We start from the raw sequence: 115343 nt of genomic DNA on the forward strand, positions 1-115343 counted from the left end.
CAAAATAAAGCGCAAGTGGCTGAATTAAATCGGTTTTTTCTTGGGAACAGAGGATTATAGTCGATTGCGACTTTTTGACACCCTTCTTACCTAAAAATATGGGGTAATTTCAGAGGATTTCTAGGGGTGTTTTCAGAAATTCTTAGGAGAATTTCAGCTTTTCGCCCAATTCCCGATATCGAGCCCGGTCCTGCTCGGTGGCAGTGCTTCCAGCGATCTTTTGGGCAATTTCCGTCATTTCTTGCTTGAGGTGGGTTAATTCTAGTTTTTTGAATGCCCCATCTAAGTCTGCGGCGGCGCCATCGAGCTCCAAATCAGAGCCCATCACACGATTCCTGAGAACTTCATACAAAGGAGCTAGTTCGCTACGAGACAGCTGATCTTGGAACATCGCAAATGCTCCAGCACCTGCGGTAGCCGGTTTATTACCTTCGCCTGGAATCAACTCAACCAAGTCACACTGCGCCAAAAGATCTTTCATCAAAGCATGGGCTTTTTCAGATCTTTGTTCTGCAGCCTTTAATGCAAGCGCGCGCTTGTTCTCATCAAGCGCCTTTCCTAAATGCGGAAACTGAATAATCACACGCAACATCTGTTCTGCCAAATCGGTTGGCGCTTTAGGTGGCTCAATGTTTTGACTCGCAACGCGTTTTGCAGAACCTTTGGATGCTTGCCAAGGTGCACCTTGACGATTGCCATTACCTGAAAAGGTGTTCTGACTATTTTGATTGCCTTGAGTACCTGAAGTTCTGGCCTGCATCGGCTGATAAGTGGTTTGACGCACAGGTGCAGGCGCGACTGTTAAACCACAAAATGCTTCAAGCTCGGCTGGGGTGGTGTTCGTGCGAATGGCCAACTCACGCAAGATTTGGGTGCGCAGCGCAATCGGTGGCATCGAGAGTAAGAGGGGTTTAGCAGCATGGTGTGTATGGGCCCTACCCTCCGGAGTGGTTAACTCATGGTCCTCGCTCACCACCTTAAAGAAGAAGCTGGAGATAGACATGGCTTCTTTAATAACCTTCTCGAAAGCTGGTGCTCCATAAGCGCGCACATAACTATCTGGGTCATGCTCTGTCGGCAAAAATAAGAAACGAATTTCTTTATCGTCCGACATGAGAGGCAAGCATGCTTCCAGCGCGCGCTGTGCAGCACGCTGACCAGCAGAGTCACCGTCAAATGAGAAGACGACTTTGTCAGTCTGACGCAAGAGCATGCGTACATGGTTTGCAGTACAGGCCGTGCCTAATGTTGCAACGGCATTTGGAAATCCCAATTGCGCTAATGCGACTACATCCATATAACCTTCGCAGACAAGAACATATTCTTGCGAACGAATCGCTTGCCTTGCTTCAAACAAACCATAGAGCGTATTGCCCTTAGAAAAGAGTGGCGTCTCTGGAGAATTTAAATATTTTGGCTCGCCTTGATCCAAGATGCGCCCACCAAAGCCAATCGTTTGGCCTTTAGGATTGCGAATCGGGAACATGATGCGATTACGGAAACGGTCATAGCGTTTTACATTTGCGCCTTCGGATTGCTCACCCTGAATTAGTAAGCCGCCTTCTAACAATGTCTTGGCAACCTCATCATTGGAATAAGTTCCAAAGACCGCCTCTAGGCCCTGCCAACCATCAGGCGCATAACCCAAGGCATAGCGTTTGGCGATCTCACCAGTAAGACCGCGACCTTTGAGGTATTCGACAGCTCGGGTGTTGCCCTTGAGTTGCTGGCGATACCAATCTGCCGCAGAGCTCATCACCTCACTCAGTGCCATAGCTTGCTGCTGACGCGCGACGTCATTTGCTGTGCGTTCTTCGCGAGGCACATCTAAACCAGCAGAGCGTGCCAAGTCTTCAATGGCATCAACATAACCAAGGCCGGAATACTCCATTAAAAAGCTAATGGCAGATCCGTGCGCGCCACAACCAAAGCAGTGATAAAACTGTTTGGTGGGCGATACTGAAAATGAAGGAGACTTCTCAGAATGAAAGGGGCACAAACCCTGAAAGTTCGCGCCCGCTTTTTTTAGTTTTACGTGCTGCCCAACCACATCAACGATGTCTACCCGATTTAAAAGATCGGCAATAAAGGATTGTGGGATGAGTGCCATAAGGCGAGTATGAAACTGTTTCTCTTATTTAGATACTTACTTGGCAAGTGCGGCTTTTACCAAACCAGAAACTTTGCCCATATCTGCTTTGCCCGCTAATTGCCCTTTGAGAACGCCAATCACTTTACCCATATCCTGAGGGCCAGCAGCACCTGTAGAAGCAACAGCAGCCACTACTGCAGCCTCCACTTCAGCGTCAGATAACTGCGCAGGCAAGTAGGTCTGCAAGATCACCATCTCGGCAGCTTCAATCGCAACCAAATCATCGCGCCCAGCTTTTTCAAACTGAGAGATGGAGTCTTTACGTTGCTTAATCATTTTCTCAACGGTAGCAATCACACCAGCATCATCGACTACGATACGCTCATCGACTTCACGTTGCTTAATCGCCGCCAACAAAAGACGAATGGTTCCTAGGCGCTCAACTTCTTTTGCGCGCATAGCGTTTTTCATATCTTCAGTAATTTGATCTTTTAGACTCATGGCTTTATTCCTGATGTTGAATGTATCTAGCGATTAAAAAGCAAAAACCCGCTGCGTTTCACCGTCAGCGGGTTTCAAAGCTTCTCGGTGAAGAGAGCTTTTAAATTCTATTAGTAAAGCTTCTTAGGCAACATTTGGCTGCGAATACGCTTGTAATGGCGCTTAGCAGCTGCAGCCTTCTTACGCTTACGCTCAGCCGTTGGCTTCTCGTAGAACTCGCGTGCACGCAAGTCTGTCAAAAGGCCATTCTTTTCAATGGTGCGCTTGAAACGGCGCAATGCCACTTCAAATGGTTCGTTTTCGCGGAGGCGGACTGTAGTCATACTTATTTAACTCGTATATGCTCGATAAATATCGAAAAATTAACTGAATTGCGATTCTAGCACGACCAAGCGAAAAAATGATTGTTTTAGGAATAGAAACTTCTTGTGACGAGACTGGGGTGGCTTTATACAACACCACTCCTTGGGAAGAGGGTAAACCGGCCTTCCAGGGCATACTGGGCCAGGGTTTGCACTCTCAGATCGCCATGCACCGGGACTATGGGGGCGTCGTCCCAGAATTAGCCTCACGCGACCATATTCGCCGTGTTTTACCCCTTTTAGACCAATCTTTAGCCCAATCTGGGCTCAAATTGACCGATATTGATGCCGTGGCCTTCACCCAAGGCCCAGGACTGGCTGGCGCCCTCCTGGTGGGCAGTGCTTTTGCCAAATCTCTTGCTCAAGGGCTTAATTTGCCCTCAATTGGGGTTCATCACCTAGAGGGACACCTACTTTCTCCGCTTTTGGGTCAAACAGCCCCTCAATTTCCGTTTATTGCCCTTCTGGTATCTGGCGGCCATACCCAACTAATGAAAGTCTCCGGCATTGGGCAATATGAGCTTCTGGGTGAAACCTTAGATGACGCAGCAGGCGAAGCTTTTGACAAGACAGCCAAATTACTCGGGCTCGACTACCCCGGCGGTGCTGCGATTTCTAAATTAGCTGAGCAAGGACGCTCCGGTATTTTTGACTTACCAAAACCGATGTTGCATTCGGGTGATTTGGATTTTTCTTTTTCCGGATTAAAGACTGCCGTCCTCAATCAAGTTAAAAAGTTTGAGGATAAAAAGATTGTCGCCACATCTGAAGTGACGCAGTTTCATGCGGACCTCGCTAGATCTTTTGTCGATGCGATTGTTGCAGTGTTGGTGAGTAAATCTGAAAAAGCGCTCAAGCAAACAGGTTGCAAACATTTGGTGCTAGCAGGTGGCGTAGGCGCTAATTTACAACTGCGTAGTGCATTAAATGAAAAAGCTGCGCGAAATGGTTTTGAAGTGCACTACCCGCCACTAGAGTTATGTACCGATAACGGCGTGATGATTGCATTTGCTGGAGCACTACGAATGCTAGTAAAAAATAATGGCTCCACAACATCTGGAGCCTTTGATATCAAACCCCGTTGGGATTTGCAAAGCAATAACTTAATTTAAGAACTGCATTTAAGTATTTAGCTTACTAGTTGGTCAATTATTTCTGATGGCTGATGCGGGCAAATGCACTGTGATTGTGGATAGACTCAAAGTTCTCAGCCTCAACTACAAACGACTGGATGCGCTGATCAGCCTTGAGGTTGCCAGCTACATCACGCACTAAGTCTTCTACGAATTTAGGGTTGCTGTAAGAACGCTCGGTAACCCACTTCTCGTCGGGACGCTTGAGCAAACCCCACAATTCACTAGATGCTTCGCTCTCTGCAGCGGTAACCAAATCTTCTACTGTCATTTTTGTTTCAGTGTCGAGCACTACAGACATCGTCACATGTGAACGCTGATTATGAGCGCCAAAATCAGAAATCTCTTTTGAACAAGGGCACAGACTCATCACCGGAACTTGCGCACGCAAACCCAATTCCACATCAGCATTGCCAGTGGTATTTTGTTTGGCAGTGGCCATCCAAGTCACTTCGTAATCCATTAAGCTTTCTACACCAGATACTGGCGCTGCTTTTTTTACAAAGTGAGTGTAAGTAAACTGCACATGCCCTTCTTTAGCATCAAGTAATGGCAACATCTCACGAACCATCGCCACCACTGAAGTGCTATCAACTGCGATATCTTGTTTTTGCAACAAAGCCATAAAGCGCGACATATGCGTGCCCTTCACATGCGCAGGCAAAGCAACATCCATTTCAAAAGTACCAACGGATGGAAAGTTCCCAGTCTTGCTGCGAATCGTCAGTGGATGACGCACGCCACGAATTCCCACCTGCTCAATTGGCAAAGCGCGCTCATCCAAAGTGGATTGCACGTCAGGCATTGCGCTAGGCTTCAAAAAAGCGGGGTTCATGTCATTCATGGCTCTATTTTCAGGCAAAACAGGCTTATTTGCCTACAAGCTCAGAATTTTGGGTCAATATTGCTGGAAAACGTTGTTTGATGGAGCTAGTAATACCCTCCACATCTAGGCCGCACTTGGTCATCAGCAAGCTGTAGTCGCCATGCTCAATAAATTCATCAGGAAGACCTAATTGCAAGAGGGGCTTATTTATTCCGAGATTTGATAGCGCTTCCAAGCAAGCGCCGCCAGCGCCGCCAGCAATTGCGCCATCTTCAATGGTCACAAAATAATCATGATCGGACGCCAAGGATTTAATCAAATCCACATCCAGTGGTTTCACAAAACGCATGTTGGCAACTGTGGCATTAATGCCCTCTGCCACTTCCAGCGCAGGATAGAGCAAAGTTCCAAATGCCAAAATCGCTACACGTTGACCGGATGGTGCAGTAGATTTACGACGAACCTCGCCTTTACCTAATGGCAAAGTGCGCAATTCTTTTGAAGGTACTGCGCCAACACCAGCACCACGTGGGTAGCGAACTGCGCTCGGATGCGGCTGATGGAATGCAGTGGTTAATAAATCACGACATTCCGCCTCATCTGCTGGAGTCAACACCAACATATTGGGAATGCAACGTAAGAATGGAATGTCGTATGCGCCAGCATGGGTAGCGCCATCAGCACCCACCAAGCCTGCGCGGTCAAGCGCAAACAGCACTGGCAAATCTTGTAATGCGACATCGTGAATGAGTTGATCGTAGGCGCGCTGCAAGAATGTTGAATAGATTGCCACAACTGGCTTCATGCCCTCACAAGCCATACCCGCCGCAAAAGTTACCGCATGCTGCTCAGCAATACCGACGTCGTAATAACGCTTTGGGAAATTCTTTTCAAACTCAACTAAGCCAGAACCTTCGCGCATCGCCGGAGTAATGCCAACCAATAATGGATCAGCGTGCGCCATATCGCATAACCAATCACCAAATACCTGAGTAAAGGTTTTCTTGCTGGCTGCAGGTTTCTTAACACCCTCTTCTGGGTTGAACTTACTTGGACCGTGATACAGCACTGGATCTGCCTCAGCCAATTCATAGCCCTGGCCTTTTTTAGTCACTACATGCAAGAACTGTGGGCCGCGACCCTCTAAGGCCAAACGACGGACGTTCTGCAGCATTGGAATCAAGGCATCTAAATCATGGCCGTCAATCGGGCCAAAGTAATTGAAGCCGAACTCTTGAAAGATGGTAGATGGAGACACCATGCCTTTGGCATGATCCTCAAGGCGTTTAGCGAACTCACGTAGTGGTGGCGCAATGGATAAAACACTATCAATACCTTTTTTAGTCGCCGAGTAAATATTGCCGCTCAGTAGTCTAGCTAGATGGCGATTAAGCGCGCCCACTGCTGGAGAGATTGACATATCGTTGTCATTCAAAATCACCACGAGCGGTAAGTCGTCATACACACCAGCATTGTTCATTGCTTCGAAAGCCATGCCGCCGGTCATCGCGCTATCGCCAATCACAGCTACAGCAACATGTCGTTCGCCCTTGGTTTGGAATGCACGCGCCATACCCATTGCGGCCGAGATACTGGTAGATGAGTGGCCAGTTCCAAATGCATCAAATTCACTTTCAGTGCGATGCGGAAATCCGGAGAGGCCTTTGTACTGACGCAAGGTATTCATGCGCTCACGACGACCCGTCAAAATCTTGTGCGGATAGCTTTGATGGCCCACATCCCAAACAATACGATCTGCAGGCGTATCGAAAACATAATGTAAAGCAATCGATAACTCTACCGTTCCCAAATTGGAGGATAGATGCCCGCCTGTTTTAGAAACGGAATCTAAAACAAACTCACGCAATTCATCCGCCAAAGCAGGAAGCTCTTCGCGTGAGAGTTTTTTGAGATCGTCAGGTGAGTTAATGGAATGTAAAGTCATTGAATCTAAATAATCCGTACTAATGCATTTCTCTTGTTGCCCTCTTATTTGCCTCGATTGACAACCAAGAGAGCCAAATCTTTTAATGCCTGCGCTGATGCGCCAAAACTATCTAAGCTGGCGATAGCTACCTCTTGTAGCTCTTTAGCCTGCTTCTGCGCATAGTCTAAACCCATCAAGGTTACATAGGTGGGCTTATTGGCAGCAGCGTCCTTGCCAGCGGTCTTGCCCAATGTTTGGCTATCCGCAGTGGCATCCAACACATCATCCACAATCTGAAATGCCAATCCAAGAGCTTTTGCGTAGTTTGCGAGATGAGCCATTTGAGCAGGACTGAGATATACACAAATACCCCCCAATTCCACGGCACATGACAACAAAGCACCTGTCTTCATGGCATGCATTTGCTTTAAGCCTGGAAGATCTAGCTTTTTACCAACGCTCTCTAAATCAATTGCCTGGCCACCAGCCATACCGCGCGATCCCGAGGCAGCAGCTAAAGCAGCAATCATTTTGATTTTTATCTGCGCATTACAGTTGGCATTAGCCAGAATTTCAAAAGCACGGGTTTGCAATGCATCTCCGACCAATAGGGCTGTTGCCTCATCAAACGCTTTGTGAACTGTTGGACGACCACGACGCAAATCATCATCATCCATGCAAGGCAAGTCATCATGCACCAAGGAGTAAGCATGAATACATTCAATCGCAACCGCGGCAGCATCCAATGATTCTTCTCTAACGTCGTCCGCCTTATCACCCAGTTGACCTGCTGCATAAACCAACAGTGGTCTTATGCGTTTACCTCCGCCCTGCGCTGCATAGCGCATTGCCTCATGCAAGCGATGAGGAATAGTTTGAGCAGAATCAAGTAAGCGATCTAAGGCCAACTCAGTTCGCTTAGATTGCGAACTAACCCACTCTTGAAATTGAAATGAGGTATTCATTAAGCCTCGAATACGCGAACCTGCTGCTCAACTTGAGCCAACATGCCCTGACAGTGTTTTAACAAAGCTGCGCCACGTTGATATGCCAGAAGGGTTTCTTCTAGGGAAAATTTTCCAGATTCCATGTCAGAAATGAGCTTTTCCAACTCCTTAACAGCTTGTTCGTAGCGCAAATCTGGGTCAATTTGGACCTCTAGACCGGATTTTGGACTCTCAGACTTCTTGGTTGCCATAAGCTTAATTCCTTCGTATTTCCCACACGGATAGCCCTACATATTAAAGCGAGAAGCCCTTTGGATGGGTATAATCCACCCCTTCCTTTCCAATATCGATCCGTCGATGGTTGGATTGGTTATTCCGCTTAGCTTCGGCTGACGTTTTCGGGGGTGGGGAGAATGACTAATCTGGCTACCGCGCAGCAGCTTGCGCCGTCCAATCTACAACTGCCGGTTTCGGCATATTTTGACGCTGACTTGTATCAGCGGGAAATTGAACTGCTTTTTAAGCAGGGTCCAGGCTATGTTGGCCACGAACTCATGGTGCCTGAAGTTGGCTCCTATCAAACTTTAAGCGCAGAAAACGAAGGTCGCATCCTCGTTCGCAATGAATCTGGTGTTGAACTACTTTCTAATGTTTGTCGTCATCGCCAAGCACTCATGCTCAACGGTCGTGGCAAAGCAGACAATATTGTGTGCCCACTACATCGCTGGACCTATGATTTGGGTGGCAATCTATTAGGTGCCCCACACTTTGAAGATAAGCCTTGTTTAAATCTTGGCAAATCCCCTTTGCAAAATTGGCAAGGCTTGCTGTTTGAAGGTCCACGCGATGTTCGTGCTGATCTTGCCAAACTTGGCGTCGCTGACGATCTCAAGTTTGATGGTTATGTTTTAGATCATGTTGAAGTACATGAATGTAATTACAACTGGAAAACATTCATCGAGGTTTACCTCGAGGACTATCACGTCGTGCCATTTCATCCAGGCTTAGGCAAGTTTGTTTCTTGTGAAGACCTGCATTGGGAATTTGGTGATTGGCATAGCGTACAAACAGTTGGCATTCATAAGGATTTGCAAACTCCTGGTTCACCAACGTATCGCAGTTGGCATGAAGCAGTGTTACGTCAATTTGACGGTAAAGCTCCGCGCCACGGTGCCATCTGGCTAACCTACTACCCTAACGTGATGGTGGAGTGGTATCCAGGGGTTCTATGTGTATCTACATTGCATCCAATGGGACCTGGCAAAACGCGCAATATCGTTGAGTTCTATTACCCAGAAGAAATCGCTTTGTTTGAACGTGAATTTGTTGAAGCAGAGCGTGCTGCTTATATGGAAACCTGCATCGAAGATGATGAAATCGCTGAGCGCATGGATCAAGGGCGTGCAGCTCTTTTAGCTCGCGGTGTTAATGAGGTAGGTCCATATCAAAGTCCAATGGAAGATGGTATGCAACATTTTCATGAATGGTATCGCCGCGTCATGAACTTTGAAGGCGCATAATCAGATAAAGTTTTATCGTTTTACCCAACAATCTCATCACTAAAGATAGGAAGCATCATGACTCCTCTGATCTCAGCTAACCAGTTAGAAGAAATCATCAACAGTGGTGAGAATGTCTTGCTCTGTGATTGCCGCTTTGATTTAGTCGATCCTTTGATTGGCAGAAAATCCTACGAAGAAAGTCATATTCCGGGTGCAATCTACGTCGACCTGGACAAAGATTTATCTGGCGATAAAACTGGTGCCAACGGTCGCCACCCTCTTCCAAGCCCAGAAGCTTGGGCCAAAACAAAAGCCCGCCTGGGCATCAGCCCAAACACACTGGTGGTTGCCTATGACAAACAAGGCTCCGTATACGCAAGCCGCCTATGGTGGATGCTTAAATCAACCGTCCATGCCAATGTTCGCGTATTGGATGGTGGCTTAGATGCCTGGAATGGCCCTATGGGCTCAATTCCTAGAGCGCCCACCCCTTGTTCTCAGGCTATTGGTGTGATGCCATATGCCGGCCTCGTCTTAGTCGATGAGGTTGTTGCCAATCTGGAAACTAAGAAAAACAAAATTATTGACGCAAGAGGTGAAGATCGCTTCCGTGGTCAGAACGAAACGCTAGATCCTGTAGGCGGACATATTCCAGGGGCGATGAATCGCTTCTTTAAAAACAACCTCAACGCTACTGCTTTTAAAACTCCAGAACAATTATTTAAGGAATTTTCAGAAAGTCTTGGCACAACAAAAGCCTCTGAAGTGATTCATCAATGTGGATCCGGTGTAACTGCTTGCCACAATCTTCTGGCAATGGAGTTGGCTGGATTTAAAGGTTCACGCCTTTATGCAGGCAGCTGGAGCGAATGGTGTGCTGACCCCAAGAGGCCAGTTGAGCTCTAAGCGTATTTTTGCGTTAATGCAGCAGAGAAAGTAAGACGACAAACCCTACGCCGCAAGCAATCAAAATGGTTTGGCGCAATGACTCGGCCCAATGTGGGCGACGGTGCATTTGCGGAATCAGATCACTCACTGCAATATAAATAAAGCTGCTAGAAGCAATGACTAGAAGATATGGCATTGCTGCATGGGCTCGTTCTAAAAAGAAGTACGCCAATACCCCGCCGACAACCGCTGCTAAGCCGCAGATGAAGTTATAGAGCAAGGCGCGTGCGCGTGAGAATCCCGCATTGAGCAACACAATGAAATCGCCGATCTCCTGAGGAATCTCATGGGCAATGATCGCAATCGCAGTAAAGATTCCCACCTGATAATCCGCCATAAAGGCTGCAGCAATCAAGATGCCATCGACAAAGTTGTGAATACCATCGCCAACCAAAATCATCCAGCCACTACGCCCTGCATTTTCCGCATCATGTCCATGGTGATGATGGTGACCATCACCTTCGTGATGATGGTCATGACGCAATAAAGCAATTTTTTCGAGCAAGAAAAAACCTAACAATCCTGCAAGCAAGGTAGCAAAGAGAAGCTGAGGATTTACACCCTCCATACTGAATGCCTCTGGCAACGAGTGAAGCAAAGCAGTCGCCAGCAAGATTCCGACCGACAAGCTCACCATATTGTTTACCATCTTTGAAAGCACGGCCAACGAGCAGCTTGCAGCAATCAAGGCGCTTGCAGTACCCGCTAATGCAGTCACCAGAAGAATGGTTTGTAAAACTGACATACTAGTTAAGCTACTCCGTTTTTCTTAAACCAAGCCAGGCACTTTTCCCAACCATCTTTTGCAGGACCCTCACGATAAGTGGCGCGGTAATCTGCATGAAAGGCGTGTGGAGCATCTGGATACACTTCAATCATCGATGCTTTGGCAGCGGGATTTTTTGGAGCTGCTTGTGCCAATGCGGCGCGCATTTGCTCCACACTCTCCAAAGAGATGCCGGTATCTGCCGCGCCATATAAACCAAGTACGGGCGCCTTTAAGTCGGCAGCAATATCTACGGGATGACGTGGACTATTTTCAGTCTTCTCACCAATCACGCGACCATACCAGGCTACACCAGCGCGAACTTGCGGCAAGGTTGCAGCCAACCAGGTGATACGGCCACCCCAACAGAAACCAGTCACACCAACTTTTTTCAGATCGCCACCATTTTTGCCGGCCCAAACTAATGCGGCCTGCAAGTCATTCAAAACCTGTGAGTCAGGAGTCTTCGCAACAATATTTTGCTGAATTTCCGCTACTGTGCCATAGGTATTAGGATCGCCAGCACGAGTAAAAAATTCCGGGGCAATCGCAAGGTAACCCATTTTTGCAAAACGTCTTGTGACGTCAGCAATATATTCATGTACGCCAAAAATCTCACTCACCACGATCACGATAGGTAGAGCACCCTTTGCTTTTTCAGGACGAGATACATAGGCAGGCATTTGAAAGCTACCTACTGGAATCATCTGCTCGCCTACTTTAAGACCCTTGAAATCAGTTTCAATAGCTGCAGCCATAACTGGCTCAGATGCCGCCACAAACCCTACGCCAAGAGCGGTAGCGCCAATGGCTGATGTCTTCATAAAATTGCGTCGACTATTTTGAATTTCTTTACTCATTTTTTTGTCTCCTCGCCTGAATGTTTATTACGATTCTTAATGCGCCTCTTCCCAATTATCGCCAATCCCGATGCTAACCACCAAAGGCACCTTCAATTGAGCCACATGACACATTAAATCAGGCAACTTGGCCTGCAGCAGGTCAATCTCATCCAAAGGCACGTCAAATACCAATTCATCATGTACCTGAAGCAGCATTTTCGTTTTTAACTGCTCTTTTTCAAGCCAATCTTCTACAGCAATCATGGCTAACTTGATGAGGTCTGCAGCAGTGCCTTGCATTGGGGCGTTAATAGCTGCGCGTTCAGCACCCTGGCGACGTGGTCCATTGGAGCCCTTAATCTCTGGCAGCCAAAGGCGGCGCCCAAACACGGTTTCAACATAGCCATTTTCTCTAGCTTCGAGGCGAGTACGCTCCATGTATTGCGCAACCCCTGGATAGCGATCAAAGTATTTGGCAATGTAATTTTGCGCAGCTGATCGTTCTATACCCAAGTTGCCCGCTAAGCCAAATGCACTCATGCCATAGATCAAACCAAAGTTAATCACCTTGGCGTAGCGTCGTTGCTCAGAATTCACATCATCCAAAGGAATGCCAAAGATCTCTGCAGCGGTGGCTTGGTGAACATCCTTGCCATCTCTAAAAGCAGCCAAGAGATTTTCATCCTCAGCAATGTGCGCCATGATGCGCAGCTCAATTTGAGAGTAATCGGCTGACAATAATTTGCAACCCTCCGCCGGAATAAATGCCTCCCGTATACGTCTGCCCTCTTCGGTGCGCACAGGAATGTTTTGCAAATTTGGATCGCTTGAGGCCAGTCGACCTGTAACAGCAGTGGCTTGAGAAAAGTTAGTATGCACGCGGCCTGTTTTAGGGTCCGCCATACGAGGCAACTTTTCAATATAAGTCGACATCAGCTTTGCCAAACTACGATAGTCCAAGATACGTGCTGGCAGCGGGTAATCTTCAGCGAGCTTTTGCAAGACTTCTTCATCAGTAGATGGGGCGCCTGATGGTGTCTTTTTAATGACAGGTAACTCAAGTTGTCCAAATAAGATCTCTGCAATCTGTTTGGGCGACTGAATATTAAAAGGCTGACCTGCCAGCTTATGAATTTCCCCTTCAAGCTCTAAAAGGCGCTTACCCACTTGCTGACCTTGTTTTGCGAGCAATGCAGAATCAATCCGAATGCCGTTGCGTTCCATAATGCCGAGTACACGCATAGCAGGCATTTCTACCTTTTCATAAATGTAGAGTAGGCCTTGGCTCTCCTGAATTTGGGGCCAGAGCTCTAGATGAAGGCGCAAGGTAATGTCAGCATCTTCAGCCGCGTAATCCGTTGCAATCTTCAGATCTACCTGATCAAAGCCAATCTGATGAACCCCTTTGCCACATACCTCTTCATAGCGAATAGTTTTCATGCCCAAATGACGCTCAGCCAAACTGTCCATATTGTGTGGCAGATGAGACTCGAGTACATATGATTCGAGCAAGGTATCGAATGCAACGCCTTTTAATGTGATGCCGTAATTTGCAAAAATGTGAGCGTCGTACTTCAGGTTTTGCCCCACTTTTAAATGCGTCTTACTCTCTAACCACGGCTTCATACGTGCCAGCACCAAATCACGATCCAGTTGCATCTCACCATTGCGATGCGCAACCGGAATGTAGCAAGCCTCCCCTGGCTTCACCGATAAAGAAATACCGACAAGCTCTGCTGCAAGCGCATCCAAACTAGTGGTTTCTGTATCTACAGCTGTTAATGTGGAAGAATCAATTTTTTCCAGCCACTTTTCTAAACCCACCTCATCGACAACGCACTCATAGTTGCGCTCTATAGCATCCTGAGAATCGCGAGTTACTTGTGACAAATCTTTGGTTGGTGCGCTTGCAATCACGCGAGTCTTTTTTTCTTCACCGACCACATTTTCAGAAGTAGCAATTGGACTGCCCGCCAAATCAAAAGTAGGCACCTCAGCCTTATCCTCCGGGCTTGTGAGCTGTTTCTCTACATCACGCAACCAAGTCTTAAATGCGTAGCGCTCAAATAACTCACGCAGCAAAGGCGCATCTTCAGACTTTGCATGTAAATCATCCAACCCAGGCAAGTGAGGGGATAAATCGCAATCCGTTTTGACGGTAATCAGTTGACGGGCTTGCGGCAACCAATCAAGTGAAGCGCGCAGATTTTCCCCAACAACACCTTTCACTTGATCGGCATTAGCCATCAAGTTATCGAGATTTCCAAATTCTGCTAGCCATTTATTTGCTGTCTTCGGTCCCGCTTTGGGAACGCCTGGTACGTTATCAACGGTATCGCCGATAATAGATAAATAATCGACAATCAATTCAGGAGGCACGCCAAACTTTTCTTTAACGCCATTAATATCTAACTTCTCATTTGTCATCGTATTAATTAGAGTGACAGCAGGATTTACCAATTGCGCTAAATCTTTATCTCCAGTGGAAATAATAGTTTCCCATCCGGCTTGCGTTGCTTGACAAGCTAAGGTGCCAATCACGTCATCCGCCTCAACACCGGAAACCATTAATACCGGCCAACCTAAAGCCTTAACCATGGCATGAATGGGCTCTATCTGTTTGACCAGATCTTCCGGCATGGGGGATCGATGGGCCTTGTACTCAGAGTACATTTCATCGCGAAAAGTTTTGCCTTTGGCATCAAAAACACAGGCAATATGGTCTGCTTTGAGCTCAGAACGTGCCCTACGCATCATATTAACCATGCCATAAATAGCTCCAGTGGGCTCTCCAGCCCCATTTCTAAGGTCTGGCATGGCATGAAAGGCGCGATAGAGGTAGCTAGAGCCGTCTACCAACAAGAGTCTATGTTTAGTCATACCGCAATCGTACAATCTAGTTGTGAATTGCCTACAGGTCTGGTTAAGGAACCGACCGAGAGTGGGCTTAAAAAGGTGAAAAAATGCATTATTTAATGAACTTAATTAGTCACTCCATGAGCCAAACCCTAGCTATTGCTAGCTTTTTAGTAGTTTTTGGACTCCTGAGTGCAACTTCAGCTCACGCCCAGAATAACAGCCAGGCGCTAAGCCCATCGGAATTAAACCGCATCAACAATCAACCGCTTGCCCCAACCGTAAGCCCGGCAGGCGCTATGAATACCCCTGAACAACGCAAACCTAACTTTCAGTACAAGGATAAAAACGGTACCACCGTTACTGAATATAAGGATGTCAATTCACCAACTCAGGTTGATGTCAAAACACCATACACCAGCTATGAAATGGCGCCGCCTACATCAGTCATGCCGGGCCCACCAAAAGAAACTGATCTAATTAGTGTTCCAAGCATCAGCATCCCTCTTAGATAAAAATCGTTTCATTTATTTATTCAATTTAGTTTATGGCCGTATTTACTCCGATCGAACTTGATGATATTTCTCAATGGATTGATCAAGACTTTGATATTGGCCAAGCCATTGAAATTCGCGGCATTCATGGTGGAATTGAGAACTCGAATTTTTTCTTAGACACCACAAAAGACGACCAGAAGCAGGAATATGTTTTAACCGTCTTTGAAAGACTATCGTCACAGCAGCTTCCTTTTTACTTAGAGCTTATGCGCCACCTGGCAAACAAAGGTGTCCCAGTTCCTAAGCCAATTGAAAACAAACAGGGCGACATTCTTTTCACTCTTAAGGGAAAGCCAGCAGCCATCGTTACCAAGCTTCCAGGCCTTTCCAGACTGCAACCCGAGGCTAATCACTGTGCCCTAGTCGGCGAGATGCTGGCAAAGATGCATTTGGCTGGAAAAGATTTTTCAAAGAACCAAGAAAATCTTCGTAGCCTTGATTGGTGGCAAAAAACGATTCCCTCAGTATTGCCCCACTTAAATACTTCGCAAAAAGATCTCATTACGCATGAGCTCAAAACTCAAGAAGAATTTTTTTCTTCAGGTACGTATGATGGTTTGCCGCAAGGCGCTAGTCATTGCGACCTATTTCGCGATAATGTCTTATTTGATCCAAAGGGATCGGATGCATCTCAAGATCAATTAGGCGGCTTCTTCGACTTTTACTTTGCAGGCACTGATAAATGGTTGTTTGATATTGCCGTAACCGCGAACGATTGGTGTCTGGCTGATAACAAGCAAGATTTAGATCCTGTACGCTTGGATGCCTTTATGAAGGCCTACCAATCCGTACGTCCACTCACCAAAGAAGAGCAGGCGAGCTGGCCTCTCATGTTGCGCGCAGCGGCATTGCGCTTCTGGGTTTCTAGATTATGGGATTTCTATTTACCCCGTGATGCACAAATGCTGACACCACATGATCCCACGCACTTTGAACGCATTCTTTTAAGTCGTCGCTCACTATGAAACTCAATTACGTAGCTCCAAAAGAAGGTTATACCTGGATTAGACAGGGTATTTGGCTCTTCAAGCAGAATCCTTTGGGATTCTTAATGCTAGTCTTTATGTATGTATTTGCAGCGCAACTGGCAGTCATCATCCCTGTCATTGGTGTTTTTGCAGTGCTACTCCTGACTCCAACCTTATCTGTTGGATTCATGACGGCTTGTCGTCAAGCCATTCAAAAAGAACGCATCAAACCTTCAATCTATATAGCGGCATTAAAGTCTGGTTCGATAGTTCGGAAAAGAATTTTGCAACTGGGCTTGGTATATGCCGCCATGATTGTGCTGTTGAGTTTTATCTTAAGTCTCTTGGTTGATTTTGAATTGCTTCTTCCTTTAATGACGAGCGATAAGCCCATCACTCCAGAAGCACTCCGTCAGGTTTATTTAGTACTTTTCTTTGGTGCAATGCTGTATGTACCGGTGGCGATGTTGATGTGGTTTTCACCAGTATTGGTTGCATGGGAAGATATGTCGGTACCTCAGGCTCTATTCTCCAGTGCCCTAGCGTGCTGGTCTAACAAAGCTGCATTCTTTTTATATCTATCGATTTGGAGCGCAATACTGATTGCCATCCCATTGACTATTGGCATGATCTTTGATGCCATGAATTTGGGGCAAGTTGCCTCGTACATCATTGCACCTATCTCTATGGCAGGACTTACTGTGATGCACTGCTCTTTTTATGCGACCTGGAAAGCCTGCTTCACAGACAATGAAGTCGTGATGCCTGTCTAACCAACCGTTTAGTCAATCGCAGCAAGCTTTGCAATACTCAACTGTAGCCATTTAATGCCATGACGCTTGAAATTTACTTGCGCCCTTGCATCCGCATCAACACCCTCTAGACCAGTCACGCGGCCCTCACCAAACTTGGTGTGGAAAACATTTTGTCCGATAGTGAATGGATAATTTCCACGCGGGGGAGAGGCCAATCTTTTTACTTCCATTGAAGCTGAGCCGACTCGCTTAGCAGGTCTTTGACGCTCAGAACCTGAATCAAAAAAATCATTCGATTCGTATTCACGTTGACGAGTGTAGCCATCTTGCCAGGTAGACCCAGATCTTGAATTACCTCCACCCCAACGAGCATCTCTTGCCTTAGGCGTGAGCCACTTCAATGAATCAGCGGGCAACTCTTCCAAGAAGCGGGAAGGCATGTTGTAGCGTACCTGACCATGCAACATGCGTGATTGGGTATGCGATAAATAGAGTCGCTCTTTGGCACGAGTGATCGCCACATACATTAAGCGACGCTCTTCTTCTAGGCCATTCTGCTCATTCACGCTGTTCTCATGAGGAAATAAACCCTCCTCAAGACCAGTAATAAAGACAGAGGTGAACTCCAGCCCTTTGGCTGAGTGGACAGTCATCAATTGCACAGCATCTTGGCCAGCCTGAGCCTGGTTATCGCCAGCCTCTAAGGAAGCGTGCGATAGGAATGCAGCCAGTGGAGAGACTTCTACAACGCCGGGGGCATTCTCACCTGGCAACATAGCAGCCGCAGCATCTTGTCCATAACCCTCTTCAGCAATGAATGCGGTTGCTGCGTTAATCAATTCCTGTAAGTTCTCTACGCGATCTTGCCCCTCGCGCTCAGAGAGATAGTGCTGAATCAAGCCGCTATGCTGAATTACAAACTCAACCGTTTCTGGCAAGGTATTGTGACGCGTTGCTTCGCGCATATGGTCCACCAAACGCACAAACCCACCGAGAGCTGCACCTGCCTTACCTTCTAATGTCGAAGCCGCAAGATACAAGGAGCATTGCTGCGCTCTAGCGGCATCTTGCAATGCTTCAATTGAACGTGCGCCAATACCGCGAGTTGGGAAATTCACTACCCTAGAGAAGGAAGTGTCGTCATTAGGATTCTCAAGCAAGCGGAGATAGGCAAGCGCGTGTTTAATTTCAGCGCGCTCGAAGAAGCGTAAGCCGCCATACACGCGATACGGAATGCCCGCAGAAAATAAAGCATGCTCAATGATGCGTGACTGAGCATTGCTGCGATAAAGCAATGCGACTTCAGTGCGCTTAATGCCACTATTAACAAGTGCTTTTATCTCATCAACCAACCAGGCTGCCTCAGCATGATCGCTGGGGGCCTCATAGATTCGGACAGGCTCGCCATGGCCAGCATCAGTGCGCAAGTTTTTACCGAGACGCTCTGAGTTGTTAGCAATCAGGTGATTTGCAGTATCCAGAATGTGGCCGTGCGAACGATAGTTCTGCTCCAACTTCACCATTAGCGGGTGATATTGCTTTTCATAGAGACGCATATTTTCTACGTCTGCTCCGCGGAATGCGTAAATACTTTGATCATCATCACCGACCGCAAATACAGAGCTACTACCCATACCGCTCACATTGATACGGCTTGCATCATGGCCTGACAATAATTTTAGCCATGCATATTGCAAGGCATTGGTATCTTGAAACTCGTCAATCAGAATATGACGGAAACGTTCTTGATAGTGAGTCCGAATCGCTTCGCTATGTTTAAGTAATTCATAACTACGCAATAAGAGCTCAGCAAAATCTACTACACCTTCACGTTGGCATTGCTCATCGTAAGCAGCATAGAGTTGCGCCATCTTGGCCTGAAAATCATCGCCTACTGATAAGTCTTTTGCGCGCTGACCACGCTCTTTGGCGTGAGCAATAAAGTATTGCAGCTGCTTGGCGGGATACTTCTCATCATCGACTTTTAAGCCCTTTAAAAGGCGCTTAATCGCAGAGAGTTGGTCCTGGGTATCCAAAATCTGAAAAGTTGATGGTAAGCCCGCTTCTTTATGGTGAGCCCTCAATAATCGGTTACATAAGCCGTGAAAGGTGCCAATCCACATGCCACGGGTGTTAATCGGTAGCATGGCGCTTAAGCGCAACATCATCTCCTTGGCAGCCTTATTGGTAAAGGTCACTGCTAGGACGCCAATAGGGGATACCTGGCCGGTCTGAATCAACCACGCTATACGGGTGGTGAGGACGCGGGTCTTGCCACTCCCTGCCCCAGCCAAAATCAAGGCGGATTGGGCTTGGCCATTTTCATTTACGGGCGGGAGGGTCACTGCCTCGCGCTGTTCTGGATTGAGGTTCGCGAGCAAGTCTGAGTACATCAGCCCAATTATAATTTGCCTCTTATGCCAAATGCCTCAAATACCCCTAATTCACCAGCGGCCAGCTCTGCAGACGAGCTCGCCAAATCCTATGAACCTGCCCCGATAGAGGCCTACTGGGGTCCAGAGTGGGAGCGTCGTGGGATTGCCGATGCCACCATGGATGAGGGAAAGGGTGATTTTTCGATACAGCTACCCCCGCCAAACGTTACCGGCACCCTGCACATGGGTCACGCTTTTAATCAAACCATCATGGATGGCTTGGTACGCCACGCACGTATGTCTGGCAAAAACACCTTATGGGTACCGGGCACTGATCATGCAGGTATTGCCACTCAAATTGTTGTTGAACGCCAACTCGATGCGCAAAAAGTATCGCGTCATGATTTAGGTCGTGAAAAGTTTTTAGAAAAAGTGTGGGAGTGGAAGGAAACTTCTGGCAACACGATTACTAGACAAATTCGTCGCTTAGGTGCATCGATTGATTGGGGCAAAGAATATTTCACGATGGACAGCAAAATGTCCAAAGCAGTAGTGGAGGTATTTGTACGCTTACACGAACAAGGTTTGATCTATCGCGGCAAACGTTTAGTGAACTGGGATCCCGTTTTAGGTACCGCAGTTTCTGACCTAGAAGTAGTGAGCGAAGAAGAAGATGGCTCGATGTGGCACATTCGCTATCCATTGACTGATGGCTCTGGTCACCTCACAGTCGCGACTACCCGCCCTGAAACCTTGCTGGGCGACGTTGCCGTCATGGTGAACCCAGAAGACGAACGTTATAAACATCTCATTGGCAAGTCCGTTAACTTGCCTTTGTGTGATCGTGAAATTCCGATCATTGCAGATGACTACGTTGATTTGAACTTTGGCACTGGCGTTGTAAAGGTGACTCCCGCACACGACTTTAATGACTATGCAGTAGGTCAACGTCATCAATTGCCAATGATCAACATCCTCACTTTGGATGCGAAGATTAATGAGAATGCTCCTACCGCTTATCAAGGCATGGAACGTTTTGCAGCACGCAAACAAGTCGTTGCTGATTTGGAGGCCGCCGGCTTACTAGAAAAAGTTCAGCCGCATAAGTTGATGGTGCCACGTGGTGACCGTACCCAAACTATTATTGAACCAATGTTGACTGACCAGTGGTTTGTGGCAATGTCCAAACCAAGTCCGGACAACAAATATCAACCCGGCTCATCCATTGCTGGCGCAGCCTTGGATGCCGTCACAAAGGGTGACATCAAACTTGTTCCTGAAAACTGGATTAATACTTACACCCAGTGGTTAGAAAATATTCAGGACTGGTGCATCTCCCGCCAACTCTGGTGGGGCCATCAAATCCCTGCTTGGTATGGTGATGACGGGCAAATTTTTGTAGGGCGCTCAGAAGACGAGGCGAAGGCCAAAGCCGCAGCGGCGGGCTATACCGGGAAACTCAATCGTGATCCCGATGTTCTGGATACCTGGTTTAGCTCAGCTCTGGTGCCATTTAGCTCTTTAGGCTGGCCAGATGAAACACCCGCCTTAAATCACTTCTTACCTTCGTCCGTGCTGGTTACCGGCTTTGACATCATCTTCTTCTGGGTGGCGCGCATGGTCATGATGACCTGTCATTTCACTGGAAAAGTACCGTTCCATACCGTCTATGTTCATGGCTTAGTACGTGATGCTGAAGGTCAAAAAATGAGTAAGTCCAAAGGCAATACTTTGGATCCAATTGATTTGATTGACGGCATTCAGATTGAGGAGCTAGTGGGCAAGAGAACTACTGGCCTCATGAATCCAAAACAAGCTGAGAGTATTTCTAAGAAAACCAAAAAAGAGTTTCCGGATGGCATCCCAGCATTTGGCACTGATGCCTTGCGCTTTACTTTTGCCTCCCTTGCTTCGCTGGGTCGAAATATCAACTTTGATCAAAAGCGTTGCGAAGGCTATCGCAATTTCTGCAATAAACTTTGGAATGCCACTCGCTTCGTTCTGATGAACTGCTCCGGCAATGATGAGGACAATGGTCTAGCGCCATGCGACAACCAGTGTGGTCCCGAGGGTTATTTGGATTTTTCACCAGCTGATAAATGGATCGTCTCTCAACTCCAAAGAACCGAGGCTGATGTAGCCAAAGGATTTGAGAACTATCGCTTTGATAATATTGCGAGCAGTATTTACCAATTTGTTTGGGACGAATATTGCGATTGGTATCTTGAGCTTGCTAAGGTACAGCTTCAAACTGGCACCCCTGCGCAGCAACGCGCGACGCGTCGTACGCTATTGCGTGTTCTGGAAACAATCTTGCGCATGGCGCACCCATTGATTCCATTCATTACCGAAACACTTTGGCAGACGGTTGGTCCGAAGAGCGGAAAAGAATTAGCCAAACAAAATAAACAAACCATTGCACTCCAACCCTATCCCGTTGCTCAGCCAGAAAAGATTGATGAGCAAAGCGAAGCCTGGGTGGCACAGATTAAAGCTATTGTGGACGCCTGCAGAAATCTACGTGGCGAGATGCAAGTTCCTCCCGGACAAAAAGTGCCGCTTTGGATTCATGGCCCAGAAGAATTCTTGGCAAAAGCAACACCCTATTTGATGGCACTAGCCAAGCTGACTGAAGTCAAAATCTATAGCGAAGAGGCAGCTCTAGAGAAGGATGCCCCGGGAGCACCAATTGCCCTGGTAGGCGATATCAAGCTCTTACTCAAAATAGAGGTGGATGTTGCTGCCGAACGCATTCGCCTTGGCAAGGAGATCGAGCGCCTAGCGAATGAAATTAACAAAGCGAAGGGCAAGCTGACCAATGAAAGCTTTGTGGCTCGCGCCCCAGCTGAAGTAGTTACCCAAGAAAAACAACGTCTTGCAGGCTTTGAGCAAAATCATGAGAAGCTTGTTGCACAATTAGAGCGTCTTAAATAAATCATCCCGCAAAAAAGATCGGATCATCTATGGCATTGCATTTCAGCTCCAAAAAAGTGACTAAGGCAGTATTTCCAGTGGCAGGATTTGGAACGCGCTTTTTACCAGCCACTAAAGCAAGTCCAAAAGAAATGCTCAATGTTGTGGACAAACCCTTAATTCAGTATGCAGTTGATGAAGCCATTGCAGCTGGCATTACTGAGCTCATTTTTGTTACAGGTCGTAGCAAGCGTGCAATTGAAGATCATTTTGATAAAGCCTATGAGTTAGAGGCAGCCTTAGAAGCCAAGAACAAACAAGATCTTCTTCATTTGGTACGCAGCGTTAAACCAGATAATGTTGACTGTGTGTATATCCGACAGTCTGAGCCGCTTGGATTGGGTCACGCAGTATTGTGTGCCGAGAAGCTAGTTGGCGATGAGCCATTTGCGATTATCTTGGCAGACGATCTCTTAGACGGTCAGCCTCCAGTGCTTTCACAAATGCTGAAAGTGCACGAAGAACAGCAAGGCTCAGTATTGGCAGTAGAAAAAATTGACCCATCCAAAAGTAGCTCTTATGGAGTTATCTCTGGAGATGCAGTCAGCAAAGGCATCTACCGTCTCAATGGCATTGTTGAAAAACCAAAACCAGCAGACGCGCCCTCTGATTTAGCGGTGGTAGGTCGGTATGTACTTTCATCTAAAATTTTTGACCACATCCGCAATGTAAAACCTGGCGCAGGTGGAGAAATTCAACTGACCGATGCAATTGCAACCTTGCTTAAAGAAGATCCAGTATTCGCCTATGAGTATGAAGGGGTGCGCTATGACTGCGGTAGCAAATTAGGCTACCTCAAGGCATCTGTAGATTTTGCGCTACGCCACCAAGAAGTTGGTGCTGAGTTTGCGGAATACCTAAAAAGCTGGTCTTTAAAGTAAAAAACTTTTTAGGTGAGATAAAAAAGGCAGAGATTAATCTCTGCCTTTTTGTTTCCTAGCTTGCTAAGAAAATATGAACGCCAGACTTTTTCTTATCTACGCTTCATAAAGAAGACCAGTACATCGCCTTCAGTAGTGCTGGCGAGTAACTCGTTACCAGTTTGTTTTGCAAATGCCGGAAAGTCGTGAGCAGCACCAGCATCTGTCGCCTTAATCTTTAAGACTTCACCAGACTGCATTGTTGCCAAAGCCTTCTTGGTGCGCAAGATCGGCAATGGGCAATTCATACCAATCGCATCTACTTCTGCATTAAAGGCAATATTTACAGGATCACTCATTTGCTTGCTACCCAATCTTTAACGCCTGCCAAGGCAGCGCCCAACTTACTTGGATCCGTTCCGCCAGCCATCGCCATCTCTGGCTTACCGCCGCCTTTGCCGCCAACTTGCTGAGCTACGAAATTCACAAGATCACCTGCCTTAACTTTACCGATCGAATCAGCCGTTACGCCAGCGATCAAACTGACTTTGTCGCCCTGAACTGATGCCAACACAATGGCAGCAGTTTTGAGCTTAGACTTCAGGGCATCCATCGTCTCACGGAGGACGCCAGCATCTGCGCCATCCAAACGGGCAGCCAACACCTTGATGCCATTGACATCAATTGCTTGGCAGGCTAATTCATCGCCCTGACTTGCGGCCAACTTGGAGTTAACCTTTTCTAATTCGCGTTCAGCTTGACGTAGACTTTCTTGAAGTTGGGCAACACGATTCACCAAATCACCAGGATGGGTTTTTAGAATTGCTGCTGCTTCATTAATCTTGTCTTCTAAGCCTTGCAAGAATTGCAATGCATTATTACCAGTAACCGCCTCAACGCGACGAATCCCAGCCGCAACACCACCTTCAGAAACAATCTTCAAGCTGCCAATGTCGCCAGTACGGGTTACGTGCGTACCTCCGCATAGCTCTTTAGAGCTACCAATCTCTAATACACGCACTTCATCGCCGTACTTCTCCCCAAAGAGCATCATGGCGCCAGTCTTTTGAGCATCGTCTAAAGACATGACCTTACCTGAAGTTGCTGTATTTTCGAGAATCTCTTGATTCACAATATCTTCAATACGACGAATCTGCTCTGCGGTAATCGGTGCATTGTGCGTAAAGTCAAAACGGGTCTTGGTAGCATCTACCAAAGAGCCTTTTTGCTGCACATGATCGCCCAATACTTCACGCAATGCTTTATGCAAGATATGCGTTGCGCTGTGGTTACGCATCGTATCGGCTCTTTGCTGGGTATCTACGATTGCATTGATTACATCACCCACCTTGAGCTCACCCTCAAGCACTTCACCCTGATGCCCAAATACATCGGCTTGAATCTTGAAGGTATCTTCTACTGCGAAACGGATGCTTTCATTGCGAAGCTCGCCTTTGTCGCCAACCTGGCCGCCAGATTCAGCGTAAAAAGGAGTGTTATCCAGGACGATGACAGCTGCATCTCCAGCCTTAACAGCAGTCACTGCAGAACCATCAACATAGAGAGCGGTAACTTTGGCTCCCTCATGTTTTAGGGTGTCATAACCATGAAACTTCGTAGGCACGCCTTTGTAATCCAAGCCTTGGGCCACTTTGAACTTGCCGGCTGCTCTTGCTTGGTCACGCTGTTTTTGCATCGCCACTTCAAAGCCGCCACCATCCACCGTTACCCCACGTTCACGACAAACGTCAGCTGTTAAGTCCAATGGGAAACCAAATGTGTCATGTAAACGGAAAGCAGTTTCACCATCAACTACTTTTGCGCCACCTGCTAAAGCACCGTCCAAAATTTCCATGCCGTTAGCGATGGTCTGGAAGAAGCGTTCTTCTTCTTGCTTGATGACTTCGCTAACTTTATCTTGCGCAGCACGCAACTCTGGATAGGCATCGCCCATCTCTTTTACTAGCGCAGGAACCAATTGATAGAAGAATGGTTTGCGAGCACCCAATTTATAACCATGACGGATTGCACGACGCGCAATACGACGCAAGACATACCCGCGCCCAGCATTACCTGGAATCACACCATCCACTACGATAAAGCTACATGCACGAATATGGTCAGCAATCACTTTGAGCGAGGGGCTATTTGCATCGCAATTTTCACCGCCAGCAGCATCTACAGCCTCCTTGGAAGCCTTTAAGAGATTGACGAAGAGGTCGATTTCATAATTGGAGTGAACATGCTGTAATACTGCGGCAATACGCTCAAGACCCATACCAGTATCAACGCTCGGCTTAGGCAGTGGATGCATCACACCCGCTTCATCTCGGTTGAACTGCATGAAAACGTTATTCCAAATTTCAATATAACGGTCACCATCTTCATCCGGACTTCCGGGAGGGCCGCCAGCAATATGATCGCCGTGATCGTAAAAAATCTCGGTGCATGGTCCGCATGGACCTGTGTCACCCATCATCCAGAAGTTGTCTGATGCGTAGCGTGCACCCTTGTTATCGCCAATACGAATGATTCGATCAGCTGGTACACCTATTTGTTTATTCCAAATCTCAAAAGCCTCATCATCTTCGGCGTACACCGTTACTAAAAGCTTTTCTTTGGGCAATTTAAATGTCTGGGTCAATAAATCCCAGGCAAACTGAATGGCATCCTTCTTGAAATAGTCTCCAAATGAGAAATTTCCCAACATTTCAAAAAAGGTATGGTGACGGGCGGTGTAGCCCACGTTATCCAAATCATTGTGTTTTCCGCCCGCCCGGATGCACTTTTGGGCAGTCGTAGCACGGTTATAGGGGCGCTTATCGAAGCCCAAAAACACGTCCTTGAACTGATTCATGCCTGCATTGGTAAATAGCAATGTAGGGTCATCCCCCGGCACTACAGGGCTGGACGGGACGATTTGGTGGCCTTTTTGGGCGAAGAAATCCAGGTAAGCCTGGCGAATTTGGGAGACTTTCATGCCGATAATTATCGCATTGGCACTAGCCTAGGGCAAACGCTAGGTAAGAAGCCCCAAACCTGCCTTACAATCCCACAACATCAATAAAAATCGGCAGTTAAGTCGACAACAAGGAGAGCAACTTGAAAATTCGCAATCAACGGGATTTTGGGGCCGGGATCATGTATATGGTTATTGGCCTCTTCTTCGCCATCATGGCCACAAACTACCCAATGGGGACCGCTGCCAAAATGGGTCCAGGCTATTTCCCATTCTTTCTTGGGATCCTCATGGCGCTATTAGGTGTACTAGTACTACTCCAGTCCCTGAGCGCAAAAGCAGCCATTGAAAGCATTCCAAAATTCAATTGGCGCATCATTGCCCAGATTACTGGCTCCGTAGTGCTCTATGGACTACTCCTACCTCGCTTAGGCTTCTTAATTGCCGTAGTTGTTTTGGTATTAGTGTCAGCAAGTGCTAGCAAAGAATTTACTTGGAAGGGCTCATTAATTAATGCTGGCTTCCTCGTTGCGTTTACTTATTCAGTGTTTGTGTTGGGTCTGAAACTTCAGTTCCCACTCCTGCCTGTATTCCTACAACAATAACGAACCGGGACTCTGAAAAATGGATTTATTTGCTAACTTAGCGCTCGGTTTCGATACCGCGTTCACATTACAAAACCTCCTTTACTGCCTTATCGGCTGTATCTTAGGTACCTTGATTGGTGTATTGCCAGGCCTTGGTCCAATCGCAACGATTGCGATGCTGTTACCAGCTACCTACGCATTGCCTCCGATTGCTGCATTGATTATGTTGGCCGGTATTTACTACGGCTCACAGTACGGCGGATCTACAACAGCGATTCTTCTGAACATTCCGGGGGAGACGTCCTCGGTGGTGACGGCGATCGACGGCTATCAAATGGCCCGAAATGGTCGCGCTGGTGTTGCACTCTTTACTGCAGGTATGGGTTCATTCTTTGCAGGTTGCGTTGCTACTTTGGTTTTGGCTGCATTTGCTGCACCACTCTCTCAACTCGCATTTAAGTTTGGTCCCGCTGAATACTTCTCCTTGATGGTCTTAGGTTTGATTGGTGCGGTTGTTTTGGCATCAGGCTCTTTGATCAAAGCGATCGGCATGATCATCTTAGGTCTTTTGATGGGCTTGATTGGTACCGACGTGAACTCTGGTGTATCTCGCTATGCGTTCGATATTCCTGAATTAAGTGACGGTATCGGCTTCGTAGCGGTAGCGATGGGTGTATTCGGCTTTGCTGAGATCATGGGTAACCTTGAAAAGACTGGTGACGACGAAGGCTTCCTCAATAAACTCACCAGCATGGTGCCTACCAAGACTGATGTGAAGCGCATGATTCCTTCAATCTTACGCGGCACAACGATTGGCTCTATCTTGGGTATCTTGCCAGGCGGCGGCGCAGCTCTTGCAGCCTTCGGCGCCTACTCTGTTGAGAAAAAATCCTCAAAGTACAGCCATGAATTTGGTAAGGGTGCGATTGAGGGTGTTGCTGGTCCTGAAGCAGCTAATAACGCTGCCGCTCAAACCTCATTCATTCCATTGCTCACATTGGGTATCCCGCCAAATGCTGTGATGGCTTTGATGGTTGGTGCGATGACTATTCATAACATTCAACCAGGTCCACAGGTAATGACCAGCAACCCAGCTTTGTTCTGGGGTCTGATTGCTTCCATGTGGATTGGTAACGTAATGTTGATCCTCTTGAACTTACCTTTGATTGGTATCTGGGTAAAGCTCTTGAAGATTCCTTATCGTTTCCTCTACCCAGCAATTTTGGTGTTCTGCTGTATCGGCGTGTACACCGTTAATAACACTGTGTTTGATGTTTATGTAACCGCAGGCTTTGGCTTGATTGGTTACCTGTTCTTCAAACTGGGTTGTGAACCTCCTCCATTGTTATTGGGCTTTGTTCTCGGACCAATGATGGAAGAGAACTTCCGTCGCGCACTATTGTTATCACGCGGCGACTTCTCCACTTTTGTAACCCGTCCACTTTCCTTGGGCCTGCTCATTGCAGCAGCCCTTTTGGTGGTGATCGTTGCTTTACCGGCGGTGAAGAAGACTCGCGAAGAGGCGTTCGTGGAGGATTAATTCCCGCCACCTCTCCAGAAACAAGCCCGCAGCAGTTTGCGGGCTTTTTCTTTATGGGCCAAGGGTTTTCTCTACAATGTGGCTATGTCCCAAGATAGCAAACCCTCCAAAGCAAATACCGGCGCTGTAGCCGAACCGTCCAACTTCTTACGTCAGATCATTGATCATGACTTGGCAAGCGGCGCTTTTTCACAGCGTACCAATTTAGCTGGCGAGGCTATCCCATCAATCATCACCCGCTTTCCGCCTGAACCGAATGGCTACTTACATATTGGTCACGCCAAAAGTATTTGCTTGAACTTTGGCCTAGCTGCTGATTACAACAATCAATCTGGCGGTGCGCGCTGCAATATGCGCCTAGACGATACCAATCCAGTTAAAGAGGATGTTGAGTACGCTGATAGTATTTTGGAAGCAGTGAAGTGGTTAGGCTTTGATTGGGGAACTCACCTCTATCATGCGAGCGATTACTTTGATCGCCTCTATGAGTTTGCCGAGATTTTGATTCAAAATGGCAAAGCATATGTTGATAGCCAGAGTGCTGATGATATTCATACCAATCGCGGCAACTTTGGGCAAGTAGGAAAAAACAGTCCTTATCGCGATCGCAGCCCAGAAGAAAATCTGCAGCTATTCCGCGAGATGCGCGATGGCAAATTCAAAGATGGTGAGCATGTTCTTCGCTTGAAGATTGATATGGCACACCCGAACATCGTGATGCGTGACCCGGTGGTTTATCGCATCCGCCATACGGATCACCATCGTACCGGCAGCAAGTGGTGTATTTACCCACTTTATGACTTCACACATTGCATCTCCGATGCCTTAGAGAACGTCTCCCACTCCATATGCACACTGGAGTTTGAGAACAACCGTCCACTCTACGACTGGATTGTGAATTCTCTAAAAGAATTGGGCGTATTTAAAGATCCAGTACCGCATCAGTATGAATTCGCTCGCCTCAACCTGACCTACACGATCACCAGCAAACGCAAGTTATTGCAACTGGTTGAAGAAAAGCATGTTGAAGGCTGGGATGATCCCCGCATGCCAACTATTGTAGGTGTTCGTCGTCGTGGTTACACCCCAGAAAGCATTCGTTTGTTCTGTGAACGCATTGGCGTTTCAAAGGCAGACAGCTGGATTGATATGAGCACTCTTGATCAGGCGCTTCGCGATGATCTTGAAGTCAGGGCACCACGCGCTACCGCAGTACTGAAACCACTCAAGCTCGTAGTAGAAAACTTTGATGCTTCAGCAAAAGAAGCTTGTTCTGCACCACGTCACCCCAATCATCCAGAATGGGGCAATCGTGAGTTTAATTTCACACGCGAACTATGGATTGAAGCAGATGACTTTATGCAAGAGCCAATCAAAGGTTTCTTCAGACTGTATCCGCCAATTGGCGATCAACCCGGTAGTCGCGTTCGCTTACGCCATGGCTTTGTAGTGGAGTGCACTGGTTTTGAAACTGATGCGCAAGGCAATATCACGCAAGTCAATGTGACACACTTCCCAGATAGCAAGAGTGGTACGCCTGGCTCGAACAACTACAAAGTGAAGGGCAACATTCATTGGATCAGCGCAGCTGAGGCGATTCCCACTGAAGTACGCCTATATGATCACCTCTTTAACGACCCTCATCCAGACAGCGGTGATAAGAATTTCCTAGATGCAATCAACTCTAACTCCAAGCAAACCATTTCTGCTTATCTAGAGCCCTGCATGAAAGATGCTAAGCCCGAAGATCGCTTTCAATTTGAGCGTCATGGATACTTTGTTGCCGACCAAAAAGATTGCAAACCTGGCAAGCCAGTATTTAATCGTACTGTTGGTCTTAAGGATTCTTGGAAATAGTTTTCAAAAAATGTCCTACGCTCGGATAGCGTAGTGGTGTTTTTAACTCAGATAAGCGCGCGTTAGTGACCCTTCGAGACTCGCGCATGAATGACCACAGCATCGGACTAACGATTTTTTGCAACTCGTTCCCCGGCAATCGAGCTGGCCTTTGCAGCTCAAAGGCATCCGCTACTTCATCGAAGTAATCACCCATTTTGGTTTCGCCACCATCGCAGACATTAATGATGCGCTGGGGTTTGCCGTGATACACCGCCGCACACACCAACCTCGCTAAATCATCGCTGTGAATATGGTTAGAGTAGGCATCCTCCTCAGGGAGTAGCGCTGGTGTTTGAGACTCTAAGCGCTCTATTGGCAAGCGGTCAGCAGCATAAATTCCTGGAACACGCAAAATTGTTATGGCCACACCATTTGCAGGACCCCATAAGCGAAGTACTCGCTCGGCATCTACTCTTCTTTTGGCGCGTTCACTTTGCGGGTTTACTGGAGTAATTTCACTTACTTTGGCGCCCCGATGATCCCCATAGACGCCAGTAGTACTGATGTAGATCAGGCGCCTGACGGCATTGGAGCCTTGGGCTAAAATTCGGATTAGGTTGCGGGTTCGGCAATCGCGATTTCCACTATTTTGAGGTGGTGCCAAATGAATCACGGTTTGAGCTAAACCGGCCAGGCGCCACAAGGACTCTGGTTGATCCAGGTTGCCCAAGATAGGGATCGCGCCAACCTCCCTCAACTCCTGAAAGCGGCTTTGCTGAGAAGTGAGCGCATAGACACGATGACTTCGCGAGAGCTGCCTGGCCACCCGAAGACCGATGTCTCCGCAGCCAATAATCAGGATTGAAGGTTTACCAAAAGATTGCATAAGTAACATCGTAACGATTTATTGAAAGGAATGAGAGTGTCTTATCAAGTCACGCTCAAAACGAGCGGCAAACAATTTACCGTCAATCCAGAAGAAAATGTCCTGGAGGCCGCTCTACGCCAAGGAATCAACTTGCCTTATGGCTGCAAAAATGGCGCCTGTGGATCCTGCAAAGGCAAAGTCGTAGAAGGTCAAGTAACCCATGGACAGCATAGCGAAAGCGCTCTTTCCAACGCGGATGAAACTGCTGGTGGTATTTTATTCTGCTGCTCCCACCCCCAATCAGACCTCCTCATTGAGGCACGTGAAGTCCAAGGCGCGGGTGATATTGCGATTCGTAAAGTGCCATGCCGCGTCAATACTATTCACAAGCCTAGCAGTGACGTTGCCATCCTGAAACTGCAGCTACCCGCTGCTGAACGCTTTCAGTTTTTAGCGGGGCAGTACTTAGAGTTTCTTCTGAAGGACGGCCAACGCCGCGCCTACTCCATTGCCAATGCACCCGAGCAAGAAGGTCCTCTCGAATTGCATATTCGCCATTTACCCGGAGGTCTCTTTACTGATTTTGTATTTGGCGCAATCACTCCCGCATTAAAAGAAAAAGATATCTTGCGCTTTGAAGGGCCTCTAGGAAGTTTCTTTTTAAGAGAGGACTCTAAAAAACCAATTATTTTTGTAGCTGCAGGCACAGGCTTTGCGCCCATTAAATCCATCATCGAACAAATGCAGGCCAAGAAGATTCAGCGGCCAATGCACCTTTACTGGGGTGGTCGTCGCCCTGGCGATTTGTACTTAAATGACTTGTGCCAATCTTGGGAAAAAGAAATTTCTGACTTCAAATACATCCCAGTGATCTCAGATGCACTGGCAGAAGATGGTTGGGACGGACGCACTGGCTTTGTCCACCAAGCAGTGATGGCAGATCATCCTGATATGAAGGGCTTTCAGGTCTACGCCTGTGGCGCCCCAGTCATGGTCAATTCGGCCAGAAATGACTTCTCAGGCAAGTGCCAACTGCCGGACGAGGAATTCTTTGCAGATTCCTTTACCAGCGCTGCGGATTTAGCGACAGCCTAGAAACCGCAAAATCAAATCAGCGGGATAATAGAAGCCTCATTTGCCCTTATTAACTTATCAACCCATACCAGCATGAATAAGCCACTTCAGACCATTGACACCCATTCAGTCATGTTTATTACACCGCGTCCAGATGTGGTGATGGTTGAAGGTAAGGGCTCATGGCTAACGGATAACAATGGCAAGCGCTATTTAGACTTCCTACAAGGTTGGGCTGTGAACTGTTTGGGCCATGGCAATCCAGGAATGATTGAGGCACTCAATGCGCAAGCAAAGAAGTTGATCAATCCAAGTCCTGCGTTCTACAACGAACCCATGATTGGCTTATCTAATCTACTTACAGAAAACAGTTGCTTTAACAAAGTGTTCTTTGCGAACAGCGGTGCCGAGGCTAATGAAGGCGCAATTAAGTTGGCACGCAAATGGGGTCAGCTCAATAAATCTGGCGCCTTTGAAATCATCACCTTTGATCATAGTTTTCACGGACGCACATTGGCAACAATGAGTGCCTCCGGCAAACCAAACTGGGACACCATGTTTGCCCCACAAGTAGCAGGCTTTCCCAAGGCAGATCTAAACGACTTAGAGTCTGTGAAAAAACTCGTGACTGATAAAACAGTTGCGGTGATGCTCGAGCCGGTTCAAGGTGAGGGCGGCGTGATTCCAGCCACTAAAGAATTCATGCGCGAACTACGCAAGTTCACAAAAGAAAACAATATTCTTTTGATTGCTGATGAAGTGCAAGCAGGCTGCGGCCGCACTGGCGCCCTCTTTGCGTACCAAAACTATGGCATTGAGCCAGACATCATGACTTTGGGCAAAGGCATTGGTGGTGGCGTTCCATTGGCAGCCTTATTGGCTACCGATGCAGTTGCATGCTTTGTACCTGGTGATCAAGGCGGCACATACAACGGCAACCCTTTGATGACTGCAGTAGGTATTAGTGTGATTGAGCAGCTCTTGGCGCCAGGATTTTTAGATAGCGTTAAAGCCAAAGGCGAGCTACTCAAATCAGAATTACTCAAGCTTTGTACTGAATTTAATCTTGAAGGTGAACGCGGCGAAGGATTGCTGCGCGCTTTAATGCTCGGAAAAGACGTTGGCCCAAAACTGGTTGAGCTAGCGCGTGATCGTAGCCCCGAAGGTTTGTTGATTAATTCACCAAGACCAAACCTGTTGCGCTTTATGCCTGCTTTGAATGTATCTGATGACGAAATTCGTCAGATGTGCAATATGCTGCGTGAGTTACTCAAGAAAGTAGCATAAGAATTACCGCCGCTAACTGCCTACTTATTCACCAAGGTAGGCAGCTCTCACTCTTGAATCTTCCAGCAAATCTTTGCCAGATCCACTGAGAGTAATTAAGCCACTCTCCATCACATAAGCGCGATCTGCCATCTGTAAAGCCAGTCGTGCGTTCTGCTCTACGAGCAAAATAGTCATTCCGCTCGAGGACAGGCTCCGAACAACATCAAAAATGGTTTCAACCATGATTGGGGATAAACCCATTGATGGCTCATCCAATAGCAATAACTTAGGCTCAGCCATCATCGCCCTGCCCATTGCTACCATCTGCTGCTCACCACCAGAAAGCGTGCCTGCGAGCTGAGATAGGCGCTCTTTGAGCCTTGGGAAATACGAGCACACCTCTTCGAGCTTACGCTCGATATCTTTGGGGTTTGTCTTCAAATAAGCGCCCATTTGGAGATTCTCTAAAATCGTCATGCGCTTGAATACACCTCGCCCTTCCGGCACCATGCCCAGGCCCAGACGAACCAATTCATAAGCGGGCAACTTCCTAGTCTCCTGATTCGCAAAATGAATCTCGCCAGCTGCAGGCGTCAGCAAACCGGCAATGGCTTTCATACTAGAACTCTTGCCTGCGCCATTTGCCCCAATCAAGGCAACAAGCTCACCTTGATTGACATGTAAATCTATCCCTTTGACAGCGTTAATGCCGCCATAGGAGACCTTGAGATCTTTTACATTTAGTAAGGCGCTCATCATGCAGCCCCTTGTCCGAGATAGGCTCTGATGACCTCAGGATGCATACGCACATCTGCAGGCTTCCCAGAAGCAATCACCTTGCCGTAATCAAGCACAGTTAGGCTGTCACAAATACCCATCACCAAGCTCACATCATGCTCAATCAATAAAATCGTTTTACCGTCAGCACGAATGCGCAGCAATAACTCGCGAAGCTCCAGCTTCTCGGTGGCATTCATGCCAGCGGCTGGCTCATCCAGCGCCAAGAGCTTAGGCTCAGTCGCTAATGCTCTTGCAATCTCTAGGCGGCGCTGATGTCCGTAGGAAAGATTGCGCGCCTGCATACTGGCAAACTCACCAAGACCAACATAAGCCAAGAGCTGTTGGGCCTTTTCTCTGATAGAGCGCTCTTCACGCTTAGTAGATGGAAAGCGAAAAATTGCGCCTAGCAATCCAGCTTTAGTGCGGCAGTGACAACCCACCATCACATTTTCCAATACAGACATTTCACCGAAGAGACGAATATTCTGAAATGTTCTAGCAAGGCCAGATTTAGTTACTTCAGACACAGACTCTGGAAAATAAGATTGACCGTCAAATAAAAAGATTCCGGAGTCAGCCGGGTACAAGCCGGTAATGACATTAAAGAAGGTGGTCTTACCAGCGCCATTGGGGCCAATCAATCCAACGATTGCACTTTGCGCCACTTGCAGGCCAACAGAGTCTAGGGCTTGAACACCGCCAAAGCGTTTTGAAACATCGGTGACATCTAGAAGCAAGTGATCTGATCCTGTCATGACCTTGCTCCACTCTTTTGCCAAATGCCGCCTGGACGATAGAGCATGATCAAAATCAAAGCCAAGCCATAAATCAACTGGCGAATGATTTCCACGTCAACAATGATATGACCAAACAGAAACTGTTGAACCGGTTGAGCAATGCCGCGTAATACTTCCGGAAATACCGCCAAAAGTACAGCGCCCAAAATCACTCCTGGAATGTGTCCTATGCCGCCTAGAACCACCATAGCCAAGACAACGATGGACTCCCAGAGAGTGAATGATTCTGGAGAAACAAAGCCCTGAAAGGCGGAGAACAATACACCCGCTACTCCAGCAAAAGAAGCGCCAATAGCAAAGGCCAGCAATTTCATATTACGGGTATTGATACCCATCGCTTTAGCAGCGATCTCGTCTTCACGAATCGCGATCCAAGCACGTCCAATGCGCGAGTCTTGCAAATGTAGGCAAACGATGGCTACTGCGATTGCCAGCAGAAGGAATAAATAGAACACCAAATACAAACCAGGGATTTGCACAAAACCTAAATCCAAAGGCTTGGTAAAGGAGATGCCAAATAACTGGATAGGATCAATTCCGGAAATTCCCTTGGGGCCATTAGTGAGGTTTAGAGGGCGATCAAGGTTATTCATAAAGATACGAATAATTTCACCGAAACCCAAAGTCACAATCGCTAGGTAATCTCCACGCAATTGCAAAGTAGGCAAACCCAGGATCAAGCCAAATAAAGCAGCCAAGATGATCGAGAACACCGCAACCATCCAAGGTGAAAAATGCATGCCCTCTGGAAAACTCGCCGCAATACTTTCAAACTGAGTTGGCAAATGGGGGGAGGCTAATAAAGCAAAGCTATAAGCGCCTAATGCATAAAAAGCGATGTAACCCAAATCCAAAAGACCCGCAAAGCCAACCACTACGTTTAAGCCTAAAGCGAGCACGATATAGAGCAAAGCAAAATCGAGCACTCGCACCCAATAGTTACCACCACCAGCCCCTACTACCCAAGGCAGTAGCACTAAAGCAATGACTCCAAGCCATAGATAAGTAGATCGGTTCAAGCGATTGGTAAAAAAGCTGTTAAGCACGATCAGAAACCTTCTCACCCAACAAACCAGTCGGTCGCAATACCAAGACTAAGATTAATACCAAGAAAGCAAAAATATCCTGGTAGTTAGACCCAAAGACTCCACCAGTGAGCTCACCAATATATCCAGCGCCCAAAGATTCAATCAAGCCCAATAGCAGGCCACCCAACATGGCGCCCTGCAAATTTCCAATGCCACCCAGAACGGCAGCAGTAAATGCTTTAAGGCCGGGAATGAAGCCCATATAAAAATGGACGTTGCCATAGTTACTAGCAATCATCACACCCGCAAGACCTGCCAATGCGCCACCCAACATGAACGTAATGGAGATGACTCGATTTGGATTAACGCCCATCAGCGCAGCAATTTGAGTTTGCTCGGCAGTAGCACGCATTGCTCTGCCAAGCTTTGTTTTTTCAACCAAGAACAATAAGCCAGCCATCACCGCCAAGGCCACTATGATGATCACAATTTCTTTGCCGGTAATCGTCGCGCCACTGCCCCATAAATCGATTGGAGTTGACGGTAGCAATTGAGGATAAGTCATAGGATTGCGTGACCAAATCATCATCGCAATGGTTTGCAGCAAAATGGACATGCCAATAGCCGATATCAGCGGAGCCAAACGAGGCGCATTGCGAAGAGGCCGATAAGCAATCCGCTCAATCCAGTAACTCAATCCCGCACAGACTGCCATCGTAACTGGCAAGACAATCAGAAGGGTAAGCCAACCTGGCAAATCACTTGTAAAGCTCAAGATCAAGCGCAACAAGGAAAGTGAAACCATTGCGCCAATCATCAAGACTTCGCCATGTGCAAAATTGATGATCCCCAGCACGCCATATACCATGGTGTAGCCCAGCGCGATCAAGGCATAGATGCTACCTAGCACTAAGCCATTAATGATCTGCTGAAGAAGAATGTCCATGGAGATTGGGGATTTATTTAGACTTGATAAAAAAATAGCACCGCAGTAGCGGCGCCATTTTTTATTGTGGAGTCATTACATCTTAATGACATCAAGCACTGTTTTCTTTTTATCCTTGAAGTCATACAAGGTAATTACGCCCTCTTTCATATCGCCTTTGTTATCAAAAGCAATATTACCCACCAAGCCTTGCATTTTTGTATCGGGCATAGCAGCTAAAATCTTTGCAGGATCGGTTGAGTTTGAACGCCTCATAGAATCTACTAAGACATAGACAGCGTCGTATGTAAAAGGCGCATAAATCTGCACATCAGAATTAAAGCGCTCTTTGTAACGTTTCTGGAAGTCAGCACCTTGTGCCATCTTTGATAAAGCCATACCAGCCTCAGAGCAAGTTACATTCACTACAGCCTCACCTGCCAATTCAGCAAGCTTCTCGGTACACATACCATCGCCACCAACGACTTTCGCTTTAATGCCAAGCTCAGCCGCTTGTTTAGTTAATGGGCCACCGGTAGCATCCATGCCGCCGTACATGATGACGTCTGGCTTACTGCCTTTAATCTTCGTCAAGATAGCCTTGAAATCGGTAGCCTTGTTATTGCTCGCCTCACGAGTAACCACTTTCATACCAGCAGCTTTAACCGTTTTCTCAAATTCATCTGCTAGGCCTTTGCCGTACTGAGTGGAGTCATCAATAATGGCTACCGTTTTAGCCTTCAGTGTGTTGGCAACATAGTTGGCTAAAGCTGGACCTTGTTGTGCGTCAGTTGCCACCAAACGATAAGTCGTTTTAAAACCTTGCTTGGTGTAATCAGGATTAGTGGCGGATGGTGATACTTGTGTAATGCCTGCATCACTATAAATACGTGAGGCTGGAATACTTGTTCCAGAATTTAAGTGCCCCACTACGCCAACCACTTTGGCATCTACTAACTTTTGCGCCACTTGCGTAGCGGTCTTTGGATCTTCTGCGTCATCTTCTGGCACCAAAGTCAGCACCACTTTTTTGCCATCAATTGTTAAGCCCGCTTTATTGATTTCTTCGAGCGCTAAGCGTGCACCATTCTCATTATCTTTACCCAGGTGGGCAATAGGACCCGTGAGCGGAGCTACGTGACCGATTTTTACTTCAATGGCATCCGATGGAACTGCAGCAGATTTATCGCCACCCTTACCGCAAGCAGCCAGCAGTAAAGCCGAAGCTGCTAAAGCAATAGCACTTTTTGTAATGTGTGATTTGTTCATGTACAGCTCCTCTGTTATGAATAGGTACTTCAATCAACTAAATTTTTTGGCAAAGAAAAAGTAACGTCCTCAACTACGCCATCTAGTGGGCGCACCTGTCGAGGTCCAAACTCTTGAATACGACTGACAATGGACTGCGCCAAACTTTCTGGAGCAGAAGCCCCCGCAGTCAGACCAACTCGCTTTTTACCAACAAACCATTCTGGCTTGAGTTGATCCGGGGAGTCCACCATGTAAGAAGGAACACCAAGTTTTTCAGCGAGTTCACGCAAGCGATTAGAGTTCGAACTCGTAGCGCTTCCCACCACAATAACCACCTCAACTTGAGGGGCCATAAATTTCACAGCATCTTGACGATTCTGAGTGGCGTAACAAATATCTTGCTTACGAGGTTGAACAATATTGGGAAACTTTTTGGTTAACGCCTCAACAATTTCTTTCGTCTCATCCACTGAGAGAGTTGTCTGCGTAACAAATGCAATCTTCTCTTCAGCTGAGAACGGCAAATCGCTTACATCGCTAAGCTTCTCAATTAAGAACACGCCTTCCTTAACCTGACCCATAGTCCCCTCAACTTCAGGGTGCCCCGCATGACCAATCATCAATACTGTGAAACCATCTTTGCACATTTTGACGACTTCAAGATGAACCTTGGTAACCAGTGGACATGTGGCGTCATACACCTGCAAACCTCTTGCTTCAGCATCTTTGCGCACTTCTTGAGAGACCCCATGGGCACTGAATACAACAATGCCGCCCTTGGGAACCTCATGCAATTCCTCTACAAATACTGCGCCCTTATCGCGCAGTTCATTCACTACATATGCGTTATGCACAATTTCATGGCGCACATAGATCGGCGCCCCAAAACGATTAAGCGCTTCATTCACGATATTGATTGCACGATCAACACCCGCACAAAAACCGCGTGGTTGCGCCATCAAAATTTCTGCGTTATTGGAATCACTCATGGTTTACAGAATCGCCACAATCTCAGCTTCAAAAGTTACTGGTCTGCCTGCAAGTGGGTGATTGAAATCAAACCACGCGCCCTCATCATTGATCGATTGCAAAACGCCCGCGTACTGAGCACCACCCGGAGCATTGAACTCAATCACATCTCCAGGATTAAATTCCACATCGTCATCCCTACCTTCTTTCAAGGCCTTGAGGGACACCCACTGCACCAAATCTTCTTTGCGCTCACCAAAACTTTCTTCAGGTGCAAGCAGCGCACTTTTTTTCTCGCCCACACCTAAACCCAGTAAGACCTTTTCAAAGCAAGGAGCAAATTGTCCAGATCCCATCAAAACCGTCGCAGGACGATCGATAAAAGTATTGATATAGTCCTCCCCGTTAGGCAAGGTGAGCCGATAGTTGAGAGTCAAATAGGAATTAGGCAAAACGGTAAGCTTAGTCATAAGGTGATTGTATCTAGGCCAGCGCTAGCTGTGCACTCTCCAATTACTGGTTGGCCAAAAAATGAGCAACCTAGAGAGAAGCTTCGCACAAACGGAGCTGCAGCACTTTCTGACGCAGAATTACTCGCTATTTTTCTGCGGGTAGGCGTTAAAGGGAAAAGTGCCGTAGCCCTCGCCAAGGATCTACTTCATCATTTTGGAAGCCTCCCCCGGCTGCTAGCCAGTAGTTCTCAAGAATTAACCCAGATTCATGGCATGGGCCTGTCTAAGTGGGCGCAAATTCAAGCAGCCTATGAGCTGGTGAAACGAAGCTTAGAAGATGGCCTGTCCCAGGACCCCATCTTTTCATCGCCCAACCATGTCAGGGAGTTCCTGCAGGCCAAAATTGGCCGCCTTCCCCATGAGGTCTTCCTTTGTCTTTACTTAGACTCCCGGCTGCACTTAATTGAATGTGAGGAGCTTTTTAGAGGCTCCATTACCCAGACAGCTATTTACCCCCGGGAGATACTCAAAGAGGCTCTAGCGAAAAATGCTAGCGCCCTCATCGTCGCCCATAACCACCCCAGCGGCAATCCATTGCCCAGTGATGCAGACCAGGAGCTCACAAAGGTGCTCATAAACGCACTCCAATTGGTAGATATTCAGCTCTTGGATCACTGCATTGTGAGTGGCAGTGGTTTTTTCTCTTTTTCCGATGCAGGCCTTATGAAAAATAGCAATAAATGAGAGTAATTACTAACTTATTGGGTTATTTTAGGGTTGACGACTCTTTTTAAGATCAAATCCCCCAAACTAAAGACAATTAGGGCTAGCCCAAAACAGGCTGGGACTGATACAATCTTCTTTTTTCGCAATTAATGGAGTTATGTCATGGCAAAAGTTTGCCAAGTCACTGGGAAGAAGCCGATGGTTGGCAACAATGTATCCCATGCAAACAATAAAACGAAGCGTCGCTTTTTGCCGAATTTGCAAAACCGTCGTTTCTGGGTTGAATCTGAAAACCGTTGGATTAGCTTGCGCTTAACCAATGCTGGTTTGCGCGTAATCGACAAGAACGGCATCGATGCTGTGTTGTCTGATCTCCGTGCACGTGGCGAAATTTAAGGAGCGCACAAATGGCTAAAGGCGGCAGAGAAAAAATCAAGTTAGAGTCATCAGCAGGTACTGGTCACTTCTATACAACTTCAAAAAACAAGCGTACTAAGCCTGAGAAAATGGAGATCATGAAGTTCGATCCAACCATTCGCAAGCACGTTGCTTATAAAGAAACAAAGCTGAAGTAATCTTTACTTCGAGCAAATAAAAAACCCGCTACAACAGCGGGTTTTTTATTGTCTGTAAATTGACTTAAGCGTAACGACGCAATCTCAAAGAGAACTCACGCAGGCTAGTTAAGCCACTCTCTTCTGCACGCTGACACCAAGCGTGTAACTGCGATAGTAGTTGTTCTTTAGTGGCAGAGGAACGGCTCCAGATGGCTTGCAACTCACGACGCATTTCAATCATCTTGCGTAACTGAGCATTGCTTGCCATTAGCTCTTCAAGCTTTAATTTCTCTTGCTCAGTCAAGCGAGATTCATCTTTAGCCAACCAGGTTCGCGCATCACTTAAATGCGCAGCCAATATCTGCATATGCTGCACCTCATTGCTAAAGAAGCTACGCAATGTCTTGCTATAACGCGCCATGATTTCATAGCGGTTCGCAATGATGGCCTCTAAGGTATTTTGATCCGCTGGGCGCAAGTCACTCAGCACAGGCTTGGGTGGGGTCTTCTTAACAGTTGCCAAACCAACTGCGCTCATGATCTGGATATACATCCAACCGATATCAAACTCATACCATTTATTCGATAGCTTTGCGCTGGTAGCAAAGGTGTGGTGATTGTTATGCAGCTCTTCACCGCCAATCAAAATGCCCCAGGGCAAAATGTTTCTGGAAGCATCTTCGCAATCAAAGTTGCGATAGCCCCAAAAGTGACCAATGCCATTGATCACGCCAGCAGCTGTAATTGGGATCCACAACATTTGCACTGCCCAAACTGTTAAGCCAATTGCGCCAAATAAAAACACATCAATGATGAGCATGATGGCAACACCCTGCCAAGAAAATTTGGAGTAAATGTTGTGCTCAATCCAATCGTCGGGAGTGCCGTGGCCAAACTTATCGAGAGTCTCCTGATTAGCGGCTTCTTTTTTGTAAAGCTCAGCGCCTCGGGAAAGCACAGTATTAATACCCAAAACTTGCGGGCTATGCGGATCATCCACAGTCTCGCACTTAGCGTGATGCTTACGATGAATAGCGGCCCACTCTTTGGTCACCATACCCGTGGTTAACCATAGCCATAAACGGAAGAAATGTGAAACGATTGGGTGCAGATCTAAAGCACGGTGCGCCTGGCAACGATGCAAGAAAATAGTCACTGCAGCAATCGTGATGTGGGTGGCTACCAAAGTGAAAACGGTAATCTGCCACCAAGACCAATCTAAATATCCATTGGCAAGCCAGTGGAGAAACAAATCAAAACCTGATGCTGTATTCAAAAGGGATTCCCTAAAGAGATCTAAAACTCTATTTTAGTTCTTTAGGGGCCTTCTTGTTTTTGACCTTAGTCTCTTTTTGGTCGTCTTTTTCAGATTCGGAGGCTGGAGCGGCTGCCTTCTTTTGGAAAACTGCTCCAAAGAAACCGTCCGTTCCATGAATATGAGGCCATAACTGCCACCAAGGATTGTCGGCACTACATCCAAGAGGTAATTTTTCCTTTGTAAACAATGGCTTAAGAACTTCTGCGGCTGGAACAACCTCAAATTGGGGGTGTTTTGCCAGAAAATCCTCGGCAATTGCCTGATTTTCTTGAGGCAATAAGCTGCAGGTCGCATAAACCAGGCGGCCCCCCGGCTTTAATAACCGAGCTGCCGAGTGCAAGATGCTCATTTGCTTCTGGTTTAGCTCCAAAACCCCCTCTGGGGTTTGGCGCCATTTAAGGTCGGGGTTGCGTCGCAAAGTACCCATACCACTACAAGGGGCATCTACCAGCACACGATCAATCTTTCCGGCAAGGCGCTTGATCTTGGCGTCGTTCTCGCTATCAATCCATACCGGATGCACATTAGAAAGGCCGCTACGAGCCTGTCTTGGCTTCAAATTGGCTAAGCGGCGCTCGGATGTATCTAAAGCATAGAGACGCCCTGTAGAGCGCATGATGGCTCCAATCGCCAAAGTCTTGCCGCCTGCGCCAGCGCAAAAATCCACAACCATCTCACCGCGCTTCGGTGCGAGCAGATAAGCCAAAAGTTGACTGCCTTCATCCTGCACTTCAAACATACCCGCTTTAAAGCCTGGCGTATTTTGTAAAGCGGGTTTACCCATAATGCGCACACCATCTGGTGCATATGGAGTAGGGATTGCTTGATAGCGACCACCTAATGCATTCATCTGCGCAAGCAATTCTTCGCGATTGGTTTTCATAGTGTTCGCACGTAAATCCAATAATGCTGGATGCATTAAAGATTTGGCTAACTCTTCACGAGTTTCTTCACCAGGATATTTACCAAATGCATCCCACAACCATTCAGGCAAATTATTGCGAACGAGAGGATTTAAAGCAGCGGGATCAACTGTTGCAAAACGTTGTAACCATTCATATTCACCAGCTTTTAATACATGGGCTAAGTCAGCAATGGCACTCTCTGCGCGATTGGCAGAGCCCAATCCCCCTTCGGACAAAGCAGACAGCAAACCCAATAGGGCTAAGCGTCTAGCTTGAGAGCCTTCACCGCTAGAAGCAAATTGGGAGAACTCATTTTTACGACGCAAAATCGCAAACGCACTCTCAGCAATCAAAGCACGGTCACGATTTCCAAGTTGTTTCTCTTCTCTGAAATAACGACTGACTACTCGGTCGGCTGGCTGCTCAAAACTGAGCAACTCTGGAAGCAAGCGCTCTAGATGAATTGCATGTTGCGGCAATGCTTTTGCATTAGAAAAATTCTTTTGGCCTTCAGGTGCAATCAAATTGCCGCTAGCATTGCGGCGCTCAGGTCGACGCAATGGATCTTTCGATTTCGCTGCGTAACTTTTGTGGGGGGCTAATCTGCTGCCAGATTTACGGGGTGGACGTTCTGCACTCATAATTTAAAAAATTGCGACTCCGGGGGTTGTAACTTCACTTGATTACCTTCTATTCGCAATCGTCCATCGAGGAACCATTTTACGGCCCGCGGGTAAATTTGATGCTCAGCCGTCAAAACCCGAGCTGCCAAGGCGTCTGCATCGTCCCCCTCTAGCACTGGAACTGAGGCCTGACAAATAATTGGACCCTCATCCACACCCTCATTCACAAAGTGGACCGTAGCGCCGTGCTCCTTGACTCCTGCCTCTAAGGCCCGCTCATGAGTATGCAAGCCAGGGAAGGCGGGCAGCAGGGCTGGGTGGATATTGATTAAACGACCCTCAAAATGACGGATAAATCCAGGGGTCAAAATTCTCATAAATCCGGCAAGAACCACTAAATCCGCCCCCAAGGCATCGATCTGCTGAATGAGGGCTGCATCAAAAGACTCGCGGGTAGCATGCTCTTTGTGTTCAATTGCAAATGCTGGGATGCCCTGCGAGCGAGCAAAATCAAGGCCCTTAGCCGCTGAGTGATTCGCTATTACCCCGGCAAAAGTGACTGGCCATTGCTCTTTTTGAGCTGTTTTGACGATGGCCTCGAAATTAGATCCGCGGCCTGAGATTAAGGTGACGATAGAAGGCATGCCCACAATATAATTGATGGCTACCCTGAAAGCGATTTTGTGAACGTATTCCGTGGCCCCACCCAGTTTTCTGCAGGACCAGCTTGTGCCCTAACCATCGGCAATTTCGATGGCGTGCACAGGGGTCATCGCGCCCTGCTCAAAGAACTCGTTGATGGCGCTAAGACTCGCGGCTTGGTCAGCTGCGTCATGACCTTTGAGCCACATCCAAAAGAATTCTTCTCCCCGGACCAAGCACCACCCCGCATTCTGAATTTACGTGACAAATTGGCAGCGCTTGCTGATCTCGGAATTGACCGTGTTGTTGTAGAACATTTCAATACTGCTTTTGCAAAACTCTCACCCGAAGAATTTGTATCTGAAATTATTGTCAAACGATTAAACGCTAAATGGATTTTGATTGGTGATGATTTTTGCTACGGCGCAAAACGAGCGGGTAACTTTGCTAGCTTAAAAGCTGCTGGCGAAAAATATGGTTTTGAGGTGTCCAGTATTCAGACGATTCAAGAAGGTGGCGAACGTATTTCTAGTTCTGCACTTCGCGCCGCCCTCGCAAGTGGTGACATGCTACTCGCTGAAAAATTACTAGGTCGCCCTTACGGAATCTCTGGTCACGTCATTCATGGTCAACAGCTTGGTCGTCAACTAGGATTTCCCACTTTGAATTTAGCGGTTGCCAATCACCTGCATCATCGCAAACCAGCGACAACTGGAATCTTCACCGCACAAGTTTTAGGTTTGAGCGATAAACCCTTACCAGCAGTGGCTAGTCTGGGCGTCAGACCCACAGTGGAAGATGAAGGCAGAGTATTGCTAGAGACCCATATTTTTGATTACAACGCGGATGTATACGGAAAAATTATCACCGTAGAACTCTTAGAAAAAATCCGTGATGAGGCGAAGTACCCAGACCTCGAAACCCTTACACAAGCGATTGCATCTGATGCAGCGCATGCCAGAAATTATTTCCAGAAAAAAGCTTATGTCTGAAAAAGAAAACTCTTACCCCGTAAATCTACTAGATACCTCCTTTCCAATGCGAGGAGATCTTGCTAAGCGCGAACCACAGTGGGTAGCTGGATGGCAAAAAAATAAGTTATACGAAAAGATTCGTGCTGCTCATGCCAACCAACCAAAATTTATTTTGCATGATGGGCCGCCGTATGCGAATGGTGACATTCATATTGGTCATGCTGTTAATAAAATTCTGAAGGATATGATTGTGAAGTCCCGTTGGTTAATGGGCTTTGATTCCGTCTACGTTCCAGGATGGGATTGTCATGGCATGCCAATTGAAATTCAGATTGAAAAAGAATTTGGTAAAAATTTACCAACTGCAGAGGTTCAATCCAAAGCGCGTGCGTATGCTCATGTCCAGGTTGAAAAACAGAAGAAAGATTTTGAGCGCTTAGGTGTATTGGGGGATTGGAATAACCCCTACCTCACCATGAACTTCCGTAACGAAGCTGATGAAATCCGTGCTTTGGGCAAGATCTGGGAAAAAGGCTATGTCTTTCGCGGCTTAAAGCCGGTGAACTGGTGCTTTGATTGCGGCTCTGCGCTTGCAGAAGCTGAAGTGGAATATCAAGATAAAACTGATCCAACAGTTGATGTCGGTTTTGCATTTGATGATGCGCAGCGTCCACAGCTAGCAAAAGTATTTGGACTGCCTGAGTTACCTAATAAGCCAGGTCAAATTGTGATCTGGACAACAACACCTTGGACTATTCCTGCCAACCAAGCGATGAACGTTCATCCAGAGCTTACTTATGCCCTAGTAGATGTTGGTGAAAAATTATTAATCCTCGCAAAAGATCGCGTTGAAACTTGTTTGCAAGACTATGGCCTTGAAGGTAAAGTGATTGCCACTTGCCAAGGTGCGCAGTTAGCGAACATTTCTTTCTGGCACCCGTTGGCGCCATTACACGAGGGCTACAAACGCCTCTCTCCAATTTATCCAGCTGAATATGTCACGCTCGACACAGGTACAGGCATTGTTCACTCAGCACCAGCTTATGGTGAGGAAGACTTTAAATCCTGCAAAGCTAACAAACTTGCTGATAAAGACATTCTCAATCCAGTCATGGGTAATGGTGTGTACGCGTCTTGGTTGCCACTCTTCGCTAATGAATACATCTGGAAAGCAAACCCTAAGATTGTTGAAGCAATGCGTGAAGCAGGCAGTCTCTTGCGCGATAAAACCTATACACACTCATACATGCATTGCTGGCGCCATAAGTCGCCGATTATTTACCGCGCCACCTCACAGTGGTTTGCAAGTATGGATAAGAAACCATCCGACGGTAAAGCCAGCTTGCGTGAGACTGCATTGGCCGGCATTGAAAGCACTGAGTTCTTCCCGGCTTGGGGTAAGCAGCGCTTAAACAGCATGATTGCCAACCGCCCTGACTGGACTTTGTCACGTCAGCGCCAATGGGGTGTGCCAATGGCTTTCTTCGTCCATAAAGAGAGTGGTGATCCACACCCACGCACTGTTGAGCTCCTTGAAGAAATTGCTAAACGAGTAGAAAAAGAAGGTATTGAAGCCTGGCAAAAATTAGAGGTTGCAGAACTGCTGGGCGAAGAAGCTGCCCAATATGAAAAGAACAAAGATACTTTAGACGTTTGGTTTGACTCCGGCACAACGCATTGGCATGTCATTCGTGGTTCACACCGTGATGAGTTGTTAACTGCTGAAGCAGAAACACCAAATGGTCGCTTGGCTGATTTATACCTTGAGGGCTCAGACCAGCATCGCGGCTGGTTCCATTCCTCATTGTTAACGGGCGCAATGCTCGATGGCAAGCCACCATACAAAGCACTCTTGACTCACGGCTTCACCGTGGATGGTCAAGGACGCAAGATGAGTAAGTCAGTGGGCAATGTGATTGCCCCTCAACAAGTAGCAGACAAGCTTGGCGCAGAAATTATTCGCCTCTGGGTTGCCTCTACCGACTACTCAGGCGAAATGACGATCTCGGATGAGATTCTCAAACGCGTTACTGAGAGTTATCGCCGTATTCGCAATACCTTGCGCTTCTTGTTGGCCAACCTGTCGGATTTTGATCCTAGCAAGCACGCCATGCCTGCAGACCAATGGCTTGAGATTGATCGCTACGCTGTTGCGCTTGCCAACGTACTACAGCATGATGTGGAAGCGCACTACAAAGCCTATGAATTCCAACCTGCGGTTGCTCGCATGTTGACTTTCTGCTCTGAAGATTTAGGCGGCTTCTACCTCGACATTCTGAAAGATCGTCTCTATACCAGCGCGCCAGACTCTCCTGATCGCCGTGCAGCACAGAACGCCCTATTCCATATCACCCGTAATCTCTTGAAGTGGCTCTCTCCATTCCTCTCCTTCACTGCTGAAGAGGCCTGGAAAGACTTTCCACATGGCTCAGGAAGCAAACCTGCTGAATCCATCTTTATGGAAGAGTTTGGCCAGTTCCCGGAAATCGCTCATGCAAATGAGTTGCTCGCCAAATGGAGTCGTATTCGCGAAATTCGCTCTGAAGTTACCAAGGCAATTGAAGTCGAGCGTGAGGCCGGCAATGTGGGCTCATCCCTGCAAGCCGAACTGACAATCAAAGTTGGTGATGTCGACTTTGCAATTTTGCATTCACTTGAAGATGACTTACGCTTTGTCACCATCACCTCTAGTGCCAATATTGAGTTAAGTAATGCCGGCTTAGAAGTATTGGTACGCGGTAGCCAATATAAAAAGTGTGGTCGCTGCTGGCATCACACCAAAGATGTCGGAGGCGATGCTGATCACCCAGAATTATGTGGTCGCTGTATCAGCAACTTATTTGGCGATGGCGATCACCGCCTATTTGCCTAAGATACTTGTATATGAAAAGCCTCGCCCTGCTTCGTTACTTTGCAATTACGACCATCGTGCTCTTGCTAGACCAACTCAGCAAGTGGTCAGCGCTGAGTAATTTGCAAATGGGTGTACCTGTGCCGGTATTACCTTTTATGAACTGGTTGCTCCTCTTTAATCCAGGCGCAGCATTTTCATTTTTAGCAGAGGGCTCTGGTTGGCAGCGTTGGTTCTTTACCATCCTTGGTCTAGGGGCATCGATTTATATTATTTGGCTATTGTTTAAAAGCCAAAGCGACAAACTACTCTGCATAGCCCTGAGCCTTATCTTGGGTGGAGCCCTGGGCAATGTATTGGATCGAGTGATGTATGGCGCTGTAGTCGACTTTATTGACCTGTATTACGCCAATTGGCATTGGCCGGCATTCAATATTGCTGACAGTGCCATTTGTGTTGGTGCCGCCCTCATCATTTGGGGTGAATTACGTAAGTCATTTGGCAAATCCGCCCAATCCCATTAAGCTGGCGCCATGCAATCACTTTTAAATAAGAAGATCGTTCTCGGAATCTCTGGCGGCATTGCAGCCTACAAGGCTCCAGAGCTCGCGCGCCAATTAATGCAAGAAGGCGCCTCGGTACAAGTCGTGATGACTGAAGCCGCACAACAATTTGTAACGCCAGTAACCATGCAAGCCCTCACAGGCAACCCGGTTTACTTAAGCCAATGGGATAGCAGCATTCCAAATAACATGGCGCACATTGAACTATCTCGCTCAGCGGATGCGATTTTGATTGCACCTACAAGCGCTGATCTGATGGCCAAACTTTCACTAGGCTTAGCAGATGACCTATTGACTACTCTTTGCCTCGCAAGAGATTGTCCACTTCTGCTGACTCCAGCAATGAATAAACAAATGTGGGAGCATACAGCTACCCAGAGAAGTGCTCAAAGACTAGCTTCTGATGGCGTTACTCTTCTGGGGCCTGCGAGCGGCTTCCAGGCATGTGGCGAAGTTGGTATGGGCCGCATGCTCGAACCCGCTGAAATTACCGAGCAACTTATTGCCTTCTTCCAAAAAAAATCCTTAACCGGTAAAAAAGTACTAATTACTGCTGGCCCTACTTTTGAAGCAATCGATCCAGTGCGAGGTATTACCAACCACAGCTCAGGCAAGATGGGTTTTGCAATTGCAAGAGCTGCTGTTGAAGCTGGCGCTCAAGTCCACCTCATTGCCGGCCCCTGCGATCTTGATACGCCACTTCTAGCAACAGGCCAAATTACCCGCACTAACGTGGTTAGCGCTAAAGAAATGCACGCAGCCGCCTTAAATGCTACCGACTGCGATATCTTCTTTGCTGTAGCTGCTGTTGCTGACTGGGGAATCGCGAAGCCGGCCAAAGAGAAATTAAAGCGCCAAGGCAATCAAGCACCAAACCTCGAGTTTGTCGCTAACCCAGATATCTTGCTAGATGTTGCCAAGGCGGCGAAGACCAAAGGTGGCAAGTCTTACCCTTATTGCGTTGGCTTTGCAGCAGAATCAAATGACTTGGAAAAGCATGCTGACGAAAAGCGCAAGCGCAAAGGTATCCCGATGATTGTGGGCAATATCGGCCCTGATACATTTGGTAGCGACCTCAATCAATTAATTGTTATTGACGCTAGCGGCAATAGGAAAATCGCTAAGGCAGAAAAACTGCAATTAGCACGCCAACTCATTCAGCTAGTCGCTAAGAAAATTTAATCGGCACCCCCCCACCCCCTTTTTTTACTTACATTCCCCGTTTTAGGAAATTCCATGCAATCTCTCCAAGTCAAAATTCTCGATGAACGTATGCGCGACCAATTGCCAACCTATGGCACACCTGGTAGCGCTGGACTCGATCTGCGCGCTTGCATTGATGAGTCGATCGAAATTGCCCCAGGTCAAACCATTCTTGTTCCAACTGGCTTGGCAATATACGTGGAAGATCCAGGCTATGCAGCCTTCATTCTCCCGCGCTCAGGCTTAGGTCATAAACACGGCATCGTACTGGGCAACCTAGTGGGCCTAATCGATTCTGACTACCAGGGTCAACTGATGGTGAGTACCTGGAACCGTGGATCAACCCCATTTAAGCTTGAACCAATGGAGCGCTTGGCTCAATTAGTGGTAATGCCGGTGCAACAGGTTGAACTTAAAGTGGTTGAAGAATTCACGGAAAGCAGTCGTGGTGCAGGTGGCTTTGGTAGCACTGGCAGAGCTTAAGCCATACCCATTTTTTAATGCCTACATCGTTGAAACAAAAAAGCCACCCGTAGGTGGCTTTTCTTTTGGCCACAAATTGCTTACTTACGAATATGCGCTTTACGAGCAGCATCTTGTGACATGCCAGCACCAGCGCCTTCACGAGACTCTTTTTCAGCGGTAATTTCTTTACGGCGCTCCTTGCAAGAACCAGCAATCTCTTGCAATGCTTTACGCGCACGAGCAGCAGAGGCTTTAATACCTTTGCCTTGAAACTTTTCATTTTCTGCTTTGTAGGTTTCAAAAGCTTCTAGTAATTTATCGTGATGAGACATGTTTTCCTTTTTTGGTTTGTGTTTATTTAGATAAATGGGTTCATTAAATTTCTTCGGCTGGTGCCACATCAGCCTTAGTACGCTTTCCTGGCAATACCGGTGCATCAAAGTTCAAGAGCACTTTACCATCCGCATCAATGTCAACATCTACATGACCGCCTTGGGCTAGCCTACCAAAAAGAAGTTCATCAGCTAACGCTTTGCGTACTGTATCCTGAATGATCCGCTGCATTGGGCGAGCGCCCATTAAAGGATCAAAGCCATGCTTAGCCAGGTGAGCACGCAAGGCAGCGCTGAAAGTAGCATCCACTTTTTTCTCATGTAATTGCTCTTCAAGCTGCATCAAGAACTTATCAACCACGCGCATGATGATGGACTCATCGAGCGCCTTGAAGGAGACGATGGCATCCAAACGATTACGGAACTCTGGTGTAAAGAACTTCTTGATATCCGCCATCTCATCACCAGACTCACGGGCATTGGTAAAGCCGATGGTGGATTTCTGCATTGCTTCGGCACCAGCATTTGTAGTCATGATGATGATTACGTTTCGGAAATCCGTCTTACGACCGTTGTTGTCCGTCAAAGTTCCATGGTCCATTACCTGCAACAAGATATTGAAGATATCTGGATGGGCTTTTTCAATTTCATCGAGCAGGAGCACGCAATGCGGCTTTTTATTGACAGCCTCAGTAAGTAAGCCACCTTGGTCGAAACCAACATAACCTGGAGGCGCACCAATTAAACGACTCACCGCATGGCGCTCCATGTACTCAGACATATCAAAACGTAGCAACTCAATGCCAAGGATGTATGCGAGTTGTTTAGCCACCTCAGTCTTACCAACCCCAGTGGGGCCAGAGAATAAGAAAGAGCCAATCGGACGGTCAATCTTGCCAAGACCGGCGCGAGTCATCTTAATAGCGCTAGCCAAGGATTCAACTGCAGGGTCTTGACCAAATACGACGCTCTTGATGTCACGATCTAAAGTTTGTAGCTTACTGCGGTCGTCCACAGTGACTGATTGTGGCGGTATACGTGCAATCTTCGCAACGATCTCTTCGATCTCTGGGCGACCGATAGTTTTCTTCTGCTTAGACTTCGGCAAAATACGTTGTGCAGCACCAGCCTCATCAATCACATCAATTGCTTTATCCGGCAAATGACGGTCATTGATATAACGAGCAGACAGTTCAGCAGCAGCCACCAATGCACCAGCCGCATACTTCACGCTGTGATGCTCTTCGAAGCGTGATTTCAAGCCACGAAGAATTTGCACTGTTTGATCTACGGTTGGCTCTACTACATCTACTTTTTGAAAGCGACGTGATAGAGCAGCATCTTTTTCAAAAATACCGCGGTACTCTGTAAAGGTGGTCGCACCGATACATTTAAGCTGACCATTGGACAACGCAGGCTTTAATAAATTACTAGCATCAAGAGTTCCGCCAGATGCAGCACCTGCACCGATTAGCGTATGAATCTCATCAATAAATAAAACACCATGGGCATGATCTTTAAGGGACTTGAGAACACTCTTCAAGCGCTGCTCAAAATCACCGCGATATTTAGTGCCCGCCAAGAGCGCACCCATATCTAATGAGTAAACCGTAGCATTGGCCAAAATATCAGGAACATCGCCTTTAACAATTCTCCAGGCTAAGCCCTCAGCAATCGCTGTTTTACCTACGCCAGCCTCACCAACCAATAATGGATTGTTCTTGCGGCGACGACACAATACTTGAATGACGCGCTCCACTTCGCTCTCACGCCCAATCAATGGGTCAATCTTGCCTTGACGAGCCATCACGTTAAGGTTCTGTGTGTACTGCTCAAGGGGGCTCTCTTTACCAGAAGAACCAGTCTCTTCAGTCTCTTGAGTAGGCTCAGCCGGCTTTACATGTTCAGACTGATCTTTGCGCACACCATGACTGATGAAATTCACTACATCCAAACGTGTAACGCCTTGCTGCTGCAAGAAATACACTGCATGCGAATCTTTTTCACCAAAGATAGCAACCAAAACATTTGCACCAGTCACTTCCTTCTTGCCATTTGATGTGGATTGCACATGCATGATGGCTCGCTGAATAACACGCTGAAAACCTAATGTCGGTTGTGTATCGACTTCGTCGTTACCCGGCACTACGGGCGTGTTGTCATTAATAAAGTTTTTGAGCTGCGCGCGCAGCTCTGCAATATTGACTGCGCAGGCTTTTAATACCTCGACAGCAGTAGCGTTATCAAGTAAGGCCGCAAGTAAATGCTCGACCGTAATGAACTCATGTCGCGATGCCCTTGCGTCAACAAACGCCATGTGCAAACTCACTTCTAATTCTTGGGCAATCATGCTTCCTCCATAGTGCACTGTAGTGGATGACCCGCTTCACGGGAGAGTTCGATAACTTGATGCACTTTTGTGGCAGCAACATCGCGAGTAAAAATTCCGCAAACGCCCTTACCTACCAAATGCACTTGCAACATAATGCGTGTAGCTGTTTCATGATCTTTATTAAAATACTCCTGAATCACCATCACCACAAATTCCATAGGCGTGTAATCGTCATTCAATAGTAAAACTTTATACATCGAAGGCGCCTTGACTTGCTCGACCTGCTTTTCGAGAAGAATGGTGTCTTCAACATATGGGTTACCGGGGTTACCGGTAGTGGGATTTTTTGGTGCGCGACTCATGAGAAACATTCTAAACACAGATATTGAAACTTTAATTTCCTAGGGTCTTGTTGCGAAAACCACGCAAAAACCCCTCTTAAACCCATATTGGGGCATTTTTCGATAAAAAAAGGGGTATTTACTAGGGGGTAGGGGCATATAACTCCTTGACACCCCTCCAAAAAGGGCAAACAATCAGGGGGTAGGCTTCAAGAGAGGTTCTATTTAGGCGTGTTGTGGATTGAGACTGATTAAAAAGTATTTACCCTCATCACGGTTGTTTTAAGTTTATGTAATGGAGTTCGCATGGCGACCGGAATTGTTAAGTGGTTCAATGATGCAAAAGGTTTTGGCTTTATCAAACCTGATGATGGTGAAGAAGAGTTGTTCGCGCATTTCAGCGCAATTACTATGCCTGGGTTCAAAACCCTTAAGGAAAACCAAAAGGTAACGTTTGACATTACCCAAGGCCCTAAAGGCAAGCAAGCTACCAATATCCAAGCGGCTTAATAGTCCTTAGATCATTATTAAAAACCCAGGATTCGTTCCTGGGTTTTTTTTCGTCTGCAATTTGCCTCACTTAAAATGCACATCATGTCTATTTCAAAAAACAACTTCATCAAACTATTTGCCACCCTCTTTTTCTTTGGCTCGAGCCTTGCACTAGCTCAAGTCAATACTGGCCTACCCACTATTGAACTTAAGGCTGGCATATACCGTATTCAGGCTGAGCTAGCGGATACACCTAAAGCAAGAGAAGTGGGCCTCATGAACCGCACTAGCATGCCAACCAATTCCGGAATGTTGTTTGTATTCGAACAAAAGGCAGGCCATTGTTTCTGGATGAACAACACTAAGATCCCACTATCCATTGCATTCATTGCAGATGACGGCAAGATTGTGAATATCGAAGAGATGCAAGCAGAAACTACCAATAACCACTGCCCTAAAGCAGCCGTGCGTTACGCGTTAGAAATGAACAAGCAGTGGTTTTCAGAAAGAGTGATCGTGCCAGGTACGGTGGTTACTGGCCTACCTAAGAAATAAGAAAAATAAAAGGCAATAAAAAAACGCAGACCTCGGTCTGCGTTTTGCTTTACAGGAATGCTTCTTTATTCAAAGTGACAAACATAGTGCACAGGTTGCTCAGCACGAATAATGAAATAACCACCCTTTTCCACTTCCCAGCTTTGGCCTGCCTTGAACTCTTGCTCAGGGGCACCATTGATGCTGACAAAAGCAGTGCCATCAACCACTTCCATGACTTCTTTGGCACTTAAGTCAAAGCGTAAGGTACTTGGCAATACAACGCCAACTGACTTACGTACGCCATTTGACAATGTCACGGTATGAGAAACACATTTACCATCGAAAAATACATTGGCTTTTTTGCCTACGGAAACTTGATCAAATTGCATGCTGATTCTTTCTATTCTGTTTTGTTTCTAATCGTTTATTTGAATTTTCTTTTCGTTATTTCTTAGCGCGCTTACGTCTAGCTATTTCAGCAATACGCATGCGCAAAGCATTGAGTTTGATAAAGCCACCAGCATCCGCCTGGTTATAAGCACCACCATCATCATCAAATGTTGCAATATTCTGATCAAACAAAGTATTGGCTGAATCACGTGAGATAACGGATACAGAGCCCTTGTAGAGCTTCAAGCGAACTACACCATTGACTGCTTGTTGAGTATGGTCGATCAGTGTTTGCAAAGCTAAACGCTCTGGTGCCCACCACAAGCCGTTGTAGATCAAGCTTGCATAGCGTGGCATCAAATCATCTTTTAAGTGAGCCACTTCGCGATCCAGGGTAATGCTCTCAATGCCGCGGTGAGCCTTGAGCAAGATGGTGCCACCAGGAGTTTCATAGCAACCACGGCTCTTCATGCCAACAAAACGGTTTTCTACCAGATCCAAACGACCGATGCCGTGCATACCACCAATGCGGTTTAATTCAGCAAGCAACTCATGTGGCTTATACGCTTTGCCATTAATTGCTACAGGATCACCTGCTTTAAATTCAATTTCGATAATCTCTGGAGCATCTGGTGCCTTCTCAGGAGACACAGTCCAACGCCACATAGACTCTTCAGCCTCAGCATTTGGGTTTTCCAAATGACGGCCTTCGTAGCTGATGTGCAATAAGTTGGCATCCATAGAATATGGAGAGCCGCCTTGCTTATGCTTCATCTCAACTGGAATGCCATGCTTTTCTGCATACGCCATCAACTTTTCACGCGAGAGAAGATCCCATTCACGCCAAGGTGCGATCACTTTAATACCTGGCTCTAATGCGTAGTAGCCCAACTCAAAACGCACCTGGTCATTACCTTTACCTGTAGCACCATGTGATACAGAATCAGCACCAGTTAAACGAGCGATTTCAATTTGACGCTTAGCAATTAAAGGGCGGGCAATAGATGTGCCTAACAAGTATTCGCCTTCGTAAATCGTATTTGCACGGAACATTGGAAACACGAAGTCACGCACGAACTCTTCACGCAAGTCATCGATAAAAATGTTTTCTGGCTTGATACCAAATTGCAAAGCCTTAGCCCTTGCTGGCTCGAGCTCTTCGCCTTGACCCAAATCCGCAGTAAAGGTCACAATCTCACAGCCATAGGTATCTTGAAGCCACTTCAAGATCACGCTTGTATCGAGACCACCGGAATACGCTAAGACTGCTTTTTTAATATCGGACATTTTTTATTCAATCAAAAATTAAAACGAATTACAAAAATTTTTACTTAATCCAAACGGCCACAGAGCAAATACTCCATCAGAGCCTTTTGGACGTGCAAACGATTTTCTGCCTCTTCCCACACAATACTTTGTGGACCATCGATCACTCCAGCTGAAACTTCTTCGCCACGATGGGCTGGCAAGCAGTGCATAAATAAAACATCTGGCTTGGCTAAGGACATTAATTCCTCATCCACCATCCAGTCTTTGAAAGCGTTCATGCGAGATGTATTTTCATCTTCATAACCCATGCTGGTCCAAACATCGGTAGACACGAGGTCAGCACCTTTACAAGCATCTTTAGGATCAGCGCAAATTGTCAAATGCTTTGCTGCATTTGGTGTCAAACGTGCTGGATCTAATTGATAACCTTCTGGTGCAGAGAAGCGCAACTGAAAGTCTAAGCATTCAGCCGCTTGTAGCCAGGTGTAAGCCATATTGTTTGCATCACCTACCCAAGCGACGGTCTTGCCTTGAATTGGGCCACGCGCCTCAACAAAAGTGAAGATGTCAGCCAAAACTTGGCAAGGATGAAATTCATTAGTCAGGCCGTTAATTACTGGAACGCGCGAATTCGACGCAAAGCGCTCAATAATTTCCTGACCAAAGGTGCGAATCATGATGATGTCAGTCATCCTTGAAATCACCTGCGCAGCGTCCTCTACAGGCTCGCCACGGCCTAACTGAGTATCGCGGGTGTTCAGGTATACGGCATGGCCACCAAGCTGGTGAATGCCCGCCTCGAACGACAGGCGCGTACGAGTGGAATGCTTCTCAAAAATCATCGCCAAAGTTCGGTCATGCAGTGGATGCCAAGTTTCATAACTCTTGAACTTAGCCTTTAGCCATGCTGAACGCTTGAGCAAATAGTCATATTCCTCGCGAGTGAGGTCAGAAAACTGCAGGTAGTGCTTTACCTGACCGGGCACTTGCGGCTTTGCCAAGGATGTCATAGTTGAGCTTTCTACTAAAGTTTTGGCTTGCATTTTTTTCTTCAAACATTCGGCTGCACGAAAATGGACCCTAAAGTCATCTTACGGCCAACTCAGGCTGTTAAGCTAGAGGGCTTAGTAATACTATTTTCTACAACCATCTTTACGCGAACTTGAACCACAAAAAGCTTTTCATTCAAGGCATTACCACCTCTGGCAAACCATTTCGGCCCAGCGATTGGGCGGAGCGTCTGTGCGGGGTGATGGCTACTTTTCGCCCACCCGGTGACTCCGGGGACCCTCGCTTCACTTATTCGCCCTACGTCAGACCCGTACTGATTGCAAAAGTGAAATGCGTTGTTATTGATACCAGACTAGGGGACCTAGATCCTAGAGCGCTAGACTTTGTCATGAACTTTGCCAAAGACAACAGCCTACCAATCGAAGAGGCATGTGAGTTCAACCCAGCAGCCCCAACCCAGCCTTAAAAACAAAAACCCGCTCTGATGAGGAGCGGGCTTAGGTCGAAACTACTTCGACCAGCCTAAAACTAAAATCGTATTACGCAGCCATCGCCTTGATAGCTGCGGACAAACGTGACTTCTGACGAGCAGCAGTATTTTTGTGAGCAATCTTTTTGTCAGCAATCTTGTCGATTGTTGCTTGAGTCGCTGCGAATACTTTTGCAGCAGCCGCTTTGTCGCCAGTTTCAATCGCTTTACGTACTGCCTTGATGGAAGTGCGGAGCTTTGAACGCAAACTGGAGTTATGTTCGTTTTGTTTTACTGCTTGGCGTGCACGCTTGCGCGCTTGTGCTGTATTGGCCATCTTTAAACCTTGCCTCTATAAATTGCAAAATGCGATTAGTTAAAAATCTTGCGGACTTGCCAGATTCATAAGCAAGCTCGCCAAAACCCAAGATTTTACCTTAAAGGGGCAAAAAAGCCCAGCCGACCGATAAATAGGTGAAAATCGGCTCATGAATCTGCTTTCTGCCGCCGCCAAGGTCAGCTCCCTGACCATGCTGTCCCGTATTACGGGCCTGCTCCGGGAGACCCTGATTGCCCGTAGTTTCGGGGCTTCGGAGTGGACAGATGCCTTTAATGTGGCTTTTAGACTACCCAATTTGCTGCGCCGGTTATTTGCCGAAGGTGCCTTTTCCCAGGCTTTTGTGCCGATTTTGGGGGAAATTTCTAGTAATGGGGACCAAAAACAGGCCCAAATCCTCGTAAATGCGGTCGCCACCCTCTTATTTTGGGCTTTGCTGCTCACGGTATTAGTGGGTGTCATTGGCGCCCCAGTGCTCATTTTGGCCATTGCTACCGGATTTAAGGGTGGTCCGGCTTATGAGGCCAGCGTGGTCATGACTCGGATCATGTTCCCCTACATTGGCCTTATTTCTCTAGTTTCACTCTCAGCTGGGATTCTCAACACATTCCAGCGCTTTGCAATTCCTGCCTTTACCCCAGTTTTACTGAATTTAGCCCTGATCGGTAGCGCCCTATTTTTAGCGCCCCACCTAGAGCAACCAATTTATGCCCTGAGCATTGGCGTTTTAATGGGCGGTATTTTGCAATTGGTCATTCAAGTACCAGCACTCTCTCGTCTCGGTCTTTTGCCTCGCATTGGTTTACTGCCAAGCGCAATCAAAGCAGCCGCCTCCAATCCGGATGCAAGACGCGTACTCAAGTTGATGGGGCCCGCAGTATTTGCTGTATCGGTTGCCCAAATTTCCCTCATCATCAATACCAATATTGCCTCACGCTTGCAAGCTGGCAGCGTGTCATGGCTTTCGTATGCAGACCGCTTAATGGAGTTCCCAACTGCACTCCTAGGTGTTGCCCTTGGTACCGTTCTTTTGCCTAGCCTCAGTAAAGCGAATGCAAAAAAAGATTTAGTTCACGCCGGTGAATTACTGATCTGGGGATTGCAACTGACATTCTTGCTAGCTGCACCATGTGCGCTTGCGCTCTTTATTTTTGGAGAACCTCTTGCAGCCGTGCTGTATCACTACGGAAAATTCAATGCACTGGATGTGTTGATGACCCAACGTGCACTAGCGGCTTACGGTGTTGGCCTCATTGGATTAATTCTCGTAAAAATTCTAGCGCCCGGCTTTTACTCTCGCCAAGATATCCGCACCCCAGTAAAAATTGGATTATTTGTTTTGGTGGCAACCCAATTGGCTAACCTGGTTTTTGTTCCCTGGCTTGGTCATGCCGGCCTTGCCCTCTCTGTAGGAGCGGGTGCCTGCCTGAATGCTGCTCTACTTTGGGTAGGCCTGCATCGCCGCGGAGCCTTACCTAGCTCAGCCTGGATCAAATACTTAGGGCAGCTACTGTTTGCCCTCATCCCCTTCGCGGCGGTACTTTTTTACGCCGCAAGCGCACATAATTGGATCGCCTTACAAGCCGAACCATGGTTGCGAGTTGGCTTATTAGCCGCCTGGTTAGCTGTTGCCGCAATTGTTTACTTTGCATCCCTGGGCTTAGTTGGAATTCGCTGGCAAAAATTCTTGCGTCATGCAAAATAGCTCTTATGCCAACACAACAACTCGACTACTTCACCTCCTTAGTTGCTGAAGACGAACACTTCCCTTTAACTGAAGCTGCGATCGCTGTCGCACAACATGCCTATCCGGATTTAGATGTCCAGGGCGTGCTAGATAAGCTTGATCAATTGGGCAATAAATTAAAGTCGCGCGTAACGCCAGATACATCACCAGTTCAGCGCCTGCAAATTCTGAAGCATTTCTTTTATACAGAGTTGGGCTTTGGTCCTAACCAGAATGATTTTTATGCTCCAGAAAATTCATACTTGCACTACGTTCTAGAGAATCGCAGAGGCATACCAATCTCATTAGCAATTTTGATGATTGAATTAGGCAATCAAATTGGTTTAAAAATTCGCGGGGTTTCTTTTCCCAATCACTTCATGATGCGCATCTCCTTGCAACAAGGCGAAGTAATCATGGATCCTTTGACTGGCGAATCGCTCTCCAAGACGCAGCTACAAGAAATGCTCGACCCTTATTTGGATGCCAAAGGCTATCGAGGTGAGCTCAGTCTGCCACTCAATATCTTCCTGAGAGCCTCCAGCTCACGGGAGATCCTGTCGCGCTTCCTTAGAAACCTCAAAATGATTTATTCAGAGCATGAGCGCTGGGAACGTCTGCTGGGCATTCAGGAACGCTTGGTGATTCTGCTGCCTGACTCCATTGAAGAGGTCAGAGACCGTGGTCTGATCTTTGCACAGCTCGAGTATTTGCGTCCCGCCTTAGAGGATATGCATCGTTACCTCAGCGAAGTTCCAGAAGCTGAAGATGCGGGTGATATTCGTGAGCACATTGCCACACTCGAAAGCCAAACTAAATTACATTAAAAATTTAGTTTGGCTTGCGCTGAAAAATTTTATAGAGTGCAGCCAGTACCACTGGTATTGCTGCTGCACCAATACCAATTAATACGATGACATTTAGATTTTGTCTAATCACTGGAATATTTCCAAAGAAATATCCGGCAATTACCAAACTAAATACCCAGAGCAGAGCGCCAGTGACATTGAATAACTGAAAGCGTGAGAAGTTCATTTCTGAAACGCCAGCAACAAATGGTGCGAAGGTTCTGATGATGGGCAAGAAGCGCGCAACAATAATGGTCTTGCCGCCATGCTTTTCATAAAAGGCATGGGTTTTTAATAGCGCCCCCTGATCAATCCAGCGAGACTTACTGCTAAATACTCTCTTACCAATCCAGCGACCAATGAAATAGTTCACCGTATTGCCTGCAATTGCCGCAACCAATAAGCCGATACATAAAGTCCAGATATTGAAATGCTCGGTAGCGCAATAAGCGCCTGCAATAAATAAGAGTGAGTCACCAGGCAGAAATGGCGCAACAACTAAACCCGTTTCTGCAAAAACAATTGCAAATAAGAGGCCATAAGCCCAAGGGCCGTATTGCTGAATCACTACATCGAGATGCTTATCAATATGCAGTAATAAATCGCCTAATTGCAAAAGGGTATCCATTCACTCGCTCTCTAATTTATAGGTTGTTGCGGATATTAACAGGCTCTTATAATTAGGTATGCCAACTGAACCCTACATTCAGCCTGCGCATGCTCTAAATGAAGCCCCCATTCTTTGTATTGTTGGGCCTACTGGTGCAGGCAAAACCCATCTCGCCATGTCCTTGGCTGAGTATGCAAAATCCATTGGCTTAACGCTTGAACTCATCAGCATGGATTCTGCGCTGGTCTATCGTGGTTTAGATATTGGTAGCGCCAAACCCACCAAAGCTGAGCAGGCGGCAGTCATTCACCACCTGATTGACATCATCGATCCGACTGAAGTGTATTCAGCGGCTCGCTTTGCTAATGATTCAAAACGTCTCTGTACTGAGATTCGTGAGCGTGGAAATATTCCAGTAGTTGTTGGTGGAACGATGCTGTATTGGCGCGCCTGGGCACATGGCCTATCCTCGCTGCCACCAGCAAATCCAGAAATTCGCGCCCGCCTAGATGAAGAAGGCAAAAACATTGGCTGGCCTGCTATGCATGACAAGCTGACTAAAGTAGATCCTGATACTGCGGCTCGCTTGAAGCCCAATGACTCTCAACGAGTACAACGCGCTCTAGAAGTTTTTGAAATTACCGGTAAACCCATGTCAGTGTTACTAGCTGATTCGCCAAGTGAAGATGGCAGAGAAGGCTCTGCCATTCCATCCTGGATTGATTTAGTTTCGCTTGAACCCAGCGATCGCAAACGCCTGCATCTCAACTTAGAAAAGCGCTTTGATGAAATGCTTGCAGCAGGATTCATGGATGAAGTGAAAGTATTGCGTGCTAACCCCGGATTACATGCTGACTTACCAGCAATTCGCTCAGTCGGTTATCGCCAGGCCTGGGAATTCCTCAATGGTGAAATTGATGCCGAACAAATGCGCTATAAGGCATTAGCAGCAACCAGACAACTTGGGAAGCGGCAGCTGACTTGGCTGCGCGCTATTGAGGGTAGAAAAACATTCGACCCCTTCAACCCCGAAGAGTTGAAGACTGCATTGGAATACTGCAAAAGCAACTTAAGAAAATAAGCTGGTAGCTACCGTCTTAGATAACAATAGTTTGTGGCGCATCTTTTGGACGCTCAACCACTTCACCTACTGTCCAGGCCTTCAGACCTTGCGCAGTCAATGACTTGATCGCAGCATCCGCTTGATCAGGCGCAACAATAACCACCATACCGATGCCGCAGTTAAATACGCGCACCATTTCTGCATCAGCTACGCCACCCTTCATTTGTAACCAACGGAAGAGCTCTGGCATTTGCCAACTGTCGCGATGCAAAACAGCCTGAGTATTTTCTGGAAGTACGCGTGGCACGTTGTCGACTAAACCACCGCCAGTAATGTGTGCCATGCCTTTTACATTGATTTCAGAAATCAATTTGAGAAGTGGCTTCACATAAATTTCTGTTGGCGCCATAACTACATCACCCAATGGGCGGCCACCTAAATCATCGCTTGGCTTTGCGCCAGCGCGTTCAATAATTTTGCGTACCAATGAGTAGCCATTGGAGTGAGCACCACTAGATCCAATTGCTAATACAACGTCACCCGGAACAATCGTCGCACCAGTAATGATTTTAGATTTTTCAACTGCGCCCACTGCAAATCCAGCGAGGTCATATTCACCAGGTGGATACATACCAGGCATTTCTGCAGTCTCGCCACCAATCAATGCGCAACCAGATAGTTCGCAGCCTTTGGCAATGCCGCCCACAACCGTTGCTGCAGTATCAACAGTCAACTTGCCGCAAGCAAAGTAATCCAAGAAAAAGAGGGGTTCAGCGCCTTGGACCAGAATGTCGTTCACGCTCATGGCTACCAAGTCTTGACCAATGGTTTCGTGACGATTCCATTCAAAAGCCAACCTGAGCTTAGTTCCTACGCCATCCGTGCCTGACACCAATACCGGCTCTTTATAGCGCTTAGGCACCTCAAAAAGGGCTCCAAAACCGCCAATTCCAGCCAAAACACCCTCGCGCATGGTCTTTTTGGCAAGCGGCTTAATGCGGTCAACTAAGGCGTCTCCGGCGTCAATATCGACACCAGCGTCACGATAGGAAAGGCCATTTGAGGAGGAATTAGTAGATGAAGTCATATTGGAGCCGGAATATTAGTAAAAAATGCTACTTCGTCAGTAGAATCATTGAATTCTAGAGGATTGAAGCAAGATGGCCGAAATTTTTACCCCTTTTCTCACTGCATTCATTCTGGCGTATGCCTTACGCCCTGTTTGCCTGTGGCTTGAGCAGCATCGCCTGCCTCGAGCGCTGGCCGCTTTGGCCAGCATGTTGATAGGGCTATGCCTCGTTTTCTTCATCCTAAGCCTGCTTGTAAGCCTCCTCAAGTATGAAATTCCCCTCATTAAGGCCCAATTGCCTGATTGGATTGCCAATACACAAGCCTGGCTTGGCCCAAAACTCAGTGAACTGCACATCAACCTCGACTGGGGAACCCTTAAGGCCAGCGCCACCCAAAAAATTACAGAGCACATTAATGACAATGCGGACAGCTTAATGACCTCCACTATCAACACAGTGTTGATGTCCGGTAGCTCAGTCATTGCAGGCTTTGTAAATGCAGTGCTAATCATTTTTGTGATGTTTTATTTGTTAATGGACTGGAATCATTTTTTTGGACTTGTAAAAGGTCTCGTTCCTGTTCGCGCACAAGAAACTGTTCATCACCTCGCCATGCATACCGATGGATTGCTTTCGCAATACTTGCGCGGTATGTTGATTGTTATTTCTATCATGGCGATTTATTACAGCGCAGGCTTGAGTTTCATTGGCGTCAAAGGTGCGGCAGCGCTTGGCGTATTTACCGCCATCATGATTGTGATTCCGTATATCGGCATTACCCTAGGACTCACGCTTGCAGTTTTATCTGCACTCCTCCAATTTGGTCCAGGCACTGAAATTGTTGGTGTGCTGATCCTGTTTGGCATTGGGCAATTCTTAGAGGGCTTTTTCTTGACACCCCGCTTAGTTGGCGAGCGTATTGGCTTGCATCCAGTAGCTGTCTTGTTTGCTTTGCTTTTATTCGGCAAGTTATTTGGCTTCTTTGGCGTCCTCCTAGCATTGCCTATCAGCGCTGTCAGCCTAGTCCTAGTTAAGTACCTCTGGTCTATCTATACGCAAAGCGCTTGGTATCAAAAGTAAATTTGGCAGCAATGAACACACCTCCGCTTCCAAAACAATTTGCGCTAGATATCAGTCACTCACCTAAAGCGAGTCTAGAAAACTATCTCCCAGGAAAAGATCTCGCACTGATATCTTCTTTACAAAATATCGAAGGCTCATGGAAGAATTCTGCAAACGAAGGCTCCAATAACCCATTAAATCAGCGCTGGATTTACTGGTGGGGACCGGAAGGCTCTGGACGCACACATTTACTAAATGCGATTGGCAATGCGGCAGAGCACGCAGACTTAGAACACATTGCCCTGACAGCATCAGAACCCGCATCCTGGGTGCGATTGGAAGAAAACATTAGTGCGCTTGCGCAAACTAACACTCCATCAGTCATTACCGTGGATGATGTCGACCAATTGGATGATCGCCTAGTGGGGTCCTTATTTCGGATTCTGAATGCCGTGCAAGCTAGCAAAGCAATCTATATTTTTATGGCTGGTGCAGCTGCTCCTGCAAATTTGAAGCTTCGTGAAGACTTGCGAACCAGACTGGGCTGGGGTTTAGTGTTTCAAACCCAGCTTTTAGATGATGATGAGAAAATACAGGCATTAGGTGAGGCAGCCAAAGCCCGTGGGCTAGTTTTGTCGCCCGATGTGTTGCCTTGGTTATTAAGCCGCTTCTATCGAGATATGCCCAGCTTAATGGCCTTGATCGATGCTTTAGATGCTTACTCTTTAGAAACAAAACGTGCTGTAACCTTGCCGCTTGTACGCGAGCTCTTGCAGCCCAAATAATTAATTAGATATTTATTCGTGACTCAGCTAGCCCTTTTTGATTTAGACCACACCCTGTTGCCCTGCGATAGCGATTATGAATGGGGCCAATTTTTGGCACGTATTGGCGTTGTTGATAGCGAATATTACGCAAGGCAGAATGAACGTTTTTACCAAGACTACAAAGAAGGTAAGCTCGATATTCATGAATTTCTGCGCTTTGCCTTAAAGCCGCTTTCTGAGCACTCCCGTGCTCAACTCAAAGAATGGCATGACGCATTCATGAAAGAAGTAATTAACGGACAACTCCGACAGGAAGCGCTAGATCTAGTCAAGCGTCACCAAGATGCTGGTGATCTCTGCTGCGTAATTACGGCCACCAATAGTTTTGTAACGCGCCCAATCGTAGAAAGATTTGGCATTGAGCATCTGATTGCTACAGAGCCAGCCACGACCGACAACCAGCCTTTAGCCAACTACACTGGTGAAATCAGAGGCATCCCTAATTTTCGGGAAGGCAAGATTCAGAATCTGCATGATTGGCTAGCCTCTCAAAAGCTGTCACTGGATACCCTGCCCTACAGTTATTTTTATTCTGACTCGATGAATGACCTGCCCTTACTTGAAAAGGTCAGTCATCCTGTCGCCACCAATCCAGACGATCGCCTTCGCAATGAAGCCAAGCAGCGTAACTGGCCAATTCTTGAATTGTTTGCATGATCACTAAATTTATCAAACGTATTTTGCGGCGTGACCCGATGGTCAAGCACACCCAAGCAAACAATACTGGCGCGCCAAAACGGATTCCAAAAAAATCCCATCGAATTGACCCTCACTTACTTTCCAAAAATGCAGTCAAGGTAACTCATACCTTGCAGCAAGCAGGTTACGAAGCATTTATCGTTGGTGGCGCAGTACGCGATCTTGCTCTTGGAATTAGTCCTAAAGATTTTGACGTTGCAACCGATGCCACACCTGATCAAGTACAAAGACTGTTTCGTAAAGCCCGGCTTATTGGGCGACGCTTTCAGATTGTGCATGTGACTTTTTTTGGCAAAGGCCACCCCGAAATTATTGAGGTATCAACCTTTAGAGCCTTACTGGATAACGCTGGAGACCATGTAGCCGAAAGCGGTCGCATTCTGCGTGACAACGTCTGGGGATCCCAGGGTGAAGATGCGGCAAGACGTGATTTCACTATCAATGCCATGTATTACGACCCATCCTCCGAGACTGTGCTCGACTATCACGGCGGTATGGCAGATATGCAAAAGAAAACTTTGCGCATGATTGGCGACCCAGCTAAACGTTATCGCGAAGATCCCGTACGCATGCTCAGGGCAGTTCGATTTGCTGCCAAGACTGGTTTTGAATTGGATAGTGCTACGCGCGCACCAATTGCAAAACTCGGTAAATTATTAAACGATGTTCCATCAGCAAGACTCTTTGATGAAATCCTCAAACTCCTCATGTCAGGCTACTCTTGGCGCGCAATTCAAGGCTTGAAAGAGGCAGGACTCCACCACGGCTTATTACCTTTGCTTGATCACATTCTGGATGATGGTGAGGATTCCAAAGGTGCCAATGATTTTGTAAAGCTTGCTTTGGCAAATACGGATGAACGCATTCAATCGGGAAAAAGTGTTTCAGCCGGCTTTTTATTTGCCACCTTGCTTTGGCCTGATCTACTGAAGAACTGGAAATCCAACTCCAGCAAAGGTATGGCCAATATTCCCGCACTTCATGATGCTATGGATGACACAATCGCTACCCAAAGTAGCGGTATGACCATTCAAAGACGCTTTGAAAGCGATATGCGTGAGATTTGGTCAATGCAGCCGCGCTTTGAGAGGCGCGTTGGTCGCTACCCCTTCCGACTGATCGAATCCCCCCGCTTCCGAGCAGGTTATGACTTTATGCTGCTTCGCTGCGCCACCGGGGAGCTAAACCCAGCAATCGGTCAATGGTGGACAGACTTCATTGCGGCAGACCCAGCCGGGCAAGACGAGCTCATGGCTAGCGTCAAAAATGAATCTGGAAATATTCCCGGCCCAGCCAAAAGACGACGTCGTAGAAAGCCAAAATCTGCCACCCCTCCAGAGAGTGCAGCGAGCTAAGCAGACTTAGAAAAATTTCAGTAAAGTAGTTCCATCTCTAGTTTGGAACTCTATGGCACGGGCATATATCGGATTTGGCGGCAATATCGGCGACACGCGTCAGCTCATTACTGATGCCATTGTTTGCTTAGCATTGCGCTCCGAACTCCAAATTCTGGCAAAAAGCTGTTTTTATCAAAGCGCGCCCGTTGAAGCCGCTGGCGGCGATTACATCAACGCTGTTATTGAAGTTGAAACCGAATTAACTCCTTACGGCCTTCTGCATGTATGCCAAACGATTGAACAAGAGTTCGGTCGTGAGCGGCCCTATGCAAATGCTCCACGTACCCTTGATCTCGATATCCTCTCATTTGAAGGGGTGACTCAAAATGAGACGGAGCTTATGCTTCCTCATCCAAAAATCATTGAGCGTTCATTTGTACTCCTCCCTCTCCTGGAAATAGCCCCCGAAATCTTCTTGCCACAGTGGGGCGAGCTCAAGGCCTATTTACCGAATGTTGCCCACCAAAGAATTGAAAAACTCCCCTGCAGGAACTGCAATTGTGGGGAAAAAGACGTTTATAGCCAATCGGCACATTAATTCATTAAACTCTCGCCATGGGTTACTTACAAGGCGATAAGCCAATCACAATCACTAAGCTCCTCGCAATGCATGCCGAGGGTGAAAAAATTTCTATGCTCACTGCATATGATTCAACTATGTCTGCACTATTGAATCGTTGCGGGGTTGAAACTATTCTGATTGGCGACTCATTGGGAAATGTCATTCAAGGACACTCCAGCACAACGCCGGTTACCGTAGAGCAGGTTGCGTATCACACCGAGTGCGTAGCCCGCGCCAATACCCATGCCTTTGTTATTGCTGACCTTCCTTTTGCAAGCTATGGAGATCCAGTACAAGCTCTAGATTCAGCGGCAATCTTGATGCGTGCCGGCGCAGATATGGTGAAATTAGAAGGTGGCGGTGACTGGCAAGTCGATGTCATTCGCTACTTAGTAGAGCGCAGTGTTCCAGTTTGTGCACACTTAGGCTTGTTGCCACAATCCGTTCACGTCTTGGGTGGTTATAAGGTACAAGGTAAATCCAAAGATGCTGCCAGCGTTATGCTCGAACAAGCACTTGCTTGTCAGGAAGCTGGCGCGCAAATGGTTGTACTCGAAGCGATTCCTTCATCGCTAGGAGAAAGAATTACTGCCGAACTGCATATTCCAACGATTGGTATTGGTGCTGGCCCAGATTGCTCTGGTCAGGTATTAGTACTTCAGGATATGTTGGGCATTAGCCCAGGCAAGCCACCGAAATTTGTCAAAAACTTTATGGATGGCCATCACTCCGTAGAGGCAGCTATCAAGGCTTACGTACGAGAAGTGAAGTCCGGGAAATTTCCTGGGGCTGAGCATGGCTTCGCTGGCTAATTGCCAGCTAGCCCACTCAATAATTACTAGCTAAAGAAACTCTTCACGCCATCAAACCAGCCCTTTTGCTGAGGGCTATGTTTGTCGCCACCAGATTTGAGGCTGTCATCAAACTTCTGCAGCAGCTTCTTCTGCTCATCGGTCAACTTGACCGGTGTCTCCACCAATACGTGAACGAAAAGATCACCCACTAAGGTTGAGCGTAAACCTTTAATCCCTTTATTGCGCAAACGGAAAGTCTTACCAGTCTGCGTGCCTTCTGGGATCGGAAACTCAACGCGTCCTGAAAGGGTAGGAACTTCGATTTCTCCGCCGATGGTTGCAGTTGCAAAAGAAATTGGCATTTGCACATGCAAATCACTGCCATCACGCTCAAATACTTTGTGCGGCTTCACTCTGACTTCTACATAGAGGTCGCCCGATGGTCCACCATTGATGCCGGGCTCGCCGTTACCAACAGAGCGGACGCGCATGCCATCATCGATACCTGCTGGTATTTTGATTTCGAGTGTTTTTTGTTCTTTATGTTTTCCAGTGCCGTGACAAGTTTTACAAGGCTTTGGAATGTACTCACCAGTGCCGCGGCACTTAGGGCAAGTTTGCTGCATGGAGAAAAAGCCTTGTTGTACACGCACCTGACCATGACCATTACAAGTGGTGCAGGTCTCAGCCTTGGATCCTGGCTCTGCGCCAGTACCATGGCAGGGCTTGCAATTACTCCAACTTGGTACGCGAATTTGGGTTGTATACCCCTCAGCAGCTTGCTCCAGCGTAATGTCCATGTTGTAGCGCAAGTCTGCGCCTTTATAGACCTGTGGTCCGGATTGGCGACCGCCGCCTTGACCAAAAATATCACCAAAAATATCACCGAATGCATCGGCAAATCCACCGCCACCGAAACCGCCACCACCAAATCCACCGCCCATCGACGGATCAACACCAGCATGACCGTACTGATCGTAGGCCGCTCGCTTATTGGGGTCAGTTAAGGTTTCGTAGGCCTCCTTAACTTCTTTAAATTGAGCTTCAGCCGTTTTGCTATCCGGATTGCGATCTGGATGATGTTTCATCGCCATCTTGCGATAAGCCTTTTTTAGCTCTTCGTCGCTGGCGCCTTTTGATACACCCAGCACTTCATAAAAATCGCGTTTACTTTTAGGCACGGCCTATTCCTCTCAACAACCTGAATGACACAAGTCGGCACGAGGCCGACTTGTTATTTAAGTACATCAAAACTACGTCAATGAATGTCTGATTTGAGAATTACTTCTTGTCATCAACCTCTTTGAAATCGGCGTCAACAACATCTGCATCAGGGGCTTGACCAGGAGCTGCGCCGCCTGGAGCTGCACCAGCAGCAGCGCCACCTGCTTTAGCTTGCTCAGCGGCCATGACTTTTTCGCCCAGCTTCTGACTTGCCTTACCCAATGCTTCTGTTTTTGCTTCAATCGCTTCTTTGTCGCTACCTTTGATAGCTTCGTCCAAGTCCTTGAGAGCTGCTTCAATCGCTTCTTTTTCAGAGGCTTCTAAGCTAGCACCATGCTCTTCCAAAGCTTTCTTGGTTGAGTGAGCCAAAGCATCAGCAGTATTGCGGGCAGTAACCAGCTCTAATGCTTTCTTATCTTCAGCAGCATTCGCCTCAGCATCCTTAACCATGCGTTGAATTTCTTCTTCGGTCAGACCAGAGTTTGCCTTGATGGTGATCTTGTTTTCTTTACCAGTCGTTTTATCTTTTGCAGTTACGTGCAAGATACCGTTGGCATCGATGTCAAAGGTAACTTCAATTTGTGGCATACCGCGCTGTGCAGGAGCAATACCTTCAAGGTTAAATTCACCAAGCAATTTGTTAGCCGCAGCCATCTCGCGCTCACCTTGGAAGCACTTAATAGTTACAGCAGGCTGGTTGTCTTCCGCAGTGGAGTAAACCTGTGAATGCTTAGTAGGAATCGTTGTGTTCTTCGGAATCATCTTGGTCATTACGCCGCCAAGAGTTTCGATACCCAATGACAATGGGGTAACGTCCAAGAGCAATACGTCTTTACGGTCGCCAGACAATACGGAACCTTGAATCGCAGCACCAACAGCAACTGCCTCATCTGGGTTAACGTCTTTACGTGGCTCTTTACCAAAGATTTCTTTTACTTTGTCTTGCACCGCAGGCATACGTGTTTGACCACCGACCAAAATAACGTCGTCGATATCTGCTACGTTTACGCCAGCATCTTTAATGGCAGTTAAGCAAGGACCAGCAGTACGCTTAATCAACTCTTCTACCAAAGACTCCAACTTAGCGCGAGTCAACTTCAAGTTCAAATGCTTAGGACCGCTAGCATCAGCTGTCACGTATGGCAAATTGATTTCTGTTTGTTGAGCAGAAGACAATTCAATCTTAGCCTTTTCAGCAGCATCTTTTAAGCGTTGCAATGCCAATACGTCTTTGCTCAAATCAACGCCTTGTTCTTTCTTGAACTCAGCAATGATCCAGTCAATGATGCGCTGGTCAAAGTCTTCACCACCCAAGAAGGTGTCGCCGTTAGTTGAAAGCACTTCAAACTGCTTCTCGCCGTCAACGTTGGCGATCTCAATGATAGAAACGTCGAATGTACCGCCACCCAAGTCATATACAGCGATCTTGCGATCTACTTTATCTTGCTTGTCCAAGCCAAATGCCAAAGCAGCTGCGGTTGGTTCGTTAATGATGCGCTTTACATCCAAGCCAGCAATACGACCAGCATCTTTAGTTGCTTGACGTTGACTGTCATTGAAATATGCAGGAACTGTAATAACCGCTTCTGTCACTTCTTCACCGAGATAGTCTTCGGCAGTTTTTTTCATCTTACGCAAAATTTCAGCGGACACTTGTTGTGGCGCCATTTTCTTGTCGCGTGCTGATACCCAAGCGTCGCCATTGTCTGCTTGAACAATTTCGTACGGCATGAGGCTAATATCTTTTTGTACTTCAGGATCTGTAAATTTACGACCCATCAAGCGCTTCACTGCGTAGATGGTGTTTTTAGGATTCGTCACTGATTGACGTTTTGCTGGCGCACCAACCAATACTTCGCCATCTTCAACGTAAGCGATGATGGATGGAGTTGTGCGGCCGCCTTCGGCGTTCTCGACAACTTTAGGTGCATTGTTTTCAACGACTGAAACACATGAATTCGTGGTTCCTAAGTCGATACCGATAATCTTTCCCATAATGGCTCCAAAAAATTAAATTGTTTGTTGTACTAATGAATATTTCGATACCCTCTAAATGGGGTCTAAAAAAGGGATTTCAAGGGGCTAAATAGCAAAAAAGGCAGAAATCTGCCTTTTTTATGCGATTTTTGGGGTTTTAGCCCGATTTTCTAGTTATTTTGGAGCACTAACTGTCACCAAAGCTGGTCTTAAGACCCTATCGGCTACGGTATAGCCGCGCTGCAGTACCGATACCACGGTATTTGCCTCTTGCTCTGATGGCACCGAAGCAATCGCCTGATGGTGATGGGGGTCAAATTTATCCCCAACCGCAGGGTTAATTTCAGTCATGCGACCCTTCTCAAATGCGGAGAGTAATTGCTTGAGGGTGATTTCTAAGCCCTCTTTGAATGCCTTGGCATCTCCTGCATCAGTACTCAATGCTGCATAGAGACTATCGGTCACTGGCACCAAATGCTCGGCAAAACTTTCAATCGCAAATTTATGCGCTTTAGCTATATCTTCAACAGCGCGGCGACGAATGTTTTCACCCTCGGCTTTTGCGCGTAAAAAATTATCCTGTAACTCGCCAATCTTTTGATTGAGCTCAGCAATTTCTTGTTCTGGCGTCTTTACAGCCGGCGCCTCTGCTGCAGCATCAACTGGATCTACCGCAAGATTTTCTTGCTCTGGGGATGGATTTTGATTTTCTTGTGTCATAGACGCTATTCTACTTTTCTCTAAAGATGGCTATTACTTTGTAATGTGGGGTCAATTAATTCAATTTCAAGACTTCGCTCTTTCAGCCAGTTCAGCCCTTTCGGCGCGCTTAGCCAATTCAGCCTCAGACTCTGTCCCCAAAGACCAGCCCTGTAAATGATGATGGGCGATATCGCTCAGAGCCTCTATCCACTTAGGGTTACTGTTCAAGCAAGGAATGTAACGATAGTCTTTGCCACCATGCTCCAAGAAGATTTCGCGAGCTTCCATGGCAATTTCTTCCAGCGTTTCCAAGCAGTCAGCCGGAAATCCTGGACAAAAAATATCAATCCGTTGACAACCTTCTTTAGCCAGCTTTTCAATCGTTGGGGCTGTGTACGGCTTTAACCACTCGGCTTTACCAAAGCGCGACTGGAAGGTAACAAGGTATTGACCTGGTTCCAAACCAAGAGACTCGCCAAGTAAACGTCCTGTTTTTAAGCACTCGCAGTGATAGGGGTCACCTTTCATCAAATTGCGCTTTGGCAATCCATGAAACGACATCACAAAGCGGTCGCCCTTAGCAAAGTCAGGTCGCCCATCCTTATCCCAACTACTTAAAACTTGATCGCGTAGCGCGGCAATATAAGCAGGGTTATCGTGATAGTGCTTCACCAAGCGCAATTCAGGTTGATCGCGCCAAGTACTTAAAACACGAAAGACTTCATCAAAGCTGGATGCTGTAGTAGTGGCTGAGTATTGAGGATACAAAGGCAGCACCAATAAGCGCTCCATGCCTTGCGCCTTCAGACCCTCAAGGGCAGACTGGGTGGAGGGCTGTCCATAACGCATCGCCAAATCCACCAACACTGTATGACCCTCATTCGCAAATTTGTCGCCAAGCTCTTTTGTCTGAAGACGTGAGTAATGCATCAAAGGAGAGCCTAATTTTGGCAACCAGATAGAGGCATATTTTTTTGCCGAGGCACTACTGCGAATTGGCAAAATAATTCCATTCAAAATGCACCACCAAATAATGCGTGGAATTTCCACCACTCGAGGATCAGAGAGAAATTCTTTTAAATAAGCACGTACTGCTTTTGGTGTTGGAGCTGAGGGCGTGCCCAAGTTCAATACTAAGACTGCAGTTTTAGATGCGCGTAGATGCGGGTTTGGATTCAAGATATGTTGTCTCTAGTTGTTAAATGTGTGTAGATTGATGATTAGGAGCTCAGAGCTCCGGACAATAATTTTGAAGTGATGTCGACAATTGGAATCACTCTGTCATAAGCCATACGCGTTGGCCCAATGACTCCAAGCGTGCCCACTATCTGCCCATCAACGCTATATGGGGCGCTGATCACAGCTAGATCCTCATAAGGCAACAAGTCGCTCTCACCACCAATAAAGATCTGAATGCCATCAGCGTGGCTCGATACATCGAGCAATTGCATTAGGACTGATTTTTGCTCCAACATATCAAACATCTTGCGCAACTTGTCTAAGTTAGAGCTTAAATCACCAACATTGAGCAAGCGACGTTCGCCCGATAAAACCATATCACCACGACCCATGTCGTATTCGGCAACACCGCTTTGTAAAGCCAAAGCCATCAACCCAGAAATATCCGTACGTAAATTATCTAAGTCGGATTTCAGATGCAATCGAACTTGATCAAAACTTTTACCAGCAAAATGGGTGTTGATAAAGTTGCCCGCCTCAATGAGTTGACTCGGAGTGTAATCTTGCGTGGTCGGCAATATACGATTCTGAACATCACCTTCTGGCGTCACCATAATTAATAAGATCTTGCCTTCGCCTAAGCGCAAAAACTCAATGTGCTTAAAAACCTGGGCGCGCTTCGGCGTCATCACTACCCCAGCAAAATGGGTCAAGTTCGACAAAATCTGTGCAGCAGAGGTTAAAACGCGCTGCGGGGAATCAGGCAAAAGACCCTTTTCTACCTCTCGGGCTGCCATCTCCTCTAAAGGACGGACTGTCACCATGGTGTCAACGAATAAGCGATAGCCTCGTGGCGTTGGGATCCGGCCAGCAGAGGTATGAGGACTGGTCACCAAGCCCATATCCTCCAAATCCGCCATGACATTGCGAATGGTGGCTGCCGACAGGTCTAAACCCGAGTATCTAGATAGAGTGCGGGAGCCGATAGGCTGGCCCTCCTCGATATAGCGCTCGATGAGGGTTTTTAGTAGGGCGCGGGAACGTTCATCCATGGTGGAAGGGATTTTATGCCTATGGTTTAATCGTTATATGTTAAGCCCATCCCCAAATTCCACCAAGAAGGCATTTAGCCGGGTTGCGCTTGTCGGCAAATTCCATGCTGACGGCATTGATGAGCACCTCAGGGACCTAGCTGCGCTGGTCAAAAGCCTGGGTTGCGAGGTGTTTTTAGAGGCATCCACAGCCCAGCATTTAGGTTTAAAAGAATTTCCCACCAAGACTGCAGAAGACTTTGCTGGAGCAATTGATTTGGTCGTAGTCCTTGGGGGCGATGGCACGATGCTAGGAATTGGTCGTCAACTGGCAGGAAGCAATGTGCCGCTAGTAGGCATCAATATGGGACGTCTGGGCTATATGACCGATATCCCCATTCAGTCGGTGCAAGATACCCTTCCAAAAATTATTGCTGGCGAATATGAAGCAGATACCCGCACATTGCTTGATGCAGTTGTTTTGCGTAAGGGCAAAGAAATCAATCGTGCATTAGCACTAAACGATGTGGTCGTAAATCGCTCTGGAATTTCCGGGATGGTGGAGTTAGCGGTTCACGTTAATGGTTCATTCATGTACAACCAGCGATCTGATGGCCTGATTGTGTCGACCCCAACTGGCTCAACAGCTTACGCCCTCTCTGCAGGCGGCCCTATTCTGCATCCACGCGTAGCTGGCATATTGCTGGCGCCGATTGCGCCTCACTCCCTTTCAAACCGTCCAATCGTGCTGCCAGAAGATTCTGTCACCATTATTGAAGTGGTTGATGGACGAGAAGTCATTGTCAATTTTGATATGCAATCGCAAACCGATTTACAAACAGGTGACAAGATTGAAGTTCGTCAATCTGAAAAAACAATTACCCTGTTGCATCCGCGCAGTCATAGCGACTACAAAACCTTGCGTGAGAAGCTGCACTGGAATGAGTACCCATCGACATTCTGATGTCGAGTTTTTTGCTACGCTAATACATGCTTCAAACCATCTCACTTCGTGACTTTGTCATTGTTGATCAACTAGAGTTAGATCTCACTAGTGGGTTTACCGTGCTAACCGGTGAGACTGGCGCTGGTAAATCCATCCTCCTGGATGCCCTTAGCCTAGCTCTTGGGGAGCGTGCTGACAGCAGTCAAATTCGTGAAGGCTGTAACCGAGCAGAAATCTCCGCCCTCTTTCGCATTGAGCCAGATCAATCTAAAGAGTTGAGTAAATGGCTTGATGAGCAAGGCTTTCCTCTAGAGGATGACGGACAAAGCCTGGTACTAAAAAGAACGGTGGAGGCCAATGGTCGCAGCCGTGCCTTTATTAATGGCAGCGTTGCCACCTTAACGCAATTACGTGAAGCAGGCGATCAATTAGTAGATATTCATGGTCAACATGCGCACCAACTTTTGCTAAAGGGAGGCGCTCAACGAGAACTCCTTGATAGTCATGCTGGATTACTGTCGCTGGCTAGTGAAGTAGCAACAACATTCAAAACACTTGCAGATTCACGTCGTCGCCTTGAACAAGCAGAAAACGCTGGTCAAGATGTGGAGCGTGAACGCGAGCGCCTTCAGTGGCAATTGGATGAACTCACCGAGCTTTCCCCGCAAGAAGGAGAATGGGCGACCATTCAAAGTGAACATGCTCGTTTAGCCAATGGCGCAAAGCTAATTGGCGGCTGCCAAGAGGCGATCGACATTTTGAGTGACGCAGATAATTCACTGGAATCAACTCTATCCAAGGTATGTGGAAATATCAGTGCACTTGCTGAGCATGACGCTAGCCTTAGCGAGATCAGCCAATCATTAGAGTCGGCGAGCATTCAGCTTGACGAAGCGATTCATGGGCTCAATCGCTACTTACAAAAAATAGATTTAGACCCGGATCGTCTTTCGCAAGTTGAAGAACGCATGCAAGCATTACACAGTACTGCTCGTAAATACCGCACTGAAACAGATGAGTTGCCAAAGCTTCTGCTCGAGACATTGGAACGACTCGATGCCTTAACAGCCTCTCAAAATATTGAAGCGCTTCGCGAGCAAGTCAAACTAGAAGAAGCGACCTACTTAAAGCTAGCAAAACAACTCACACAAAAACGTAGTAAGGCCGCAAATGAGCTGGGTGATTTAGTGACTAGCGCTATGCAAGACTTATCTATGGCTGGTGGTCGCTTAGAGATTGCTTTGGTGCCGCTAAACGAAGGTGGCTCCCACGGCCTCGAGCAAATTGAATTCTTAGTAGCTGGTCATGCCGGCAGCACGCCTCGCTCACTCGCAAAAGTGGCTTCTGGCGGCGAATTAGCGCGCATCAGCCTAGCTATCAGCGTCATTACCAGCAAAGCGTCCTTCACACCGACACTCATATTTGACGAGGTCGATGCCGGGATTGGTGGAGCAGTTGCCGAAACGGTTGGCAAGCTATTACATCAATTAGGCCAGTCCCATCAGATCTTGTGTGTGACCCATTTGCCTCAGGTAGCAGCTCAAGGCAATCATCACTTCAAAATTAGTAAATCGCAAAGTGGTGAGAAGACCGTTTCGCAAGTGCAAATCCTCGGCAGAACGGAGCGAGTCGAAGAGGTAGCCAGAATGCTTGGTGGTGCGACTATTACCGACACCACCCGTCGTCACGCTCGTGAATTATTAGAGCAAAACTAAAGTAATAAGGTACACTAGCTCAAATTAGAGGGCGCTTTAAATATTTCCAACCAAAGGGCTTGCACTGCATCCCTGGCGGCAATGAACTCAGGCTCCCGATCAAGGTGGACGCGAGTTTTTTCAGCACCATCTAGACGAAGTCGATGTTGGCGTGCCCTCAATAAGCGATAAGCGTCAGCAACGGATTGCGCAGCACCATTGGCGATTAAACCCATCTCGCCAGCAATCTGCAATAGGGCAATGTTACCGAGATTGCCGATCAATTTGGGATATTGATGAGCATAGGCAAGCACCAAGAATTGGACCATAAATTCAATATCCACCATTCCGCCAGCGTCGTGCTTTAAGTCAAATTCTGGATTGGTATTAGGATGGCCCGCATGGACTTTGCGGCGCATCTCTAAAATTTCAGAGCGGAGCTGCTCAATATTTCTTTGTTGGCTTAACACTTCAGAGCGAACAGAATCAAAGAATAAGCCTACCGGGGGATTGCCAGCTGAGAAGCGTGCGCGCGTGAGAGCTTGATGCTCCCAAACCCAAGCAGCATTGTCACCCTCACGAAGTTGATACTTCCTAAATGCCCCCGCATTAGTCACCAAGAATCCAGCCGATCCATTAGGACGCAAGCGAGTATCAATTTCAAATAGACTGCCAGTAGAAGTAAATGCGGTAAGCCAGTTAATCATTCTCTTTGCTAATAAAGCATAAATTTCTTGGGCAGCGTAATCAGCCTCATCCGCCTGATATAAAAAGATAATGTCTAAATCAGAAGCGTAGCCCAACTCTTTGCCACCTAACTTGCCATAAGAAATCACAGCAAAAGGCGGATTTGTATCGGCAGGTAAATCAAATTTCTTAACCACACTTGGCCAGACTCGCTCGAAGGTGGTTTGCAGGACCAAATCTGCTAACGCTGACAAATGATCGCTTACTTGCTCCACTGGTAATGCTTGTTGCACGCCAATTCCAAGATCGGCTAGTAGCGTAATGAACGTTTCATTGTGATGTGTCACTCGCAAAATATCCATTGCTTGCTCAGAGCCATCACCATCAGACATCACATCATCAAGCTGCATATTGAGGTTGGATCGCACCTCATCCCAATACTTTGCCGGGTCCTCAATTAATGCTCTTTCAGCCTGAGAATTCAATAAGTAATCTAGCAAATGAGGATGGCGCGTTAAATATTGAGCTCCCCATTGAGACGCCTTGAGTAAATTCAATACGTTTGATAGCGCCCTAGGATACTCGGCCAAAATAGATAGATAGGCGCTGCGTCTAGCTATTGCTTCAAGTAAATCAAAGAAACGCAATAACGTTTGATCGGCATGTGCTGAAGTAGAGCCATCATATTGCAAACTCTCTGCCGCTTTACACATCAAGTTATCGAAAATTAAACGACTTTTTTCAGGTAATAACTTTTGCTTTGGGCTATCCACCCAAGCCTGCCAACGCAGACAAGAGCTAGGGAAGAATGCTTGATCAGGAACCCAGTCAATAGCTAAGGGCGCTATTTCAAGACGTGCACCATCATCCAATAAAAAGGCTTTTTCAAATAAGTGCGCAACATGATTCTGGTGTCGCTCTAATTCAACCACAAGGTCATCTATCTGCGCATCTTGACCCAACATCGAAATAGCTAAGCGCGCACGGGCACTTTCATCATCTGGCAGGTAGTGTGTTTGCTGATCGTCCCAAGCCTGTATGCGATGTTCTAAACGCCTTAAGAAAATATAAGCTGCTTGTAATGACTCCACTTCATGAGCCCGCAAGATATTGCAATGCTTAATGAGCTCCAACACCTCTAAACTAGGGCGCACCCTAAAACGAGGATCCGTACCACCTCGCATCAACTGGAACATTTGCGCTAAAAATTCAATCTCTCGAATGCCGCCGCGACCCAACTTAATGTCACGCGATCGTCCTTGATGCCCCGAGGATCTTTTTTCGGCTTCGGCCTGTATTTGTGCATGCAAGTCGCGAATAGACGCAATAACGCCGTAGTCCAAATGTCTCCGATATACAAAGGGGCGAATCAGCTGATCTAACTCTTTTTGACAATGAGTAAAGTCTGGGGACCCCGGGAGCGGCGCAATCAATCTACCTTTAATCCATGCATAGCGCTCCCACTCTCTACCTTGCACTAAGAGATATTCCTCTAACATGTCCAAACTACATACCAAAGGTCCCGAATCACCATTAGGGCGAAGGCGCATATCTACGCGGAATACAAAACCGTTGGCATCGTGCTCAGCAAGCATCTTAATTAGGCGCTTACCCATTCGAGTAAACCACTCGTGATTAGACAAACTCTTCGGGCCGCCAATGGTCTCACCCTCATGCTCATACAAAAATATGAGATCGATATCCGAAGATAGATTTAATTCAAGACCGCCCAATTTGCCCATACCAACGACCATAAGAGGCATTTCAGATTGAGTCGTATTACTCCAAGGCAGCCCAAAACGATTTTTGAGATCTTCTCGAATGAATGTTATCGATGCAGTAACTGCCAATTCGGCAAAATGACTTAGCGCGTGGGTGACCTCATCTAAGCCAGCCAAACCATTTAAGTCCCGAAAGGCCACCCATAACATCAAGCGCTGCCTTGCTAAGCGTAAATTGGCCATCCACTCAGCCTCATCCTGCACGCTCGATGCAGGAATTACCTGGCATTCCTCCAGCAAATTCCTAATGCCTTGTAAATCAACCTTTTGTCGCCCCCGAATGCCAAGCCACTCAACCCATTCAGGGCGCGCACTTAGCCAACGTCGCGCATAAGTCGAATGTTGCTCCAAAAAATCGATTTGCCGGGAAAAATCATCCATCCCCCAATCTTAATCCGACCTTGAAAACCCCTGCCATAAGCTTGGCGATCAAGCTGAGGCTGACGGATAATAGAGGCCATGCTGCAAAACATTATTCCGCCTCGCCTTAAGAGCGCACTTGCTAAACGCCCTCAAGGCTTGAGTCGAGCTTGGCGTAAGCGTGCCCTGATTTTGGTGGGGGTAGTTTTGGCAGTTTCTGTACTTGTGCATATCGGGGTCCGTTTTGTTCTTTGGCCTCAAATTGAGAAATCGAAAGCCTCAGTTGAAAAACTCATCAGTGCGCGAATTGGTACTGATGTATCGATGGACTCACTACATGTCTCATGGACTGGAATTAGGCCTGATTTTGAAATCGAGGGCTTACGTTTTAACAGTCCAGAAAAAACACAAGCTCTTTTATTTATACAAAAGATAAATGGGCAGTTAAGCTGGGCATCCTTTTATCATCTCGCGCCTTTTTTTCAGGAGCTTAATTTTGAAGGCGCTGAAATTCATGCGCAACGCAATAATAAAGGCGTAATAACCATTGCAGGAATATCCATTGACGGTAAACCCAATGACTATTCAGCTGAGAATTGGCTCTTTTCTCAGAATGAAATTCGAGTAAACAATGTCAAATTATTTTGGGAAGATCAGCTTAAAAAGAAATCAACTACTTCGATAGAAGTACAAAGCCTCACTCTCAGCAACGGCATTCGCAGCCATCAAGGCTCAATCAGCGCAACAACCCCTTGGACCAAAGGGCCCCTCCTAATTGATATTGATTTGGTACATCATATCGGCGGTCAAGCAGGCAATTGGCGCGATTGGATTGGAACCATATCCTGGAATTTAAATGCTCTTCAGCTTGGCCAGATTGCCCACGACTTTTCTCTTCCATTAAGCACTTTAGAAGGAGTACTCAGCTCTAAAGGGAAATTAAAAATTGATAACGGCAAGCCAGATGGTGGCGAAATTTACCTTGCTGCTGATGACTTAACGGTACAACTATCGAAGAATGAGGATGCAATTGCCCTAGGAAGATTGGAAACCAATCTCACTCAAGAGACGGTCGATGGACTTATCGCAGTTACTACTAAGTCTTTTGCATGGCGAGATATCGATAGTCCAAAAACTGCTCCGCTAGATATTCTCAGCCCGATGACTTTCCGCTGGAGACCTCCGGCTGCAGATGGAGAAATTAAGGAGTTTGGATTTTCATCCCCTAAAATTTCGGTAGAGGATATTGCCCTATTTGCAATGAACTTGCCCCTTTCTAAAAAAGTTCACCAATGGATTAAAGCTTCACAAGCGGATGGCGAACTTCAAGACCTCGATCTCAAATGGTCTGAAAGCAAGTCTGCTTTGTCGGCCCTCAACATTCCGGGTGGATGGTTTAAATCAAATAAGCTGGACTTTGCCATCAGTGGAAAATTAGTGAACGTCGGATTTATTGGTATTAATAAATCTATACCCACCGTATCCAATCTATCGGGATTCTTGACTGCAGACCAAAATAAAGGAAGCTTCACCGTCCAATCGAAAAATTTGGGCGTGGAGATAAATGATTTATTGGTTGACCCAAAAATAAAACTAGATAAGGCCAATGGTGAAATTTCTTGGTCAAAACAAAAAGGTAATTGGGTCATTAATGCAAAACAAATGGCGCTTAGTAATCCAGAGATTTCGACAACACTCAATCTGAACTACATCATTGGCGATGCTAAAAAACCGGACTACATGGCTTTAGATATGGGCTTTGCACAAGCCAATCTTAAAACTGCGTATCGCTATTTACCGGTTGGCATGGGAAGCGAAGCCAAGACTTATCTAAGCAAAGCCTTTGATGCTGGGGTGATTAAAAAAGGAAATCTGCACATTAAGGGCGACCCAAATGAAGTGCCATTCCCCAAAGTGGGCGCAGGGGAATTCACGCTCAACCTACCCATCATTGGGGCAACTTTTAGCCCGGTGCCCACCTCATCTCCTGCGCAAGGAGTATGGCCCGCCTTTAATAAGGTAGATGGCGTTATTAATATGCAGAATGCCAACTTTACGGTAGATATTAATCAGGCGAGCTACAAACAAGTTGCTCTAAGCAAATTCCATGCGGAGATCCCAAATGTTAGTGCGAAGCAATTAATCCTGACGGTGAATGGCGAAGCTCAGGGTGATGCGCCACAACTCCTAGACTATTTATTTACCTCACCCGTTGGCAAGAAACAAATTGAGCTTGAGAAAAATCTAAAAATAACGGGGCCGACCAATTTAAACCTTGGTTTAAAGGTTCCGCTAACCGGCAGCGGAAATACCAACACCGATATTCAATTAACATTTCCAGGCAATAGAGTTCAATGGGGTGATACACCCCCATTTGAGAATCTCAAGGGCAAAGTTCGAATTACAGAGGTGAACCCAGAATTCGAAGACATTACCGCAAACTTTATGGGCGGCTCTGTCAAAATTTCTGGCGGGACACGATCACAAGGCAATCAAAATTTCACTATTCAAGGCGATGTGGCAGCAAGTTTTATCAAGGATTATTTTGCGCAAGACGTAAGCCCAGAAGCTCAGCCAATATTGCTCGCAATGAGTGGCTCAGCAAAATATGATGGCTCTCTCAACTTCAATAAGAGTGGCAGCGAAGTTAATTTGAAACTGGATATGCGCGAATGGGCCAGCAGCGCTCCATTACCACTTAAAAAATCAATAGGGACAGCACTCGCAGGAGAGCTAATCGTAAAAAGTATCACCAACAAATCAGGTCCCAGCACTTTGATCTGGAATGGAAAATTAGGGGATCAATACTCCGCTCAAGGAGAAATGAGCGGCGACAACACTGCTCGTAACTCTATCGGTATCGGCACTCCGGCAACGTTGCCCCAGCAAGGGCTCCTCCTCAATCTTGCAAGCAATGAGATCAATCTAGATGCCTGGCAAGAATTCCTAGAGTCTCAAGCGAAAAAAAATGTGGCGGCAAAAACAGTTAAGCCTAGTAATAACTCGCTACAAATTTCTGCCCAACTAAAAAAAATCATTTTGTTTAATCGCATTTGGCAGGACATCAACCTTACCGCCGGCAATAAGAGTGGTGTATGGGATGCCCGTTTTAGAGGCTCACCGCAAGTGGCCGGAAATATTCAATTTCAACCTGCAAATTCTGCACAACCTAGCGGACTTATCAGCGGTCGACTGGTTCGATTAAAGATTGCAGATGAGCTTCCTGAGCCAATTGACAACACAAAGCCAACACAAAATTCTGCCACCAAGAAAAATGGAATGATTCCGAGCTCAATCCCAAGTCTGGATTTATCTATTGACGATTTTGATTGGAAAAAAGCACAGCTTGGTCAGGTAAAAATTAAAACCAAGACCATAGGCAATACTGTCAATTTCGAATCTGTTCAATTTAACAATCCACAAGGTAGCTCAACTACCACCGGTCGTTGGGTTGGCGCGACGCAAAATACTCCTGCTCATACCAACTTAAATGTTGATCTCGATATCAAGGACGCAGGTCAAATTATTGGCCACTGGACTAATCAAAAGTCAGTAGAGGGCGGGCAAGGCAAGCTGACGCTAAATGCAGATTGGGATGGCTCTCCATTCGCCCCTCAATATGAAACTCTGACAGGCAAGGCAAACTTGAACCTGGAAAAAGGTCGTCTCTTAGAGGTCAATACGAGTGGTGCAAAACTTCTAGATGTTCTAAGCTTGCAAAGTTTGTTTAGGTTTGCCACCTTAGACCTAAAAGGCAGCCTAGGTAATATTGTCACCAAAGGAACCCCATTCAATACTATTGACGCCTCTTTTGATATGAATGCGGGCGTAGCTCAAACTAAACAATTCACAATGGGACTAGACCAGGCACGTGTTGCTATGAGCGGACAAATAAATATCCCTAAGCAAACGCAAGATTTGCGTGTCACTATTTTTCCAACAATTGATGCTACCGCAGGCTCTTTGGCCGCATTTGCCATAAACCCAATCGTAGGTCTTGGCGCCCTTGTTGGGCAGTACCTCATTACCAGCCAAATTAATCGCAACCTTCAATCCGACTACTTGGTCCAAGGCTCTTGGGATAACCCAGAAGTAATTCCCCTTGATCAAAAGGGGCAGCCGATTGATGCGAAAACATTGGATACGATCCGCAGCAAGGACTTGCTTAAAGAGCAGAGCAAGCCGGACAACGCTACAGGACCACAAACTAACCCAAACAATTCAAGCGCTCCCAATAAAACCACTAACTAAATTGTTATGAGCACATCCGCAAATCTTGCAACTCTCAAGGTCGCTTCTATTCAGATGGTCTCCACCCCCAATGTGCAAGAGAACCTTTCTACAGCAAGTAGACTCATCGCAGCGGCGGCAGCGGATGGCGCGCAATTAGCCGTTCTACCAGAATACTTTTGCCTAATGGGCCTTAAGGACACCGATAAAGTCTCTGCTCGAGAAAGAGTTGGAAGTGGCCCCATTCAAGAACAACTCACGGAGATTACTAGGCAGAACAAACTTTATTTAGTAGCTGGAACCATCCCACTCGAGGCACGAGATCCAAATAAAGTACTCAATACAACACTTGTATTTGATCCCGCCGGCCAACAAATCACTCGTTACGACAAAATTCATTTATTTGGCTTTCAAACGGCAACTGAGCGCTATCAAGAATCGGAAACGATTGAAGCTGGAAACGAGCCAGGGATCTTAAAAATTTCAATCGATGACAATGATTGGACTTTTGGTTTGAGCATTTGTTACGACCTACGCTTTCCAGAGCTGTATCGCTCTTTAGGTCCGGTAGATTGCCATATCATCCCCGCCGCATTCACATACACCACCGGAAAAGACCATTGGGAAATTCTGTTGCGCGCCCGAGCCATTGAAAACCAAAGTTATGTATTAGCATCAGCCCAAGGTGGTAAACATCAAAACCAGCGTCGTACTTGGGGTAATACTATGCTGATTGACCCTTGGGGCGAGGTCTTAGCCAATCTCCCTGAAGGAGAAGGCTTTATTTCTGGGGTCTTGTGCAAAGATAAATTAAACGAGGTACGCTCTAAGTTACCCGCACTTGCACATCGCAAGCTTTAAAGAAAGATTTGCCCAATCACATGAATGCACCAGAAGCACTATTTCCTGCAAATTGGACTAAAGCCAAAAAGCAAGCAGACCTCATTAAATTAGCCAAATCTATTCTGCTTGAGCCAACAGGATTATCAGAGCAAGATTTGCATCACACCTTTGGCCATCTATTCACCCATCGCCTTGATGATGCGGACCTTTACTTTCAACACACTCGCAGCGAGAGCTGGAGTCTGGAAGAGGGTATCGTTAAATCTGGCAGCTTCAATATTGATCAAGGTGTTGGAGTACGCGCTATCTATGGTGATAAGACTGCCTTCGCCTATTCAGATGAAATTAATTTAGAAGCTTTAAGTAAGGCAGCAAAGGCAACTCGAGTAATCGGGCCAGCAGGCGGCAAGCAAGCGGTTGCAAGCAAATTATTTAATCCCGTATCAAATAAGCTGTACTCAGATATCAACCCCCTTGACTCACTACAGCCAAAGGAAAAAATCGCGTTACTAGAAAGCATAGAGCGCCGAGCTAAGGCGCGTGATCCACGCATCATTCAAGTGATGGCAAGTCTTGCTGGAGAGTTTGATGTAGTTTTAGTGGTTAGGGCTGATGGCTTGTTGGCTGCCGATGTCCGCCCCTTAGTGCGCGTTTCCGTTCATGTCATTGCAGAACAAAATGGTCGCCGAGAATCCGGATCTTCCGGTGGTGGCGCACGCCATGACTACCTGTACTTCGATCAAGAACTCATTAATCGCTATGTTGATGAAGCGGTTGATGGTGCTTTAGTGAACCTAGAATCACGCCCTGCCCCAGCTGGCCCAATGACTGTGGTGATGGGTCCAGGCTGGCCAGGCGTCCTTTTGCATGAAGCGGTTGGTCATGGACTTGAGGGTGACTTTAATCGCAAGGGATCCTCCGCATTTGCCGGACGAATTGGCCAACGTGTTGCTGCAAAAGGGGTCACTGTCGTTGATGATGGCACCCTATCTGGACGTAGAGGCTCTTTAAATATTGACGATGAAGGTACGCCGACTCAATGCACTACATTAATTGAGGATGGCATTTTGAAGGGCTACATTCAGGATAGTCTCAATGCACGCTTAATGAATATGCCCCTCACCGGCAATGGTCGACGCGAAAGCTTTGCCTCGCTCCCGATGCCGCGCATGACTAATACCTACATGCTAGCTGGCAAAGACGATCCCCAAGAAATTGTGGCTAGCATTAAACGTGGCTTATACGCGGTCAATTTTGGCGGCGGTCAAGTGGATATCACCAGCGGCAAATTTGTTTTTTCGGCTTCAGAAGCCTACTGGGTTGAAAACGGCAAAATCCAATACCCCGTTAAAGGTGCCACCATTATTGGCAGCGGTCCAGAGTCCCTAAAACAGGTCTCCATGATCGGAAATGACCTCAAACTCGATGGCGGGGTTGGGGTTTGCGGTAAGGAAGGGCAAAGCGTTCCTGTTGGAGTCGGGCAACCCACTCTCCGAATTGACAGCCTTACCGTGGGTGGGACTGCCTGATATTGGCAAATTACGGCTTAAAATAGCCGGATGAGCCAACAAAATACAAATCCCGCTAATTGGTACTCCGCGGTCGACAAGACCTCCGATACTGACGATCAACGCATCGACAAGATTTCTGTTCTGCCTCCGCCAGAGCATTTAATCCGTTTCTTTCCAATTTCTGGAACACCAACAGAAGCGCTGATCAGCAAAACTCGTAAAAAGATCCGTGACATTATTCACGGTAAAGATGACCGCTTACTCGTCATTATTGGACCATGCTCTATTCATGATCCACGTGCAGCACTGGAATACTGTCAACGCCTTTTAAGTGAGCGCGAACGTTTTGCTGGCGAACTAGAGATTGTGATGCGTGTGTATTTTGAAAAGCCACGCACTACTGTTGGCTGGAAAGGTTTGATCAACGACCCGTACCTTGATGAAAGCTATCGCATCGAAGAGGGATTACGTCTTGCCCGCCAAGTGCTAATGGAAATTAATCGCCTTGGCATGCCAGCGGGTAGCGAATTCCTAGATGTCATCTCTCCGCAATATATTGCTGATCTGATTTCATGGGGAGCAATCGGTGCACGTACAACTGAAAGCCAAGTTCATCGCGAACTCGCTTCAGGACTCTCTGCACCGATCGGTTTTAAGAATGGCACTGATGGCAACATAAAGATTGCTACCGATGCTATTCAAGCCGCAGGTCGCCCACATCACTTCTTGTCTGTTCATAAAAATGGTCAAGTTTCTGTTGTAGAAACCAAAGGCAATAAAGATTGTCACGTTATTTTGCGTGGCGGTAAAGAGCCAAACTACGAAGCTAAATTTGTCCAGGCTGCCTGCTCTGAGCTAGAAGCAGCAAAGCTTCCAGCTAGTTTGATGGTTGATTTGTCACACGCCAATTCAAGCAAGAAACATGAGCGCCAAATCGTTGTTGCTGATGATGTTGCGCAGCAAATTGAATCTGGATCTCATCAGATTTTTGGTGTGATGATAGAAAGCCATTTAAATGATGGCGCTCAGAAATTTACGCCTGGTAAAGATGATCCAAGCAAATTAGAATACGGTCGCAGTATTACTGATGCGTGCATTAACTGGGATGATTCGGTGCAGGTATTAGAGCGTCTTGCTACTGCCGTTAAAACACGTAGAAGCAAGAAAAAATAATGCAGAAGTAATTTTGCAAGACGCAAAACTAAAGAGACTAAATTACTTAGTCTCTTTTTTTTCATGCTTCCAAAGTACGTCAGATCCACCGGCTGCACGATTTAAGATGCGAGCCAGCACAAAGAGTAAGTCTGATAAACGATTCACATATTGTCTGGGGGAATCATATAAAGGCTCTTCCCAACCTAAGCGGACAATTGAACGTTCTGCTCTACGGCAAACCGTACGGCACACATGCGCTTGTGCAGCAGCGCGAGTACCGCCTGGCAAAATAAATTCGGTCAAAGGCGGCAGTTGTTGATTGTATTTTTCCAGCCAAACATCTAACTGAGCTACATGCTCAGGATTGAGTAGCTTGTAGTTAGGGATGCAAAGCTCACCCCCTAAATCAAACAAATCATGTTGTACCTGCAAAAAAAGCTCATGCAATTCAGCAGAAATGCCCTCAGGAATCTGCTCAGTCATCAAAACCCCGATTTCTGAGTTCAATTCATCGATATCTCCCATAGCGCAGATACGCAGATGATCCTTCTCGACGCGACTGCCGTCACCTAAGCCAGTCATCCCGGCGTCACCTGTTCTGGTGGCGATTTTTGATAGTCGATTTCCCATAAGCTTAATTATAGGTAAATGGCTAAAATGATTCATATGAATATGGTGACCCCACCCCCCGAATTAGCCGCTATTAGCGCCCTTCAGTCCAAATTGGTTTCGGCTTTGCGCCCAATCCTTCCGGAACATGCCCTTCTATGGGAGCCAGAAGACACTATTCCCTATGAATGTGACGGCCTGGCCGCCTATAGAAGAATGCCTTTGGCAGTAGCTTTGCCAGAAACCGAGGAGCAAGTAGCTCAGATTTTGAAGATTTGCTATGCAATGCAAATTCCTGTTGTGCCTCGTGGATCTGGAACCGGTCTCTCGGGAGGAGCAATGCCCCTTTCACAAGGATTGGTGCTGTCATTAGCCAAGCTTAAGAAAATTATCAGCATTGATCCATTTACTCGCACTGCAGTTGTTCAACCTGGTGTTCGTAATCTTGCCATTTCTGAAGCAGTTGCACATCTTGGTTTGTATTACGCACCAGACCCTTCTTCGCAAATTGCCTGCTCTATTGGCGGCAACGTGAATGAAAACTCTGGTGGCGTGCACTGTCTCAAATATGGTCTCACCTTACATAACGTTCTGCGCGTCCGCGGAATACTAATGAATGGTGAGATCGTAGAGTTTGGCGGCTTAGCACCTGATGCGCCAGGTCTGGATTTGCTAGCAATCATGATGGGCAGCGAAGGCATGCTCGCGGTTGTTACTGAAGTGACAGTCAAATTGGTTGCCAAACCAAAATTGGCTCGCGTGATCATGGCAAGTTTTGATGACATCGAAAAAGGTGGCAATGCAGTTGCTGCCATCATTGCTGCAGGCATTATTCCTGCTGGCTTGGAGATGATGGATAAAGCCACCACTCGTGCTGTAGAGGAATTTGTCCACGCAGGCTATGACTTAGATGCAGCAGCTATTTTGCTTTGCGAATCTGATGGCACTCCAGAAGAAGTTGCGGAAGAAATTGAGCGTATGACTAAAGTGCTCGAACAAGCAGGCGCGAGTGGCATTCAGATCTCTAAAGATGAAAGTGAGCGCTTGAAATTTTGGAGCGGTCGTAAGAATGCATTCCCGGCTGCAGGCCGCTTAGCGCCTGATTACTACTGTATGGACGGCACCATTCCGCGTCGCCATATCGCAACCCTATTGAAGCGCATCCAGGGCATGGAAGAAAAATACGGGCTTGGTTGCTTAAACGTTTTTCATGCTGGCGACGGCAATATGCACCCCCTCATTCTGTTCAATGGAGCCGATCAAGAAGAGTGGCATCGCGCAGAAGAATTCGGTACTGAAATTTTAGAAGCTTGCGTTGAGCTTGGCGGCACCATTACTGGTGAACACGGTGTCGGCATTGAAAAAATTAATTCAATGTGCGTGCAGTTTGGTGAAGGTGAGCGTGAATCGTTCTGGGGCGTGAAGAGCGCCTTCGATCCTGAGAAACTTCTCAATCCAGATAAAGCTATTCCGACGCTCAACCGCTGCGCTGAATATGGCCGTATGCGTATCAGTGGTGGTCAGTTACCTCATCCAGATTTGGAGCGCTTCTAATGAGTCACTCCAATCTACAAGTGGATGCATTTCGTGAACAAATTCTGAATGCAGCCAAGAATAAAAGCCCTCTCTCCATTGAAGGCGGGGGCACAAAGTCCTGGTATGGCAATCCCAATAGTTACAGCAAGCTAAACACTCGCTCTTACTCAGGTATTTTGGAATACCAACCAGAAGAGCTGGTGATTACCGCTTGTGCAGGTACGCCACTAAAAGAAATTGAAGCTGTCCTCAAAGAAAAAAATCAGGTGCTTGCATTTGAGCCTCCACACTTTGGTGAGAATGCAACCTTTGGTGGTGCCATTGCCGCTGGTCTAGCTGGCCCTGGCCGCATCACCGTTGGCAATTTCCGCGACTTCGTGTTGGGCGCCCGCATCCTAGACGGCAAGGGACAAGATCTTTCCTTTGGCGGGAAGGTCATGAAGAACGTTGCAGGCTATGACGTTTCTCGCTTACTACCAGGCTCCTTGGGCACCCTATCCCTCCTATTAGAGGCTTCAGTAAAAGTATTGCCAAAGCCTGCTGCGACTGCAACTTTACGCTGCCAACTCTCCCAAGAGAAAACACTAAAAGCATTAAATGAATGGGCGGGCCAGCCACTACCACTTTCTGCTAGCCACTGGATTGGGTCGGCTAAAGGTGGAGATGGAGAGCTAACCTTCCGTCTCGCGGGCGCAGCAGCTGCAGTTAAGGCTGCGATCCCACTCATGAGTTCCTTAGTTAATGCCAATGAACTCAATGAACAAGTTGCCGAAGATTTTTGGAATAACTTGCGCGAGCAAAAACTTTCCGTATTTAACAATTTAGGTGCCGATCAAACTTTGTATCGTTTAGCGCTACCCGCTGCTTGTGGGCCTATTGCAATTTCTGGCGCTGATGATGAAATTATTCTCGAGTGGCATGGACAGCAACGGTGGATAAAGGCACCTGGCGATGAAGCTACCTTTAAAGCCATCAAAACCATTGCCAATTCTCATGGTGGTCATGCAACTCGCTTTAGACAGGGTGCAAACGTAGACCCTTCCTATCAGCGCTTTACCTTACTTACAGAGCAAGCCCATTCCAAAGCCCTTGAAGCCGTACAAGAACGCTTGAGAGCCGCCTTTGATCCTGCTGGCGTATTTGCCACTAAACGTCTTCCATAAGTATTTCTATGCAAACTCAACTCGCCCCTCAATTTGCCAACACACCGGAAGGTATCGAAGCAGCCCGTATTCTGGGCAAATGCGTTCACTGCGGCTTTTGTACCGCCACCTGTCCAACCTATCAAATCCTTGGCGATGAATTAGATGGGCCACGCGGACGTATCTATCTCATCAAGCAAATCGCTGAAGGCCAAGCGCCAACAGAAAAGACGCGTCTACATTTGGATCGCTGCTTAACCTGTCGCAATTGCGAAAGCACCTGCCCTAGTGGCGTGCAATACGGCAACTTAGTTGATATTGGCCGCAAATGGGCAGAAGAAAATACGCCTGAGCGTCCAATATCTCAACGCCTCACTCGTTGGGCTCTCAAAGAAGGCTTAACCAAGCCAGCTTTATTCAATACTGCTATGACCTTGGGTCGCTTGGTACGCCCATTAATGCCTAGCGGCATTAAACGCAAGATCCCATTGACCCTCAATAAGGCATTGGCGAGCTCGACTGATCCATACGCAAGACCTGCAAATACGCATCAGCGCAAAATGGTTTTGCTAGAAGGCTGCGTTCAGCCAGGCATGTTGCCAAATATTAATTCAGCAACAGCACGTGTACTGAATGCACTGAAGATCCAATTGATTAGCGCGCCCAGCGCCACTTGTTGTGGAGCTTTGCGCTATCACCTCAATGATCAAGCTGGCGGCCTCGATAATGCCAAGCAAAATATTGATGCTTGGTGGCCTTTGGTAGAAAGTGGCGTAGAAGCAATTGTGATGACAGCATCCGGTTGTGGCGTGATGGTGAAAGACTATGGACATCTGTTTGCAAATGATCCCGCCTATGCTGCCAAAGCCAAAAAGATCTCTGATTTAACTAAGGATATTTCCGAGATTCTTCCTGCTTTACAAAATGAGCTTGTGCAACTGGTAGGCACAGACCCTAAACCAGGCGTGGTGTATCACCCACCCTGCACCTTGCAACATGGCCAACAAATCCGCGGCAAGGTTGAGGGGCTACTTTCTAATATTGGTATTGGTGTACGTTTATGCGCGGACAGTCATCTTTGCTGCGGCTCTGCAGGCACCTACTCCGTGACCCAGCCAGAGCTATCTGAACAGCTACGTAAAAACAAACTCACCCACTTAAATGCCGCTTGCGAAGAATCGGGTGCTGACGTGATTGTTTCAGGAAATATTGGTTGCATTACCCATCTCCAGCAAGATGACACTCCGGTGCTGCATTGGATCGAGATCGTCGATCAACTGGTTGCTAAATCTTCTAAGGCCTCATGAATTCCATTGTTGTTAATTTGATGCAAGTCAGGGAGCGGATTGAACTCGCCGCCCTAGCAGCAAAACGTGAGCCTGAAGAAATTGAACTCTTAGCTGTCAGCAAAACCTTTCCGGCGTCAGCAGTAGAAGAAGCAATGCATGCCGGCCAATCTGCCTTTGGAGAAAACTATGTCCAAGAGGCTGTTGAAAAAATCCAGAAGCTTGCCAAATTACGCCCTTGGTTGGTATGGCACTTCATTGGGCCACTACAGAGCAATAAAACCAAAGAGGTAGCAGAGCACTTTGATTGGGTTCATAGCGTTGATCGCCTAAAAATCGCAGAACGTCTTTCCGCCCAAAGAGGTGAATTTCCTGATCTAGCTCCATTACAGGTTTGCGCACAAATCAATGTAAGCGAGGAAGATAGTAAAAGTGGTGTTTCACTGGCGGAAGTTGAAGCACTTTGTAATGCCATCACCTCATTGCCTAATTTAGTTCTCAGGGGCTTAATGGCTATTCCCGCGCCTAGCCCAAACATAGAGCAGCAACGTCAAGCATTTGCCGCTGTACGTGAGTGCTTTCAAAAGATTCAAGCTGCCCACGTTGGCGAACTGGGATACCAGTTCTTTGACACCCTCTCCATGGGGATGTCCGATGATTTAGAGGCGGCCATCCTGGAGGGAAGTACGATGGTTCGTGTTGGCACAGCCATTTTTGGGAAGCGCGATAAGATTAGCAAATGAGCACAACTAAATCTGCACAAAACAACAGCAATGCCCACATCACTTTTATTGGCGGCGGCAATATGGGGCGCGCCCTCATTAGCGGCCTCCTTGCAAACGGATTTGAGCCTAATCAAATCTCGGTTGTCGAAGCTAACGCCTCCACCGCTTTAAAGCTACATGAGGACTATGGCGTTCAGGGTATTGGCGCCTTAGAGCAAATTGCTTTTGACTTCTCTAAAAATAATGTCGTTGTTATGGCAATCAAGCCCCAGGACTTTAATGTTGTTGCGAAGGGGTTGGCTGTAAAACTCAAGCATGCAAGCGCACCTGGTCCACTGATCCTTAGTATCGCTGCTGGTATTCGCCTAAAAGACATGAGTCGCTGGCTGGATCACACACGCTGTGTACGTGCCATGCCCAATACCCCTGCTTTAATTGGCAAAGGGATTACTGGACTCTTTGCAGATACTGCCGTTGATCAAGCTGATCGTGCTTTAGCTGAAACCATTTGCAATGCAGTAGGTCAAGCAGTATGGGTCTCCGAAGAAAAACTGATGGATGCAGTAACTGCTGTGTCTGGAAGTGGCCCCGCCTACGTCTTTGCATTTCTTGAAGCGATGCAATCTGCTGGGGAGAAGCTCGGTCTTGATACAGCAACAGCGCGCAAATTAGCCTATGCGACCCTTGAGGGTGCTACACAGTTGGCCCATAACTCTGATGAGCATGCCGGCGTTTTGCGCGAGAGAGTTACCTCCAAAGGTGGTACTACTGCAGCAGCTCTAGATGTGATGAAACAACAAGGCTGGCACGAGATCTTAGAAAAGGCGATTGATGCAGCTAGTCAACGTGGCAAAGCTATGGGTGATGAGCTGGGTCAGAACTAGTTATCTCTAGTTAACAGCCAAACCCAGCACAATTCCGAGAAATAAAAATCCACCCAGCCAGTTGTTATGGCGGAATGCCTTAAAACAATCTTCTCTATTGCGAGTAGAAACCAGTTTTAGGTGATAGATTGCACAAGCCAAGGCTGCGAACCAGCCTAGTAAAAAATAATTACTAAGGTTGGCTAATTGCGCTACCCACACTTGGCTGATAAATAACACTCCATAGCTCATAGCAATGGCGATGACATCGTAGCGACCGAAAGTGATGGCTGAAGTTCTTAAATCCAGACGCAAATCATCGTCGCGATCGACCATGGCATAGGCCGTGTCATAAGCAATGGCCCAGAAAATATTCCCCACGAATAAGATCCAAGCCTCCAGCGGAATGAAATCCAGAATTGCTGCATAGGCCATCGGGATACCAAAGCCAAAAGCTATTCCCAAGACTGCTTGAGGCATCGCAAAGAAGCGCTTGGTGAAGGGGTAAATAAAGGCAACCAGTAGCGCAAGAACTGACAGTTGCTTTGCAAATGCATTTAGAGGCTGGATCAGTAAAAAAGCGATGAAAGCTAGAGCACCTGCTACAGCCACCGCCTCTTTCCCAGAAATTTTTCCACTTGTAACAGGACGTCCTTGGGTTCTTTTTACGTGACGATCAAAGTCACGATCCGCGTAGTCGTTAATTGCACAACCTGCGCTACGCATGAGAAACGTACCCAGAATAAAGATCAACAAGATAGATAACTCAGGGGTGCCGCTACTGGCCAACCAGAGAGCCCAGAGCGTAGGCCACAACAGCAATAGCGTGCCAATAGGTTTGTCTAACCTAATTAAATACCCATAAGAAATGAAACGCTCTTTTAAGCTCATAAAGCAATTATCAAGCTTTTAGGAACTCTGCACGAGATCCAAGCCAGCGCTCTAGGTGGCGCTCCACCAGATCTGCGTGCTCAGCAAGCAAACGGTCGGCCGCCTGCTGCGCAAGCTCAATTAACCAGGCATCGCGTTGGAGGTCTACAAAGCGCAACATGGCATCGCCTGACTGCTTGGCGCCGAGCAACTCCCCGGGGCCGCGAAGAGATAAATCACGTTCAGCAATCACAAATCCATCTGAGGTCTCGCGCAAAGTTTGCAAACGTTCTTTGGCCGCCATTGAAAGCGGCTCGGCATACATCAAGATGCAGACTGAATCTGCGGATCCCCTACCAACGCGCCCGCGTAATTGATGAATCTGGGCATAACCAAAACGCTCCGCATGCTCAATCACCATTAATGCGGCATTAGGCACATCCACTCCCACCTCAATCACTGTAGTAGCGACCAGAAGTTGAATTTCATTCGCTTTAAAGGCAGCCATCACCGCTGCTTTTTCTTCTGCCTTTAATCTGCCATGCACCAAGCCCACCTTAAAGTCAGGCAAAGCTTGAGTCAGCTGTTCAAAACTTTCTGTTGCTGTTTGTAATTGCAGCGCTTCAGATTCTTCGATGAGCGGGCAGACCCAGTAGGCCTGAAGTCCTTTTGATAACCAACTTTGTAGTCCGCCAATCACTTCATCACGGCGACCAGCTTTAACCACTTTAGTAGCAATCGGTTTGCGGCCAGGCGGCAACTCATCAATGACAGAAACATCCAGGTCGGCGTAATACGTCATTGCTAATGTTCTAGGTATGGGAGTAGCAGACATCATTAACTGATGACAGTAAAACAACTCTGATCCAACACGTTGCTGAATCTCTAAACGTTGTCTTACCCCAAAGCGATGTTGCTCATCAATGACTGCTAAGCCAAGTTTGGCAAAGCTCACATTTTCTTGAATAAGTGCATGTGTACCAATAATGAGTTGGGCCTGCCCATTCTCAATCACTTCTTGCGCCAGTCGTTTCTCTTTAGCTTTTAGGCTGCCTGATAACCAAGCAATTTTTACCCCTAAAGTCTCAAACCATTCCTTCATCTTGAGGTAATGTTGCTCAGCCAAAATCTCTGTAGGCGCCATGATGGCAGCTTGATAACCATGATCCATGACCCGCGCTGCAGCCAAGGCAGCGACTACCGTCTTACCACTTCCAACATCTCCTTGTAGTAGACGGTTCATTGGAAAAGATTTAGAGAGGTCCTTGCTTATTTCAGACCAAACGCGATCTTGCGCATTCGTTAATTTAAAAGGTAAAACTCTCAGCAAGCCTTCTTCAAAAGATTGCTCTTTAGTTGTATTTTTACCTTCATCTTGAGCTTTTGCAAAGCTTGGTGCATTTCGTTCGCGACGAATCGCATGCGCTCGCTTTAAAGAAATTTGTTGAGCCAGCAACTCTTCAAATTGCACCCTGCGCCAGGCGGGATGCGTACGCTCTAATAATGATTGAGTATTGGCGTCAGCAGGAGGCTGATGCAAATAGGTAATTGCAGATTGCAAGCTAGGCCAATCATTACTGGGTAATAGCTCTGCCATCAGTTTTTTAGGCAAGAACTCTGCCAAGCTCTCTTGCAAACTGGGGTCACGCAAAGCTTGGGTAACTGCTTTACGAATAACAGTCTGTGAAACGCCAACGCTTGCTGGATAGACTGGGGTAAGGCTATTTGGTAATGGCGCATCTGGAGCAACAGCGCGTACAGTCGGATGAACCATCTCAGAGCCTTGGAAACCATCTCGCACTTCGCCACGCACTCGAACATGGACGCCGACCGCCATCTGTTTTTGCTGGCTGGGGTAGAAATTGAGAAAGCGCAGATTCAGAGTCTCGGTCTCATCCTCAATAGTGACAACCATCTGTCTTCTGGGTCGAAATAAGACTTTGTTACGAATCACGATACCCTGCGTCTGGGCCGAGGCAAACCTACCGCGGGCAATAGCTTCCTCAATGGTGAGTAACTCCGTCTCATTCTCATAACGGGATGGCAAGTGCAAAGCAAGGGCCATAGGGCTGTCTAAACCCATCTTTTGGAGTGTGCTTGGCGCTTGTTTAGTAGTCATCGTTAAAATCTAATACCTGATGGTAATGCTATGCAACTTTCCGACTTCAATTACGAACTTCCTGCCGAACTAATCGCCCAACATCCCTTGGCGAATAGAACCGACAGCCGCCTTTTAGAGGTCAGGGCTGATGGGCCAAATCACGTCCAATTGGTAGATCGACAGTTTAAGGACATTCTTAGCATTGTTCAGCCTGGGGACTTATTAGTCTTCAATGACACCAAGGTCATTCCAGCTCGATTACATGGCAAAAAGGAGACTGGTGGCAATGTTGAACTCCTCATCGAACGCATTAGTGGGGAAATGCAGGCTTGGGTACAAATTAGAGCTTCTAAGGTACCAAAGACTGGCAGCATTGTTCATATTCACAATCAAGCAGGTGAAACATTCCCAGTAGAGATGATTGGATATGACGGGCGATTTTATGAAGTCCGCTTTCCTGAGAATGTCTTCTCTTTGCTAGAGCGCTTTGGTGAACTCCCTCTACCCCCTTATATCGAACATCAACCAGATGGTGAGGATGCGCAGCGCTATCAAACGGTGGTAGCCAAAAACCCAGGTGCAGTTGCAGCCCCAACAGCAGGCCTGCATTTTGATGAAGCGATTTTGCAAAAGATCAAAGATTTGGGTGTCAATCAAGCAACCGTTACATTGCATGTTGGCGCGGGAACATTTACCCCGGTTCGCGAAGAAGATCTCACAAAACATAAGATGCACTACGAGTGGTACTCCATTCCAAATGAAACTTTGCAAGTAATTGAAGTTACCAAGAAAAATGGTGGCCGAGTGATTGCAGTAGGCACCACCAGCCTTCGAGCCCTGGAGAGCCAAGCGGCAAGCGGACAAAGCAGCGGGGAAACCAATCTCTTTATTACCCCGGGCTATCAATTTAAAACAGTGGATTGTTTGCTAACTAACTTTCATCTGCCAAAATCTACTTTATTAATGTTAGTTAGTGCTTTAGCAGGAGTGGATAACATTCGTGCAGCCTATCAACATGCTATTTCACAGAAGTATCGTTTCTTCAGCTATGGAGATGCGATGTTTCTTTGCCGACTCGAGAATGCAAAAACATGACCAAACCAGTTCACTTCAATATCTTGGCGCGCGACTCCCAAAGCCCAGCGCGACTTGGTCAGCTTGACCTCCCACACGGCAGCGTACAAACGCCAATCTTTATGCCTGTTGGTACGTACGGTACGGTGAAGGCTATGACGCCTCGTGATTTGCATGAAGCTAAAGCACAAATTATTTTAGGAAACACTTTTCACCTTTGGTTAAGGCCGGGGTTAGATGTCATCAAAAAACATGGCGGCCTTCATCGCTTCATGGGATGGGATAAACCAATCCTGACTGACTCCGGCGGCTTTCAGGTATTTAGCTTAGGTGCATTACGCAAGATCTCCGAAGAGGGCGTCACATTTGCCTCGCCGATTAATGGTGACAAATTATTTATGTCTCCAGAAGTATCAATGGAGATTCAGGCGGTACTTAATAGCGATATCGCTATGCAGTTTGATGAATGCACTCCTTATGAGATTAAGGGTCAACCTACCTCTGAAAAAACTGCGCGCGCCTCACTAGAAATGTCACTTCGTTGGGGTGATCGCTCCCTCAAACGTTTTCGCGAACTAGAGACTGGCAACGGTCTTTTTGGCATTGTCCAAGGTGGTATGTTTGAGAATCTACGTGAATTTTCTCTAGACGCTGTTAGCCAGCAAGGTTTTGATGGAATTGCGATTGGCGGACTTTCCGTTGGCGAACCCAAACCCGAGTTTGAGCGCATTCTCAATTTCACCGCCCCCAAACTACCGGAACATATGCCTCATTATTTGATGGGCGTGGGCACCCCAGAAGACCTGATTTTGGGCGTAAGCTTGGGTATTGATATGTTCGATTGCGTGATGCCTACCCGCAATGCCCGTAATGGCTGGCTTTTTACCCGCTTTGGAGACCTCAAACTACGAAATTCTGGGTATAAGGACGATGATCGCCCTGTAGACCCAACTTGCGCCTGTTATACCTGCCAAAACTTCACCAGATCCTACCTAAATCACCTCCAAAAGGCGAATGAGATCCTAGGATCGCAACTGAATACCATCCACAACCTGTCCTACTACCTCCAGCTTATGACTGAGGTCCGTGAGGCACTCAGCAAGGACCGCTTTAGCGCCTATCGCGAGGAATTTCACAGCAATCGCCAGCGTGGCGTTGAACCTGGACAGGACTAATAGCCCTACAGGGGGCTCAACCCCCTTCAAATCACCTCCAAAGCCCCACACAGTTTAGAATTGCGGGTTACGGCCTCAGGTTTAAAGGTCGAAAAACTCAGCAGTTTTTAATTAGTAATTAATGGAGGTTTTGTATGTGGATTAGTAACGCTTTTGCCCAAGCTCCTGCAGCGGGCGCAGATTCTGGTGGCTTGATGAGCTTCCTCCCTTTGATTTTGATGTTTGCAGTTTTGTACTTCATCATGATTCGCCCACAAATGAAGCGTCAAAAAGAAACTAAGGCAATGCTTGAGTCATTAGGCGTTGGCGATGAAGTGGTTACTGTTGGCGGCATTATGGGCAAGGTAACAGCACTCAAGGACCAAGTAGTGACTGTTGAAATTTCTGCCGGTACTGAAGTGCAAATGCAAAAAGGCGCTATCACTACAGTATTGCCAAAAGGCACACTGAAGTCTGCTTAATGCATCCGCTTAATTTGTTTGTTTAAAAGTATCTCAATATGAATCGCTATCCTCTCTGGAAATATCTAGTTATCGCCATTGCATTGCTGATTGGCGGACTATATTCATTACCCAATTTCTATGGTGAGGCTCCAGCGGTTCAAGTCTCGTCTGCCAAACCAACCATCAAGGTTGATTTGGCAACACAGGCTCGGGTTGAAAAAATCTTGGCTGAAGCGAACATTGGCAACACTGGCATCTTCTTTGAAGTCGCTGGCAATGTAGGCTCAATCAAGGTTCGCTTTAATAACACCGATATTCAATTGCGTGCACGCGATCTCTTGCAACAAAAATTGAATAATGATCAAAATGATCTCAACTACACCGTTGCATTAAATTTGCTATCCAATACACCGGGATGGCTTAATGCAATCAATGCATTGCCAATGCCTTTAGGACTTGACTTACGTGGTGGCGTGTACTTCCTTCTACAGGTAGACATGAAAGGAGCAGTTCAGAAGAAGGTTACTTCTTTAGCAACGGACATTCGCAGTCAATTACGCGACAAAAATATTCGTCATCAGGGTATTGAGCGTGGCGCTGACTTCATTTCCATTAGCTTTGGTAGCACTGCTGATGCTGAGGCGGCTCGCTCTGTATTAATGACGGCGCAACCAGAGTTGATTTGGCAGGTAAAGCCTACCGGGCTATCACCAAAAGTGATCGGTGAATTTAAGCCTACTGCCTTAAAAGAAATTCAAGATAACGCTGTTAAGCAAAACATCATTACATTGAATAAACGCGTGAATGAGCTTGCGGTTAAAGAGCCAGTCATACAACAGCAAGGTGCTGAGCGTATTGTGGTGCAACTACCAGGCGTGCAAGATACAGCACGTGCTAAAGACATTATTGGCCGTACAGCCACACTCGAATCACGCTTAGCAGATCCACTCGTATCCACGATCGCTCTAGGCGAAACTCCTCCTCCAGGGATGGACACCTTCCGTTTTGGCGAAAATCGTTTGGGTGTATTTAAAAAATCAGTGATCTTTAGCGGTGACCGCATTACTGATGCAAGTGCTGGCTTTGATCAAAATCAACGCCCTGCCGTCAATATCTCATTAGACGCAGCTGGTGGTCGCGTGATGCAAGAAGTAACCCGCGAAAACATTGGCAAGCCAATGGGCATGATCTTATTTGAAAAAGGCAAAGGTGAAGTACTGACTATTGCTACGATCCAAAGTGAATTTGGTTCCAAGTTCCAGATCACTGGTCAGCCTACTACCGAGAGCGCCAATGACTTAGCCCTCTTGTTACGCGCAGGCTCATTAGCAGCGCCAATGGAAATTATTGAAGAGCGGACTATCGGACCAAGCTTGGGTGCAGAAAACATTGAGAAGGGCTTTAAGTCTCTCTTAATTGGTTTTGGTGCTATTGCTATCTTTATGATGGCTTACTACCTTTTGTTTGGCACATTCTCAGTTGTTGCGTTAGCAGTCAATCTGCTCTTGCTCATTTCAGTGCTATCCATGTTGCAAGCCACACTCACCCTGCCAGGTATTGCAGCGATGGCTTTGGCACTCGGTATGGCAATCGACTCTAACGTATTGATCAACGAACGTATTCGCGAAGAGTTGCGTAATGGCGCAGCCCCACAAACAGCCATTGCTGTAGGTTTCGATAAAGCTTGGGCAACCATCCTAGACTCTAACGTCACCACTTTAATTGCTGGTCTAGCCTTATTAGCATTTGGTTCGGGCCCTATTAAAGGGTTCGCAGTCGTTCACTGCCTAGGTATTCTGACTTCAATGTTCTCGGCTGTCTTCTTCTCACGTGGCCTTGTCAACCTCTGGTATGGCAGACATAAAAAGATTCAAAAACTCGCTATCGGCCAAGTTTGGCGCCCACAGGAGAAATAAGTCATGGAATTTTTCCGGATCAAAAAAGATATTCCCTTCATGCGCCATGCATTGGTGCTCAATGCGATTTCTTTAATTACTTTTTTAGCAGCAGTCTTTTTCCTTTGGCATAACGGCCTGCACCTCTCCATCGAATTTACAGGTGGTACGGTTATGGAGGTTAGTTATCCACAAACTGCGCCACTGGACTCCATTCGCTCAAAAGTTGAGAAGCTTGGTTACGCAGATACCCAAATTCAAAACTTTGGCAGTTCACGCGACGTAATGATTCGCCTGCCTTTACAAAAAGATGCTGAAGGCAAGCTGATTTCCTCTGCCGATCAAAGTACTGCAGTGATGCAGGTACTTGATCCTGCGGCAACCGGCGTAAAGCTCCAGCGCGTTGAATTTGTTGGACCGCAGGTTGGGCGTGAACTTGCAATAGATGGATTGATGGCATTGCTATTTGTGATTATTGGCATTGTGGTTTATCTCTCATTCCGCTTTGAGTGGAAATTTGCGGTTGCCGGCATCATCGCGAACTTGCATGACATTGTGATCATTTTGGGCTTCTTCGCATTTTTCCAATGGGAGTTCTCGCTATCTGTATTGGCGGCAGTGCTTGCAGTTCTGGGATACTCGGTAAACGAATCCGTGGTGATCTTTGACCGTATTCGCGAAAACTTCCGCAAATACCGCAAGATGAATACCCGTGAAATTATTGATAACGCAATCACTAGCACTATCAGCCGCACCGTAATTACCCACGGTAGTACGGAGATGATGGTTTTAGCAATGCTCATTTTCGGCGGCCCAACGCTGTTCTATTTCGCCTTAGCGCTGACTATTGGTATTTTGTTTGGTATTTACTCTTCAGTCTTCGTTGCTGCAGCACTAGCTATGTGGCTTGGTGTTACACGAGAAGATTTAGTGAAGGGTGATAAAAAGCCGGATGACAATGCTCGTAATGAAGATCCCAACTTCGGGGCACGGGTTTAAATCAGTAATTTAGTTTTTCATCAAGGGCAGCTACGATTCTATTAGTTGCACCTTGATGTTTCACTGAGTAGGTCTTAGCTGCTTCACTCATTTTCTTAAGCTCAGCAGTATTCAAGAGCAATTCTTTCAAAGATTCCATTAAAGCAATTGGCTCGGTCAAGAGAAGCTCTCCCATAATTCTTTTTGCCGCACCAATATCAATTGCATCTAAAGCTGCCTGCTGAAAGTTATAAGTGTGCTCACCCAATAACACAGGGCATCCAGCTGCGCAGGCTTCAATCAGGTTTTGACCTCCAAAAGGCAGCAGGCTTCCGCCCATTAATACCAAGTCAGAAGCGCTGTAATACATCTGCATCTCCCCCATGGAGTCACCCAGAACAATATCCAAGCCATCGCACTCACTCGGGATGTCTGGCCACTCGCTACGCTTACGGAACTTTAAGCCAGCGCTATTAATCTGATCGGCCACTTCAGTGAAACGTTCCGGATGGCGCGGCACCAAACATAACAAGGGAGTTGTGGGGAAGGCGTTACTTAACAGCAAATCATTCCAAGCTTTGAGAATGATGGCCTCCTCGCCATCACGGGTACTTGCAGCGCACACCATTAAGCGATTACCTGCGTGAATACCCTGCTGCCAAACTTTGCCTTGCTCTACGAGACCAGAATCCAATGGAACATCAAACTTGAGGTTGCCTACTATCTGCACATCCCTTACGCCCAAGCTGCGATAACGTTGCGCATCAAATTCAGTCTGAGCCAAGATACCTGCAAAGGCTTGAAATAATGCGCGCCCCGCTTTGCCAAAACGATTAACACGACGCGCGCTACGCTCTGATAAACGGGCATTAACCAGGAACAGAGGTAGGCCAATTTCTTTGCAGCGAAAGACAACGGTTGGCCAAGCTTCGGTCTCCATAAAAAGGCCAAGCTTTGGCTTAAAGGTCTTCAAGAAATGTTCTACGGCCCAACAAATGTCATAGGGCAAATAGACTTGTCGGATTTGCCCAGAGGCAATCTCTTTAGCGAATAACAGCTTACCAGTACGGCGTCCATTCAATGTCATATGAGTGAGGAGAATAGATTTGCCTCTAGCCAAATAAGCATCAATCAATGGTTGAGCAGCACGAGTCTCACCAACCGATACCGCATGAATCCAAATAGACTTTTGAGTAATAGGCTTACTGTAGCCAAAACCTAGACGCTCTGGAATGTGATGCAAATAAGAAAAGGCATGACGTGCTCGCCAAGCTAATCGAACAAATGCCAATGGCAATAAGAGATGCCACAACAATTGATAAACAGCAAACCAGATCCGGGGACGCGCCCCGTACTCTGAACTGGTAGTCAAACTCACTTTTTCAGACGTTCGGTCAACTCGACCGCCTTACCTAGATAAGAAGATGGGGTCATCTCTAATAGGCGTGCTTTTGCATCCTCAGGAATCTTCAAGCCACGAATAAAGGTTTGCAAATCGGCTTGATTAATGCCTTTGCCACGAGTTAATTCTTTTAACTGCTCGTAGGGATTCTCAATACCATAACGGCGCATGACAGTTTGGACTGGCTCAGCCAATACTTCCCAACATGCATCTAAGTCAGCAGCAATTGCAGCAAGATTCACTTCCAGCTTTCCAAGTCCACGTAGGGCGCTGTCATAAGCTAATACGCTATGGCCAAAGGCTGGGCCTAGATTTCGTAATACGGTGGAGTCAGTCAAGTCACGCTGCCAACGAGAGATCGGCAATTTTTCAGCGAGGTGTCGTAACAAGGCATTAGCAACACCCAAGTTACCCTCAGAATTTTCAAAGTCAATCGGGTTGACTTTGTGCGGCATAGTTGATGAGCCAATCTCGCCCGCCTTAGTGCGCTGCTTGAAATACCCAACGGAGATATAAGCCCAGAAGTCACGATCCATATCCAAAAGAATTGTATTGGCACGAGCGATCGCATCAAAGAGTTGAGCCATACCGTCGTGTGGCTCAATTTGAATGGTGTACGGATTAAAGGTTAAACCCAAGCGCTTTTCCACTACGTTCTTAGAGAAATTTTCCCAATCAAAATCAGGGTAAGCAGATAAGTGGGCGTTGTAGTTACCAACTGCGCCATTCATCTTGCCCAGCAAAGGCGCTGCGGCAATCGCATCAATCGCGCGCTCTAAACGTTTTGCAATATTCGCAATTTCTTTTCCAAGAGTACTTGGTGAAGCAGGTTGACCGTGGGTACGTGAGAGAAGCGGAACCTTGGCGTGCTCAAGAGCTAAGTCAATGAGAACAGAAAGTACTTTGCGAAGTTGTGGCAAAAGCACTTCATCACGCGCACCACGCAACATCAAACCATGTGAAGTGTTATTGATATCTTCAGAGGTGCAAGCAAAATGAATGAACTCACTAGCTTTAAGTAAATCAGGACGTCCAGCAACTTTTTCTTTTAAGAAATACTCAACCGCTTTTACGTCATGGTTAGTAACTGCCTCAATATCTTTAATACGCTGCGCATCCGCATCAGAAAAATTCTCAGGAAGAGATAGCAAAAATGCTTCGTCAGCAGCATTAATTTTTGGCACATCTGGCAAGCCAGCTGCAGCCAAAGCTAAAAGCCAATGAATTTCCACAAACACACGCTGGCGCATAAATGCCGCTTCAGAAAGCCAAGGACGCAAAGCGTCCAGTTTTCCAGCATAACGACCGTCTAGAGGGGAAAGAGCATTAAGGGTAGAAAGCGGCTGACTCACGAATATTGCCTTTGCATTGAAGATGTCAATAAAAGCTAATTTTAATGCGTTTGAGAGTCCAGCAAACCCCAAATAGGATGGCTATACTTGACCCCATGAAACTTATCGGATCCCTCACCAGCCCCTACGTACGTAAAGTACGCATTGTTTTTAACGAGAAAAAGGTCGATGTTGACCTGGAATTAGAGAATGTTTGGGCCGCAGACACCAAAATAGGCGCCACAAACCCCCTAGGGAAGGTTCCCTGCCTTATTTCTGACGATGGGGATGCTATCTACGACTCACGTGTGATCGCCGAGTATGCAGATGGCCTAAGCCCTGTCAGCAGGCTCATTCCTGCCGACAACCGGGAGCGCGCCACCGTTAAAACCTGGGAAGCCCTGGCTGACGGAATTATGGATGCCGGTATTTTGGCTCGTCTAGAGCGTACCTTGCGCCCAGCAGAGCAACAAAGCCAAACTTGGTACGACCGCCAAATGGGCAAGATCGATGCTGCCCTTCGCGAGATGTCCGAGCAGCTCGGTGAAAACCCATGGTGTCATGGCAATCAAATGACATTAGCGGATATCGCCGTAGGTTGTGCAATTGGATATTTGCTATTTCGCTTTCCTGAAGTGAAATGGCAAACGCAATATCCAAACCTAGCTCGCTTGCATCAGAAATTATTACAGCGTCCTTCATTTATTGAAACTGAACCGCCTGCTGCTTAATTAATTTACTACTTAAATAAAAAAGCCAATCAAAACTGATTGGCTTTTTTGTATCTGATGACGAAATTTATGCGGAAATAATTCCACCACCTAAACAAATTTCACCGTCATAGAGAACGGCTGATTGTCCGGGTGTTACTGCCCACTGCGCATCTGGAAAACTCAATTCAAAACTTTGCGCATCATTGCCGGCGATTAAGGTGCAAGCTGAATCAGCTTGACGATAACGCGTCTTAGCAGAATAATTTCCAGGTATTGGCGCTGCGCCAGATACCCAGCTAGCGTCCATTGCAGAAAGCTTGTGAGCCAATAGCCACGGGTGCTCGTGGCCCTGCGCTACATACAACGTATTGTTCGGAATATCTTTACGTGCTACATACCAAGCATCACCGTTACCATCTTGGCTGCCACCTAAACCAATACCTTTACGCTGCCCCAAAGTAAAGAACGCTAAACCCATATGCTCACCTACCGTCTTACCCTCTGGCGTTTTAATGGGGCCTGGTATACGAGGTAAATAGCGGTTTAAGAATTCTCTAAAAGGACGTTCGCCAATAAAACAAATTCCAGTGGAGTCTTTTTTCTTTGCATTGTGCAAGCCAATTTGCTCAGCAAGTTTTCTAACTTCCGTTTTAGGAATTTCACCAAGCGGGAACATCACATTCGCTAACTGCTGCTGTGTTAAACGATGCAAAAAATAACTTTGGTCTTTGCTAGCATCAACTGCTTTTAATAGCTGAACTTTCCCACCCTCATGACGCACGCGCGCATAGTGACCAGTGGCAATTGCATCAGCCCCTAAGCTCATAGCGTGGTCCAAGAATGCCTTGAACTTAATTTCGGCATTACATAAGACATCGGGATTGGGTGTTCGCCCTGCAGCGTATTCGCGCAAAAAATCGGCAAATACACGTTCACGGTATTCGGCAGCAAAATTGACTGCCTCAACATCAATACCGATCATATCGGCCACTGACACCACATCTAGCCAGTCCTGGCGAGCAGAACAGTACTCGTCGTTGTCATCGTCCTCCCAATTCTTCATGAATAGGCCAATAACTTCAAAACCTTGCTCCTTGAGCATCCAGGCGGCAACCGACGAATCTACCCCTCCAGACATGCCAATAACGACTTTCTTGGTCTGAGAGGAAGGGATTGCGGAAGAATTGAGCGGGATCATCAAAAAATGCGAGAATTCAATATAAGCTGACAGACCATATTGTAGAAGTCTTAGCCCGATTTCACAGGATTTTGGGCAAAAACCAAGCAAGCGGACTTAGGGGTAAGTAAATAGGTGCAATGAGGCCTATTTAACTAAAATAGATTTTTTGAAAAATTTTGCTTTTGGAGACATGCCATGCGCATAGGAGTGCCACTGGAAACAAGGCCTGGGGAAACTCGAGTAGCCGCCACACCAGAAACCGTTAAAAAACTCATTGGTCAAGGTCATACCGTCGTTATTCAGAAAGACGCTGGCGTAAAAGCCAGTCAACCTGACTCTGCGTATGAAACCGTTGGCGCGACTATTGGTAGTGCGACTGATGCATTTGGTGCTGAGATCGTTCTTAAAGTACGCGCTCCTGAAGCCGCCGAATTAAAACAAATTAAATCTGGCGCCGTGCTCCTTGGAATGCTCGATCCATTTGATAACGACATGATTGCTGCAATGGCGGCTCAAGGCGTCACTGCATTCTCATTAGAAGCTGCACCGCGTACAACACGCGCACAAAGCATGGACGTCTTATCTTCACAAGCAAATATTGCCGGATATAAAGCGGTCATGGTTGCTGCGAATGAATATCAACGCTTCATGCCAATGCTCATGACTGCCGCAGGAACTGTTAAAGCAGCCCGCGTACTCATCTTGGGTGCTGGTGTTGCTGGCTTGCAAGCTATTGCCACTGCAAAACGTCTTGGTGCAGTAATTGAAGCATCGGATGTTCGTCCTGCAGCTAAAGAACAAATTGAATCTCTAGGCGCCAAGTTTGTTGACGTTCCTTATGAGACTGATGAAGAGCGTGAAATTGCTCAAGGCGTTGGCGGCTATGCCCGCCCAATGCCTGAAGCCTGGATGAAGCGTCAGGCAGCCTTAGTTGCTGAACGCGCTCAACAAGCAGACATCGTCATTACTACTGCTTTGATTCCTGGGCGCAAACCTCCTGTCCTCCTGCATAGCGACACCGTGGCCAATATGAAGCCAGGCTCAATCGTGATCGACTTAGCTGCAGGTAAAGGTGATAACGGTTCAGGTAACTGCCCTTTAACTCAGGCGGATAAAGTCATTGATGTGAATGGTGTGAAGATTGTCGGCTACACAAATTTAGCCAGCATGGTAGCAGCGGATGCATCTGCACTCTACTCACGCAACTTGCTCGATTTCATGAAGCTGATTGTGGACAAAGAAGCGAAGTTGGTGATTCCAACTGATGACGATATCGTCACCGCTTGTTTAATGTGTCGCGATGGTCAAGCCATTCGCAAAAACTAACAGCACAAAATACTAAGGAAATATTATGGATCTCGCTGCCTTTCAAAGCATCCTCACCGTTCAAAACATTACCGTGTTTGTTTTGGCCATTTTTGTTGGCTATCACGTAGTTTGGAACGTTACCCCAGCATTGCATACACCTTTAATGGCGGTAACTAATGCAATCTCCGGCATCATCATCGTTGGCGCATTACTTCAAACTGAAGTAATCGGTGGCGATGAAATCACCCTAACCAGCATTATTGGTGCCGTTGCCGTATTCCTTGCCTCAATTAATATTTTTGGTGGCTTTATGGTCACCCGTCGCATGCTTGAAATGTTCAAGAAAAAGGCTCCTAAGGCTGATGCGGCTGGAACTAAATAAACCTAGAACAAGACCTATATAGAGACCAAAACTATGTCAAACATAACCGCTATTTCTTATCTCATTTCATCGGTGTTGTTCATCCTCGCATTGCGTGGTTTGTCTTCACCAACCACCTCACGCCAAGGTAATACCTTCGGCATGGTGGGTATGCTGCTTGCTGTGATCACGACATTCATGATCCCAGACTTTAAGCCTGTATTTTCATTAATCATTGCTGCAATCGTTGGTGGCGCCATTATTGGAACCATTGCTGCCAAGCGTGTGCAAATGACTAAGATGCCTGAGTTGGTAGCTTTGATGCACTCCTTTGTAGGTTTGTCAGCTGTATTGATCGCGATTGCCGCAGTCTTTAATCCAGCACATGACCACACGGGCGCACAAAAGATTGAACTCTTTATTGGCGCGTTTATTGGTGCCATTACCTTTACTGCATCGGTAATTGCATTCGGTAAGCTGTCTGGCAAGGTCAGCGGTAAACCAGTTACTTTTGCTGGTCAACATTTACTCAACCTTCTCTTAGCAATCACTATGGTTGGCGGCGGCGTAATGTACTTCATGACTGGTAGTCATGAAGCATTCCTAGTAATGTGTGCGGTTGCTCTAGTGTTGGGTGTAACTTTGATCATTCCTATCGGCGGTGCCGATATGCCAGTAGTTGTATCGATGCTCAACAGTTATTCTGGTTGGGCTGCAGCAGGTATTGGTTTCACCTTAAATAACCCTGTATTGATTATTGCCGGTGCTTGCGTAGGCTCTTCTGGCGCGATTCTTTCTTACATTATGTGTAAGGCGATGAACCGCTCTATCCTGGCAGTGTTGCTTGGCGGCTTTGGTGCCGAAGCTGCTGCAGGTGGTGGCGATGACGGCGGCCCTAAAAACTACAAAACAGGTTCACCTGAAGATGCAGCTTTCTTAATGGAAAACGCTGACACTGTGATCATTGTTCCCGGTTATGGCTTAGCGGTTGCTCGTGCTCAGCACGCATTGAAAGAATTAACTGAAAAGTTAACTCACCATGGTGTTACTGTGAAATACGCTATTCACCCAGTTGCCGGCCGTATGCCTGGTCACATGAACGTTCTCTTGGCCGAAGCGGAAGTGCCATACGATCAAGTGTTCGAGATGGAAGATATCAACAGTGATTTTGGTCAGGCTGACGTGGTCTTAGTACTTGGTGCTAACGACGTGGTTAACCCAGCAGCCCGGACTCCAGGCAGCCCAATCTTTGGTATGCCAATCCTGGAGGCGTTTAAAGCTAAAACCATTATCGTTAACAAGCGCTCAATGGCTGCTGGTTATGCTGGCTTAGACAATGAACTCTTCTACATGGATAAAACCATGATGGTCTTCGGGGATGCGAAGAAAGTCGTGGAAGATATGGTTAAGGCAGTTGAGTAATTCAACTCAGAATATCAAATAATTAACCGCCTTCGGGCGGTTTTTTATTACACTAAATACACTTCTTAATCTTATTACCCCATCTTACGAGAGCTTGCTATGCATTATTTCATGGAGAATCACCTCAATGTAGTGAAATATGCCCCCTACATATTCTTGGTATCCATTCTCATTTTTTTAGGCATAGGCTGGCTCTTTGGAAAATATCGCGTACGTACCTCAGACAAGGTAATTGTTCGAGACTCTTTAGCAGCAGCTATCTTTGGCTTATCTGCACTTGTTCTAGGCTTTACGTTTTCGAGCGCTAATGACCATTTTGATAACCGTATGAGCATCAATCGCGCTCAAGCAGATGCTATTACCCAAATCTATCAGTCCAGTAAGTATCTGAACACAGCAGACCAAAATGCAGTGCGGAATAATCTAAAAGAAATTCTTGCGGATCGTCTCGAGATTTACCAAGGTGTCCATTCATTTAAGGTCCTAAATGAAAATTTAGATCGCTTAGGTCAGAAGATAAATGAGTTCAATGAATTAATGATGTTGAGTATTCCTCGTGCACCGGCTAACACCAAAGATTTGGCCGATAAGATCTTGAGACCCCAATCAGATCACCTCATGGAGGTTTTCAAAAATGGCATGCTGAATGCTAGACACCATCCGCCCGCTATTCTTGAACGCTTTTTATTTACCCTACTAACGATTGGCGCGCTTTTAAGTGGCTATGCCATGGCCGTCAAAAATGAGGAGGATTGGTTTTTAACTGCCATTTACCTTGGGCTCATGGGTTTTGCGCTTTACGTCATTTTCGCCCTGGAGTTCCCAAACCAGCTATTTCCTTACGATGCCTTTAATGCTGACTTATTGCGGACTCAAAAACTAATGGAATAGTTGCGGCAATTATCTTCTTTGATAGCTGTTGGCCAAGTTATCCTGAAGCACATAGGCGACACCATTAGCAACTAAAGAGAGTGATTCATCAAGAACTCGACTGCGGTAAGTCCAGCCAGCTGGTAATTTGAGTTGCTGACTTAAAGTTGGCAAGTCTTTCTCGCTCAAACTGGCATTCACAATTTGTGAGTAGGACTGCATGACATACACATCTCCCGCTGGCGAAGTGAGTTCATAAACAGTGCTCCCAGCCCTATAAACAAAATTGGTTGTACGGGTAACTTCATTTGGGGTAAATTTTTTGCTACCGATGAATTGCTTTAATAAGCTAAGCTGTAATGTTGCCCTCAGATTCATCTCGATGCCACCAAACGATGACTTGATGTTATTCACTGTATTCCCCGCTGCCTGAATTTCATCCATCATCCAATAGCGTGGGCCATTTAATATGACAAACGAAGCATCGTAAGTTTTAGTAATTGACTCTTTAGTCAATGCATTCCATTGCGCTTCAGGGCAAAAATTGAGGCCTTGAGTATTAAAGACACTCACCTCAAGTCTGAGCCAATCTCGCTTACCAATCAGTACTTCGCAATAACGCTGATTACGCAGGTTTGATACGCTTTTTTCAAAGATTGGACTTATTTGTGTTGATGTTTGAGCGAAAGCTCCTCCTATAGTCAGCACAAGAGAGGTCGCCAGAAATGCAAATGATTTTTTCATGGGTTCACTGTACCAAATAAAAAACGCCCGGTCTTTTGAACCAGGCGTTTTTGTTTCTACAGCAAGCTAGCTGGAGGGCTAGAGCTATTACATCATGCCGCCCATGCCACCCATACCACCCATGCCACCCATATCAGGCATACCACCAGCACCAGATTCATCTTTTGGTGCTTCGGAGATTGCGCAATCGGTAGTCAACAAGAGGCCAGCAACAGAAGCTGCATTTACCAACGCAGTTTTAGTTACCTTAGTTGGGTCAATAACGCCTTGTGCAACGAGGTCACCGTATTCACCGGTAGCTGCGTTGTAGCCGTTATTGCCTTTGCTTGCTTGAACAGCATTCACAACCACGCCTGCGTCTTCACCAGCATTGCTAACGATAGTGCGCAATGGCTCTTGCATAGCGCGCAATACGATACTGATACCAGCATCTTGATCGGCATTGTCGCCCTTCAATCCTTTGATACCTTGCATTGCACGAATCAACGCTACGCCGCCGCCAGGAACGATACCTTCTTCAACAGCTGCACGAGTTGCATGCAATGCGTCGTCAACACGAGCTTTCTTCTCTTTCATTTCTACTTCAGTAGCAGCGCCAACACGAATCACTGCAACACCGCCAGCCAACTTGGCTACACGCTCTTGCAATTTCTCTTTATCGTAGTCGCTTGTCGCTTCTTCGATCTGAACACGAATGTTCTTCACGCGAGCTTCAATCGCTTTAGCATCGCCAGCACCGTCGATAATGATGGTGTTTTCTTTGCCCACTTCGATGCGCTTGGCTTGACCCAAGTGCTCAAGAGTTGTTTTCTCGAGTGTGAGGCCGATTTCTTCAGCGATTACTGTGCCGCCAGTCAAAATCGCGATGTCTTCCAACATGGCTTTACGACGATCACCGAAACCAGGGGCCTTAACAGCACAAGTTTTGATAATGCCGCGGATGTTGTTCACAACCAAAGTTGCTAAGGCTTCGCCTTCAACATCTTCTGCAATGATTAAGAGTGGACGACCAGATTTTGCTACTTGCTCTAGCACTGGGAGCAAGTCACGGATGTTGGCAATCTTCTTGTCAAACAAGAGAACGTATGGGCTTTCCAATACGGCAACTTGTTTTTCTGGCTGATTGATGAAGTATGGGGAGAGGTAGCCGCGGTCAAACTGCATACCTTCAACTACTTCAAGCTCGTCTTCCAAAGACTTACCATCTTCAACAGTGATAACGCCTTCTTTACCCACTTTTTCCATTGCTTCTGCGATGCGCTGACCAATACTGTGGTCGCTGTTTGCAGAGATAGAGCCTACTTGAGCGATTTCTTTAGTTGTTGTGCAAGGCTTGCTGATTTTTGCGAGCTCTTCGATTGCAGCTGTAACAGCCTTATCGATGCCACGCTTCAAGTCCATTGGGTTATGGCCTGAAACTACATATTTCATTCCTTCGCGAACGATTGACTGAGCCAAAACAGTAGCGGTAGTTGTACCGTCACCAGCGATGTCAGCGGTTTTGGAAGCAACTTCCTTAACCATTTGCGCGCCCATATTCTGGAGCTTATCTTTAAGTTCGATTTCTTTTGCAACAGATACACCGTCTTTAGTGATTGTTGGTCCACCGAATGAACGCTCGATCACCACGTTGCGACCTTTTGGTCCCAAAGTTGTTTTCACCGCATTAGCAAGAATGTTTACGCCTTCGACCATCTTGGTGCGGGCGCTATCTCCAAATACAACGTCTTTTGCTGCCATGATTAAATTCCTCTCTTAAATACCGAAATTACTTCTGTACAACAGCCATGATGTCGTCTTCACGCATCACGATGAGTTCTTCGCTGTCAACTTTTACTGTTTGACCTGCATATTTACCAAACAAAACGCGATCGCCAACTTTGACGTCAGGTGCGTTTAATTTGCCGCTGTCATCACGTTTGCCTGGGCCCACTGCCAAAACTTCACCTTGATCAGGTTTTTCTGCAGCAGCGTCAGGAATGATGATTCCGGAAGCAGTTTTTGATTCTTGATCTAAACGCTTGATGATTACGCGATCATGTAAGGGACGCAAATTCATCTCTTCTCCTATGTTAGTAAGTGTTAACTAATTTAAATAAACTATATAAATCAATGCTTTACAATCTCATTACACGGAGTTTTAGGGCAATCTACTGATAAATCACCTTTTTAGCACTCGCATGTAGGGAGTGCTGATTATATAGGTCCCATTCCCAGTATTTCAAGGGTGGATCACCATAAATTCTTTAAGGATTTGGCCTCTTTTTATAATATGGGCAGGCGAGTAGGTCTATTCCTACAGATAAATCAACCCAAAGCCCTTACCGCTCCAATCCGTCCTGCCTAGACTGGACAGTCACCGATTGGAGAATGCTGATGAGCCCGAAATCCCGGCTGTACACGCTTGTAAAGGCATGGAAGAACAAACCCTTCCACGAAGTAAGAGACGCCTGTGGCGACCCCTGGCTTGGCCTTAGTAGCCAAGCTCTTGAAGAACACCAATCCTGGTCCAAGCGACAAGCGATTAGCCATGAACCCATTTTTAACTGCAAGGGAACAAAACTGACGGGATCCTTATTCAGACCATTACTTGCCGCAACAGATATGCAGCTACTGCGCCTTTTTATGGAAGGTCTAGATACCGTTTCATACTGGTATCGCAGCGGTCGCTTTATTCCTGGAATCCTGCCAATGCCAAACCACACCCTAGCCTCAAGTAGCTATGTGGATGCAATGAGCGAATTGATTTTGAATTCACGTCTGCCAGTTGGCTTGGTAGCAATTGGCATTCAATCCGCTCCAGACTCTACCGCTGTTGATGCTTGCAAAGAAGGCTTGCTTCGCTTACGAAGACTGGGCGTCTTGCTGCATTTCTTAAATTTCTGCGGTAGTGCTGAAGAATTACATTGGATCACAGAGATGCAATTAGAAGGCGTGCACATTGATATGAGCAAACTTCGTGAGCATCATCTAGGAAGTGATGCGCTTTCTCAGTTAAGACAATCGCCTTACTCACCTACACAAATTTATGCGAGCAACATTGGCTTAGTAAAAGATTTAGAAAGTGCGTCAACCCTCATTGCAGACCACGCTTATGGGGGACTCATGATGGCGCCAGTCAGTCGTCATCAAATGCTTCAAATAAATGATAGCCGTATCGCTAAAGCCATTTTTTCGCTGCACCCTCATCAACACCCAAACCAAAACGGAGACAAGTAATGAGAAAACGCGTGATGTTGGTAGACGACCATCCAGCAATGCTGATGGCCCTTAAAAGTATGTTGCAAGACCAGCTGTTATTTGAGATTGCGGGACAAGCCCAAAATGGAGAGGAGTGCCTCAGATCCATGAAGGAAGTGAATCCCAATATGGTCATTCTAGATTTAGATATGCCCAAGACCGATGGATTTGATGTGATACGCCGTATCGGCCTCATGTACCCCGATGTCCGCATGTTGGTTCTCTCCAGCAT

104 protein-coding genes (1 of these 104 cut by a window edge) are annotated in these 115343 nt (G+C 46.9%); 56 read left to right on the forward strand and 48 right to left on the reverse strand.

The annotated features are described in order from the left end of the window. Window positions 1-142 precede the first annotated feature (142 nt). The 3 genes from dnaG to rpsU form a co-directional block, all read right to left on the reverse strand. Window positions 143-2110, reverse strand: coding sequence for a DNA primase (gene dnaG, locus ICN19_RS06475; protein ID WP_216246329.1), 1968 nt, complete (start codon window positions 2108-2110; stop codon window positions 143-145). Window positions 2111-2146: 36 nt separating this feature from the next. After that, the gene (locus ICN19_RS06480) at window positions 2147-2593 is read right to left on the reverse strand and encodes a GatB/YqeY domain-containing protein (protein WP_216246331.1); all 447 of its coding nucleotides are present in this window, start codon (window positions 2591-2593) and stop codon (window positions 2147-2149) included. Window positions 2594-2703: 110 nt separating this feature from the next. Continuing rightward, window positions 2704-2916: a 30S ribosomal protein S21 gene (gene rpsU, locus ICN19_RS06485; protein ID WP_011903537.1), complete on the reverse strand. Its 213-nt coding sequence runs from the start codon at window positions 2914-2916 to the stop codon at window positions 2704-2706. Between the two features lie 77 nt (window positions 2917-2993). On the opposite strand from rpsU, the gene tsaD reads away from it, so the two are divergent. Then, window positions 2994-4067, forward strand: coding sequence for a tRNA (adenosine(37)-N6)-threonylcarbamoyltransferase complex transferase subunit TsaD (gene tsaD / locus ICN19_RS06490; RefSeq protein ID WP_216246333.1), 1074 nt, complete (start codon window positions 2994-2996; stop codon window positions 4065-4067). Window positions 4068-4104: 37 nt separating this feature from the next. On the opposite strand, the gene folE2 is transcribed toward tsaD, so the two are convergent. The 4 genes from folE2 to xseB are packed head-to-tail and all read right to left on the reverse strand — an operon-like array spanning window position 4105 to window position 8039. Further along, complete coding sequence (gene folE2, locus ICN19_RS06495; protein WP_216246335.1) at window positions 4105-4932, reverse strand: GTP cyclohydrolase FolE2; 828 nt, start codon at window positions 4930-4932, stop codon at window positions 4105-4107. Between the two features lie 25 nt (window positions 4933-4957). Then, on the reverse strand, window positions 4958-6859 hold the full coding sequence (gene dxs / locus ICN19_RS06500) for a 1-deoxy-D-xylulose-5-phosphate synthase (RefSeq protein WP_216246337.1): 1902 nt from the start codon (window positions 6857-6859) through the stop codon (window positions 4958-4960). A 44-nt stretch (window positions 6860-6903) separates the two neighbouring features. Further along, a complete protein-coding gene (locus ICN19_RS06505) occupies window positions 6904-7806 on the reverse strand; it encodes a polyprenyl synthetase family protein (RefSeq protein ID WP_216246339.1) in 903 nt (300 codons plus the stop codon). After that, window positions 7806-8039, reverse strand: coding sequence for an exodeoxyribonuclease VII small subunit (xseB, locus tag ICN19_RS06510; protein ID WP_216246341.1), 234 nt, complete (start codon window positions 8037-8039; stop codon window positions 7806-7808). Before xseB ends, ICN19_RS06505 begins: the two co-directional genes overlap by 1 nt. Window positions 8040-8201: 162 nt before the next feature. Here xseB and ICN19_RS06515 point away from each other — a divergent pair, with 162 nt between their 5' ends. Then, on the forward strand, window positions 8202-9308 hold the full coding sequence (locus ICN19_RS06515; protein ID WP_216246343.1) for an SRPBCC family protein: 1107 nt from the start codon (window positions 8202-8204) through the stop codon (window positions 9306-9308). A gap of 57 nt (window positions 9309-9365) precedes the next feature. Beyond that, a complete protein-coding gene (locus ICN19_RS06520; protein ID WP_216246346.1) occupies window positions 9366-10196 on the forward strand; it encodes a sulfurtransferase in 831 nt (276 codons plus the stop codon). A 13-nt stretch (window positions 10197-10209) separates the two neighbouring features. On the opposite strand, the gene ICN19_RS06525 is transcribed toward ICN19_RS06520, so the two are convergent. From ICN19_RS06525 to polA, 3 genes are read right to left on the reverse strand one after another with little or no spacing between them, the layout of a single operon-like run. Continuing rightward, on the reverse strand, window positions 10210-10983 hold the full coding sequence (locus tag ICN19_RS06525; protein ID WP_216246348.1) for a ZIP family metal transporter: 774 nt from the start codon (window positions 10981-10983) through the stop codon (window positions 10210-10212). 5 nt (window positions 10984-10988) lie between these two features. Beyond that, the gene (locus ICN19_RS06530; protein ID WP_216246350.1) at window positions 10989-11864 is read right to left on the reverse strand and encodes a dienelactone hydrolase family protein; all 876 of its coding nucleotides are present in this window, start codon (window positions 11862-11864) and stop codon (window positions 10989-10991) included. Window positions 11865-11900: 36 nt separating this feature from the next. Beyond that, window positions 11901-14726 carry a DNA polymerase I gene (polA, locus tag ICN19_RS06535; RefSeq protein ID WP_216246352.1) on the reverse strand — a complete coding sequence of 942 codons (2826 nt, stop codon included), beginning with the start codon at window positions 14724-14726 and terminating at the stop codon, window positions 11901-11903. Between the two features lie 95 nt (window positions 14727-14821). Here polA and ICN19_RS06540 point away from each other — a divergent pair, with 95 nt between their 5' ends. The 3 genes from ICN19_RS06540 to ICN19_RS06550 are packed head-to-tail and all read left to right on the forward strand — an operon-like array spanning window position 14822 to window position 17000. Next, entirely contained in the window at window positions 14822-15217 is a 396-nt protein-coding gene (locus tag ICN19_RS06540) for a hypothetical protein (protein ID WP_255536959.1), read from the forward strand. 32 nt (window positions 15218-15249) lie between these two features. Next, complete coding sequence (locus ICN19_RS06545; RefSeq protein ID WP_216246355.1) at window positions 15250-16224, forward strand: homoserine kinase; 975 nt, start codon at window positions 15250-15252, stop codon at window positions 16222-16224. Beyond that, window positions 16221-17000 carry a BPSS1780 family membrane protein gene (locus ICN19_RS06550; protein ID WP_216246358.1) on the forward strand — a complete coding sequence of 260 codons (780 nt, stop codon included), beginning with the start codon at window positions 16221-16223 and terminating at the stop codon, window positions 16998-17000. Before ICN19_RS06545 ends, ICN19_RS06550 begins: the two co-directional genes overlap by 4 nt. An 8-nt stretch (window positions 17001-17008) precedes the next feature. On the opposite strand, the gene ICN19_RS06555 is transcribed toward ICN19_RS06550, so the two are convergent. After that, window positions 17009-19375: a UvrD-helicase domain-containing protein gene (locus tag ICN19_RS06555; RefSeq protein ID WP_216246359.1), complete on the reverse strand. Its 2367-nt coding sequence runs from the start codon at window positions 19373-19375 to the stop codon at window positions 17009-17011. 24 nt (window positions 19376-19399) lie between these two features. Here ICN19_RS06555 and ICN19_RS06560 point away from each other — a divergent pair, with 24 nt between their 5' ends. Together ICN19_RS06560 and galU are read left to right on the forward strand one after the other, a co-directional pair. Further along, window positions 19400-22291 (forward strand): valine--tRNA ligase, encoded by a 2892-nt coding sequence (locus ICN19_RS06560; protein WP_216246360.1) that lies wholly within the window; start codon window positions 19400-19402, stop codon window positions 22289-22291. Between the two features lie 29 nt (window positions 22292-22320). Next, on the forward strand, window positions 22321-23211 hold the full coding sequence (gene galU, locus ICN19_RS06565; RefSeq protein ID WP_216246361.1) for a UTP--glucose-1-phosphate uridylyltransferase GalU: 891 nt from the start codon (window positions 22321-22323) through the stop codon (window positions 23209-23211). Window positions 23212-23303: 92 nt separating this feature from the next. Here the strand turns inward: galU and ICN19_RS06570 are convergent, their stop codons facing one another. Further along, window positions 23304-23549 carry a sulfurtransferase TusA family protein gene (locus ICN19_RS06570; protein ID WP_216860648.1) on the reverse strand — a complete coding sequence of 82 codons (246 nt, stop codon included), beginning with the start codon at window positions 23547-23549 and terminating at the stop codon, window positions 23304-23306. Next, window positions 23546-26170 (reverse strand): alanine--tRNA ligase, encoded by a 2625-nt coding sequence (alaS, locus tag ICN19_RS06575; protein ID WP_216246362.1) that lies wholly within the window; start codon window positions 26168-26170, stop codon window positions 23546-23548. Before alaS ends, ICN19_RS06570 begins: the two co-directional genes overlap by 4 nt. Before the next feature lie 122 nt (window positions 26171-26292). Here alaS and ICN19_RS06580 point away from each other — a divergent pair, with 122 nt between their 5' ends. The 3 genes from ICN19_RS06580 (at window position 26293) to ICN19_RS06590 (ending at window position 30133) form a co-directional block, all read left to right on the forward strand. Beyond that, the gene (locus ICN19_RS06580) at window positions 26293-26754 is read left to right on the forward strand and encodes a tripartite tricarboxylate transporter TctB family protein (RefSeq protein WP_216246363.1); all 462 of its coding nucleotides are present in this window, start codon (window positions 26293-26295) and stop codon (window positions 26752-26754) included. A gap of 19 nt (window positions 26755-26773) precedes the next feature. Beyond that, window positions 26774-28276, forward strand: coding sequence for a tripartite tricarboxylate transporter permease (locus ICN19_RS06585; protein WP_216246364.1), 1503 nt, complete (start codon window positions 26774-26776; stop codon window positions 28274-28276). An 84-nt stretch (window positions 28277-28360) separates the two neighbouring features. Further along, window positions 28361-30133, forward strand: a complete 1773-nt coding sequence (locus ICN19_RS06590; RefSeq protein WP_216246365.1) for a glutamine--tRNA ligase/YqeY domain fusion protein — start codon at window positions 28361-28363, stop codon at window positions 30131-30133. Here the strand turns inward: ICN19_RS06590 and ICN19_RS06595 are convergent. Then, window positions 30114-31001: an SDR family oxidoreductase gene (locus ICN19_RS06595; protein WP_216246910.1), complete on the reverse strand. Its 888-nt coding sequence runs from the start codon at window positions 30999-31001 to the stop codon at window positions 30114-30116. The two genes, ICN19_RS06590 and ICN19_RS06595, sit on opposite strands and share 20 nt — an antisense overlap. A gap of 36 nt (window positions 31002-31037) precedes the next feature. Between ICN19_RS06595 and ICN19_RS06600 the strand changes: the two genes are divergently transcribed. Both ICN19_RS06600 and ICN19_RS06605 read left to right on the forward strand, forming a co-directional pair. Continuing rightward, entirely contained in the window at window positions 31038-32078 is a 1041-nt protein-coding gene (locus ICN19_RS06600) for a 2Fe-2S iron-sulfur cluster-binding protein (protein WP_216246367.1), read from the forward strand. Between the two features lie 72 nt (window positions 32079-32150). Continuing rightward, window positions 32151-33344, forward strand: a complete 1194-nt coding sequence (locus ICN19_RS06605; RefSeq protein ID WP_216246369.1) for an acetylornithine transaminase — start codon at window positions 32151-32153, stop codon at window positions 33342-33344. 24 nt (window positions 33345-33368) lie between these two features. Here ICN19_RS06605 and ICN19_RS06610 read toward each other — a convergent pair whose 3' ends face one another. The 7 genes from ICN19_RS06610 to ICN19_RS06640 all read right to left on the reverse strand — a co-directional run bounded on the left by ICN19_RS06610 (window position 33369) and on the right by ICN19_RS06640 (window position 39546). Beyond that, window positions 33369-34085 carry an ABC transporter ATP-binding protein gene (locus ICN19_RS06610; RefSeq protein ID WP_216246371.1) on the reverse strand — a complete coding sequence of 239 codons (717 nt, stop codon included), beginning with the start codon at window positions 34083-34085 and terminating at the stop codon, window positions 33369-33371. Further along, window positions 34082-34861, reverse strand: a complete 780-nt coding sequence (locus ICN19_RS06615) for an ABC transporter ATP-binding protein (RefSeq protein WP_216246374.1) — start codon at window positions 34859-34861, stop codon at window positions 34082-34084. The genes ICN19_RS06610 and ICN19_RS06615 overlap by 4 nt, the downstream gene beginning before the upstream one ends. After that, complete coding sequence (locus tag ICN19_RS06620) at window positions 34858-35949, reverse strand: ABC transporter ATP-binding protein (RefSeq protein WP_216246376.1); 1092 nt, start codon at window positions 35947-35949, stop codon at window positions 34858-34860. The genes ICN19_RS06615 and ICN19_RS06620 overlap by 4 nt, the downstream gene beginning before the upstream one ends. Further along, on the reverse strand, window positions 35942-36877 hold the full coding sequence (locus ICN19_RS06625; protein ID WP_216246378.1) for a branched-chain amino acid ABC transporter permease: 936 nt from the start codon (window positions 36875-36877) through the stop codon (window positions 35942-35944). Before ICN19_RS06625 ends, ICN19_RS06620 begins: the two co-directional genes overlap by 8 nt. A gap of 75 nt (window positions 36878-36952) precedes the next feature. Further along, a complete protein-coding gene (locus ICN19_RS06630) occupies window positions 36953-38125 on the reverse strand; it encodes a branched-chain amino acid ABC transporter substrate-binding protein (RefSeq protein ID WP_216246380.1) in 1173 nt (390 codons plus the stop codon). A 29-nt stretch (window positions 38126-38154) separates the two neighbouring features. Continuing rightward, on the reverse strand, window positions 38155-39096 hold the full coding sequence (gene ispH, locus ICN19_RS06635; RefSeq protein ID WP_216246382.1) for a 4-hydroxy-3-methylbut-2-enyl diphosphate reductase: 942 nt from the start codon (window positions 39094-39096) through the stop codon (window positions 38155-38157). Between the two features lie 3 nt (window positions 39097-39099). Next, the gene (locus ICN19_RS06640) at window positions 39100-39546 is read right to left on the reverse strand and encodes a peptidylprolyl isomerase (protein WP_215347591.1); all 447 of its coding nucleotides are present in this window, start codon (window positions 39544-39546) and stop codon (window positions 39100-39102) included. A gap of 30 nt (window positions 39547-39576) precedes the next feature. On the opposite strand from ICN19_RS06640, the gene radC reads away from it, so the two are divergent. The 3 genes from radC to rpmG all read left to right on the forward strand — a co-directional run bounded on the left by radC (window position 39577) and on the right by rpmG (window position 40829). After that, on the forward strand, window positions 39577-40272 hold the full coding sequence (gene radC / locus ICN19_RS06645; protein WP_370625161.1) for a DNA repair protein RadC: 696 nt from the start codon (window positions 39577-39579) through the stop codon (window positions 40270-40272). A 144-nt stretch (window positions 40273-40416) separates the two neighbouring features. After that, complete coding sequence (gene rpmB, locus ICN19_RS06650) at window positions 40417-40650, forward strand: 50S ribosomal protein L28 (protein WP_011903570.1); 234 nt, start codon at window positions 40417-40419, stop codon at window positions 40648-40650. Between the two features lie 11 nt (window positions 40651-40661). Then, window positions 40662-40829, forward strand: a complete 168-nt coding sequence (gene rpmG, locus ICN19_RS06655; RefSeq protein ID WP_015421876.1) for a 50S ribosomal protein L33 — start codon at window positions 40662-40664, stop codon at window positions 40827-40829. A 64-nt stretch (window positions 40830-40893) separates the two neighbouring features. On the opposite strand, the gene ICN19_RS06660 is transcribed toward rpmG, so the two are convergent. From ICN19_RS06660 to purN, 3 genes are read right to left on the reverse strand one after another with little or no spacing between them, the layout of a single operon-like run. Continuing rightward, window positions 40894-42087, reverse strand: a complete 1194-nt coding sequence (locus ICN19_RS06660; RefSeq protein WP_216246394.1) for an acyl-CoA desaturase — start codon at window positions 42085-42087, stop codon at window positions 40894-40896. Between the two features lie 28 nt (window positions 42088-42115). Continuing rightward, entirely contained in the window at window positions 42116-43675 is a 1560-nt protein-coding gene (locus ICN19_RS06665) for an RsmB/NOP family class I SAM-dependent RNA methyltransferase (RefSeq protein WP_216246396.1), read from the reverse strand. Next, the gene (gene purN, locus ICN19_RS06670) at window positions 43672-44301 is read right to left on the reverse strand and encodes a phosphoribosylglycinamide formyltransferase (protein WP_216246398.1); all 630 of its coding nucleotides are present in this window, start codon (window positions 44299-44301) and stop codon (window positions 43672-43674) included. The genes ICN19_RS06665 and purN overlap by 4 nt, the downstream gene beginning before the upstream one ends. A 39-nt stretch (window positions 44302-44340) precedes the next feature. Here purN and ICN19_RS06675 point away from each other — a divergent pair, with 39 nt between their 5' ends. Genes ICN19_RS06675 through dut form a run of 5 tightly spaced genes read left to right on the forward strand, consistent with a single transcriptional unit; the run spans window position 44341 to window position 50373 of the window. Beyond that, window positions 44341-45291 (forward strand): bifunctional riboflavin kinase/FAD synthetase, encoded by a 951-nt coding sequence (locus ICN19_RS06675; RefSeq protein ID WP_216246400.1) that lies wholly within the window; start codon window positions 44341-44343, stop codon window positions 45289-45291. Further along, window positions 45266-48145, forward strand: a complete 2880-nt coding sequence (gene ileS, locus ICN19_RS06680) for an isoleucine--tRNA ligase (protein WP_370625181.1) — start codon at window positions 45266-45268, stop codon at window positions 48143-48145. The genes ICN19_RS06675 and ileS overlap by 26 nt, the downstream gene beginning before the upstream one ends. An 11-nt stretch (window positions 48146-48156) precedes the next feature. Further along, the gene (lspA, locus tag ICN19_RS06685; RefSeq protein ID WP_216246404.1) at window positions 48157-48648 is read left to right on the forward strand and encodes a signal peptidase II; all 492 of its coding nucleotides are present in this window, start codon (window positions 48157-48159) and stop codon (window positions 48646-48648) included. A 9-nt stretch (window positions 48649-48657) separates the two neighbouring features. Next, on the forward strand, window positions 48658-49869 hold the full coding sequence (coaBC, locus tag ICN19_RS06690; RefSeq protein WP_216246406.1) for a bifunctional phosphopantothenoylcysteine decarboxylase/phosphopantothenate--cysteine ligase CoaBC: 1212 nt from the start codon (window positions 48658-48660) through the stop codon (window positions 49867-49869). A 54-nt stretch (window positions 49870-49923) separates the two neighbouring features. Beyond that, complete coding sequence (gene dut / locus ICN19_RS06695) at window positions 49924-50373, forward strand: dUTP diphosphatase (RefSeq protein WP_216246407.1); 450 nt, start codon at window positions 49924-49926, stop codon at window positions 50371-50373. 80 nt (window positions 50374-50453) lie between these two features. Here the strand turns inward: dut and ICN19_RS06700 are convergent, their stop codons facing one another. The 3 genes from ICN19_RS06700 to clpS are packed head-to-tail and all read right to left on the reverse strand — an operon-like array spanning window position 50454 to window position 53390. Further along, a complete protein-coding gene (locus tag ICN19_RS06700; RefSeq protein ID WP_068320954.1) occupies window positions 50454-50687 on the reverse strand; it encodes a hypothetical protein in 234 nt (77 codons plus the stop codon). A gap of 43 nt (window positions 50688-50730) precedes the next feature. Beyond that, window positions 50731-53037, reverse strand: coding sequence for an ATP-dependent Clp protease ATP-binding subunit ClpA (gene clpA / locus ICN19_RS06705; RefSeq protein WP_216246409.1), 2307 nt, complete (start codon window positions 53035-53037; stop codon window positions 50731-50733). Continuing rightward, window positions 53034-53390, reverse strand: coding sequence for an ATP-dependent Clp protease adapter ClpS (clpS, locus tag ICN19_RS06710; RefSeq protein ID WP_216860663.1), 357 nt, complete (start codon window positions 53388-53390; stop codon window positions 53034-53036). Before clpS ends, clpA begins: the two co-directional genes overlap by 4 nt. Window positions 53391-53666: 276 nt before the next feature. Here clpS and ICN19_RS06715 point away from each other — a divergent pair, with 276 nt between their 5' ends. Together ICN19_RS06715 and ICN19_RS06720 are read left to right on the forward strand one after the other, a co-directional pair. After that, window positions 53667-53870 (forward strand): cold-shock protein, encoded by a 204-nt coding sequence (locus tag ICN19_RS06715; RefSeq protein WP_011903586.1) that lies wholly within the window; start codon window positions 53667-53669, stop codon window positions 53868-53870. Between the two features lie 84 nt (window positions 53871-53954). Then, on the forward strand, window positions 53955-54407 hold the full coding sequence (locus tag ICN19_RS06720; protein WP_216246411.1) for a DUF192 domain-containing protein: 453 nt from the start codon (window positions 53955-53957) through the stop codon (window positions 54405-54407). Window positions 54408-54472: 65 nt separating this feature from the next. On the opposite strand, the gene ICN19_RS06725 is transcribed toward ICN19_RS06720, so the two are convergent. The 3 genes from ICN19_RS06725 to argF are packed head-to-tail and all read right to left on the reverse strand — an operon-like array spanning window position 54473 to window position 57058. Continuing rightward, window positions 54473-54778 carry a pyrimidine/purine nucleoside phosphorylase gene (locus ICN19_RS06725; protein WP_216246412.1) on the reverse strand — a complete coding sequence of 102 codons (306 nt, stop codon included), beginning with the start codon at window positions 54776-54778 and terminating at the stop codon, window positions 54473-54475. Between the two features lie 55 nt (window positions 54779-54833). Next, on the reverse strand, window positions 54834-56066 hold the full coding sequence (locus tag ICN19_RS06730; protein WP_216246413.1) for an argininosuccinate synthase: 1233 nt from the start codon (window positions 56064-56066) through the stop codon (window positions 54834-54836). A gap of 44 nt (window positions 56067-56110) precedes the next feature. After that, the gene (argF, locus tag ICN19_RS06735) at window positions 56111-57058 is read right to left on the reverse strand and encodes an ornithine carbamoyltransferase (protein WP_216246912.1); all 948 of its coding nucleotides are present in this window, start codon (window positions 57056-57058) and stop codon (window positions 56111-56113) included. 152 nt (window positions 57059-57210) lie between these two features. Here argF and ICN19_RS06740 point away from each other — a divergent pair, with 152 nt between their 5' ends. Continuing rightward, a complete protein-coding gene (locus tag ICN19_RS06740; RefSeq protein WP_068320842.1) occupies window positions 57211-57525 on the forward strand; it encodes a DUF3579 domain-containing protein in 315 nt (104 codons plus the stop codon). 73 nt (window positions 57526-57598) lie between these two features. Here the strand turns inward: ICN19_RS06740 and rpsT are convergent, their stop codons facing one another. Then, window positions 57599-57865 carry a 30S ribosomal protein S20 gene (gene rpsT / locus ICN19_RS06745; RefSeq protein ID WP_068320845.1) on the reverse strand — a complete coding sequence of 89 codons (267 nt, stop codon included), beginning with the start codon at window positions 57863-57865 and terminating at the stop codon, window positions 57599-57601. 151 nt (window positions 57866-58016) lie between these two features. Here rpsT and murJ point away from each other — a divergent pair, with 151 nt between their 5' ends. Both murJ and ICN19_RS06755 read left to right on the forward strand, forming a co-directional pair. Further along, entirely contained in the window at window positions 58017-59570 is a 1554-nt protein-coding gene (gene murJ / locus ICN19_RS06750) for a murein biosynthesis integral membrane protein MurJ (RefSeq protein WP_216246415.1), read from the forward strand. Window positions 59571-59575: 5 nt separating this feature from the next. After that, complete coding sequence (locus ICN19_RS06755) at window positions 59576-60418, forward strand: SirB1 family protein (RefSeq protein ID WP_216246417.1); 843 nt, start codon at window positions 59576-59578, stop codon at window positions 60416-60418. Between the two features lie 4 nt (window positions 60419-60422). Here ICN19_RS06755 and ICN19_RS06760 read toward each other — a convergent pair whose 3' ends face one another. Beyond that, window positions 60423-61067, reverse strand: coding sequence for a VTT domain-containing protein (locus tag ICN19_RS06760; RefSeq protein WP_216246419.1), 645 nt, complete (start codon window positions 61065-61067; stop codon window positions 60423-60425). Between the two features lie 58 nt (window positions 61068-61125). On the opposite strand from ICN19_RS06760, the gene miaA reads away from it, so the two are divergent. Beyond that, window positions 61126-62130, forward strand: a complete 1005-nt coding sequence (gene miaA, locus ICN19_RS06765; RefSeq protein WP_216246421.1) for a tRNA (adenosine(37)-N6)-dimethylallyltransferase MiaA — start codon at window positions 61126-61128, stop codon at window positions 62128-62130. Window positions 62131-62146: 16 nt separating this feature from the next. Here the strand turns inward: miaA and purM are convergent, their stop codons facing one another. Beyond that, the gene (purM, locus tag ICN19_RS06770; RefSeq protein ID WP_216246422.1) at window positions 62147-63199 is read right to left on the reverse strand and encodes a phosphoribosylformylglycinamidine cyclo-ligase; all 1053 of its coding nucleotides are present in this window, start codon (window positions 63197-63199) and stop codon (window positions 62147-62149) included. Between the two features lie 73 nt (window positions 63200-63272). Between purM and ICN19_RS06775 the strand changes: the two genes are divergently transcribed. The 6 genes from ICN19_RS06775 to panB are packed head-to-tail and all read left to right on the forward strand — an operon-like array spanning window position 63273 to window position 68541. Continuing rightward, on the forward strand, window positions 63273-64262 hold the full coding sequence (locus tag ICN19_RS06775) for an AI-2E family transporter (protein WP_216246424.1): 990 nt from the start codon (window positions 63273-63275) through the stop codon (window positions 64260-64262). Window positions 64263-64273: 11 nt separating this feature from the next. After that, window positions 64274-65029 carry a DnaA regulatory inactivator Hda gene (gene hda, locus ICN19_RS06780; RefSeq protein ID WP_216246426.1) on the forward strand — a complete coding sequence of 252 codons (756 nt, stop codon included), beginning with the start codon at window positions 64274-64276 and terminating at the stop codon, window positions 65027-65029. 18 nt (window positions 65030-65047) lie between these two features. Beyond that, complete coding sequence (locus ICN19_RS06785) at window positions 65048-65728, forward strand: HAD-IB family hydrolase (protein WP_216246428.1); 681 nt, start codon at window positions 65048-65050, stop codon at window positions 65726-65728. Next, the gene (gene pcnB, locus ICN19_RS06790; RefSeq protein WP_216246430.1) at window positions 65725-67125 is read left to right on the forward strand and encodes a polynucleotide adenylyltransferase PcnB; all 1401 of its coding nucleotides are present in this window, start codon (window positions 65725-65727) and stop codon (window positions 67123-67125) included. The genes ICN19_RS06785 and pcnB overlap by 4 nt, the downstream gene beginning before the upstream one ends. A gap of 52 nt (window positions 67126-67177) precedes the next feature. Then, window positions 67178-67705, forward strand: coding sequence for a 2-amino-4-hydroxy-6-hydroxymethyldihydropteridine diphosphokinase (gene folK, locus ICN19_RS06795; RefSeq protein ID WP_216246431.1), 528 nt, complete (start codon window positions 67178-67180; stop codon window positions 67703-67705). Window positions 67706-67722: 17 nt separating this feature from the next. After that, window positions 67723-68541 (forward strand): 3-methyl-2-oxobutanoate hydroxymethyltransferase, encoded by an 819-nt coding sequence (gene panB / locus ICN19_RS06800; RefSeq protein ID WP_216246433.1) that lies wholly within the window; start codon window positions 67723-67725, stop codon window positions 68539-68541. Between the two features lie 26 nt (window positions 68542-68567). Here the strand turns inward: panB and dnaJ are convergent, their stop codons facing one another. The 5 genes from dnaJ to hrcA form a co-directional block, all read right to left on the reverse strand. Further along, window positions 68568-69704: a molecular chaperone DnaJ gene (gene dnaJ / locus ICN19_RS06805; RefSeq protein WP_068320871.1), complete on the reverse strand. Its 1137-nt coding sequence runs from the start codon at window positions 69702-69704 to the stop codon at window positions 68568-68570. 100 nt (window positions 69705-69804) lie between these two features. After that, window positions 69805-71742, reverse strand: a complete 1938-nt coding sequence (dnaK, locus tag ICN19_RS06810; protein ID WP_216212455.1) for a molecular chaperone DnaK — start codon at window positions 71740-71742, stop codon at window positions 69805-69807. A 156-nt stretch (window positions 71743-71898) separates the two neighbouring features. After that, window positions 71899-72444 (reverse strand): nucleotide exchange factor GrpE, encoded by a 546-nt coding sequence (gene grpE / locus ICN19_RS06815; protein ID WP_216246435.1) that lies wholly within the window; start codon window positions 72442-72444, stop codon window positions 71899-71901. 66 nt (window positions 72445-72510) lie between these two features. Continuing rightward, window positions 72511-73605 (reverse strand): ferrochelatase, encoded by a 1095-nt coding sequence (hemH, locus tag ICN19_RS06820; protein WP_216246437.1) that lies wholly within the window; start codon window positions 73603-73605, stop codon window positions 72511-72513. 41 nt (window positions 73606-73646) lie between these two features. Continuing rightward, window positions 73647-74657, reverse strand: coding sequence for a heat-inducible transcriptional repressor HrcA (hrcA, locus tag ICN19_RS06825; protein WP_216246439.1), 1011 nt, complete (start codon window positions 74655-74657; stop codon window positions 73647-73649). 37 nt (window positions 74658-74694) lie between these two features. Here hrcA and ICN19_RS06830 point away from each other — a divergent pair, with 37 nt between their 5' ends. Beyond that, a complete protein-coding gene (locus ICN19_RS06830; RefSeq protein ID WP_216246442.1) occupies window positions 74695-75600 on the forward strand; it encodes an NAD kinase in 906 nt (301 codons plus the stop codon). 26 nt (window positions 75601-75626) lie between these two features. Then, complete coding sequence (recN, locus tag ICN19_RS06835) at window positions 75627-77297, forward strand: DNA repair protein RecN (RefSeq protein WP_216246443.1); 1671 nt, start codon at window positions 75627-75629, stop codon at window positions 77295-77297. A 14-nt stretch (window positions 77298-77311) separates the two neighbouring features. Here recN and glnE read toward each other — a convergent pair whose 3' ends face one another. Continuing rightward, window positions 77312-80125, reverse strand: coding sequence for a bifunctional [glutamate--ammonia ligase]-adenylyl-L-tyrosine phosphorylase/[glutamate--ammonia-ligase] adenylyltransferase (gene glnE, locus ICN19_RS06840; RefSeq protein ID WP_216246452.1), 2814 nt, complete (start codon window positions 80123-80125; stop codon window positions 77312-77314). A gap of 78 nt (window positions 80126-80203) precedes the next feature. Here glnE and ICN19_RS06845 point away from each other — a divergent pair, with 78 nt between their 5' ends. From ICN19_RS06845 to ICN19_RS06860, 4 genes are read left to right on the forward strand one after another with little or no spacing between them, the layout of a single operon-like run. Continuing rightward, window positions 80204-84355: a YhdP family protein gene (locus tag ICN19_RS06845; protein WP_216860650.1), complete on the forward strand. Its 4152-nt coding sequence runs from the start codon at window positions 80204-80206 to the stop codon at window positions 84353-84355. 6 nt (window positions 84356-84361) lie between these two features. Beyond that, window positions 84362-85195 (forward strand): carbon-nitrogen hydrolase family protein, encoded by an 834-nt coding sequence (locus ICN19_RS06850; RefSeq protein WP_216246454.1) that lies wholly within the window; start codon window positions 84362-84364, stop codon window positions 85193-85195. 20 nt (window positions 85196-85215) lie between these two features. After that, the gene (gene tldD / locus ICN19_RS06855) at window positions 85216-86706 is read left to right on the forward strand and encodes a metalloprotease TldD (RefSeq protein WP_255536791.1); all 1491 of its coding nucleotides are present in this window, start codon (window positions 85216-85218) and stop codon (window positions 86704-86706) included. Between the two features lie 30 nt (window positions 86707-86736). Beyond that, on the forward strand, window positions 86737-87861 hold the full coding sequence (locus ICN19_RS06860) for a 3-deoxy-7-phosphoheptulonate synthase (protein WP_216246456.1): 1125 nt from the start codon (window positions 86737-86739) through the stop codon (window positions 87859-87861). A gap of 42 nt (window positions 87862-87903) precedes the next feature. Here the strand turns inward: ICN19_RS06860 and ICN19_RS06865 are convergent, their stop codons facing one another. Further along, window positions 87904-88473 (reverse strand): cob(I)yrinic acid a,c-diamide adenosyltransferase, encoded by a 570-nt coding sequence (locus ICN19_RS06865; RefSeq protein ID WP_068320888.1) that lies wholly within the window; start codon window positions 88471-88473, stop codon window positions 87904-87906. Window positions 88474-88500: 27 nt separating this feature from the next. Between ICN19_RS06865 and ICN19_RS06870 the strand changes: the two genes are divergently transcribed. From ICN19_RS06870 to proC, 5 genes are read left to right on the forward strand one after another with little or no spacing between them, the layout of a single operon-like run. Beyond that, entirely contained in the window at window positions 88501-90006 is a 1506-nt protein-coding gene (locus ICN19_RS06870; protein WP_255536978.1) for an FAD-linked oxidase C-terminal domain-containing protein, read from the forward strand. Beyond that, complete coding sequence (gene glcE, locus ICN19_RS06875) at window positions 90006-91151, forward strand: glycolate oxidase subunit GlcE (protein ID WP_216246458.1); 1146 nt, start codon at window positions 90006-90008, stop codon at window positions 91149-91151. The genes ICN19_RS06870 and glcE overlap by 1 nt, the downstream gene beginning before the upstream one ends. An 8-nt stretch (window positions 91152-91159) precedes the next feature. After that, window positions 91160-92437 (forward strand): glycolate oxidase subunit GlcF, encoded by a 1278-nt coding sequence (gene glcF, locus ICN19_RS06880; protein ID WP_216246460.1) that lies wholly within the window; start codon window positions 91160-91162, stop codon window positions 92435-92437. Beyond that, a complete protein-coding gene (locus tag ICN19_RS06885; RefSeq protein WP_216246462.1) occupies window positions 92434-93159 on the forward strand; it encodes a YggS family pyridoxal phosphate-dependent enzyme in 726 nt (241 codons plus the stop codon). Before glcF ends, ICN19_RS06885 begins: the two co-directional genes overlap by 4 nt. Continuing rightward, on the forward strand, window positions 93156-94025 hold the full coding sequence (gene proC, locus ICN19_RS06890) for a pyrroline-5-carboxylate reductase (RefSeq protein ID WP_216246463.1): 870 nt from the start codon (window positions 93156-93158) through the stop codon (window positions 94023-94025). The genes ICN19_RS06885 and proC overlap by 4 nt, the downstream gene beginning before the upstream one ends. A 6-nt stretch (window positions 94026-94031) precedes the next feature. Here proC and ubiA read toward each other — a convergent pair whose 3' ends face one another. Both ubiA and recG read right to left on the reverse strand, forming a co-directional pair. Further along, window positions 94032-94895, reverse strand: a complete 864-nt coding sequence (gene ubiA, locus ICN19_RS06895; RefSeq protein ID WP_216246465.1) for a 4-hydroxybenzoate octaprenyltransferase — start codon at window positions 94893-94895, stop codon at window positions 94032-94034. 10 nt (window positions 94896-94905) lie between these two features. Beyond that, window positions 94906-96993, reverse strand: a complete 2088-nt coding sequence (recG, locus tag ICN19_RS06900) for an ATP-dependent DNA helicase RecG (RefSeq protein WP_216246469.1) — start codon at window positions 96991-96993, stop codon at window positions 94906-94908. A gap of 30 nt (window positions 96994-97023) precedes the next feature. Here recG and queA point away from each other — a divergent pair, with 30 nt between their 5' ends. The 5 genes from queA (at window position 97024) to secF (ending at window position 102561) form a co-directional block, all read left to right on the forward strand. Next, the gene (gene queA / locus ICN19_RS06905) at window positions 97024-98070 is read left to right on the forward strand and encodes a tRNA preQ1(34) S-adenosylmethionine ribosyltransferase-isomerase QueA (protein WP_216246471.1); all 1047 of its coding nucleotides are present in this window, start codon (window positions 97024-97026) and stop codon (window positions 98068-98070) included. Beyond that, the gene (gene tgt / locus ICN19_RS06910) at window positions 98067-99224 is read left to right on the forward strand and encodes a tRNA guanosine(34) transglycosylase Tgt (RefSeq protein WP_216246473.1); all 1158 of its coding nucleotides are present in this window, start codon (window positions 98067-98069) and stop codon (window positions 99222-99224) included. The genes queA and tgt overlap by 4 nt, the downstream gene beginning before the upstream one ends. A gap of 134 nt (window positions 99225-99358) precedes the next feature. Next, complete coding sequence (yajC, locus tag ICN19_RS06915) at window positions 99359-99685, forward strand: preprotein translocase subunit YajC (protein WP_068320905.1); 327 nt, start codon at window positions 99359-99361, stop codon at window positions 99683-99685. 38 nt (window positions 99686-99723) lie between these two features. Then, on the forward strand, window positions 99724-101583 hold the full coding sequence (gene secD / locus ICN19_RS06920) for a protein translocase subunit SecD (protein ID WP_216246475.1): 1860 nt from the start codon (window positions 99724-99726) through the stop codon (window positions 101581-101583). Between the two features lie 3 nt (window positions 101584-101586). Beyond that, a complete protein-coding gene (gene secF / locus ICN19_RS06925) occupies window positions 101587-102561 on the forward strand; it encodes a protein translocase subunit SecF (protein ID WP_216246477.1) in 975 nt (324 codons plus the stop codon). A 1-nt stretch (window position 102562) separates the two neighbouring features. On the opposite strand, the gene ICN19_RS06930 is transcribed toward secF, so the two are convergent. Beyond that, window positions 102563-103918 carry a 3-deoxy-D-manno-octulosonic acid transferase gene (locus ICN19_RS06930; RefSeq protein ID WP_370625163.1) on the reverse strand — a complete coding sequence of 452 codons (1356 nt, stop codon included), beginning with the start codon at window positions 103916-103918 and terminating at the stop codon, window positions 102563-102565. Beyond that, a complete protein-coding gene (purB, locus tag ICN19_RS06935) occupies window positions 103915-105294 on the reverse strand; it encodes an adenylosuccinate lyase (protein WP_216246479.1) in 1380 nt (459 codons plus the stop codon). The genes ICN19_RS06930 and purB overlap by 4 nt, the downstream gene beginning before the upstream one ends. Window positions 105295-105389: 95 nt before the next feature. Here purB and ICN19_RS06940 point away from each other — a divergent pair, with 95 nt between their 5' ends. Further along, entirely contained in the window at window positions 105390-106004 is a 615-nt protein-coding gene (locus tag ICN19_RS06940) for a glutathione S-transferase (protein ID WP_216246481.1), read from the forward strand. A gap of 67 nt (window positions 106005-106071) precedes the next feature. Here ICN19_RS06940 and mnmA read toward each other — a convergent pair whose 3' ends face one another. Next, window positions 106072-107184, reverse strand: coding sequence for a tRNA 2-thiouridine(34) synthase MnmA (gene mnmA / locus ICN19_RS06945; protein ID WP_216246482.1), 1113 nt, complete (start codon window positions 107182-107184; stop codon window positions 106072-106074). A gap of 177 nt (window positions 107185-107361) precedes the next feature. Between mnmA and ICN19_RS06950 the strand changes: the two genes are divergently transcribed. The 4 genes from ICN19_RS06950 to ICN19_RS06965 all read left to right on the forward strand — a co-directional run bounded on the left by ICN19_RS06950 (window position 107362) and on the right by ICN19_RS06965 (window position 111148). Then, a complete protein-coding gene (locus tag ICN19_RS06950) occupies window positions 107362-108492 on the forward strand; it encodes a Re/Si-specific NAD(P)(+) transhydrogenase subunit alpha (RefSeq protein ID WP_216246492.1) in 1131 nt (376 codons plus the stop codon). A gap of 25 nt (window positions 108493-108517) precedes the next feature. Continuing rightward, window positions 108518-108856, forward strand: a complete 339-nt coding sequence (locus ICN19_RS06955) for a proton-translocating transhydrogenase family protein (protein WP_011903634.1) — start codon at window positions 108518-108520, stop codon at window positions 108854-108856. Between the two features lie 33 nt (window positions 108857-108889). Then, window positions 108890-110257 (forward strand): NAD(P)(+) transhydrogenase (Re/Si-specific) subunit beta, encoded by a 1368-nt coding sequence (locus ICN19_RS06960; protein ID WP_216246494.1) that lies wholly within the window; start codon window positions 108890-108892, stop codon window positions 110255-110257. A 99-nt stretch (window positions 110258-110356) separates the two neighbouring features. Next, window positions 110357-111148, forward strand: a complete 792-nt coding sequence (locus ICN19_RS06965; protein WP_216246496.1) for a hypothetical protein — start codon at window positions 110357-110359, stop codon at window positions 111146-111148. A 9-nt stretch (window positions 111149-111157) separates the two neighbouring features. Here ICN19_RS06965 and ICN19_RS06970 read toward each other — a convergent pair whose 3' ends face one another. The 3 genes from ICN19_RS06970 to ICN19_RS06980 all read right to left on the reverse strand — a co-directional run bounded on the left by ICN19_RS06970 (window position 111158) and on the right by ICN19_RS06980 (window position 113930). Next, on the reverse strand, window positions 111158-111871 hold the full coding sequence (locus ICN19_RS06970; protein ID WP_216246498.1) for a hypothetical protein: 714 nt from the start codon (window positions 111869-111871) through the stop codon (window positions 111158-111160). Window positions 111872-111958: 87 nt separating this feature from the next. Beyond that, window positions 111959-113611: a chaperonin GroEL gene (gene groL, locus ICN19_RS06975; RefSeq protein ID WP_216212525.1), complete on the reverse strand. Its 1653-nt coding sequence runs from the start codon at window positions 113609-113611 to the stop codon at window positions 111959-111961. Window positions 113612-113639: 28 nt separating this feature from the next. Further along, on the reverse strand, window positions 113640-113930 hold the full coding sequence (locus ICN19_RS06980; RefSeq protein WP_072582790.1) for a co-chaperone GroES: 291 nt from the start codon (window positions 113928-113930) through the stop codon (window positions 113640-113642). Window positions 113931-114247: 317 nt separating this feature from the next. On the opposite strand from ICN19_RS06980, the gene ICN19_RS06985 reads away from it, so the two are divergent. Together ICN19_RS06985 and ICN19_RS06990 are read left to right on the forward strand one after the other, a co-directional pair. After that, window positions 114248-115090, forward strand: a complete 843-nt coding sequence (locus ICN19_RS06985) for a diguanylate phosphodiesterase (protein ID WP_216246506.1) — start codon at window positions 114248-114250, stop codon at window positions 115088-115090. Then, window positions 115090-115343: the 5' portion of a response regulator transcription factor gene (locus ICN19_RS06990; protein WP_215347694.1), read on the forward strand. Its footprint extends 370 nt past the window's final position; 254 of the gene's 624 nt are visible here — the first part of the coding sequence; its start codon is at window positions 115090-115092; its stop codon lies off the right edge, out of view. Before ICN19_RS06985 ends, ICN19_RS06990 begins: the two co-directional genes overlap by 1 nt.

It is taken from the genome of Polynucleobacter sp. AP-Capit-er-40B-B4 (genome assembly GCF_018882245.1).
Taxonomy (GTDB): Bacteria; Pseudomonadota; Gammaproteobacteria; order Burkholderiales; family Burkholderiaceae; genus Polynucleobacter.

Excerpts from the sequence above, each read along its gene's own strand:
- dnaG (WP_216246329.1), bottom strand. The coding sequence starts at position 2,110 with ATGGCACTCATCCCACAATCCTTTATTGCCGATCTTTTAAATCGGGTA.
- ICN19_RS06480 (WP_216246331.1), bottom strand. The coding sequence starts at position 2,593 with ATGAGTCTAAAAGATCAAATTACTGAAGATATGAAAAACGCTATGCGC.
- rpsU (WP_011903537.1), bottom strand. The coding sequence starts at position 2,916 with ATGACTACAGTCCGCCTCCGCGAAAACGAACCATTTGAAGTGGCATTG.
- tsaD (WP_216246333.1), top strand. The coding sequence starts at position 2,994 with ATGATTGTTTTAGGAATAGAAACTTCTTGTGACGAGACTGGGGTGGCT.
- folE2 (WP_216246335.1), bottom strand. The coding sequence starts at position 4,932 with ATGAATGACATGAACCCCGCTTTTTTGAAGCCTAGCGCAATGCCTGAC.
- dxs (WP_216246337.1), bottom strand. The coding sequence starts at position 6,859 with ATGACTTTACATTCCATTAACTCACCTGACGATCTCAAAAAACTCTCA.
- ICN19_RS06505 (WP_216246339.1), bottom strand. The coding sequence starts at position 7,806 with ATGAATACCTCATTTCAATTTCAAGAGTGGGTTAGTTCGCAATCTAAG.
- xseB (WP_216246341.1), bottom strand. The coding sequence starts at position 8,039 with ATGGCAACCAAGAAGTCTGAGAGTCCAAAATCCGGTCTAGAGGTCCAA.
- ICN19_RS06515 (WP_216246343.1), top strand. The coding sequence starts at position 8,202 with ATGACTAATCTGGCTACCGCGCAGCAGCTTGCGCCGTCCAATCTACAA.
- ICN19_RS06520 (WP_216246346.1), top strand. The coding sequence starts at position 9,366 with ATGACTCCTCTGATCTCAGCTAACCAGTTAGAAGAAATCATCAACAGT.
- ICN19_RS06525 (WP_216246348.1), bottom strand. The coding sequence starts at position 10,983 with ATGTCAGTTTTACAAACCATTCTTCTGGTGACTGCATTAGCGGGTACT.
- ICN19_RS06530 (WP_216246350.1), bottom strand. The coding sequence starts at position 11,864 with ATGAGTAAAGAAATTCAAAATAGTCGACGCAATTTTATGAAGACATCA.
- polA (WP_216246352.1), bottom strand. The coding sequence starts at position 14,726 with ATGACTAAACATAGACTCTTGTTGGTAGACGGCTCTAGCTACCTCTAT.
- ICN19_RS06540 (WP_255536959.1), top strand. The coding sequence starts at position 14,822 with ATGAACTTAATTAGTCACTCCATGAGCCAAACCCTAGCTATTGCTAGC.
- ICN19_RS06545 (WP_216246355.1), top strand. The coding sequence starts at position 15,250 with ATGGCCGTATTTACTCCGATCGAACTTGATGATATTTCTCAATGGATT.
- ICN19_RS06550 (WP_216246358.1), top strand. The coding sequence starts at position 16,221 with ATGAAACTCAATTACGTAGCTCCAAAAGAAGGTTATACCTGGATTAGA.
- ICN19_RS06555 (WP_216246359.1), bottom strand. The coding sequence starts at position 19,375 with ATGTACTCAGACTTGCTCGCGAACCTCAATCCAGAACAGCGCGAGGCA.
- ICN19_RS06560 (WP_216246360.1), top strand. The coding sequence starts at position 19,400 with ATGCCAAATGCCTCAAATACCCCTAATTCACCAGCGGCCAGCTCTGCA.
- galU (WP_216246361.1), top strand. The coding sequence starts at position 22,321 with ATGGCATTGCATTTCAGCTCCAAAAAAGTGACTAAGGCAGTATTTCCA.
- ICN19_RS06570 (WP_216860648.1), bottom strand. The coding sequence starts at position 23,549 with ATGAGTGATCCTGTAAATATTGCCTTTAATGCAGAAGTAGATGCGATT.
- alaS (WP_216246362.1), bottom strand. The coding sequence starts at position 26,170 with ATGAAAGTCTCCCAAATTCGCCAGGCTTACCTGGATTTCTTCGCCCAA.
- ICN19_RS06585 (WP_216246364.1), top strand. The coding sequence starts at position 26,774 with ATGGATTTATTTGCTAACTTAGCGCTCGGTTTCGATACCGCGTTCACA.
- ICN19_RS06590 (WP_216246365.1), top strand. The coding sequence starts at position 28,361 with ATGTCCCAAGATAGCAAACCCTCCAAAGCAAATACCGGCGCTGTAGCC.
- ICN19_RS06595 (WP_216246910.1), bottom strand. The coding sequence starts at position 31,001 with ATGCAATCTTTTGGTAAACCTTCAATCCTGATTATTGGCTGCGGAGAC.
- ICN19_RS06605 (WP_216246369.1), top strand. The coding sequence starts at position 32,151 with ATGAATAAGCCACTTCAGACCATTGACACCCATTCAGTCATGTTTATT.
- ICN19_RS06610 (WP_216246371.1), bottom strand. The coding sequence starts at position 34,085 with ATGATGAGCGCCTTACTAAATGTAAAAGATCTCAAGGTCTCCTATGGC.
- ICN19_RS06615 (WP_216246374.1), bottom strand. The coding sequence starts at position 34,861 with ATGACAGGATCAGATCACTTGCTTCTAGATGTCACCGATGTTTCAAAA.
- ICN19_RS06625 (WP_216246378.1), bottom strand. The coding sequence starts at position 36,877 with ATGGACATTCTTCTTCAGCAGATCATTAATGGCTTAGTGCTAGGTAGC.
- ICN19_RS06630 (WP_216246380.1), bottom strand. The coding sequence starts at position 38,125 with ATGAACAAATCACACATTACAAAAAGTGCTATTGCTTTAGCAGCTTCG.
- ispH (WP_216246382.1), bottom strand. The coding sequence starts at position 39,096 with ATGAGTGATTCCAATAACGCAGAAATTTTGATGGCGCAACCACGCGGT.
- ICN19_RS06640 (WP_215347591.1), bottom strand. The coding sequence starts at position 39,546 with ATGACTAAGCTTACCGTTTTGCCTAATTCCTATTTGACTCTCAACTAT.
- rpmB (WP_011903570.1), top strand. The coding sequence starts at position 40,417 with ATGGCAAAAGTTTGCCAAGTCACTGGGAAGAAGCCGATGGTTGGCAAC.
- rpmG (WP_015421876.1), top strand. The coding sequence starts at position 40,662 with ATGGCTAAAGGCGGCAGAGAAAAAATCAAGTTAGAGTCATCAGCAGGT.
- ICN19_RS06665 (WP_216246396.1), bottom strand. The coding sequence starts at position 43,675 with ATGAGTGCAGAACGTCCACCCCGTAAATCTGGCAGCAGATTAGCCCCC.
- purN (WP_216246398.1), bottom strand. The coding sequence starts at position 44,301 with ATGCCTTCTATCGTCACCTTAATCTCAGGCCGCGGATCTAATTTCGAG.
- lspA (WP_216246404.1), top strand. The coding sequence starts at position 48,157 with ATGAAAAGCCTCGCCCTGCTTCGTTACTTTGCAATTACGACCATCGTG.
- coaBC (WP_216246406.1), top strand. The coding sequence starts at position 48,658 with ATGCAATCACTTTTAAATAAGAAGATCGTTCTCGGAATCTCTGGCGGC.
- dut (WP_216246407.1), top strand. The coding sequence starts at position 49,924 with ATGCAATCTCTCCAAGTCAAAATTCTCGATGAACGTATGCGCGACCAA.
- ICN19_RS06700 (WP_068320954.1), bottom strand. The coding sequence starts at position 50,687 with ATGTCTCATCACGATAAATTACTAGAAGCTTTTGAAACCTACAAAGCA.
- clpA (WP_216246409.1), bottom strand. The coding sequence starts at position 53,037 with ATGATTGCCCAAGAATTAGAAGTGAGTTTGCACATGGCGTTTGTTGAC.
- clpS (WP_216860663.1), bottom strand. The coding sequence starts at position 53,390 with ATGTTTCTCATGAGTCGCGCACCAAAAAATCCCACTACCGGTAACCCC.
- ICN19_RS06715 (WP_011903586.1), top strand. The coding sequence starts at position 53,667 with ATGGCGACCGGAATTGTTAAGTGGTTCAATGATGCAAAAGGTTTTGGC.
- ICN19_RS06720 (WP_216246411.1), top strand. The coding sequence starts at position 53,955 with ATGTCTATTTCAAAAAACAACTTCATCAAACTATTTGCCACCCTCTTT.
- ICN19_RS06725 (WP_216246412.1), bottom strand. The coding sequence starts at position 54,778 with ATGCAATTTGATCAAGTTTCCGTAGGCAAAAAAGCCAATGTATTTTTC.
- ICN19_RS06730 (WP_216246413.1), bottom strand. The coding sequence starts at position 56,066 with ATGTCCGATATTAAAAAAGCAGTCTTAGCGTATTCCGGTGGTCTCGAT.
- argF (WP_216246912.1), bottom strand. The coding sequence starts at position 57,058 with ATGACATCCTTGGCAAAGCCGCAAGTGCCCGGTCAGGTAAAGCACTAC.
- rpsT (WP_068320845.1), bottom strand. The coding sequence starts at position 57,865 with ATGGCCAATACAGCACAAGCGCGCAAGCGTGCACGCCAAGCAGTAAAA.
- murJ (WP_216246415.1), top strand. The coding sequence starts at position 58,017 with ATGAATCTGCTTTCTGCCGCCGCCAAGGTCAGCTCCCTGACCATGCTG.
- ICN19_RS06755 (WP_216246417.1), top strand. The coding sequence starts at position 59,576 with ATGCCAACACAACAACTCGACTACTTCACCTCCTTAGTTGCTGAAGAC.
- ICN19_RS06760 (WP_216246419.1), bottom strand. The coding sequence starts at position 61,067 with ATGGATACCCTTTTGCAATTAGGCGATTTATTACTGCATATTGATAAG.
- miaA (WP_216246421.1), top strand. The coding sequence starts at position 61,126 with ATGCCAACTGAACCCTACATTCAGCCTGCGCATGCTCTAAATGAAGCC.
- purM (WP_216246422.1), bottom strand. The coding sequence starts at position 63,199 with ATGACTTCATCTACTAATTCCTCCTCAAATGGCCTTTCCTATCGTGAC.
- ICN19_RS06775 (WP_216246424.1), top strand. The coding sequence starts at position 63,273 with ATGGCCGAAATTTTTACCCCTTTTCTCACTGCATTCATTCTGGCGTAT.
- hda (WP_216246426.1), top strand. The coding sequence starts at position 64,274 with ATGAACACACCTCCGCTTCCAAAACAATTTGCGCTAGATATCAGTCAC.
- pcnB (WP_216246430.1), top strand. The coding sequence starts at position 65,725 with ATGATCACTAAATTTATCAAACGTATTTTGCGGCGTGACCCGATGGTC.
- folK (WP_216246431.1), top strand. The coding sequence starts at position 67,178 with ATGGCACGGGCATATATCGGATTTGGCGGCAATATCGGCGACACGCGT.
- panB (WP_216246433.1), top strand. The coding sequence starts at position 67,723 with ATGGGTTACTTACAAGGCGATAAGCCAATCACAATCACTAAGCTCCTC.
- dnaK (WP_216212455.1), bottom strand. The coding sequence starts at position 71,742 with ATGGGAAAGATTATCGGTATCGACTTAGGAACCACGAATTCATGTGTT.
- grpE (WP_216246435.1), bottom strand. The coding sequence starts at position 72,444 with ATGACACAAGAAAATCAAAATCCATCCCCAGAGCAAGAAAATCTTGCG.
- hrcA (WP_216246439.1), bottom strand. The coding sequence starts at position 74,657 with ATGGATGAACGTTCCCGCGCCCTACTAAAAACCCTCATCGAGCGCTAT.
- ICN19_RS06830 (WP_216246442.1), top strand. The coding sequence starts at position 74,695 with ATGTTAAGCCCATCCCCAAATTCCACCAAGAAGGCATTTAGCCGGGTT.
- recN (WP_216246443.1), top strand. The coding sequence starts at position 75,627 with ATGCTTCAAACCATCTCACTTCGTGACTTTGTCATTGTTGATCAACTA.
- glnE (WP_216246452.1), bottom strand. The coding sequence starts at position 80,125 with ATGGATGATTTTTCCCGGCAAATCGATTTTTTGGAGCAACATTCGACT.
- ICN19_RS06845 (WP_216860650.1), top strand. The coding sequence starts at position 80,204 with ATGCTGCAAAACATTATTCCGCCTCGCCTTAAGAGCGCACTTGCTAAA.
- ICN19_RS06850 (WP_216246454.1), top strand. The coding sequence starts at position 84,362 with ATGAGCACATCCGCAAATCTTGCAACTCTCAAGGTCGCTTCTATTCAG.
- tldD (WP_255536791.1), top strand. The coding sequence starts at position 85,216 with ATGAATGCACCAGAAGCACTATTTCCTGCAAATTGGACTAAAGCCAAA.
- ICN19_RS06860 (WP_216246456.1), top strand. The coding sequence starts at position 86,737 with ATGAGCCAACAAAATACAAATCCCGCTAATTGGTACTCCGCGGTCGAC.
- ICN19_RS06865 (WP_068320888.1), bottom strand. The coding sequence starts at position 88,473 with ATGGGAAATCGACTATCAAAAATCGCCACCAGAACAGGTGACGCCGGG.
- ICN19_RS06870 (WP_255536978.1), top strand. The coding sequence starts at position 88,501 with ATGATTCATATGAATATGGTGACCCCACCCCCCGAATTAGCCGCTATT.
- glcE (WP_216246458.1), top strand. The coding sequence starts at position 90,006 with ATGAGTCACTCCAATCTACAAGTGGATGCATTTCGTGAACAAATTCTG.
- glcF (WP_216246460.1), top strand. The coding sequence starts at position 91,160 with ATGCAAACTCAACTCGCCCCTCAATTTGCCAACACACCGGAAGGTATC.
- ICN19_RS06885 (WP_216246462.1), top strand. The coding sequence starts at position 92,434 with ATGAATTCCATTGTTGTTAATTTGATGCAAGTCAGGGAGCGGATTGAA.
- proC (WP_216246463.1), top strand. The coding sequence starts at position 93,156 with ATGAGCACAACTAAATCTGCACAAAACAACAGCAATGCCCACATCACT.
- ubiA (WP_216246465.1), bottom strand. The coding sequence starts at position 94,895 with ATGAGCTTAAAAGAGCGTTTCATTTCTTATGGGTATTTAATTAGGTTA.
- recG (WP_216246469.1), bottom strand. The coding sequence starts at position 96,993 with ATGACTACTAAACAAGCGCCAAGCACACTCCAAAAGATGGGTTTAGAC.
- queA (WP_216246471.1), top strand. The coding sequence starts at position 97,024 with ATGCAACTTTCCGACTTCAATTACGAACTTCCTGCCGAACTAATCGCC.
- tgt (WP_216246473.1), top strand. The coding sequence starts at position 98,067 with ATGACCAAACCAGTTCACTTCAATATCTTGGCGCGCGACTCCCAAAGC.
- yajC (WP_068320905.1), top strand. The coding sequence starts at position 99,359 with ATGTGGATTAGTAACGCTTTTGCCCAAGCTCCTGCAGCGGGCGCAGAT.
- secD (WP_216246475.1), top strand. The coding sequence starts at position 99,724 with ATGAATCGCTATCCTCTCTGGAAATATCTAGTTATCGCCATTGCATTG.
- secF (WP_216246477.1), top strand. The coding sequence starts at position 101,587 with ATGGAATTTTTCCGGATCAAAAAAGATATTCCCTTCATGCGCCATGCA.
- ICN19_RS06940 (WP_216246481.1), top strand. The coding sequence starts at position 105,390 with ATGAAACTTATCGGATCCCTCACCAGCCCCTACGTACGTAAAGTACGC.
- mnmA (WP_216246482.1), bottom strand. The coding sequence starts at position 107,184 with ATGATCCCGCTCAATTCTTCCGCAATCCCTTCCTCTCAGACCAAGAAA.
- ICN19_RS06950 (WP_216246492.1), top strand. The coding sequence starts at position 107,362 with ATGCGCATAGGAGTGCCACTGGAAACAAGGCCTGGGGAAACTCGAGTA.
- ICN19_RS06955 (WP_011903634.1), top strand. The coding sequence starts at position 108,518 with ATGGATCTCGCTGCCTTTCAAAGCATCCTCACCGTTCAAAACATTACC.
- ICN19_RS06960 (WP_216246494.1), top strand. The coding sequence starts at position 108,890 with ATGTCAAACATAACCGCTATTTCTTATCTCATTTCATCGGTGTTGTTC.
- ICN19_RS06965 (WP_216246496.1), top strand. The coding sequence starts at position 110,357 with ATGCATTATTTCATGGAGAATCACCTCAATGTAGTGAAATATGCCCCC.
- ICN19_RS06970 (WP_216246498.1), bottom strand. The coding sequence starts at position 111,871 with ATGAAAAAATCATTTGCATTTCTGGCGACCTCTCTTGTGCTGACTATA.
- groL (WP_216212525.1), bottom strand. The coding sequence starts at position 113,611 with ATGGCAGCAAAAGACGTTGTATTTGGAGATAGCGCCCGCACCAAGATG.
- ICN19_RS06980 (WP_072582790.1), bottom strand. The coding sequence starts at position 113,930 with ATGAATTTGCGTCCCTTACATGATCGCGTAATCATCAAGCGTTTAGAT.
- ICN19_RS06985 (WP_216246506.1), top strand. The coding sequence starts at position 114,248 with ATGAGCCCGAAATCCCGGCTGTACACGCTTGTAAAGGCATGGAAGAAC.